Genomic DNA, 85,071 nt, shown 5'->3' on the forward strand with positions numbered 1-85,071 from the left:
CACCCATGTCCGGGTCGGCAGCGCCATCTTCGGCGCGAGGGGCTAGCCCCGCCCCGGCCCTCCGCCGTCATGCGCGGGCCTGACCCGCGCATCCCGGACCCGATGGCCCTGCCATGACGAAGCCGGTGACCGAGCCTCAGTCCCGCGGCCGGTCATTCCGTCCATAGGCGAACATCACCACCAGCCCGGCCAGCATGAAGCTCACCGCCGCCAGGGTGCCCAGCCCGACGAAGCCCAGAACCACCCCGAGCACCATCAGCCCTGCCACCAGCGGCACCGGCCGCGCCATAATGGAACTGAACGTTCCTGCCATGGCCTATTCCTCCCCATGTTCTTGCGGGAAAGACTGCCAGGATCAGTCCGAAGCTGTCCAGGCGGTCATCATCCGTCCATGACCTGGATCGCGCTCAACCCCGCCCCCAGCACCGCCCGCAAGGCCGGCTCGGGCAGGGCGATGCACCCCTCGGTCGGCGCCAGGTCGGGCCGGGCGAGATGCAGGAAGATCGCGCTCCCCCGCCCCCGCTCCACCGGCGCGTCGTTCCAGCCGAGGACGCCGATGATGTCGTAGAGCGCATCCTCCCGCCACAGCAGCTCATGCCGCGCCGGATGCGGCAGCCGCACCTGCTGATTGTAGTCGGCATGCGCCGGGTCGTCGCACCAGCCATCCGTCGGCGCGATCGGCTCGACCGCCACCCGGCAGCGCGGCGCCGCCACCCGGTCCGCCCGGTACAGCACCCGCCGCAGCGGCAGCAGCCCGACGGGCGTCGCTCCATCCCCCTCGCGCTTGTACCGCCTTATGCCGCCCTTGCCGAGCGCGCAGCGCCAGGCCCCCGCCTCCAGCCGCAACACCCCCTCGGGCCCGACAACCGCCGTGCTCATGCCAGCCAGTGCCCGAAGCGCCGCGCCTTGGTCTCCAGATAGCGGTCATTCACCCCGTTCGGGGCGAAGGCATGCGCCTCCCGCCCTTCCACCACGATGCCGCAGGCGCCGAGCGAGGCCAGCTTCTCCGGGTTGTTGGTCAGCAGCCGCACCCGCTCGATGCCGAGCTGCCGCAGCATGGTCGCCGCCACCATGAAATTCCGCTCATCCGCCCCGTAGCCGAGCGCCCGGTTGGCATCCAGCGTATCCAACCCGCCATCCTGCAGCCGGTAGGCGCGGAGCTTGTTGACCAGCCCGATCCCCCGCCCCTCCTGCGCCAGGTAGAGCAGCACCCCCGCCCCCGCCTCGCCCATCCGCCGGATGGCACCCCGCAGCTGCGGCCCGCAATCGCAGCGGAGCGACCCCAGCAGGTCCCCGGTGAAACATTCCGAATGCAGCCTGATGAGCGGCACCGCCTGCTCCTCCGGCCGGCCGACCAGGATGGCGAGATGCTCGATCCCACCATCCGCCGCGCGGAAGGCGATGATCCGCGCATCCGGCGCATCCTCGAGCGGCACCGCCGCCTCCGCCACCCGCCGCAGCGAGGTCGCGGCCTCCAGCGGATAGGCCAGCACATCCGCCGCCTCCACCGCCAGCAACTCACCCTTCATGGGCCCTGCCGGCGCCGCCACCACCGCCGGCAGCAGCCGCCCGAGCTTGGCCAGCGCCAGCGCCGCATCGGAGGCCGGCGGCGCCGGCACCCGCTCCGTCCGGCTCCCCTCCGGCAGCCGGTCGACGGTCGGGTCCGCCAGGCTCCGCAGCAGCGCCGGGTCCAGCAAAGCCGGCGGCGCGCGAAGCGCAATCGCCGCCTCCTCCACCCCCTGGACCGGCCGCAGCGCGGGCGTGGGCGCGATATCCGCCGCCCGGCTCGGCGCCAGCAGCAGCACCGCCGGCCCCTTGGCCAGCGCCGCCAGCTCGGCGAGCCCCGCCGCCCCCACCGTCTCCGCCGCGGCGATCACCAACGCCTGCTCGCCGGCGCGCAGCAGCACCGGCGTGCCCCGCCGCAGCTCCGAGGCGGCCCGATGCACCGCCCGCAGCGACAGCGCCTCCGCCGAGGAGTGGGGGGCATCGGCGCCTGGCGCGCCAGAAACAACAGGAAGGGGCATGTTCGTCAGTCTAGGTCCATGAAAGCCGCATCGCGCCCCAGGAATGTGGCGCCGAGACGGCATTCAACGATAGGAGGAGCGAAATATTGATTCCATAACAGCCCCGACCCACCTGACGGCGTGCAATGGCTTGACAACTGCGCCACAGCTTCGCCATCGACTAGGTTTAATCTACACTGACAAGAAATCCTTCCTTGGGAGATGGCATGGCTGGTCCCCGCCCGCTGCTGATCGTGGATGACGACGCCGCCCTCCGGGCCACGCTGGCGGAGCAGCTTTCGCTCGACGGCGAATTCGAGCCCGCCGAGGCCGCCACGGCCGGCGAGGCCGAGGAGATGCTCGCCTCCACCACCAACCGCTTCGACGCCGTCTTGCTGGACATCGGCCTCCCCGACGGGGATGGCCGCGAGCTTTGCACCCGCCTCCGCCGCCAGGGGCTGAAGATTCCGGTCATCATGCTGACCGGCGCCGATGCCGAGGCGGATGTGGTGCGCGGCCTCGATGCCGGCGCCAACGACTACATCGCCAAGCCCTTCCGCCTGAACGAGCTGCTGGCCCGCCTCCGCGCCCAGCTCCGCGTCTTCGACAACAGCGAGGACGCCGTCTTCCTGGTCGGCCCCTACACCTTCCGCCCCTCGGCGAAGCTGCTGATGGAGCAGGCCCGCAACCGCAAGATCCGCCTCACCGAGAAGGAGAGCGCGATCCTGAAATACCTCTACCGCGCCGGCGGCAAGCCGGTCGGGCGGCAGATCCTGCTGAACGAGGTCTGGGGCTACAACAGCGCGGTGACGACCCACACGCTGGAGACGCATATCTACCGCCTCCGCCAGAAGATCGAGCCGGACCCGACCAATGCTCGGCTCCTGCTGACCGAAGGTGGCGGCTACCGCCTGGACCCGGCGGCGGGCTCCGCCACCGCCGGCTAGGCGGGCCCCTACTCGAACCGCGCCGCCTCGTCGAAGGTCAGGCGCGGTGAGCGGGGGAAGAGCCCGCTCTCGTCGCCATAGCCGAGATTGACCAGGAAGTTCGACTTCCAACTCGTCCCGGCGAAGAAGGCCTCATCCACCTTGGCATTGTCGAAGCCGCTCATCGGCCCGGCATCGAGGCCGATCGCCCGCGCGGCGAGGATCAGGTAGGCGCCCTGCAGGCTGCCATTGCGGAACGCCGTCACCTCCGCCAGCGCGTCGTTGCCTGCGAACCAGGACCGCGCATCGGCATGGGGGAAGAGCTTCGGCAGCTCGTCGTAGAAGCGCGTGTCATGCGCCACGATGGCGATGACCGGCGCCGTCATCGTCTTCTCGAGATTGCCCTCGGACAGCGCCGGCCGCAGCTTCTCCTTGCCCTCCGCCGTGCGGATGAAGACGAAGCGCGCCGGCGACGAGTTGGCGCTGGTCGGCCCGTATTTCAGCAGGTCGTAGAGCTCGGCGAGCTTGGTGTCCGGCACCGGCCGGTCCTGCCACTTGTAATGGGTCCGCGCGGTCCGGAAGAGGGTATCGAGCGCGGCGGCATCGATGGTCTGGTCAGCCATGGCAAGCTCCTGAAGGCTTCGCTATGCCGACCGGTATCGCCCCGCCACGGCCCGGCGCCAATCCCGCCGGGCCCATCACCGCCATCACCGATGGTGATGAGGCTCAGGCCTCCACCTGCTCCACCGCCGTGACTTCCGGCACATAATGCCGGAGCATATTCTCCACGCCATGCTTCAGCGTGGCACGCGAGGAGGGGCAGCCCGAGCACGCGCCCTGGAGGTGCAGCCGCACCACGCCGTCGCGGTAGCCGCGGAAGACGATGTCGCCGCCATCCCCCGCCACCGCCGGCCGTACGCGGGTGTCGAGCAGCTCCTTGATCTGGTCGACGATCTCGGCGTCGGCCTCGTCGTATTCCTCGTCCTCCGCATCGCCGTCGCTGTCGAGCACCGGCAGCCCGGCCATGAAGTGGTCCATGATGGCGCCGAGCACCTGCGGCCGCAGCTGCGCCCAGTCGGCATCGCCGGTCTGGGTGACGGTGACGAAATCCCCGCCGAGGAAGACCCGCGCCACGCCCCCGAGGGCGAAGATGCGGCTGGCGAGCGGGCTGCGCGCCGCCACATCGGCGGAGGCGAAATCGGCGGTGCCCGCGCTGCCCATCACCTCCCGCCCAGGGAGGAATTTCAGGGTGGCGGGGTTCGGGGTGCCTTCGGTCTCGATGAACATCGGTCAGATCCTGCCAGTTCGGCGTATTTCCGGACTAACGTGGTCGGCTTTAGCCCCGGATGCAACCCGCCCCCTGCCTATTCCCGTTCGGCCTATTCGGCTGCGACGGCCGGGGTGCCGCCATGCTTCGCCCCGCGCACCGGCTTCTGCTTCGGCTCGTGCTTCAGCTCGGCCATGGTCTGCTCCACATGCCGGGAGAAGACGAAATCCGCCTTCCGCTGGTTCGAGAGGTCGATCTCGGGCGCCATCTCGCCCTCGGTCTTCGGCCCGCGCATCTGCCGCGCCATCGCCTTGACCGGGTGCTTGATCGAGTCGATCACCGCCGAGGCCTCGAAGCCGGAATGCACCATGCAGTCGGCGCACTTCTCGTAGTTGCCGACCCCGTACTTGTCCCAGTCGGTGGTCTCCATCAGTTCCTTGAAGCTCTTGGCGTAGCCCTCACCCAGCAGGTAGCAGGGCCGCTGCCAGCCGAAGATGTTCCGCGTCGGGTTGCCCCAGGGCGTGCAGTTGTAGGTCTGGTTGCCGGCCAGGAAGTCGAGGAAGAGCGAGCTGTTGCCCATCTTCCACCCCTTCCCCTTGCCGCGGGCGAAGATGCCGCGGAACAGCTCCTTCGTCTTCCGGCGGTTGAGGAAGTGCTGCTGGTCCGGCGCCCGCTCATAGGCATAGCCCGGCGAGACCATGATGGCGTCGACGCCCATGGCGGTGACGTCGTCGAAGAACTTCGCCATCCGCTCCGGCTCGGCGTTGTTGAACAGTGTCGCGTTGATGGCGACGCGGAAGCCCCGGCGCTTGGCATCCTTCAGCGCCGCGACCGCCCGGTCGTAGACGCCCTTCTGGCTGACCGCCCAGTCATGCTGGTCCTTGTCGCCGTCGAGGTGGATGTCCCAGGTGAAGTTCGGATGCGGCTTGTACTGCTCGATCCGCTTCTCGAGCAGCAGCGCGTTGGTGCAGAGGATGACGACCTTGCCGCGCTTGAGGATGCCCTCCACGATCTGCGGCATCTCCTTGTGCAGCAGCGGCTCACCCCCGGCGATGGCCACCACCGGCACGCCCGTCTCGTCGACGGCCTGGAGGCACTCCTCCACCGAGAGGCGCTTGTTCAGGATCGGATCCGGATAGTCGATCTTGCCGCAGCCCGAGCAGGCCAGGTTGCACTTGAACAGCGGCTCCAGCATCAGCACGAGCGGATAGCGCTTGCGCCCCAGCATGTGCTGCTTGAGCACATAGGCGCCGACCTTCATCTGCTGCCGCAGCGGGATACCCATAGCAAACCTGCTCCTCAGCTCGCCGCGCTCGCCTCGGGTTCAACGAGGGCCGACGGCAGCTTGAACGACACATCCTCGACGATGCCCGGCAAGGCGGAGACCTCGACGGGGCCAAGCCGCCCCAACGCCGCGATCACCTCCTCCACCAGGCTTTCCGGGGCGGAGGCCCCGGCCGTGATCCCTACCACCTCCGCGCCGCGCAGCCAGTCCGGCCGCAACGCCCCGGCATCCGGGATCAGGTAGCAGGGCACCCCCTGCTCCGACCCGATCTCCCGGAGGCGGTTAGAGTTGGAACTGTTGGCGGCTCCTACAACCAGCAACACGTCCACCCGCCGCGCCAGCTCGCGCACCGCCGTCTGCCGGTTCTGGGTGGCGTAGCAGATGTCCCGCGTATCAGGACCGATGAGGTCCGTGAAGCGGGCTTTCAGCGCCTCGATGATCCCGCGCGTATCGTCGACCGAGAGTGTGGTCTGGGTGACGAAGGCCACCGGCCGGTCAGGCGGGATCGGCAACGCCGCCACATCCGCCGCGCTCGCGACCAGATGAACCTCGCCCGGGATCTGCCCCAGCGTCCCCTCCACCTCGGGGTGCCCGGCATGCCCGATGAGGATGAGCGTCCGCCCCTGCGCGATGTAGCGCCGCCCCTCGATATGCACCTTGGAGACCAGCGGGCAGGTCGCATCCAGCACCGGCAGCCCCCGCGCCTCCACCTCGATCTCGACGGCACGGGAGACGCCATGCGCGCTGAAGATGGTCACTGCCCCGGCCGGCACCTCGGCCAACGCCTCGACGAAGCGGGCGCCCTTGGCCTCCAGCGTCTCGACCACGCGGCGATTATGGACGATCTCATGCCGCACATAGACGGGAGCGCCGTATTTCTCGAGTGCCCGCTCGACGATATCCACCGCCCGCACGACACCGGCACAGAACCCCCTCGGCTGCGCCAGAACAATCCGCATCAGCACCGCCCCCTAGCCTGAACGCCGTAGCCACACCCCCGGCGGCCAGTCGTTCCGCCTCACGGCATCTTGCGCCACGGATGTTTTGCTGCACTTTGCCGCCCCGTTGCAACCGGGGAGTAGTTCCGCGCCGCCACCCGGCGCGGCCTGCCCCCGACCGGAGGTTGCCTTGCCCCGCCGCCTTTCCCTTGCCCGTCGCGCCTTGCTGGCCGCCCTGGTCCTCGCCCTCTCGGGCGCCGTCGCCGGCCCCGCCTCGGCCCATGCCATCGTCGTCACCTCGGAGCCCACGGCCGGCGCCAGCCTCGCCGCCGCCCCGCCCCAGGTGACGATCCGCTTCAACAGCCGCCTCGACCATGCCCGCAGCCGCCTGCTGCTGATCGGCGCCGACAACGCGCAGACCACCCTCCCCATCGCCGAGGGGGGCGATCCGGTGGCGCTGACGGCTCCCCTCCCCGCCACCCTCGCCCCCGGCGAATGGCGCCTGCGCTGGCAGGTGCTGGCGATCGACGGCCACATCACCCGCGGCGACATCCCCTTCACCGTGAAAGCCCCGTAAGTGGAGCAATTCCTCGACCTTTACGGCTTCGCCAGCGTCATCCTCCATGCGATGGAGCTGGTGGCGCGGACCGTCCTGCTCGGCTCGGTGATCTTCTGGGTGCTGCTCGCCGCCCCGCTCGGCCGGCTGATGCCACCCGGCGACGCCACCCGGCTGCACGCCATCGCCCGGCGCACCGTGCTCACGGCCGGCATCGCCTCGCTCGTCTCCACCTTCCTGCTCGGCCTGCTGGGCTTCGGCGCCTTGCAGGCGACGCTCGATACCGGCCCCGGCGCCCTGCTCGGCGCCAATTTCGTGGTGCTGACCGGCCTCGACCTGCTGGCGATGCTGGTCCTGCTCGCCCTCGCCCTGCCGCGCGAGGCCCCTGGCCGCGACCGCCGCTTCGCCCTGCTCGGCGCCGCGGTACTGGTGCTGGTCGCCGTCACCTTCGGCAGCCACGCCATCGCCCGCACCGAAGGCCGGGCAATGCTCCTCGCCGCCACCGCGCTGCACCAGGCGGGCGCCGCCTTCTGGCTCGGCGGCCTGCCCTGCCTCATCGCCGCGCTGCGCCTGACGCCCCCCTCCGCCCGCATGGCCGGCCAGCGCTATTCCCTGCTCGCCGCCACCGGCGTCGGCTTGATCCTGCTCGGCAGCGCCGGCTTCTGGTTCGGCTTCATCGGCTCGGTCGAGGCGGTCTACGGCACCGCCTACGGCTCCATGGCCGCATCCAAGCTCATCATGCTGGCGATGCTGCTGGTGCTGGGGGCGATGAACTACCGCCTGCTCCACCGCATCCCGTCCTCGCCCGGCGGCACCCTCCGCCTCCGCCGCTTCATCGAGGCGGAGATGGCGATCGGCATCGCGGTGCTGGCCGTCGCCGCCTCCCTCACCTCCGTCCCCCCGGCCATGGACCTGCCCGACGACCGCGTCACCTGGGCCGAGATCACCGAGCGCTTCACCCCGCAATGGCCGCGCCTCACCAGCCCGGACCATGCCGACCTGGCGATCCCGGCGCTGCAGGCCCAGCTCGACGCCGAGGCGCAGCGGCGGGAAGCGGCCCAGCGCCCCCAGGCCTTCACCCCCGGCGAGGGCCTGCTGCCCCCACGCAACGCCACCGACATCGCCTGGAGCGAGTACAACCACCACTGGGCCGGCATCATGGTCCTCCTGGTCGGCCTCGCCGCCCTGCTCGACGCGACGGGCCGCGTCCCCGTCGCCCGGCACTGGCCCCTGGTCTTCCTCGGCCTCGCCGCCTTCCTGCTGATCCGCTCCGACCCGGAGGCCTGGCCCCTCGGCGATATCGGCCTGCTCGACAGCCTCCGCGACCCGGAGGTGGTGCAGCACAAGCTCGCCTCGCTCCTGGTCGTTGGCTTCGCCGTCTCGGAATGGTCGGTCCGCCTCGGCCTGCTGCGCGGCCGCGTCCGCTTCGTCTTCCCGGTAGCGATGCTCGCCGGCGGCGTGCTGCTGCTGGCTCACACCCACGCCATCTCCAACATCAAGGACGCGCAGCTCATCGAGCTGTCGCACCTGCCGCTCGCCCTGCTCGCGGTGGTCGCCGGCTGCGCCCGCTGGACCGAGCTGCGCGGCCCGCCGGAGCTGGCGAAGGTAGGCCGCTGGCTCTGGCCGGCCTGCCTCATCGGCATCGGCTTCCTCCTGCTGATCTACCGCGAGGCGTAACTGATGCTGCTCGCCCGCATCGGCGCGGCCCTCGCCCGGGCCGCGGCGCACCGGCCATGGCGCGTGGTGCTGCTCGCCCTGGCGCTCGCCCTGATGAGCGCGCTGGCGGTCGGCAGCCGCTTCACCATGAACACGGATACGGACGCGCTCTTCCCCGCCGACCTCCCCTGGCGGCTGACCGAGGAGCGCATCGCCACCGCCTTCCCTCAGCGCGAGCGCGTCATCGCCGTCGTCGTCGATGGCGAGACCGGCGATGCCGCCGACCGCGCCGCCGCCGCCCTGGCCGAGGCGCTGGAGCGCCGCCACGACCTCTTCCTCGCCATCCAGCGCCCTGACGCCCTGCCCTTCTTCCGCCGCAACGCCCTGCTCTTCCTCGACACCGACGAGGTCCGCCAGACCACCGAGCGCATCATCGCCGCCCAGCCCCTGCTCGGGACGCTCGCCGCCGACCCGAGCCTGCGCGGCCTCGCCACCGCCCTCGGCCTGATCCTGCAAGGCATCGAGCGCGGCGAGGCGAAGCTCTCCGACCTATCGGCGCCGCTCGCGGCCCTTACCCCCGCCGCCGAGGCCGCCGCCGCCGGCCGCACCGCGCCGCCCGACTGGGCCGCCCTCTTCACCGGCCGCGCGCCGGACCCGCAGGCGCTGCGCCGCTTCGTCCTGGTCCGCCCCCGCCTCGACTTCTCCGCCCTGAGCCCCGGCGCCACCGCCGCCGAGGCGATCCGCGAGGCCACGACCCGCCTCGACATCCCCGGCACCCGCTTCCGCATGACCGGCGAAATTCCCATGGCCGACGAGGAATTCGCCTCCGTCGCCGAGGGCGCCGTGCGCAACACGCTGCTCTCCCTCGCCTTGGTCGCCCTGCTGCTCTGGCTGGCGCTGCGCTCCTGGCGGCTGATCCTGCCCGTCCTGGCCACCCTCCTCCTGGGCCTGCTGGTGACGGCCGCCTTCGGGGCGCTGGCCATCGGCCCCTTCAATCCGCTCTCCATCGCCTTCGCCGTGCTCTTCATCGGCCTCGGCGTCGATTTCGGCATCCAGTACGCCGTCCGCTTCCGCGAGCAGCGCCACGAAGCCGGCGGGCTGGCCCCGGCCCTCGCCGCGGCCGGCAGCGCCGCCGGCCCCGGCATCCTGCTCGCGGCCTTCGCCATCGCCGGCGGCTTCCTCGCCTTCCTGCCGACCGGCTACCGCGGCGTCTCGGAGCTCGGCGCCATCGCCGGCGTCGGCATGCTCGTCGCCGCCTTCCTGTCGCTGACCCTGCTCCCCGCCCTGCTCCGCCTGCTCTCCCCCCCCGGCGAGCCGGGGGAGATCGGCTGGACCGCCCTCGCCCCGGTGGAGCGCGCCCTCTCCCATCGCCGCGTGGTCGTCCTGACCGCCGTCCTGGCGCTGGCCGCCGCCGCCACGCTTCCGCGCCTCGGCTTCGACTTCAACCCGCTGAACCTGCGCGACCCACAATCCGAGGCCGTCGCCACCTTCCGCGACCTGATGCACTCGGCCGAGACGACGCCCAACACGCTGAACGTCCTCGCCCCCTCGCTGGAGGCCGCCCAACCCCTCGCCGCCCGCCTCGAAGCCCTGCCCGAGATCGCCCGCTTGATGACGCTGGCCAGCTTCGTCCCCGAGGACCAGCCGGCGAAGCTCGCCCTGATCCAGGACGCCGCCGACCTGCTCTCCCTGACCCTCGCCCCGCCCACGATCCAGCCGCCCCCCGACGACGCCGCCACCGCCGCCGCCTTGCGCGACCTCGCCGCAGGCCTGTCGAAGGCTGCCCAGAGCGCCAGCCCCGAAGCCGCCGAGGCCCGCCGCCTCGCCGATGCGCTGTCGCGCCTCGCCTCCGGCCCGCCCGAAGGCCGCGCCCGCCTCGCCTCCGCCCTTCTCCCTGGCCTGACCGCGACCCTCGCCCAGCTGAACGACGTCCTCCAGGCCGCCCCGGTGACGCTGGAGAGCATCCCCGCCGAACTCCGCCGCGACTGGATCTCGGCCGACGGCCAGGCCCGCATCGAGGCCTGGCCGCGCGACCTCTCCGACGACAACGCCGCCCTCCGCCGCTTCTCCGAGGCGGTGGAGGCGGTGGCGCCCGGCGCGAGCGGCATGGCGATCTCCATCCGCGCCTCCTCCGCCACGATCCGCGACGCCTTCCTGCTCGCCGGCGCCATCGGCCTCGCCTGGACCTGCCTGCTGCTGCTGCTGGCGCTCCGCAGCCTCCGTCTTGCCGTGCTGGCCCTCGCCCCGCTGGTGCTTGCCGGCCTCGTCACGCTGGCGATCTGCGCCACAATCGGCCCGGCGCTGAACCTCGCTAACATCATCGCCCTGCCGCTGCTCTTCGGCATCGGCGTCGCCTTCGACATCTACTACGTCGTCGCCTGGCGGGCCGGCGAGCGGGCCCTGCTGCCGACCGCGGTGACGCGTGCCGTGCTCTTCAGCGCGCTGACGACGGGCAGCGCCTTCGGCACCCTGGCGTTCTCCTCCCACCCCGGCACCGCCAGCATGGGCATCCTCCTGGCGATATCGCTGGTCACCGTCCTGGCGGCCGTGCTGCTGGCCCTGCCCGCCCTTCTGCACAATTTCGCCAAGTAGCTGAGCGAAATCCGGCCGCTCAGGCCTTCCGCCGCCGCCGGAGCAGCATCGTCTTGACCTCGAGCAGGTTGACCGCCCTCAGCAGATGCGCCGCCGCGAAATAGGCGACGCAGCCCGAGGCGATCAGCAAGGCGAGCGCCGCGAACCGGAACCCCGGCCCCGCCGGAAACAGCAGCCACTCCATCCCCCAGAGCACCGCCCCCATCACCACCGAGGCCGCCACCAGCCTTGGCACCCGCTGCCTGAGCCGCCGATCGGGGAGGAAATGCCCCCGCCGCCACAGCAGCCCGCCCAGCATCACCGCATTGAACCAGGCGGAGAGCGCCGTCGCCAACGCCACCCCCACATGGCTGAGCCACTGCGTCAGCACCAGGTTGAGCGCCAGATTGAGCGCGACGGCCGCGAACCCCACCTTCACCGGCGTCGCCGTATCCCCCCGCGCGAAAAAGCCCGGCGCGAAGATCTTCACCAGCACATAAGCCGGCAGGCCGATCGCATAGGCCGCCAGCGCCGCCGCCGTCGCCTCCGCCTCGGCCAACCCGAAGACGCCCCGCTGGAACAGCACGATGACGATCGGCCCCGCCGCCACCGCCTGCCCGACCGCCGCCGGCAGGCAGAGCAGCAGCGACAGCTCCGCCGCCCGGTTCATCGTCCGATGCGCCGACAGGCTCTCCCCCGACCGCACCTGCCGCGACAGCAGCGGCAGCATCGCCGTCCCCACCGCCGCGCCGATGACGCCGAGCGGCAGCTGCCCCACCCGGTCGGCATAGTAGAGGTAGGACACCGCCCCCGCCGGCAGGAAGCTGGCGATGATGACATCGACCGCGAGGTTGAGCTGCGTCACCCCCGCCCCGATGATCCCCGGAATCATCCGCCTGAGCACCTGCCTGACCTCCGGCGCCAGGCTCGGCAGCCTGAGGAAATGCAGCGCCATCCCCGCCCGCGCGCAGGCCCAGAGCACCAGCCCCAGCTGCACCGCCCCCGAGACGGTGACACCCCAGGCCAGCGCATGGGCCGGCGTCGCCACATAGGGCGTCAGCACCAGCAGCGAGGCCATCGACAGCAGGTTGAAGAAGATCGGCGCGGCAGCGGCGGCGGCGAACCGGTCCAGCCCGTTCAGCACGCCCGAGACCAGCGCCGTAAGGCAGATCAGCAGCAGATAGGGGAAGGTGATCCGCGTCAGCTCGATCGCCAGCTGGAACTTCGCCGGGTCGTCCGAGAAGCCCGGCGCCAGCACCTGCATCAGCTGCGGCATGGTGATCATGCCGATGACAACGAGCAGCGAGAGCCACAGCGTCATCAACGCCGCCATCCGCTCCGCCAGCTGCTGAGCGACTCGCGGCCCCTGCACGGCGAGCGTCCCCGCGAAGGCCGGCACGAAGGCGGCGTTGAACGCCCCTTCGCCGAACAGCCGCCGGAACAGGTTCGGCAACTTCAGCGCGACGAAGAAGCAGTCCGCCACCGGCCCGGCCCCGAGCCGGGCCGCGATGAACATATCCCGCGCGAAGCCGAGGACGCGGCTGGCCATGGTCCAGCCGCCAACGGTGAGGACGCCTTTGAGCATGGCGCGCCCTCTAGCCTGGATTCATGCCGGGGGCGAGGCTTCTGCGGCAGCCATGATCCATCGCGCGAAGGCGTCGAAGGCCGGCTCCCCTGCGCGAAAAGGTTGATGCACCAGGAACCACCCTCCCCCTTTGGAGACGAAGCGGGGAAACGGCGCCACCAGCCGCCCCGCCGCCAGGTCGTCGTCGATATAGAGCCTGATCGGCTGGGTGCCCGACAAGCCGCTCGCCCTGCTCGCCCTCGGCATCACTCCCTTCCTGGTGAAGCTGATGCCCCCCGCCTCGCCCCCGACCCGCACAACCCGGCGCAGGGCCTCGCCTACGGCACGGTGGCGATGTCGCTGATGCTCCTCACCAGCGTCGCGGGCCCCCTCATCGACCGCTTCTTCCTGGGCGTCGGCCTCGACCGCCGCCAGATCGTGGCGACCAAGGCGGCCGGCCAAATCCTCGGCCACGCGCTGAAGCTCGCCTATTTCAGCGGCCTCGCCAGCCAAACCGCCGGCCTCGACTGGCCGGTCGCCCTCGCCGCCGTGCTCTGCTCCATCCTCGGCACGACGCTCGCCCGCCGCATCCTCGAAGCGATGACCGACAGCCAATACCGCCGCTGGACCGACCGGCTGATCGCCGCCGTCTCCGGCACCTACATCCTCTATGGCAGCTACCTTCTCGCCCCCCCGGAGTGACCCCCATGCAGGACGTCATCACCCCGCTGATCCGCGACCTCGTTGCCTCCGTCGCCACCACCCCCCGGCCCTACCGCGAGGTGCTGGAGGCCTGGCGCACCTCCTGCCCCCGGCTGACGGTCTGGGAGGACGCGGTGGATGGCGGCTTCGTCGCCCTGGAGCGCAGCGGCACCGGTGAGGTGCAGGTGGTGGCGACGGCGCGCGGGCGGGAATTGCTTGATTGCAAAGCGGAATGAGTGTATAGGAAAACTATCATCCAGCGTGCTGCGAGAGGGGCGCTGCTCCTCTCGGGCTCTCCCCGCCAAAGGCCGAAGGGCCTTTGGAAACCTTGGGCCTGGGGAGTTTGTGTTTGAAGCGCCGGGATGTCGGCATTCGCGGCCCAAACGGACCCTCGCAGCGGTGATCCGAACGAACGGGCTTGGCCGGAAGCGGCAGGTCCGCTTTCTGGTGGAGCATAGGAGACAGCGGCCGCGGCGGCGCAATCCCGGTTGGGCTGCGCGGGATGCGACACGGGCCGTCCGATGCTGGGGGCGAGACCTGCAGCCACGCCCTCACTCCGGGATCGACCGGTCGGTGACCGGGACTACAGGGCGGGCCAGTCTGCGGCTTTGCCTGCCGGCGAGAGCGGGAGGGCGGGCCCGAAGGCGAAGGCGCGGGGCCGCTCAGGCGGCGGCAGCCGTGCCTCGACATGCGCGACGAGGATCGCCCGCAGAGCTTCCTCGCCGGTCCCGCCCTGGCGGGGCACCACGAAAGCCTTCAGCCGGTCCCCCTCCTCGGGCCGCATGAGCCGCACCGTCGCCTCGACAACCTGAGGATGCTCGCGCAGCACGGCCGCAACGCGTTCGGGGTGCACATTAACGCCGCCGACCTGCACCGCGCCGTCATGCCGCCCAAGCACCCGGAAGCGGCACGCATCCTCCCAGTCCAGGCGGTCTGGTGGGGGGATGGAAGCCTCCCCGCGGACCAGGCCTGCCGTCCCGCGGCGCCAGCCCGGCAGCAGCGCGGACGGCGCCTCGGGCGCCTCGCGCCACCCGATGCCGGCCGTCTCGGAGGAGCCGTAGACCTGTACGAGCCGCGCGAAGCCCGCGGCCAGGACCGCCCTCGCGGTCGCCTCGGGGCAGGGTGCGGTGGAGGTCACGCCGACGACGTCGACGGGAACGCCCTCGGGCAGCCCCCGGGCGACGGCGCTCCACCAGACCGGGTGACCCACCACGAGGTCGCCCGGGCGAAGCAGCCTGCGCAGCGCTGCCGGGGAATGCCCGCGAAGATCCAGCACTGCGTCCTCGCCGAAATGGCGCGGCAGCAGCACCGTGAAGATCAGGCCGTAGATGTGGTGCGCCGGCACGGCGGCGAGCACGCGTCGGCGGCCGGCGAACAGGTCCCCCCAAAATTCCGCCTCCGCCTCGAGCCGGACGAGCGGATGGGGGCAAGGCTTCGGCAGGCCGGTGCTGCCGGAGGTACGGAAGGTGAGTGCTCGATCGTGCCGCGCCAGCCCCGCCCGGGCGACCTGCAGCCAGTCCCCGAAGCCGCGACGGGTCAGCAGGTAGTCCTCGATGCCGCTCTCATGCAGTTGCAGCAGCTCGGACAAGGCGCCGGCGACCGCGAGCAGATCGAGCGAGTCGAGCCCAAGGCCTCTTTCGCAGAGCGCAAGGTCCAGCGGCCAGGGCGGCGCCGGCAAGGCGGTCCTCGGGCGCAGGGCGCGGAACTCGTGCGCGATCAGGTCGGCGACGACGCGCTCCAGGGCGCCGGAACCGTGCCACCAGGGCGGCAGCGCAGTGGAGGGCGTCAGCGCACTGGGCGGATCATGCTCGTGCATGGGAATCTCGTGCGAGGAAGGCCGGCGAAGGGGCCGCAATTGTCGCCCGTCGCGGGCGCGACCCCATCGCCGGCCCGCATGTCACAGGCGCTTGACGAAGACCCAGTAGTTGTCGCCAGCCAGGGCCTTCTTCATGTGCACCTTCACTTTCGTCGCCTTCATGTTGTAGTCGAAGGTGTATTCAATCATCGTGTTGAGGTCGCCCGAGGCCACGCCCTTGTCGAAGACGCCGCGGAAACCCGGCGTATTGGTGCAGGGCGCGACCTCGGTGAAAAAGTTGCGGCCGATCACCGCCTTCGGGTCGCGGCCGGTGATCGCCCCCTCCGCCGCGTTGTAGCGGAGGATTCTGCCGGTCCGGTCGAGTTCGACGGCGCCGAAGGCGAGCTTGTCGATATCGGCCGTCGACATTTTGGAAAGCACGTTGTCGATGTCGGCTTTCCCGAAGCCGATGACACCCATCATTCCGTCCAAAGGTCCCACTCCGTTCCTGAGTCCGCCCCGTGCGTTGCAGCGGATGAGCGAAGCTCTACGACATAGGCCTTAACAAAGCTGGAACGTGACGCGGGCGGGCCGGACGCTTCCGTCAGCCGCTTTGGACGTGCCGAGCCGCGGCACCACCGCCGCGCACCCTCGGCGGAAGCGTTGGGCAGGCGCTTTGGATGCGCTGCAGACGGTGTGGAGGCCGCTTCCCACCCAACTCAGCCATCGGCCTGTTGAAAAGCCTTGTCCGCCTTCAAGGAGACGACAACGGCGAGTAAGTGGCCGAATTGGGCGCAAAGCCGCCTCCGAAAAGCCGTGCGCCATGCCTGGTTGCCGCCCGAAGCGAACCGTCCCCGCCAACGCGCCTAAATCCCTAAAATCCTAAATTTCCCCGAAATCCCCAACGATCCCAACCCCTTCCCCATCCCCGCCCTCAAACCTTTAGCCTCCGCCCCCACAACCCCCTCGCCAGTCGCGCCCCGTTGCGGCAATGACCATCGGGCATGACCACGCTCGCCCTCCGCCGCCGGATGCTGCTGATGCGCCGCTGGACCCATCTGGCGACGCGCCTCCGCGGCTGGGTCCGCGGCAGCGAGATCGCGGTGGTCGCCCTCGCTGTGCTGATCGGCATCGGCGTCGGCCTCCTCGCCTGGGGGATGGGCGCCGCCGCCCATGGCCTGCAACGCCTGCTCTACGGGCTCGACCCGCATCTCCGCCTCTCCGCCGCGACGCGCCTGACCACCTGGCAGCTCCTGCTGGTGCCTTGCCTCGGCGGCCTGGCGCTGGCCGGGCTGAACCGCGCCATCCGCCGCTGGCGCCCTGGCGCGCCCGTGGACCCGATCGAGGCCAATGCGCTCCGCGGCGGCCGCCTCTCGCTGACCGACGGCGTCGTCGTCGGCGCCCAGACGGTGCTCTCCAACGGCGTCGGCGCCTCGGTCGGGCTGGAGGCGGGCTATACGCAGGTGGGCGGCGGCCTCGCCTCCCGCCTCGGCCGCGCCTTCTCGCTCCGCCGCGGCGACCTGCGGATCCTGGTCGGCGCCGGCACCGCGGGCGCCATCGGCGCCGCCTTCAACGCCCCGCTCACCGGCGCCTTCTACGCCTTCGAACTCGTCATCGGCACCTACAGCATCGCCGCCCTCTTCCCGGTGGTGGCGAGCGCCGTCAGCGCCGTCCTCGTCGCCCGCGCCCTCGAGGCCGGCACCTATGTGGTGGAGACGGCGGCGCCGAGCGTCGTCGATCCGGTCTACTACCCGCTCGCCCTGCTGGTCGGCGCCCTCTCCGGCCTCGGCGGCATCGCGCTGATGCGTGGCGTCGGCCTCACCGAAAGCCTGCTCGCCCGCGGCATCCCTTCCTCCACGCTGCGGCTGATGGCAGGCGGCCTCGCGGTCGGTGGGCTGGCGCTGATCTCGCCCGTTGCCCTCTCGGCCGGCCATGGCGCGCTGCACATGGCCTTCATGACCGAGGCGCCGGCCTGGCCGATCCTCGTCCTGCTGGTGGTGAAGGCCATGGCCTCCATCCTCTCGCTCGGCAGCGGCTTCCGCGGCGGGCTGTTCTTCGCCTCGCTGCTGATCGGCGCGCTCGGCGGCAAGCTCGTCGCCGCCCTGCTGGCGATGCTCTCGCCGCCCGGGCCGGACCCGCTGATCCTCACCATCGTGGGCATGAGCGCCTTCGGCGCCGCCGTCATCGGCGCGCCGCTGGCGATGACCTTCCTCGCGCTCGAGACGACGGGCAGCCTCGCCGTCAGCGGCCCGGTGCTGGCCGCCGTCGCGGTCTCCGGCCTGATCGTGCGGCGGCTGTTCGGCTATTCCTTCGCCACCTGGCGCTTCCACCTGCGCGGCGAGGCGATCCGCAGTGCCCATGACATAGGCTGGGTGAACGACCTCACCGTCGGCAGCCTGATGCGCCGCGAGGTGCAGACCGCGCCGCTGACCATGGATCTGCCCGCCTTCCGCCAGCGCTTCCCCCTCGGCGCGGTGAGCCGGGTGGTGGTGCTGGGCGAGGGCGGCCGCTACGCCGGCATCGTCTCGGTGCCCGAGGCCCACGCCGCCCCGCCCGAGGCCAGCCTCGAAAGCCTGCTCCACCTGACCGACCGCGTCCTGCTGCCGAGCATGAACGCCCGCATCGCCATGTCCGCCTTCGAGGCGGCGGAGGCGGAGGCGATGGCAGTGGTGGACGGCCCCGGCCGCCGCGTCATCGGCCTGCTGACCGAGGCCCACCTCCTCCGCCGCTATGGCGACGAGGTTGAGAAGCGACGCCACGAGGAAAGCGGCATCGCCTCCGGCTGACTACTCCTGGGCGAGGCCCGCCGTGCTGTCCTTCTTGCCGAGGCCGGTCGCCCGGTCCTCCTCCTGCCCGGCGCCCTCGGGGCCGTTGTCGTCCGGCACCCCGCCCTTGACGCCGATATTCACCGGCCCGCCCGGCGCCTTCGCGTCGTTGCGGTTGTTGTTCTCACCGGGCGAGGGCTTGTACTGATTGGTCTTGTCCCGCTGCGGCGCATGCGGGCCATGGCTGCTGGTCAGGTTCTCCTGCGGCTCGATATTGCTGCGGCGATCGGGTTCCGGCGGCATGGCGTCTCTCTTCTCGTTGGGTTCGGAAGAGCCAACGCGCCAGCCGCCGATAGGATCACGCCGGGTCGGCCGCCGCCCGCGGCGTCACGGCCACCATGCCGCCGCCCTCGCCCCCCGGCGGCGTCAGCGCCGCCTCCACCGCCCGGCGCAGCGGGGCGAGCTTCCGCTCATTCTCCACCTTCAGGCCGAAGACATCCTTCACGTAGAAGACGTCCACCGCCCGCACGCCATAGGTGGTGATATGCGCGGAGGCGATCTGCAGCCCCTGGTCGCTGATCGCCGCCGTCACGTCATGCAGCAGGCCCGGCCGGTCGCGCCCGTTCACCTCGATGACGGTGTGGGTGTTGCTCGCATGGTTGTCGAAGACCACGCGCGGCGGCACCGTGACGGCGCGCAGCCGCGCCGGCTCCCGCCGGACCTTGCGGATCTCGTCGCGCAGCCGGAGCCGCCCCGACAGCGCCTGCTCGATCAGCACGGAGAGCCGCGCCAGCCGGTGCGGCGCATCGAAGGCGCCGCCCATCGCGTCCTGCACCCAGAAGGTGTCGAGCGCCATGCCGTTGGTCAGCGTGTGGATGCGCGCATCGACGATGCTGGCGCCCGCGACGGCGAGCGCGCCGGCGATGCGGCTGAACAGCCCCGGATGGTCGGCGGCATAGACCGTGACTTCCGTCACGGCGCGGGCCTCCATCACCCGCGTCCGCACGGTGAGCGGCGCCTGCACCGCCTCCGCCTCGCGGATCAGCGCGGCATGGCGGGCATGGGTCTCGGCATCGAAGGAGAGCCAGTAGCCGGGATAGCCGAGGGAGAGGAACTTCTCCCGGTCCGCCGCCGGCCAGGCTTCCAGCATGGCGCCCGCCGCATCCCGCGCGCGCGCCACGCGCACGTCGCGCTCCGGCACGGAGAGGCCGCCGGCCAGCACCTCCGCCACGCGCCAGTAGACCTCGCGCAGCAGCGTCGCCTTCCAGCCGTTCCACACCTTCGGCCCGACCGCGCGCATGTCGCAGACGGTCAGCACCAGCAGCAGTCGCAGCCGCTCCGGCGACTGCACCAGGTCGGCGATGTCGAGGATGGTCTTCGGGTCCTCGATATCGCGCTTGAAGGCGGTCTGGCTGACCAGCAGGTGATGCAGCACCAGCCAGGAGACCGTCTCCGTCTCCTCCGGCGTCAGGCCGAGCTTCGGGCAGACCTCCGTGGCGATGCGCGCGCCGAGTTCCGAGTGGTCGCCGCCGCGCCCCTTGGCGATGTCGTGCAGCAGGCAGGCCATGTAGAGCGCGCGCCGCGATTGCAGCTGCCCGATCAGCTCCGAGGCGACGGGCGCGATCTCGCCCAGCTCGCCCCGCTCGATCTGCTGCAGCACGCCGATCGCCTCGATCGTGTGCTCGTCGACGGTGAAGACATGGTAGGTGTCGAACTGCATCAGCCCGACGATGCGCGCCCAGTCCGGGATGAAGCGCGAGAGGAAGCCCGTCTCGTTCATCAGCCTGAGCCAGAGCGCGGCGTCGCGCCCGGTGAGGATGTCCAGGAAGAGGGTATTCGCCTCCGCCTGGCCGCGCAGCAGGGCGGCGTGGTGCGCATTGCGGATCAGGGCGCGGATGGCGAGGGGATGGATCTCCATCTTTCGGTCGCGTGCCGCCTTGACGATGCGCAGCATCAGCACCGGCTCGCGCGCGAAGTCGCGGTTCGGCGGTGCGGCCACCAGCTTGCCGTCGGCGAGTGCGAGGCCGGCCTCGGCCAGCGCCGCATCGCCCTGGCGGCGGATGGCGGGCGGGCCGAGCGACGCACGCTCGATCGCCGGCTCCAGCACGCGGGTCAGCCGCAGCACGTCGCGCACCGTGAGGAACAGGTGCTTCATGAAGCGCTCGACGCCGTCCTGCCGGCCGCGCGGCGTATAGCCCATGCGCGCGCCGACCACGGGCTGGAAGTCGAAGGTCAGACGCTCCTCCGCCCGCCCGGCGACGTAATGGAGGTGGAAGCGGACAGTCCAGAGGAAGTTCCAGGCCCGGCGGATGGCGCGCGCCTCATGCTCGGTGAGGAGGCCGCCGCCCGGACTGTCCTCGCCGACCAGCTCCGGCATGCGCTGGGTGCCGAAGGCGTAGCGCGCGAGCCAGTAGAGGGTCTGCAAATCCCGCAGGCCTCCGCGCCCCTCCTTCACATGCGGCTCGACCAGGAAGGGGCTGTCGCCGTAGCGGGCATGCCGCCCGGCCCGCTCCTGCCGCTTGGCGGCGAGGAAGGGGCCGATGCCGCGCTCGCGCCGCTGCGCATCGAAAACGGCGCTGAACCGCTCGAAGACCGGCCGCTCGCCGACCAGGAAGCGGGCATCGACCAGCGCGGTCAGCACCGTGGCATCGCGCCCGGCCTCCTCCATGCAGTCGCGGATGCTGCGCGTCGCGTGGCCGACCTTCAGCCCAAGATCCCAGAGCAGGTAGAGGATGAACTCCACCACCCGCTGCGCCCTCGGCCCCGCCTGCTGGTCGGTGAGGAAGAGCAGGTCGATGTCGGAGAAGGGCGCGAGCACGCCGCGCCCATAGCCGCCGGTGGCGACGAGGGCGAAGGGCGCCTCGGCCTTCTCCGCCGCGTTGCCCGGCGGGACCATGGCGAGGCCATAGGCGTGGATGGCGCTCATCAGCCCATCGGCCAGGGCTGCCAGCCAGCGGGCGGCGGGCAGGCCGTCCAGCTCATGGCTCTCGAAGGCCTCCTGCACCCGGCCCTGGATACGGCCGAGATGGCCGCGCAACAGATCGAGGGCTTGTTCGCGCCGCAAGGGGCCCGCCACCAGCTCGGCGATCAGGTCCGGAAGGACCCCGGGCGCATCGGCCGGGGCATGGGGCCGGGGGGTCTCGCCCCGGGCCGGGAAGGTCGCCGCTTTGGTCATTCCCTTCAGCCTAACGCGACTTACGCGCGGTTGACAGCGCCATCCATGAGGCTTCTGAGATGATAAACCATCTCCTGCGCCTCCCGCGGCGAGAGGCTGTCCAGGTCGAGGGCGGCGAGCGCCGCCAGCACCGGATGGTCCGGCGCCGGGCCGGCGGGGCGGGCGAAGAGCGGCATCTCCTCGGCCAGCGGGTCGAGGCCGCGCGCCCGCTCCTCCAGCGAGGCCAGCACCTGGCCGGCGCGGGCGAGCACGGCGCGCGGCACGCCGGCGAGCTTCGCCACATGCAGGCCCCAGCTCCGCTCCGCCGTGCCGGGCGCAACGCTGTGCAGGAAGACGACTTCGCCCCGCCATTCGCGCACGCGCATCGTTGCCAGTTGCAACTCCGGCAGCTTGCCGGCCAGCGCCGTCAGTTCGTGGAAATGGGTGGCGAAGATGGTGCGGCAGCGGGTGCGGTCGTGCAGCGCCTCCAGCACCGCCCAGGCGATGGCGAGCCCGTCCCAGGTCGCCGTGCCGCGCCCCACCTCGTCGAGCACGACGAGCGAGCGCGGCCCGGCGAGGTTCAGGATCGCCGCCGCCTCCGCCATCTCCACCATGAAGGTCGAGCGCCCGCCCGCCAGGTCGTCCGAAGCGCCGACGCGAGAGAAGAGCCGGTCCGTCAGCCCGATGCGCGCGCTTTCGGCCGGGATGAAGAGCCCGGCCTGGGCGAGCACGACGAAGAGCGCGTTCTGCCGGAGGAAGGTGGACTTGCCCGCCATGTTCGGCCCGGTCAGCAGGCAGATGCGCTGGCCGGCCGAGAGGTCGCAGTCATTCGGCACGAAGGCGCCGCTGCGGCTGCGGGCGAGTGCCGCGGCGACGACCGGGTGGCGCCCGGCGGCGATGGCGAAGTCCGGCCGCTCGGTGACCTCCGGCCGGCACCAGCCGCCATCGGCGGCGAGTTCGGCGCTGGCGGCCTGGATGTCGATCTCAGCCAGCGCCTCGGCCGCGCGGGCGATGCCGGCGGCGGATTTGAGGCACAGGCTGCGGAGGTGGCGGGTGATGAGCTTCTCGCGCCGCGACGCCTCGTCCGCCGCTTCCGAGAGACGGCGGTCGAGGCCCGCCAGCGCCGCGCAGGTGAAGCGCACGCCGTTCGCCATGGTCTGGCGGTGGATCGGGGCGAAGTCGCCGCTGGCCTTGGCCGGCGGGTCCCGCAGCAGCTTCTCGCCCGCGGCGGCAGGCAGCTCGGCGAGGTAGCCGAATTGCTGGTGGTGGCGAATCTTCAGCGCGGCGACGCCCCAGGCTTGGCACAGGTCGAGCTGAAGCGCGGCGATGGCGCCCCGGGCATCATCGCGCAGGCGGCGCAGCGCATCGAGCTGGCCGTCATAGCCGGGGGCGACGATGCCGGCATCGTCGAGCCGCGCCGGCAGGCTCTCGGCGAGCGCGCGAGCGAGCTCAGGCGCCGGATCGGGCTCCGGCCGCAGCGCGGCGGCGGCCATGGCGAGCAGGGGAGGGATGTCGGCCTGCGCCAGCGCCTCGGCAATGATAGCGGCGCGGGCGAGGCCGTCGCGGATCGCCGCCAGGTCGCGCGGGGCGAAGCGGTCGAGGGAGAGCCGTGCGAGGGCGCGGGCCATGTCCGGGGCGCCCTTCAGCGCCGCGCGGATGGCGCCCCGCAGCGCGGGCGCGGCGAGCAGCGCGGCGACGGCATCGTGCCGGGCGCGGATCGGCGTCGCCTCGGCCAGCGGGCAGGCGAGGCGGGCGGCGAGCAGCCGGCTGCCGGCCGCCGTCACGCAGCGGTCGACGGCGCCGAGCAGGCAGTCGCGTGCGCTGCCACGCTCCGAGCGGAGGATTTCGAGGCTGCGCCGCGTGGCGGCATCCATCTGCAGCACGCCCTGGCTGCCGCGCGGCACCGGGCGGGAGAGGTGCGCCAGCGCCTCGCTGTTGGCGCCCTTTTGCGTCGCCTTTAGGTAGCTGAGCGCCATGGCGGCGGCGGCGATCTCGGCCGGGTGGTACTCGCCGAACCCGTCCAGCGTGCCGACACCATAAGCCTCGGCGACGCGGCGGGCGGCGTCGCGCGGCACCGGCGTCTCCACCGCACCGGGGAGGGCGAGGGCGGCCGGGGCCAGCACCTCGGAGGGCTCGAGGCGGGCGAGCAACGCGTGGAGGTCGGCCGGCGCCAGCGTCTCCGTCTCGAAGGCGCCGGTCGAGAGGTCGAGCCAGGCGGCGCCGAGCTTCTCCTCGCCCGGGGCGAGGGCCAGCAGCCAGGCGGGGCGGGCGGCCTCCAGCAGCGTCTCCTCGGTCACCGTGCCGGGGGTGACGAGTCGCACCACCTCGCGCCGCACGGCGGGGGCCTTGCGGCGCTTCGCTTCCTCCGGCGTCTCCATCTGCTCGCAGATGGCGACGCGGAAGCCGCGGCGGATCAGCCGGGCCAGGTAGCTCTCATGGCTAAAGGCGGGGACGCCGCACATCGGGATCTTCTGGCCCTGGTGCTCGCCGCGATAGGTCAGCGCGATGTCGAGCGCCTCCGACGCCGCCTCGGCATCGGCGAAGAACAGCTCGAAGAAGTCGCCCATGCGGAAGAAAAGCAAGGCATCCGGGTAGTCCGCCTTGGCGGCGAACCATTGCGCCATGGCTGGCGAGGCGCCCTCGGCGGTGGGGCGGGGGGAGGGGTCCGGCAGGCTGTCCATCCCCCCCTATCTAGACCGGGGCCGGCATCTTCGCAGCCGCAAACCCGCGGACTTCACGAAGCCGCCGACGGCTGCGACACTGCCTCCTCACAAAGGGCGGGCGGATGCGCCGCCGCAACGGCTCCTGGGGAAGAGAACGGCCATGGATGATGGGCACAAGGGCAGCCTGCCTCCCATTTCACTCGCGGATGTGCGCACCGCGCGGGTGACCCCGGAGGAGGCGCTGGCGCTCCATGCCGAGGGGCGACCGGGCAAGCTGGAGATCCGCCTGACGAAGCCGCTGATCACCGCGCGCGACCTGAGCCTGGCCTACAGCCCAGGTGTGGCAGAGCCCTGCCTGCATATCCACCGCGACCCGGCGCTGGCCTATGACTATACCTCGAAGGGCAATTTCGTCGCCGTCGTCTCCAACGGCACGGCGGTGCTGGGCCTCGGCAATCTCGGCGCGCTCGCCTCGAAGCCGGTGATGGAGGGCAAGGTCGCCCTCTTCAAGCGCTTCGCCGATGTGGACGGCATCGACCTCTGCGTCGACACCGAGGATGTGGACCAGTTCGTCGATGCAGTGAAGCACCTCGGTCCCTCCTTCGGCGGGATCAACCTCGAGGACATCAAGGCGCCCGAGTGCTTCGTCATCGAGCAGCGGCTGCGCGAGGTGATGGACATCCCCGTCTTCCATGACGACCAGCACGGCACCGCCATCGTCGCCGCCGCCGGCCTGCTGAACGCTGTCCACCTGACGGGGCGGGAGCTGCGCGACATCACCATCGTCATCAACGGCGCCGGCGCAGCGGCGATCGCCTGCGCCGAGCTGATGAAGGCGATGGGCGTCACGCCGCGCAACGTCATCCTCTGCGACACCAAGGGCGTGGTCTACCGCGGCCGCACCGAGGGCATGAACCAGTGGAAATCGGCCCATGCGGTCGAGACCAGCAAGCGCACGCTGGCCCAGGCGATGGATGGGGCCGACTGCTTCTTCGGCCTCTCGGTGAAGGGCGCGGTGACGCCCGAGATGCTGCGCAGCATGACCGACAAGCCCATCGTCTTCGCCATGGCGAACCCGGACCCGGAGATCACGCCGGAGGAGGCGAAGGCGGTGCGGCCGGACTGCATCATCGCCACGGGCCGCAGCGACTACCCGAACCAGGTGAACAATGTCCTCGGCTTCCCCTTCATCTTCCGCGGGGCGTTGGATGTGCGGGCGAGCACCATCAATGACGCGATGAAGGTCGCGGCTGCCCGGGCGCTGGCCATGCTGGCGCGGGAGGACGTGCCGGAGGAGGTGAACACCGCCGGCGGCGGCCCCGGCAAGTCGCTGCGCTTCGGGCCGGACTACATTATCCCCAATGCCTTCGACCCGCGGCTGATCTCGCGCGTGCCGCTCGCCGTCGCCCGCGCGGCGATGGAGAGCGGCGTGGCGCGGAAGCCGATCACCGACCTTACGCGCTATGCCCGCACGCTGGCCGGGCGGCTGGATGCGACGGCGAATGCGATGGAGCTCATCACCGAGCGGGTGCGGGCCAATCCGCGCACCGTCGTCTTCGCCGAAGGCGAGGAGGAGAAGGTGGTGCGCGCCGCGCTCGCCTTCCATAATGCCGGCTATGGGACGCCGGTGCTGGTGGGGCGTGAGGACCGCATCGCCAATGTGCTGCGGACGCTCGGCGTGCAGCTGCCGCCGGGCATCACCATCCGCAATGCGCGCAACTCCGACAGCAACCGGCGCTATGCGGAGTTCCTCTATGCGCGGCGGCAGCGCGAGGGCTTCCTGTTCCGCGACTGCCAACGCCTCGTCAACCAGGACCGCAACGTCTTCGCGGCCTGCATGCTGGCGCTGGGGGACGCGGATGCGGTGGTGACGGGCGTGACGCGGAGCTATGCGGTGGCGCTGGAGGGCATCGCCTCCGCCATCGACCCGGCGCCGGGGGAGGTGACCTTCGGCCTGACGCTGATGCTGGCGCGCGTCTCGGGCACGGTCTTCGTCGCCGATACCGCGATCAACGAGCGGCCGGATGCGGCGACGCTGGCCGAGATCGCAGTGCAATCAGCCGCCGCCGCACGGCGGCTCGGGCATGAGCCGCGCGTCGCCTTCCTCTCCTTCTCGACCTTCGGCGACCCCAAGGGGCATATTCCGGGAAGCCTGCGCGAGGCGGTGCGGCTGCTCGACGAGCGGAAGGTGGATTTCGAGTACGACGGCGAGATGGCGGCCGATGTGGCGCTGGACCCGGTGCTGCGAGCGCATCTCTATCCCTTCTGCCGTCTGACGGGGCCGGCCAATGTGCTGGTGATGCCGGGGCTGCATGCCGCGCACATCCTCACCAAGGCGGTGCCGCGCCTGACCAGCGCCACGACCATCGGCCCACTGCTGATGGGCATGTCGCGCCCGGTCCAGATCGTGCCGATGGATGCGAGCGTGACCCAGCTGCTCGACATGGCCTGCCTCGCGGCCCATGCCGCCATCGGCCGGTGACGCTCTTCACCATCGGCTATGAGGATGCGACGCCGGCGCGGCTGATCGAGGCGCTGCATGGTGCCGGCGTCACCACCTTGGTCGACGTGCGGGCGCTGGCAAACAGCCGGAAGCCGGGCTTCGCCAAGACCGCGCTCTCGGCGGCGCTGGCCGAAGCCGGCATCGGCTATCAGCATGTGAAGGCGCTCGGCACCCCGGCCGAGGGGCGGGCGGCGGTGCGGGCCGAGCGGCCCGGGGAGATGCGGCGGATCTTCGGCGCGCATCTCGCCGGGCTCGAGCCGCAGGCGGCGCTGGCCGCGCTTACGGATCGCGCACGACACGAAACGGTTTGCCTGCTATGCCTGGAAGCCGATCCGGCGCGCTGTCACCGGACCCTGGTCGCGGAGGCGGTTGCCGCCACCTCCGGGGCCACGGTCACGCATCTTCACCCGGCCTGAGGAAGGACTCCCCATCGATGTCGCTCTGCCTCGTCCTGCATGACCTCGGCGCCGCCCCGGCCTCGGCCGAGAAGGTGTTCTTCGAGGCGATCTTCGAGATCGCGCCGGAGCACTGGCCGATCACGCCGCGCGCGGTGCTGGTAGCGACGGGCGTCTCCCCCGCCTATCTCCGCGACCACCTGCTGCGGGCGCTGAAGAAGGAGGATGCGCCGGATGTGGTGCTCACCATCACCCGCATCTCGGCCGACGCCGCCTGGCATAACCTCTCCGCGGAGGGAGAAGCCTGGCTGCGCGACATGCTGGAGGAGTAGCGGTTACGCCCGGCCTCGCATGTATCGCCGCTCCGGCCGGTAGGTGAGCCAATGACGAAGGCGGGTGAACAGGGTCTGGAACATGACCGATGATCCGGCGGGCTTGTGTTCAGCGAGGGGCGATGGGGAACACCATTTGCAATGAAATGGGTCCTTCGCTGAAGATATGGTCACAGGAATGTGTTTCGCATTCCTTTCTTGAGTCGTATTCGTGATCTTTTAAGACGGCTGCGAGACGAAGCTTAACCGAGCCAGGCCGCGATCCGCGCTGCAAGACGCTCGGCCACCTCCGCCTTCGCCATCTCCGGCCAGTTCTCCACGCCCTCGTCGGTGACGAGGTGGATTCGGTTGGCGTCGCCCCCCATGACCTCGCCGGAGACGTCATTCGCCAGGATCCAGTCGCAGCCCTTGCGGGCGCGCTTGGCGATGGCGTGCTCGACGACCTTCTCCGTCTCGGCAGCGAAGCCGATGACGAGGCGGGGGCGCTGCGCATGGCGGGAGACGGTTGCCAGGATGTCGGGGTTGAGCGCCATGGCGAGGGTCGGGGCGTCGGCACCGGGCTCCTTCTTCATCTTCTGCGAGGCCTCGTGGGCCACGCGCCAGTCGGCGACGGCGGCGGCCATGACGGCGGCATCGGCGGGCAGGGCAGCCTCGCAGGTGGCGAGCATCTCCCGGGCCGTCTCGACATGCACCGTGGTGACGCCCGGCGGGTCGGACAGCGTCACCGGCCCGGCGACCAGGGTGACGCGGGCACCGAGCGCGGCAAGGGCGGCGGCGATGGCATGGCCCTGCTTGCCGCTGCTGCGATTGGCGATGTAGCGCACCGGGTCGATCGGCTCATGCGTCGGGCCGGAGGTGACGAGGATGTGGCGGCTGGCGAGCGGCCCGGCCTCAGGCGCCAGAATCGCCTCGATGGCGGCGTGGATCTCGGCCGGTTCGGCGAGGCGGCCGGGGCCGCTCTCGGGCTCGGCCATGGCGCCCACGCCCGGGCCGACGAGGCGGACGCCGCGGGCGGTCAGCGCGGCCATGTTGGCGCGGGTCGCCGGGTGCTCCCACATCGCCGTGTTCATCGCCGGCGCCACCAGCACCGGGGCGCGGGTCGCCAGCAGGATGGTGCTCGCCAGGTCGTCGGCCAAGCCATTCGCCATCTTCGCCAGCATATTGGCCGAGGCGGGGGCGACGACGACCAGGTCGGGCAGGCGGGCGAGGCGGATATGGCCGATCTCCGCCTCCGCCGCCCAGAGGTCGTCATGCACGCGCTGCCCGGTGATGCCGGCCAGCGCCTCCTTCGTCACGAAACGGGCACCGCCCGCCGTCAGCACGCCGGTGACGGCGGCACCGGACTTGCGCAACAGGCGCGTCAGCTCAAGCACCTTATAGGCACTGATGCTGCCCGAGACGATCAGCAGGATGCGGCGGTCGGCGAGGCGCATCTCAGACAGGTCGCTCGCCCTTCACCGTGACGCGGTTGCCGTAGCGGCGATGCGGCCAGTAGTCCCACATCGCCCGGTGCTGGGCGCAGCGGTTGTCCCAGAAGGCGACAGAATTCGGCTGCCAGCGGAAGCGGCATTGGAAGAGCGGGTTCTCCATATGCTCGTAGAGATAGCGGAGGATGCCGTCGCTCTCGTCGCGCGGGATGCCAAGGATGCGGGCGGTGAAGCCGCGGTTCACGTAGAGCGCCTTCTTGCCCGTCACCGGATGGGTGCGGATGACCGGGTGTTCCGCCCGCGGGTAGCTCGCCTTGTCGGCCACGCCGTCCTTGGCGAACATGCCGCGATAGACCGGCTCCCCGTCGTGGAGCGCGGTGAGGCCCTCGAGATAGGCCTTCATCCGGTCCGACAGCGCGTCATAGGCGGCGTACATGCTGGCGAAGAGCGTGTCGCCGCCATTCGGCGGACATTCCTTGATGTAGAGGATGGAGCCCATCGGCGGCTCCTCGTCGCAGGAGACGTCGGAATGCCAGCCCTCGCCATTGGCGCGGACGGAATTGGCATCCGCCTTGATGACCATCAGCTCCGGGTGGCCCGGCTCGTGCGGTGCGGCGGGGTGGAGGTGGAGCGGGCCGAATTGCCGGCCGAAATCGAGGTGCTGCTCCTGCGTCATCCGCTGGTCGCGGAAGAAGATGACGAGGTGCTCGGCCAGCGCCCGCTTGATCTCCTCCATCTGTCGCGGGGCGATGGGGCCGCCGAGGTTGACGCCCTCGATCTCGGCGCCGATCACCGAGGTCAGCTTGTCGAGGCGGATCGTTTGATAGGGCTCGCCCGCATTGCTGAGATGGCGGATGCGGGGGCCGTCCAGGGCGTTGAGGGACATTCTTGTTTCCTTGGCGGGCCGTGTGGCCGGGGAGGCTAGCCCCGGGCGCGGGCGGCCGCCAAGTCCTACTCCGGCCGGCGGTCGTCCAGCAGGATCAACCGGTGCAGGCGGCGGCTGTACTTACCCTCGTCCCATTCGGTGGCGCGGTGGAGGCTGCAGCGGTTGTCGCTCATCAGCACGTCGCCCGGCTGCCAATGGTGCTCGTGGACGAATTCCGGCTGCGTCATATGGGCCAGCAGTTCGGCGAATAGGACGGCGCTCTCGGCTTCTGGCAGGCCGATGATCTCGCTGCCCCACTCGCCGCCCAGGTAGAGGCCGCGGCGGCCGGATTCCGGATGGGTGCGGACGAGGGGGTGGATCACGTCGGGGAAGCGGGCGGCCTCGGCCTGGCACTGCTCCTCCGAGGCATCGGGGAAGAGGGCGCGGTAGAGCCGGGCGCGGCTGTGGCGGACCTTGAGGCCGGTGATGCGGCTGCGGGTCGCCTCCGGCAGAGCTTCGAAGGCGGCGATGCCGTTGGCGTATTTGGTCTCGCCGGCGACGGGCGGAATGGCGATGGCATGAAGGAAGGTGAAGAGCGCGGCATGCTCCAAGTGGTAGTGGTCGGTATGCCAATTGAGGCCGACCTTCGGCGCGCCTACGGCCTTGCCGTTCTCCATCGCATTGCCGACGACGAAGATCTCGTGATGGTCGGCAAGGCAGAGGTCGCGGCGGCTGTGCAGGTCGAAATCACGCCCGAAGCGGGCGGCGAAGCCGAGGAAGCCGGCCGGCGTGAGGTGCCGCTGGCCGCGGACCAGCAGCAGGGTGCGCTCGACCACGGCGCCGCGGAGGATGGCGGTGATCTCCGGATCCTCGAGCGCGGCGAGGTCGATGCCGCCGATCTCGACGCCGATGGCGGGTTCCAGCTCACGCACGGTGAGGCCGCAGCGGGCGGCGGCGGCGCGCCAGAAGACGGGTCCGGTGGCCATCAGGCTGTCTCCTGCACGAGTGTCAGCCGCGCTCTGTCGGCAGCGGAGGCGAGGAAACGGTCGTAGAGCGGACGCGCGGCGCGCTGGAAGGGTTCCTTGTCCGGCTCGTGGATGGTGACGCCCTGGGCCTTCACCTGCTCGACCAGCTTCGCCTCGCCATCGACGACGAATTGCCGCTCGAAGACGGCGCTTTCCTCGCCGGCCTGGATCAGGGCGTTGCGGAGGTCGGGGGCGAGGGATTGGAACTTCCGTTCGGAGAGGACGACCGGCGCCGTCAGGCTCAGCCAGCCCACCGTCGTCCAATGCTTGCAGACTTCATAGAATTTCTGCGCGACGAAATTGGTGTAGGCGGCCTCGGCGCCATCGACGACGCCGACCTGGAGGGCGCTGTAGAGCTCGCCATAGGCCAGCGGCGTGGCATTGGCGCCGAAGGCGTTGAAGGCGGCGACATGGACGGGGTTCTGCTGGGTACGGATCTTCTTGCCACGCAGCTCGGCCATGGAGCCGACCGCATCCCGCGTCATCAGGTGCCGCACGCCGGAAGAATAGAGGCCGAGCATGCGGAAGCCGCGGCCCTGCGCCGCCTGGGCGAGCTGGGCGATGGCCGGCGTGCCGGCGACGCGCGCAAGATGCCCGTAATCCCGGATCAGGAAGGGCATGTCGAGAAGCTGGTAGTCCTTCACGAAATTGGCGAAGGCGGCATGCGAGGGCACAGCGAGGTCGATTGTGCCGAGCGCCACGCCCTCGACCATCGGCAGCTCGTTGCCGAGCTGGCCGTTGGGGTAGACTTGCAGGCCGAGCTTCCCGCCGGTGATCTCCCGCAGGCGCCGGTCCATGAAGCGCAGGCCCTCGTCCTGCACCTCACCGATGGCGTTGGTGTGCGCGGCGCGCAGCAGTGTGGTCTGTGCGAAGGCAGGCCGGGCGACCCAGGCGGCGGCGAGGCCGGCGGCGAGCGATCTGCGGTGGGTCATCGGTTTCCTCATGGCATCAGGGCGCGCGGCAGCCAGAGCACCACGGCGGGGACATAGGTGCAGAGCATCAGCACGGCGACGAGCGGGATCAGCGGGATCCAGATCACCCGGGCGACGGCGCCGACCGGCCGGCGCGCGACGGTGCAGGCGACGAAGGTGCAGATGCCGTAAGGGGGCGCTACCAGCCCGATCGAGAGGTTGATCGACATCACCAGGCCGAAATGCAGCGGGTCGATGCCGAGCTTGATGGCGACCGGCATCAGCACCGGCATGAGGATGAGGAGGGCCGAGATCTCCTCGAAGCACATGCCGACGAAGAGCATCAGCATGTTGACCATCAGCAGGAACAGCACCTGGCTGCCGCCGACCGCGTCGAACCAGCCGGCGATCATGCCCGGCACGTCCTGGATGGCGACCAGCCAGGCGAAGATGGAGGAGGTGCCGACGATGATCATCACCGCCGCCGAGATGCCGACGGTGCGCAGCATGAGGTCGGGCAGGGCGGCGAGCTTCAGCTCCTTGTAGATCAGGAGGTCGATGGCGAGGCCGGCGGCGACGGCCAGCACGCCCGCCTCAGTCGGCGTGACGACGCCCCCGACGATGCCGCCGACGATGATGACGGGCAGCACCAGCGCCGGGATGGCGCGGACGAAGGCGTCGCGCAGGCGGGGGACGCTGAAGGGCTGCGTGTCGGTGTAACGCCCCGGGTCGCGGCTGGCGTAGAGCCAATGCGTCACCATCAGGCCGAGCGAGGCGATGAGGCCGGGGATGATGCCGCCGAGGAACATGGCGCCGACAGAGAGGTCGCAGACCATCGCCAGCACGACCATGATGATGGAGGGCGGGATGATCGGCCCGAGCGCGCCGGCCGCCGCGACCACCGCGACGGAGTAGTCGATGTCGTAGCCGCGGCGGCGCATCTCAGGGAGAAGGATCGAGGAGACGGCCGCCGTATCCGCGCTGCCACTCCCGGAAATGCCGGAGAGGAAGGTGGAGGTGACCGTCGCCACCATGAAGAGGCTGCCGCGCACCCAGCCGACCAGCGCGGCGGCGAGGCCGACGATCGCCTTCGCCAAGCCACCATGTTCCATGATGAGGCCGGAGAGGATGAAGAAGGGGATCGCCATCAGCGGGAAGCTGTCGAGCCCGTTGTAGAGGCGCTGGGCGACGACGACCATCGGCACGTCGGTGGCGACGACGAGGGTCAGCGCCGCGGCGACGCCGAGGACGAAGACCATCGGCGCGCCGGCGGCCAGCAGCAGGGCGAAGGAGCCGAAGGTGAGGCCCATCAGTCGACCCTCACGCCGCCGCCGGTGGTGACCTTCTCGAGACCGAGGATGGCGGCGCCGAAGGAGAGCCCCGCCTCGAGCGCGAAATAGGCGGCGCCGATGGGGATCATCGCATAGGGGATGTCCATCGGGACCTGCAGGCCGGGGCTGGTCTGCCAGGCGCCGACCTGCATCAGCAGCAGCCCGCCCTGGCCCACGACCCAGAGGAACCAGAGGCAGAGGCCCGCCACCGGCACCAGCAGCAAGCGGGCGGCGGGCACCGGCAGGCGCTCGATCACCAGCTCGATCGCAACATGCAGGCGCTGGCGCATGGCATAGCCGGCGCCGAGGAGCACCATCCAGATCTGGGCGAAGGTCGCCGCCTCGTCAGCGCCGGGGATGGAGTGGTTGAAGAGGTAGCGGCCGACCACCTGGGCGAAGACGATGAGCAGCATCGCCGCGAGCAGCAGGATCAGCGTGTAGTCGACCAAGCGCCGTAGCAGGGCGAGCGCGGCGCGGACGAGGCGCAACGGCGCGGGGGCCAGGATCGGGCGGTCGAGGGTAGCGCCGGTCATGCCGGAGAGGCTCGCCGCGCCGGGACGGCACAGCAAGGGGCTGTTGCACTGGAATTAAGCGCCGTCGGACGTGTTCAGCCTGCGATCTGCGCGGGTGAGATCGAAAGTGCCTATTCTTTCGCCGCCGCCTGGCGGATCGCGGCGGCCAGCGCCTCCGGTTGGAAGGGTTTCTCGAGAAAGATCTCCCGCCGTTGCAGCCGGTGCCGCATATCCTCCAATTGCGTGCCGCTGATCAGGATGACGCCGACCTCGGGGTGCTTGGCCCGCGCCACCTCCGCTAGGTCGAAGCCGCTCAGCCCGCCGCCAAGGCGGATATCCGTCACCAGCACATCCGGCACCTGGCCCGCCCCGAGCAGGATGAGCGCATCCTCGGCATTGGCGAGTCCCTGCACGTCGATGCCCTCATCGGCCAGACGGTCGGACAGCACCATGCGCAGCAGCGCGTCATCCTCGATCAGCAGAACCCGCATTGCCTCCGTCCTGTAATATCGAAGCCGCATGACAACGGCTGAAGGGCCGCCGGGATCAGCCGGATAGCAACGAACCGGTGCATTGCGGCGATACAGGTCATCCATGGCGCTGTGGCGGCGTTTCGTCCTGTCACGATAAGGAGGGTGGATGACGGCGGGGAAGGCTTGGCTCGGGGCGTCGCTGGCCGCTCTGGCGGGGGCGGCGGTGGTGCTGGCGGTTTTTGGCCTCGGCCCGATGGACCCGCGCAACCAGGGTTGGCTGCTGGCGGGGCCGCTGGGGCCCGACCCGGTGCAGCTCTGGCTGGGGTGGAGCTACTTCCGCAGCGGCCCCTGGCTGCTGCCGCCGGGTGCCAACCCCGATTACGGGATGGAGCTCGGCACGGCGATCTACTTCGCCGACGCCATTCCGCTGCTCGCCCTGGTGCTGAAAGCGCTGCGGGGGGTGGTGGAGGTGCCGCAATATGTCGGGCCCTGGCTGCTGGCCTGCGGGGTGCTGCAAGGGGTCCTCGGCTGGCGGCTGGTGGGGCTCGCCACGCGCGATCCGCTGGCGCGGGTCTGCGGGGCGGGGCTGCTGGCCTTGCAGCCGATGCTGGTCAACCGGATGGCCGGGCATACGCCACTTGCCGGGCAATGGGTGCTGCTGGCGGCGCTGCTGCTGGCGCTCGGACGGGGGCAGGGGAGCTGGCATGCCTTGCGCTGGGCGGCGCTGCTGGCGGTGACGGCGCTGATCCATTCCTATTTGCTCGCCATGGCGATGCCGCTCTGGGCGGCGGACTGGCTGCGCCGGGCCTGGTTGGAACGGGGCAGGGTCCTCATCGCCGAGGCGGTGGCGGTGCCGCTGGCCGTAGGGGGTGCGCTGTGGACGGGCGGCTTCTTCCTGCTGCGAGGCGGCTACGACAGCGGACCGGGGAGCGAGGCTGGGGGCTACGGAACCTGGAATTTCGACCTGCTGGCCTATGCCGATGGCGGCCTGTGGTCCGGCCTGTTGCCTGACCTGCCCGACCCCGGCCATTGGGAGGCCGGGAGCAGCTATCTCGGCCTCGGCGGGCTGCTGCTGCTGGCGGCGGGGTTGATCGCGCTTCTACGCCGGCCCGTGGGGCTGCCGCGCCGGCTCTGGCCGCTGGCCGCGGCGCTGCTGGCGCTGCTCGCCTTCGCCATCACCCCGCATGTGACCGTGGGAGGCAGGGGAGGGGTGCTCTTCGCCCTGCCGGACCGGGCGATGGCGATCGCCGGGATGCTGCGCAATGCGGAGCGGATGGTCTGGCCGCTTTCCTATGCGCTGATGCTCGGCGCCATCGCCCTGGTGGCGCGGACCTGGGGCGGACGGCGCGCGGGCTGGCTGCTGCTCGGGCTGCTGGCGTTGCAATGGGTCGATTTGCGGCCGGGGCTGGAGCGGCGGCATTCCTTCGTCGCCGGGGCGCCGGCGGGGGTGCCGCAACGGCTCTTCGACCCGTTCTGGGCGGAGGCTGCCGGGGCCTATGCGCGGGTGCGGGCGGTGCCGGCCTCGAACATGGGCGAAGGGTGGGAGTCCATCGCCCGCTTCGCGGCGCAGGCGGGGATGCCGACGGATTCCGTCTACATGGCGCGGGTCGATGCGGGGCGGGCGGCGGCGCTGCGGGCCAAGGTGGCGGAGATCCTCCGCTCTGGCGCCTATGAGCCGGGGACGCTCTACATCCTGCGCGATGCGGAGAGCCTGGCGCTCGCCGAGGCCTCGCACGACCCGGCGCGGGATGCGATCCTCACCGCGGATGGCTACCGGGTGCTGGCGCCCGGCTGGCGGGCGAGGCCGCTCGCGCGCCGCTGATCTGCGGGGAGAAAAGCGATGGATGTGAAGGGGATTGCGGCAGTCGTCACCGGCGGCGGCTCCGGCCTCGGCGCGGCGACGGCCGAGGCGCTGGCGGCGGCCGGCGCCCGCGTCGTGGTGATGGACCTGAAGCGCGAGGCGGCGGAAGCCGTCGCCGACCGCATCGGCGGGGTAGCCGCGGCCGGCGACGTGGCCGACGAGGCGGCCGTCGAGGCGGCGGTGGAGGCGGCGGCGGGGCTCGGCCCGCTGCGCCTTGCCGTCAGCTGCGCCGGCATCGCCCCGGCGGCGCGCGTCGCTGGGCGGCAGGGGCCGCACCCGCTCGGCCTGTTCGAGCAGGTCGTAAGGGTGAACCTCACCGGCACCTTCAACCTGCTGCGCCTGGCCTCGGCGCGGATGGCCGCGCTCGAGCCGCTGGCGACCGGGGAGCGGGGACTCATCGTCAACACCGCCTCGATCGCCGCCTATGAGGGGCAGATCGGCCAGTGCGCCTATGCGGCGAGCAAGGCGGGCGTCGTCGGCCTCACCTTGCCGGCGGCGCGGGAGCTGGCGCGGTTCGGCATTCGGGTGATGACCATCGCGCCGGGGCTGATCGAGACGCCGATGCTGGCGGGCATGCCGGCGGAGGCGCGGGAGGCGCTGGGGCGGCTGCCGCTCTTCCCGAACCGGCTGGGCCAGCCGGCGGAGGTGGCGGCGCTGGTTCTCGCCATCGCCGCCAACCCGTTGCTGAACGGCGAGACGATCCGGCTGGACGGGGCGCTGCGGCTGACGCCCTCCTAGCCGTCAGGCCCTGGCGCTGTAGGCCGGGGCGGGCAAGTGCTGGATCGGCGGCAAGGCCGAGCCCGGCCGGCGCCAGGCCGGCGCCTCGGCATTGTCGCGCCATTGCGGGGTGCCGAAGCTGTTCTCGGCGCAGCCCGGCAAGGCGGCTACCAGTAGAAAAGCCAGGACCCAATAGCGCATGGCAGCATTCCTGTCAGAGCATTGGTCGTACCCTGACATACCAGATGGCCGGCTGTCGCGGCCGATTCGGCGCACGATGTTTTTTCCTTTGCGTAACGCACGGGATGCGGAACTAATTCCGGGGTGCTGCGTAGGGACGCCGCTTCATGGCCGAAGGAGGACCCGATGCGCCAAACCGTCCTGTTGATCCTAGCTGCCGTCAGCCTTTCCGGCTGCCTCAGCTTCAGCAGCAGCAACCCGAGCCCGCCGCCGGCCGGCACGGTGGTCGTCCCGGCCCGCTGAGGGTCTGGGCCGCCTGGCGGGCCCAGGCCATGGCTTGTTCGGCGAAGAGCACGCCCGTCGCATCGACGGGCAGGCCTGCCGCGGCCAGGGCCTGGGCCGTCCAGGTATTGCAGGTGTAGCCGGCCGAGTAGATGATCGAGGAAGCCTGGAAGACGCTGCCGGGATAGGGGCCGTTCGCCAGGGCCTCCCACCGGCCGTTGGGCAGCCGCCAATGCGGATCGAGGCTGCCCGCCAGGAATTCTTGCAGCCGGTTCATTTGTCCCGCGGTGAGGGGAAGACGGACGACATGCTCGGGCCCGAAGGCCGTCTCCGGCGGGGCGGACAAAGCGGTCAGCAGGATGGCCCCCGGCCCTGGCAGCAGGGCCCGCAGCAGCGCGAGCGGCGAGCGGTCACGGTCGAGCAGCCAGCTTCGGTCGCCGAAGCCGAGGACCATGGTCTGCATTCCTGGAAAGCCCGCAGCGAGCCCGGCCAGCCAGGGATGCAGCGGCGCCGCGTGAATCGGCAGGGCGATATCCGTATGCCAGCCGCGGTCGATGACGGTGACCTCGCCGATGCGCGGCGCGGGGTCGGGTGGCGGCAGCGCGGAGCACCCGGCCAGCGCCAGGCCCAGCAGCAGGCTTCGCCGGCCCATGCACCCTGACGGCGCCCAGCCCGAGCGCAGGACGAGGTGGCTGCCCGACTTCGCCTGGTGCCTGCCGTTGCTGCTCGCCATCATCCTGTCCGTCGTGGCGACCATGCCTTACTGGTCGGCCGATGACGCATCCCGCGGCGTCGGCTGGTACTGTGCGGCCATGGTGCTGGCAAGCCTTGGCCTGGTCGGCCTGTCGGCGATGCTGGCGCGGCGGATGAAGCAGCTCGGCGCGCAGCTGGCGGCCGGCTCGGCGGCGCTGGCGGCGAGCGAGGCGCAGCTGCGCCGGGCGCAGCGCATCGGCCGGGTCGGCGGGTTCGAGATCGACCTGCGCTCCGGCGTCAATCTTCGCTCCGGCGAGTACATGTCCGTCCAGGGCATGCCCGGTGAGGCGCGGATCGAGCGGCATGCCGACTGGGTGGCGCGGCTGCATCCGGAGGACCGGGAGCGGGCGGAGCGGAATTTCCTCGACGCCGTGTCCGATGGCAGCGGCATCACCGAATACGCGCAGGAATATCGCATCCACGCGCCGGACGGCGAGGTGCGGTGGATCGCCGCCCGCGCCGAGATCGAGCGCGACGCCGAGGGCCGCGCGCTGCGCATGATCGGCGCGCATGTCGACGTCACCGCGCTGAAGCTGGCCGAGGCGGCGGGCCGGGCGAGCGAGGAGCGGCTGCGCCTGGCGCAGGAGGCGGCAGGCCTCGGCAGCTGGGAGCGGGACATGGTGACGGGCGAGGCCGTCTGGTCCGCGGAGCAGTACCGGCTGACCGGCTTCGACCCCGCCGCAGGCCCGCCGAGCCGCGAGGTTTTCGAAGCGCGCATCCTGCCCGAGGACCGGCTGCACGCCATGGCCCCGGCCAGCGACGAAGATGGCGGCTTCCGCCGGCAATTCCGCATCCGCCATGCCGGAGATGGCGGCATCCGCAGCATCCTCGCCCTTGGCCGGGTGTTGCGCGATGCGGCGGGGCGGCCGGTGCGGATGATCGGCGTCAACCTCGACATCACCGACCGGGTGCGCGCCGAAGAACGACAGGCGCTGCTGACGCGGGAGCTGGACCACCGGGCGAAGAACGCCCTGGCCGTGGTGCAGGCCGCGCTGCGGCTGACCTCGCGCGACGACCCGGAGGCCTTCGCCCGCGCCGTGGAAGGGCGCGTCGCCGCGCTGACGCGGGCGCATACGCTGCTGGCCGAGGCGGGCTGGACGGGCGCCGACCTGCGCGTGCTGCTGCAGGGCGAGCTGGAGCCCTTCCTCGCCGGGCCGGAGCAGATGCGGCTGGAAGGGCCGGCGGTGACGCTGGCCGCGGTGGCAGCGCAGCCCATCGCCATGGCGGTGCATGAGCTGGCCACGAATGCGATGAAATACGGCGCACTCTCCACCGCCGCCGGCCGGGTGCGGCTATGCTGGGCGGAGCAGAACGGGCAGCTGGCGATCGACTGGACGGAGGAGGGTGGTCCAGCCCTGGCCGGCGAGCCGGCTCGGCGTGGCTTCGGCACGCGGGTGATCGAGGCGACGCTCGCCGGGCAACTCGGCGGCACGGTGGCGCGGGACTGGGCGGCAAGCGGGCTGCGCTGCCGCATCCGCCTGCCGGCCGCACGGGTCATCGCCCGGTCGCGCCCGGTGGAGGCGCCGCCGGAGCTAACCTTCGAGGGGTTGCGGGGGTAGCCGGCCGGACTACCGGGCGGCGCTCACCCGCCAGACCCGGTTGCCAACGTCGTCTGCCACCAGCAGTCCGCCGCCCTGATCGATGGTCACGCCGACCGGGCGGCCGAGCGCATGGCCATCGGCATCGAGGAAGCCGGTCAGCACATCGACCGGCGGACCGCTCGGCTTGCCATCGGCGAAGGGGACGAAGATCACCTTGTAGCCGCTCGGCGGCCGGCGGTTCCATGACCCGTGCTGGCCGATGAAGGCGCCGTCCTTGAAGGGTGCGGGCAGGCGGCTGCCCTCGGCAAAGGCAAGGCCGAGCGAGGCGGTGTGCGGGCCGAGCGCGTAATCCGGCGGGATGGCGCGGGCGACGAGGTCCGGCCGCTGTGGCTGGACGCGTTCATCCACATGCTGGCCATAGTAGCTGTAGGGCCAGCCGTAGAAGCCGCCTTCCTGCACCGAGGTCATGTAGTCCGGCACCAGGTCGCTGCCGATCTCGTCGCGCTCGTTGACCGCGGTCCAGAGCCGGTGCGTCCGCGGCTCCCAGGCCATGCCGACCGGGTTGCGCAGGCCGGAGGCGAAGACGCGGCGCTCGCCGGTGCGGATGTCGATCTCGAGGATGGCGGCGCGGTCCGTCTCTGCCTCCATGCCACGCTCGGCGACATTGCTGTTGGAGCCGATGCTGGCGTAAAGCTTCGTGCCATCGGCGCTGGCGACGATGTTCTTCGTCCAATGATGGTTGATTGGCCCGCCGGGAAGCGGGGCGAGCACTTCGCCCGGCGTGGCGATGCGCGTCTCGCCGGTGCGGTAGGGGAAGCGGACCACCGCATCGGCATTGGCGACGAAGAGGCTGTCGCCCACCAGCGCCATGCCGAAGGGCGAGTTCAGACCTTCAAGGAAGACCGAGCGCGTCTCGGCCACGCCGTCGCCATCGGCGTCGCGCAGCAGGGTGATGCGGTTGGCGCTCGGCACCCCGGCGCCGGCGCGCTTCATCACCAAGCCCATGACCCAGCCGCGGATGCCGCGGTTATCGTCCGGCTTCGGTGGGGCATTGGTCTCCGCCACCAGCACGTCGCCATTCGGCAGGATGTAGAGCCAGCGCGGATGGTCGAGCCCGGCGGCGAAGGCCTGGACGCGCAGGCCCTCGGCCGGGGCCGGGGCGGCGCCCTCCGGCCAGCCGCGGGCGGGGGCGATGTTGACCGTCGGGATCCAGCTCGAGCGCGGCGGCGGCAATTGCGGGTTGGGGCCGGTGCCGGCGCCGACCGGCAGGCTGGCCTGCTCGCCGCAGCCGGTGAGGACGAGGACGAGCAAGGCGAGGAAGGATGCGCGCATGGACGGCCGAACGTCGCCCTCGCCGCCGGGGTTCCCGCTGCGCCGGCATGACACGATGGCCGGCGACGATGCAGCGGACGCGCCCGATGGCGGCGCCGACAACATCGCCGCCGTGGCGGGTGGACTCAGGCGGTCTTCTGCGCGAGATGCGGGAACATCGCCAGCCGTGCCGCCTCGTCCATCTCCGCCTTGAAGGCGTGCCGGTCCTTCAGCGCCAGGGCGCGGGCGGCGGCGGGGCGAGCGTTGATGTCATCGAGGTGGCGCTTGACATTCGGCAGGGTGGCGAAGGCCTCTTCGCCGAGGACGAAGGGCACCAGGCGCGACCAGCCCCAGACGGCCATGTCGACGATGCCGTAGTCGTCGCCGAGCATGAAGCGGCGGTCGGCGAGGCGGGCGTCGAGGATGCCCCAATGGCGCCTGGCCTCGAAGACGTAGCGGCTGACCGCATAGTCCTTCGGCTCCGGTGCGAAGCGGGTGAAGTGGACGGCCTGGCCGGAATAGGGGCCGATGCCGGTGGCGACGAACATCAGCCAGGAGAGCATCGGGCCGCGCTCGCCGGCGGGCGGCAGGAACTGTCCGGTCTTCTCGGCGAGGTAGAGCAGGATGGCGTTGCTGTCGAACACCACCGTGCCCCTGTCCTCGATGGCGGGGACCTTGGCATTCGGGTTGATCTTGAGGAATTCGGGGCTGTGCTGCTCGCCCTTGCGGGTGTCGACGGGCACCGGCTCGTAGGGGAGGTCCATCTCCTCGAGGCAGAGGGCGACCTTGGTCGGGTTCGGGGCGAGGTTGTAGTGGAAGCGGATCACGGCCTTATCCTCCCTGTGGCAGCGGGAGGATAAGGCGCGTCCCCTTGCGCGGAGGCAAGGGGCGTGACCTCAGGCCTTGGCGGCCTTGCGCTTCGCCTTCTTCATGCCGGCGAGCGCGGCGTCCTTCAGCGAGGGGCTGGCCTTGAAGCGGACGGTCGCGCCCGCCTTCACCGCTACCTTCTCGCCGGTGCGAGGGTTGAGCGCGGTGCGCTTCGCCGTCTCGCGTACGATAAAGGCGCCGAAATCGGGGATGGTGAACCGGCCGGTCTCGACGATCTCCCCCTTGATGGCGGCGATGATGTCGCTCGCCAGGGCGTTGGCCGCGATGGTCGGCATCTCGGTCGACTTGACGATGACGTCGGTCAGGAACTTCTTCGACACGCACTGCACTCCTTTCGATTCGCCGGGGAATAGCGCGATCCGCGCGATTTGTCAGTCATAACCTTGCGCCACGGGCGCTTGCGGCAAAGCCCGGGCTCTGGAAGATTTCGCCCTGTATGGAGGGAATCGCCATGAAGCTCGCCTACTCGCCCGCCAGCCCCTATGTCCGCAAGGTCGTGGCCTGCGCCATCGCCCGAGGGCTGGACAGCAGCATCGAGCGCTGGAAGGTCCCGACCACGGACCCGGCCTTGCTGCCGGTGAACCCGCTCTCCAAGGTGCCGTCCTTCCTGACCGATGACGGGATGGCGCTCTACGACAGCCCGGTCATCTGCGAATACCTCGACAGCATCGGCGATGCGCCAAAGCTCTTCCCCGCCCCCGGCCCGGCGCGCTGGACGGCGCTGCGGCAGCAGGCGCTTGGCGACGGCATCATGGATGCGAGCCAGCCGCGCCGGCGCGAGGTGGCCCTGCCGCAGGACCAGGGCCGGCAGGAGTACATCGCGTTGCAACAGGGCAAGGTCGCCCGCGCCCTCGACGTACTGGAGGCGGAGGCGGAGTCGCTCGGCCAGCTCACGACGATCGGCGAGATCACCATCGGCTGCGCGCTCGGCTATCTTGACTTCCGCTTCCCGCACGAGCCCTGGCGTCCGGGCCACCCGAAGCTGGAGGCCTGGTATGCCAAGGTCGTGGCGCTGCCGCCGCTGGCGCAGACCATGCCGGTTGGCTGATTACTTCGCACGACGCCGCGAAGCAGTGTCGTGGGGGCTCCGGGTTATCGCCAACGACCAGGGCCCCGCACTGGCTTCCGCGGCGAGGCCGCGGAAGGGCCTACGTCCGAAAGGTGTCTCCATTCCATGGCCCATTGGCTGGTGAAGAGCGAGCCGGATGCCTTCTCCTGGGACCAGCAGGTGGCGAATGGCGTGGAGCCCTGGACCGGCGTGCGCAATGCGCTCGCGGCCAACAACCTCCGCGCCATGCGGCTCGGCGACCGGGCCTTCTTCTACCACTCCAATATGGGGAAGGAGATCGTCGGCATCGTCGAAGTGGTCAGGGAGGCTTATCCCGATCCCACCGATGAGACGGGCCGGTGGGTCTGTGTCGACATGAAGGCGCTGCGGCCGGTGCCGCACCCGGTGACGCTCGCCGCCATCAAGGGCACGTCGGAGCTGGCCGATCTTGCCCTGGTCCGGCAGTCGCGCCTTTCCGTGATGCCGGTCTCCGACCCGCATTGGGCCATCCTGTGTCGCATGGGTGGCGTGGAAAAGGGGTGAGGGGATGCGGCTCGAAGGGTCCTGCCAGTGCGGCGCGGTGCGGTTCCAGCTGGAGAGCCCGCACCCTTACCCTTACCAGCGCTGCTACTGCTCGATCTGCCGCAAGACTCAGGGCGGGGGCGGTTATGCCATCAACCTGGGCGGCGACAATGCCTCGCTACGGGTCCAGGGGAAGCAGCACATCACCGTCTACCATGCCCGGCTGAAGGACCCCGAGGATGCCCGCGCGCATCGCAGCCCGGCCGAGCGGCATTTCTGCGGGGTTTGTGGCAGCTCGCTCTGGCTCTATGACGCGCGCTGGCCGGAGCTGATCCATCCCTTCGCCTCGGCCATCGACACGCCGCTGCCCGAGCCGCCGGAGAGCACGCATATCATGCTAGAGTTCAAGGCCACCTGGGTGGCAGTGGAGGCGGGCCCGAAGGACCGCCGGCATGAGCGCTACCCGGAGGAGAGCATCGCCGACTGGCATGAGCGGCTGGGCCTCGCCCGGTGATCGGTACCGATGAGCGGGTGCTGTGCCCGGCTGATGAGATCGAGGAGGGGGCCGCGCGCGGCTTTCCCGCACCGGCCGGCCGCTTCACCGGCCTCTTCGCCGTCCGCAAGGGCGGCGAGATCCGGGTCTATGTGAACTCCTGCCCGCATATCGGCCTGCCGCTGGAGCCGCTGCCGAACCGCTTCCTCGACACCCGCAAGACCTACATCGTCTGCGCTGCGCATGGTGCCCGCTTCCGTATCGAGGACGGGGTCTGCATCAGTGGCCCCTGCATCGGCCAGACGCTGGAGATGGTGCCCTGCCGGGTGGAAGAGGGGATACTGGTGGTGCCGGCGGATGCCGGCGCCTGAGCGGAAGCTGCAGCGTTCGGACAAAACCCACTTCGCCCCGTCCGCGCCGATGCCCCATGTCGCAACATGCCGCACCAGGCGCAGGCCGGCCGATGATGCCTGAACGTATTGGCAACGAAACGCCCGCGTCAAGGCGCCGCTTGCCCGATTGACGGGGCTCAAGGCGGCATGGCCAAACTGCCCATATAAGGACCCGCCTGAGGGGAGACACCAGAATGTCCGACGACCAGTTGATCGCGGTGAAGCCGGCGGTCGCCGCCTCCGCCCATGTGACCGGCGAGCAGCTTACCGCCATGACGGAGGCGGCCGCAGCCGATCCGGGTGGCTTCTGGGCCAAGGAGGCGGGGCGCATCGCCTGGATCAAGCCGCCGACCCGCATCAAGAACACCAGCTTCAGTGGCGATGTCTCGATCCGCTGGTTCGAGGACGGGGTCCTGAATGCCTCCGTCTCCTGCCTCGACCGGCATCTGGCGAGCCGCGGCGACCAAGTGGCGATCATCTGGGAGGGCGACGACCCGAACAGCGACGCCAAGGTCACCTATAAGGAACTACATGCGAAGGTCTGCCGCCTCGGCAATGCGCTGCGCGAGCTGGGCGTGAAGAAGGGCGACCGGGTCTGCATCTACCTGCCGATGATCGTCGAGGCGGCGGTGGCGATGCTGGCCTGCGCGCGGGTCGGTGCCATCCATTCCATCGTCTTCGGCGGCTTCTCGCCAGACAGCCTGGCGTCGCGCATCCAGGACAGCGAGTGCACGGTGCTCATCACCGCGGATGAGGGGCGGCGCGGCGGGCGCACGGTGGCGCTGAAGACCAATGCGGATGAGGCGCTGAAGACCTGCCCGAGCATCCGGTCGGTGGTCGTCGTCAGGAACACCGGCGCCGCGGTGCCGATGCAGGAGGGGCGTGACCACGCCTACGAGGAGATCACCGCGAAGCAGCCGGCCGAATGCCCGCCGGAGCCGATGGAGGCGGAGGACCCGCTCTTCATCCTGTATACCAGCGGCAGCACCGGCAAGCCGAAGGGCGTGCTGCACACGACGGGCGGCTACCTCGTCTGGGCCAGCTACACGCATGAGTTGGTCTTCGACTACAAGCCGGGCGAGATCTACTGGTGCACGGCCGATGTCGGCTGGGTGACGGGGCACACCTATATCGTCTACGGCCCGCTGGCGAATGGCGCGACGACGCTGATGTTCGAGGGCGTTCCAAACTACCCATCCGTGTCCCGCTTCTGGGAGGTGGTGGACAAGCATCAGGTCAACATCTTCTACACGGCGCCGACCGCCATCCGCGCGCTCATGCGCGACGGCGAGGGGCCGGTGAAGAAGACCTCGCGGCAATCGCTCCGCATCCTGGGTTCCGTGGGCGAGCCGATCAACCCGGAGGCCTGGCTCTGGTACTACCGGGTGGTGGGGGATGAGCGCTGCCCGGTGGTCGATACCTGGTGGCAGACGGAGACGGGCGGCATCCTCATCTCGCCGCTTCCCGGTGCGGTGGCGCAGAAGCCGGGCTCCGCGACGCTGCCGCTGCCGGGCGTGCAGCCGGCGCTGGTGGATGGCGAGGGCAAGCTGCTGGAGGGGGCGACGGAGGGCAACCTCGTCATCCTCGACAGCTGGCCGGGGCAGGCGCGCACGGTCTATGGCGACCATGAGCGTTTCATCCAGACCTATTTCTCCACCTTCCCCGGCATGTACTTCACCGGCGACGGCGCAAGGCGGGATGCGGACGGCTATTGGTGGATTACCGGGCGGGTGGATGACGTCATCAACGTCTCCGGCCATCGCATGGGCACGGCCGAGATCGAGAGTGCGCTGGTCGCCCATCCGAAGGTCGCCGAGGCCGCCGTCGTCGGCATGCCGCACGACCTGAAGGGCCAGGGCATCTACTGCTACGTGACACTGAAGACGGGCGAGGAGCCCTCCGAGGCGCTGCGGAAGGAGCTGGTGGCCTGGGTACGGAAGGAGATCGGGCCGATCGCCTCGCCGGATGCCATCCAATGGGCGCCGGGGCTGCCGAAGACGCGCTCGGGCAAGATCATGCGGCGCATCCTCCGCAAGATCGCGGCGAACGAGACCGAGGCGCTTGGCGACACCTCCACGCTCGCCGATCCGGGGGTGGTGCAGGAGCTGGTGGCGAACCGCGTCGGCTAGGGACTGGAACAACGGGTGAATCGTGAGGCCAGAGCGCGAAAATTAGATGCCCTAGAATCAGGGCCCTGGCCCGAGTCGTGCGAACGAATCGCTGACGGGCGACTCGGGCTGGCCGGAAAGCCTTTCGCCACAAAGGCTTGTGGGTGATCCGCAGCGCTACCCACAAGCCTGTTCCCGCTCCGGTCAGGGACCGAATCGGGATCAGAAGTCGCTGACGCGGCCCTTCCGCTCCCAGTCGCCGTAGCGGGTGGGCTCGGGGCCGGAGGGGCCGCCGACCTCCTTCATCCGCAGCGGCTGCTCGGGCGGCGGGTCACCGGCGGGCGGCATGGTCGGATCGCCGGGGATGGGCATGTCGGGGCCGGTCGGGTCGGTCACCGGCGGGGGCGGGATCTCGGGGCCGGGCGGCGGCGTCGGGATCGGCGGCACCGGGGAGGGCGGGTCGCTCGGGGGCAGCGGCGTCGGGTCGGACATCGGCATCTCCTTCTTGTCGCGTGACAGGGTCCAGCCTCATCTGGTGTCCTGCCTTGCGCATGCCAACGCGCAACGGAGAGGAGGGACAGCATCTGATGGGCGGATATCTGCGCACCGCGATCCTGCTGGCGGGGCTGACGGCGCTGTTCCTCGGCATCGGCTACATGCTCGGTGGGCGGCAGGGCATGGTCATCGCCTTCCTCGTCGCCTGCGCCACCAATCTCTGGTCCTGGTGGAACAGCGACCGCGTGGTCCTCTCGATGCACAATGCGGAGCCCATCGCGCCGGAGAGCGCGCCGCGGCTCTACCGGATGGTGGAGGGGCTGGCGCAGCGGGCGGGGTTGCCGATGCCAGCGCTTTACGTCATCCACGAAGACCAGCCGAACGCCTTCGCTACCGGCCGCAACCCGGAGAATGCCGCGGTCGCGGTGAATACCGGCTTGCTCAACCTGATGTCGGAGCAGGAGGTGGCGGGCGTCGTCGCGCATGAGCTGGCGCATATCAGGCACCGCGACACGCTGCTGATGACGCTGACGGCGACGCTGGCCGGCGCCATCGGCATGCTGGCGCAGTTTGGCTTCCTCTTCGGCGGGCGGTCGGAGGACGGGCGGCGCAACCCCTTCGGCCCGATCGGCGCGCTGCTGCTGGTGATCGTCGGGCCGATCGCCGCCATGCTGGTGCAGATGGCGATCAGCCGCAGCCGGGAATACGAGGCCGACCGGCTCGGCGCCGAGATCTGCGGTGACCCGCGCTGGCTGGCGAGCGGGCTGCAGAAGCTCGAGCACTACAAGCAGGGGCTGGTGAACCACACCGCGGAGGCGCATCCGGCCAGCGCGCATATGTTCATCGTCAACCCGCTCTCGGGGCTGCGGATGGACAGCCTCTTCACCACCCATCCGCCGACGGAAGAGCGCATCCGCCGGCTGCTGGCGATGGCGCCTCCCGCGCCCACCTGGCGGCAGCCGGCCCCGGCCGCGAGCCCCTGGGGCAGCGCGGCCCGCCGCAACCCATGGAGCTGAGTCGCGCTTGGGCCCCGACCATCTTGACCGAGAGGAGCGCCTGATGATTCGTCCTGCCCTGCTCGCCGCGCTGCTGCTCGCCCCCGCCCTGCCCGCCGCGGCGCAGGATGCGGCGGCGGGGCAGCGCGTGTTCAACCAGTGCCGCGCCTGCCACACCATAGAGCAGGGCGGCCGCAATGGCGTCGGGCCGAACCTGCATGGCGTGGTCGGGCGGAAGGCCGGCAGCATCGAGGGCTTCCGCTACTCGGCCAGCATGCGGGAGAAGGCAGGGGGTGGCCTCACCTGGGACGAGGACACGCTCCGCGCCTATTTCGCCAACCCGAAGGCGGTGGTCCCGGCCGGGTCGATGTCCTATCCGGGACTGCGCAACGAGCAGCAGCTCAACGACCTGATCGCCTATCTGAAGGCGAACGGCTGAGGTCAGCCGATCGTCTTGGCCAGCAACTCCGCGCTGCGGCCATTGGCGATGGTGGCCGCCCGCGCGTCCCAGGAATGGCCGCCCATGCGGGCGAAGGCATGGTCGACGCCCGGATAGACATGCACCGCGACCTGGCTGTGGCCCGAGAGCCCGGCCAGGATCTTCGCCTGCGCTTCGGGCGGGACGAACTTGTCCTTCTCCGCGATGTGCAGGATCAGCGGCGACTTGATTCCGTCCGCCTCGCCGAGCAGCCCTTCGAGGCCGACACCGTAGTAGCTGATATTGGCGTCCGCATCGGAGCGCGCCGCCATCATGTAGGCTAGCCGGCCACCGAGGCAGAAGCCCATGGTGGCGACCTTGCCGTTGCTGCCGGGCAGGGTGCGGGCATGGGCGACGGTGGCCTTCAGGTCCTCCACCGCCTTGTCCTGGTCCATGCCGTTCATCAGGGCGAATGCGCGGTCCCACTGGGCCTGGCCGGCATCCGGGTCGAGCGAGACGCCCGGCTCCTGGCGCCAGAACAGGTCGGGGCTGATGGCGATGAAGCCCATCTCGGCGACCCAGTCGGAAAGCTGCCGCATGGCGTCGTTCACGCCGAAGATCTCCTGGATCATCACCACGGCGCCGGCCGGGGTGGCCTTCGGCATTGCCAGGTAAGCGCCGAAGCGTCCGCTGCCATCGGCTGCGGCGATTTCGATCTCGGGCATGGCCTGCTCCTTGTCTCAAACGGTTCCGGCGGCATCTAAGCCCAGATGCGCAGGCTTGCCATGCCCCTGGCGATGACATTGGTGGCGGGGGCCGGGCCGGCCACGCCGCCCACTGCCCTGGAAACCGCCGGCTGGCGCCATGCCGAATGGCATGGCGTGGCCCCGGCGCGCTTCCGCCCGCTGCCCGGAGGCGGTGTGGCGGTGGAGGGGAGGGGCGAGGGCAGCTTCGTCTGGCGCCGCGTGCAGGGCGGGGCGGAATGCCTCTCCTGGCGCTGGCGTGTCGATGCCGGGCCGCCGCCGACCGACCTCACCCGCGCCAGCGGCGACGACCGGGCTCTTGCCGTCGCCGTCGGATTCGCCGGCTGGCCGACACGCGTCACCTTCTGGCAGCGCAGTCAGCATGCCTTCGCCCAGGCGGCGGCGGGCAGCCATCCGTTGCCGCGCAGCGTGCTGCTCTATGTCTGGGGCGGGACGGGGCGGGAGCCGGCCGCCTTCCCCAGCCCACATATGGCAGGGCTCGGCATGGTGCGGGTGCTCCGCCCGGCTGCGACCCCGCCGGGCCGCTGGTTCGAGGAACGGGTGGACCTGGCGGCCGATTGGCGCGCCGCCTTCGGTGGCGAGCCGCCGCCCCTGCAGGAGATCGTGATCGGCACGGATGCGGACGACACCGGCAGCCGGGTCGAGGCGCAGGCAGAGGAGATACGCTTCCGCCCCTGCCGATGAGGCAGCGAAACACCGCGCCATGCGTTGCCCCGCCCGAGGAGACCCAGGCGGCATGCGCGACACCCCCAATTCCGGCCAGTTCAGCACCGACGTTCCGGCACGGCTGGACCGCCTGCCCTGGAGCGGCTTCCATTGGCGCGTCGTTATCGCCCTCGGCATCACCTGGATCCTCGACGGGCTAGAGGTGACGCTGGTCGGCAGCCTGGCCGGCGCCATCCATCAGAGCCCGAGCCTCGCGCTTACCGAGACGCAGATCGGGCTGACCGCCTCGGCCTATCTGGTGGGGGCGGTGGCCGGGGCGCTCGGCTTCGGCTGGCTGGCGGACAGGATCGGGCGGCGGCGCCTCTTTTTCATTACCCTCATCGTCTACATGCTGGCCAGCATCGCCACCGGCTTCGCCTGGGATTTCTGGACCTTCGCGCTCTGCCGGATGCTGACCGGGGCCGGGATCGGTGGCGAGTACGCCGCGGTCAATTCCGCCATTCAGGAACTCATCCCCGCCCGGTTGCGCGGTCGCGTCGACCTTTACGTCAACGGCACGTTCTGGGGCGGCGCCGCGATCGGTGCCATCACGTCCCTGGTGGTGCTCGACCCCGCCATCATCGACCCCGAGATCGGCTGGCGCGCCGCCTTCATCGTCGGCGGCGCCTTGTCGCTGGTGGTGCTGCTGCTCCGCCGCCACCTGCCGGAAAGCCCCCGCTGGCTGATGCTGCACGGCAAGCCGGAGGAAGGCGAGCGGATCGTCTCGGCCATCGAGCGCGATGTGGCGGCCGAGAAGGGCCCCCTGCCGCCCACCACCTATGGCCCGACGGTGCTCAACCGCCGCGGTGCCGCCAGCCTCGCCGAGATCTGGCACACCATGTTCCGGACCCATCGCGACCGGGCGATCCTCGGCCTGACGCTGATGTCCTGCCAGGCCTTCTGCTACAATGCGGTGTTCTTCACCTATGCCCTGGTGCTGACGAAGTTCTACGCGACCCCGGCCCATCACGTCGGCTGGTTCATGCTGCCCTTCGCTCTCGGCAACCTCGCTGGCCCGCTGGTGCTCGGGCGGTTCTTCGACACGATCGGTCGTCGCCAGATGATCACCGCGACCTATGGCCTCGCTGGGTTGCTCATGGCGGCGACGGGCTTCGCCTTCGCGCAAGGCTGGCTCTCGGCCTGGGAGCAGACGGCGGCCTGGACGCTGATCTTCTTCTTCGCATCCGCTGCGGCCTCCGCCGCATACCTCACTGTGGGCGAGAGCTTTCCGTTGGAAATGCGGGCCATGGCCATCGCGCTGTTCTACGCCATCGGCACGGCGGTGGGCGGCGTGGTGGGGCCGACGCTGTTCGGCTGGCTGATCTCCGGCGGGGAGCGGGGGGACATCATGTGGGGCTATTTGATCGCGGCGGCGCTGATGCTGGTGGCGGCGGCGACCGAGTGGCGGCTCGGCTTCGCCGCCGAAGGGCGGTCGCTCGAAGATGTGTCCACACCTTTATCCTCTGCCGAGCGTTAACCGTAACAATCCTGTTAGGAATCTTGGCGCAACTCGATGTTATTTGTTAACATTGAGTTCGCAACCAAGGATTGCGTCGGGCGGAGCAGGCGATATGGCTGCGGGTGGTCAGACCGGTATGGTTGATGACGAATGGGAAAGCGTCTGGCGGGACTATGACCGCCGGAGCCCGGTGCCGGTGCCGGTAGCGGCCGCAGCACCGTCCGCGGAGCCGAAGCCCAGGGCGAGGCTGGCCAGCCTGGGCGTCCTGCTGGCGCTTGGCCTCGGCTTCGCCTTCGCGCCGAAGCTGGCCGCGCTGCATGCGGGCACGGCCGGCGGGAGCGATGGGATCGACGGGCTCGCCATGTTGGCGTCCTTCTCGCCGGCGGAGGCGGAGCTGCCGCCGCTTTCCACCTCCGTCTCCCGCCTCGCCGCCCATTCCGCCGAGGCGGCGTGCTGGGTAATGCAGCTCGACCCGCGGCGTCCGGTCTGCCGGTAAAGGCCGCCCCCCGTTCCCTGCGGCACGGTGCGTGCTTAAATCGGGGCCTTCAGCAAGGCAGGCCCTGATGTCCGTGACGAAGCAGGAATTCCGCGATGCCATGGCCCGGCTGGGTGCCGCGGTAAATGTCATCACCACGGGTGGCCCGGCCGGGCGCGGCGGCTTCACCGCCAGCGCCGTGTGCAGCGTGACCGATGAGCCGCCGACCCTCCTCGTCTGCATGAACCGCAATGCCACGGCCGCGCCGGCGCTGAAGGCCAATGGCAATGTCTGCGTCAACGTCGTCGCCGCCGGGCAGAAGGAGGTGGCGATGGTCTTCGCCGGCGTCACCAAATGCACGATGGAGGAGCGCTTCGACGCCGGGACCTGGGCGAGCCTCGCCACCGGGGCGCCGGTGCTGCAGGGGGCGGTCGTCTCCTTCGACTGCAAGGTCGCCGAGATCGTCGAGAAGGGGACGCATTGCGTGGTCTTCGCCGAGGTCGCCGGCATCCGCGGCGGCAGCCACCATGAGCATGGGCTGATCTATTTCGGCAGGGACTACCACCCGGTGGGCAAGGCCGCGGACTGATCAGCGATGCCGCCGCGGCCCGAAGAGACGGAACTCCGCCGGCTCGACCTCAACCTGCTGCCGGTCTTCGTCGCACTGATGCGGGAGCGCAGCGTGACGCGGGCGGGGGAGGCGCTGTTCCTGTCGCAGCCCGCCACCTCGGCGGCGCTGGCGCGGCTGCGCACGGTCTTCCGCGACGAGCTGCTGGTGCGCAACGGCAAGCAGCTGGAGCCGACAGCGCGGGCCGAGGCGCTGCTCGATGCCCTCACGCCCTCCTTGCAGGCGATCGCGGCGGCGCTGGCCGGGGCGGTGCCCTTCGACCCGGCGACGGATGAACGGGTCTTCCGCATCGGCTGGACCGATGATGTGGGAATGGCGGCGAAGCCGCTGCTGGCCCGCATCTGGCAGCAGGCGCCGCAGTGCCGGCTGGTGATCCGCGCCGCCAACTACCGCACCATTCCCGGGATGCTGGAGAGTGGCGAGATCGGCTTGGCGCTCGGCTTCATGGCGGACGACCTGCCGGCGCTGGCGAAGCAGCGGGTGCTGCGGCGCGGCCGCTTCCAGGTGCTGCGCTGCGCGAACACGGCGCCGGTCGACCTGGAGGCCTATTGCGCACGGCCTCATGTGCTGGTGACGCCGCGGGGCGACCTTACCGGCTTTGCCGATGCGGCGCTGGAGCGGTTGGGGCGCAGCCGGCGGGTGGTGCTCGGCGTGCCGGAATACGGCCTGCTGCGCCAGGTGCTGCTCGGGACGGAGCTGCTCTGCACCGTCTCCGACGCGCTGGTGGAGGCGCTGATGGCGCCGGAGGCCGGCGGCGGGCTGGCGGTGGATCCGCTGCCCTTCGATTCGCCGGATTCGGTGATGCGCATGGCGTGGCGCACCGCCCTCGACCATGACCCGGCGGAGGAATGGCTGCGCGCCCAGGTGGTGGCGGTGCTCGCCCGGCGCTGAAACCTACTCCGCCGCCTGGGCCGGGGGCACAGGACGCTTGTTCCGCTTCGCCTCGTAGAGCGCCGCATCGGCCCTGGCGATGGCCTGCTCCATGGCCGTTGCATCCCGGGGCATCAGGGCGACACCCAGGCTGCAGCCGAGACGGAGGCGCCCGACCTCGGTCGGCACGCCTTCGCGCAGCATGAAATTGAGCCGCATGCCGACCTCGCGCGCCGCCGCCTCCACCTTGTCGGGCGGACCGACGAGGCAGAGCAGGAACTCGTCGCCGCCGAGCCGCACCGCCGCATCCTCGCCGCGCAGGTTCTGCAGGAACCAGGTGCCAATGCCGCGCAGCACGTCGTCGCCGGCCGCATGGCCATGGGTGTCGTTGATCGGTTTGAAGCCGTCGAGGTCGAGGGCGACGACGGCGCAGCCCTGGTCGAGCGGCGGCAGCGCCTGCTGCCAGGCGGCGAAGCCGGCGCGGTTGAGCAGGCCCGTCAGCGGGTCATGCCAGGCCTGGTCTCGAAGCTGCTCGAGTTGCCGGGCGACATCGCCGCCGCCGCCAAGCACGCGCTGGACGACGGAACCCATCCGCCCGGCATAGAGGCCAGCCAGCGCGCCGCCGACCGCCGCGATGCCGAGCGTGCCGCAGCCGAGCCAGAGGCCGAAGGACCAGAGCGGGGCGAGCACCGTGGCGCGGTCGCGCTGCGCCACCACCACCCAGCCGAGATTGGGCCGGTCCGGCGCGCCTTCCGCCCGGGCATAGCCGAGGATGGCGGGGGGCTGGCCGGGCAGGTTCGCCTCGCGCCAGCCGCCGTCGGGGCGCTCGGCGGGCCAGGGCTTGCCGCGCTCGGCCTCTGGGCCGAGCAGCACCAGCCCGTCGGCGCCGAGCACGCGCAGGACCGGGGCGGGCTGCCAGGGGGCGAGGGCTGCCATCTCGCGCCGCACCGCCTCGGCCCAGCGCCAGGTGAGGTGGCCGGCGACGACGCCGATCAGCTTGCCATCCGCCGCATGCACCGGCGCGGCGGCATCGACGAAATAGGCATCCGCGCCGCCGCCCTGGTCTTCCGGCAGGAGCTTCGCCAGCATCACCGCCGGGTGGACGTCGCCGAGGTGCAGGCCGGCGAGGGCGGGGCGGAACCAGGGGCGGGCGGAGACATCGACGCCTTCCAGCAGGCCGCCGGTCGCGGCGATGACGCGGCCATCGGCGCCGGTGAAGCCGATCCAGGAGAAGGTGGGAGAACGGGCCTTCAGGTCCTCGAGCAGGCGGCGGGCCGTGGCGGGCTCCGCCGGTTGGCGTTCGAAGGCCTCGAAACGGGCGAGCATGCCGACGTCGCGCGCCCAGTCGGCGAGGCCGGAATCGAGGCGCTGCGCCATCACCCCGGCAAAATCGGCAAGGCGCGAGCCGTCCTCCTCTATCAGCCGCTGGCGTTCCGACCGCAACAGCAAGGCGGAGCCGGCCAGGCCGAGCAGGGCGCACAGGGCGGCCACCGCCAGGCCGTGCCGCCAACCGGGACCGAACCAGCGAGGAAAGGACATTGCAACCGAACTCCACGCCTTACGGCAGCGTCAATATTCCGCTTATGGTCGCAGCTGAGGGTATCGTCCAGCTTCAGAACGAGGCGTTTGCTTCAGCATTGTCGTAATAGGGAAAGTAGCTTAACCGAAACCAAATCGGAAGAAAGATATGCGAAAGGCCCGGGCGGTTTCCCACCCGGGCCTTTCCATTGCTGCAGCCGTTGCCGGCCTAGGCAGGGCTCAGGAAGCCATCTCCGCAGTGGCGGTGACGATGATCCAGGCCGCAGGCAGGGCACGCGGCATATGGCAATGAGACACTGGACCACCTCCTTTCGGTTGTTGACGACGACAAGGAAGATGGGCCCCCGAAGGGACCCTTTTCAAGTCCTAAACCTGCGAATAGTCGCCGTTCTTCCAGACATAGAAGACGTAATCCGGCACGGTGACATCGCCCTTCCTGTCGAAGGCGATGTCGCCGAGGACGGTCTGCCAGGGGCCGCTCGCCTTCATCGCGTCGGCGACCTTCTTGGCGTCGACGCTGTTGACCTTGGTCACGGCGGCGGCCCAGATCTGCACGGTGGCATAGGTATAGAGGACGTAGCCCTCAGGATCGATGTTCTTCGCCTTGAAAGTCTGCACGACGGAGGCGGCGCTGGCGCGCTTGCGCGGGTCGCTGCTGAAGGTCATCAGCGTGCCCTCACCGGCGGCGCCGGTGATCTGCCAGAAATCCTTGGTGACGAGGGCGTCGCCGCCGATCATCGTCACGTTCATCCCTTGCTCCTTGGCTTGGCGCAGGATGAGGCCGGCCTCGGTGTAGTAGCCGCCGATATACATCACCTCGATGCCGGAGCTCTTGAGGCGGGAGACGAGGGCGTTGTAGTCGCGCTCGCCCGGGTTGTAAGCGGCGTAGATCGTCTCCTGCACGCCGCCGGCGTTCAGCGCCTTCTTGGTCTCGTCGGCGAGGCCCTTTCCGTAGGCCTGGTTGTCGTGGAGGATCGCCACCTTCTTGCCCGGAAAGGTGCGGGCGATATAGGTGCCGGCGATCTGGCCCTGCTGGTCGTCCCGGCCGCAGACGCGGAAGGTGTTCCAGGCGCCGTCATCGGTGAATTTCGGGTTGGTGCTGGCCGGGCTGATCTGCAGCACGCCCTCCTCCGCGTAGACCTTGCTGGCGGGGATGGAACTGCCGGAGCAGTAGTGGCCTGCGACCATCGCCACCTTGCGGCCGGCGAGCTGGTTGGCGACGGAGACGGCCTGGCGCGGGTCGCAGGCATCGTCGGCGATCTCAAGCGCGAGCTGGCGGCCGAGCACGCCGCCCTTGGCGTTGAGGTCGGCGACGACCTGTTGGGCGCCGGTCTTCATCTGCTCGCCGGCGGCGGCGTTGGAGCCGGTCATCGGCCCGGCGCAGGCGATGCGGATGGGCCCGCTGCCTTGGGCGAAGGCCGGGCGGATCAGGGCCGGGCCAGCCAGCGCGATGCCGGCGGTGCCGGCGATGAGTCCCCTGCGATTGAGCATGGTCGTGCTTTCCCTGCTGATGCCGCCGCCCTCGGGACGGCTTGGTTGCGATGTTAGGCGAAGGGGCCGCGCCCCTCCAATGTTCTAGCCATGACCCCCGCCGAGATAGGCGTCGCGGATCTCCGGCCGGGCCAGGAGCTCCTTTCCGCCACCCTCCATGGTGATGCGGCCATTGACCAGGACGTAGCCGCGATGGGCGAGGCGGAGCGCCTGGTTGGCGTTCTGCTCGACCAGCAGCACGGTGAGGCCCGTGCTCTCGTTGAGCTGGCGGATGGCGCCGAAGATCTGCCGGACGACGAGCGGGGCGAGGCCGAGCGAGGGCTCGTCGAGCAGCAGCAGGCGAGGCTTCGACATCAGCGCCCGGCCGATGGCGAGCATCTGCTGCTCGCCGCCCGAGAGGGTGCCGCCGCGCTGGCCGATGCGTTCCTTGAGACGGGGGAAGAGGGCGAAGACCTGCTCCAGCTGCGGCGTCGGGTCGCCCTTGACGAGCGCCTGGGCGCCCATCAGCAGGTTCTCATGCACCGACATGCGCGGGAAGATGCGGCGCCCCTCGGGCGACTGGGCGACGCCGCGGCGCATGGTGAGATGCGTGGCCTCGCCGGTGATGTCCTCGCCGCCGAGGAGGATGCGCCCCGCCCGCGGCTTGGGCGCGCCGCAGATGGTCATCAGCAGCGTCGACTTGCCCGCGCCATTGGCGCCAATCAGGGTGACGATCTCGCCCGGCATGACCTGGATCGAGACATCGGAGAGCGCCTGTACCGCGCCGTAGCTGGCGGAGACGCGGTCGACTTCGAGCAGAGGAGCGGTCATGCGGTGACCTCCTCCTCATCCTCGCCGAGATAGGCGGCGATGACTTTGGCATCGCCGCGTACCTCGGCCGGCCTGCCGTCGGCGATCAGCACGCCGTGGTCGAGGACCACGACGCGGTCGCTGATGCGCATGACGACGCCCATGTCGTGCTCGATTAGCAGGATGGAGGTGCCCTCCGCCCGGATGTCGAGCAGCAGACGTGCCAGCTCGTCCGATTCGCGCGGATTGAGGCCGGCGGCGGGCTCGTCGAGGCAGAGCAGGGCGGGTTCGGTGCACATGGCCCGCGCGATCTCGAGCCGCCGTTGCTGGCCGTAGGGCAGGGCGCCCGCCGGGTCGTCGGCGCGGTCCATCAGGTCGGTGGCGGTGAGCCAGCGCTTGGCCAGCTCCACCGCCTGGCGCTCGGCCTTGGCATAGCCCGAGAGGCCGAGCACCGCACCGATGCCCCAGCCGGTCGAGGCCATCAGTGTGTTGTGCTGGGCGATGAGCAGGTTCTCCAGCGCGGTCATGCCGGGGAAGAGGCGGATGTTCTGAAAGGTGCGGGCGACGCCGGCGCGGGCGATGCGATGGCCCGCCAGGCGTTGCAGCTCGGTCGGCGGTACGCCCGGCTTGTGCAGGCGGATGATACCCTCGCTCGGCCGGTAGAAGCCGGTGACGCAGTTGAAGAGCGTCGTCTTGCCGGCGCCGTTCGGGCCGATCAGCGCGGTGATCTCGCCCGCCCCGGCGGCGAAGGACACGGAGGAGACGGCGGTGAGGCCGCCGAAGCGCATTGTGAGCCCTTGCACCTCGAGGATGGGTCGGCTCATCCGTGGCCCTCCCCGACCAGCTTGCCGTCGATCGCTCGTCGCTTGCCGAGGGCGATGGAGGGCGTGCGTGTGCCGACGAGGCCGCGTGGCCGCAGGACCATGATGACGACCATGGCGCCGCCGAAGACGAGCATCCGCCACTCCTGCAGGTCGCGGAAGATCTCCGTCCCGCCGATCAGCACGAGCGCCGCGACGGCGACGCCGATCTGGCTGCCGAGGCCGCCGAGCACGACGATCGCCAGGATGATGGCGCTCTCGATGAAGGTGAAGCTCTCCGGGCTGATGAAGGCCTGGCGGGTGGCGAAGAAGGCCCCGGCGAAGCCGCCGAACATGGCGCCGAGTGCGAAGGCCGTCAGCTTGGTGATGGTCACGTTGATCCCCAAGGCACGGCAGGCGATCTCATCCTCGCGCAGCGCCTCCCAGGCGCGGCCGAGTGGCTGGCGGCGCAGCCGGATCGTCACCCAGTTGGTCAGCAGGGCGAGCGCCAGGATCAGGTAGTAGAGGAAGATGACGCGATGGACCGATGACGGCTCCAGCCCGAAGAAGCCGGCGAAGGTGCCCTCGCCGCCCGACATGCTGAAGGGCAGGCCGAAGAAGGAGGGACGCGGGATGCCGCTGATGCCGTTCGGCCCGCCGGTCAGGCTCACCCAGTTCAGCAGCACCACACGGATGATCTCGCCGAAGGCGAGCGTCACGATGGCGAGGTAGTCGCCGCGCAGGCGCAGCACCGGGAAGCCGAGCAGCACGCCCCAGAAGGCGGCGAGGATGCCAGCGAGCGGCAGGCAGACCCAGAAGGAGAGGCCGAAATACTGCGCCAGCAGCGCATAGGAATAAGCCCCGACCGCGTAGAAGGCGACATAGCCGAGGTCGAGCAGCCCGGCGAGCCCGACCACGATGTTGAGCCCCCAGCCGAGCATCACATAGGTCAGCACCAGGATGCCGAGGTCGAGCCAGTAGCGGTCGATGCCCGGGATGGCCGGCAGCACCAGGGCGAAGGCGAGGAAGGCGGGCGCCGCCAGCTTGCCGAGCCGTTGCAGCCGCAGCGTCCAAGGCCCGGCGGAGGTGCTGGGGCGGAGGCCCGTCCGCCCGGTCCAGAGCACCAGAGCCAGCCGGCCGAGGAAGACGAGGCCGATGAGGATCGCGGCATCCGTCCAGCGATAGCGCAGCGTCAGGGCGCCGGTGCTGCCGACATCGGTGCGCAGGGCGACAAGCGGGATGAAGAGCAGGGCGGCGACGACAGCCCCGATCAGCGCATCCTTCAGAGCCAGTTGCAGCCTCATACCTTCTCGACCTCCTGCCGGCCGAGCAGCCCGGTGGGCAGGAAGATCAGCGTCAGCACGAGGATGGAGAAGGCGGCGACATCCTTGTACTGCACGCTGAAATAGGCCGACCAGAAGGTCTCGATCAGCCCGATCAGCAGCCCGCCCAGGACGGCGCCGGGGAGGGAGCCGATGCCGCCGAGGACGGCCGCGGTGAAAGCCTTCACCCCGGCGAGGAAGCCGATGAAGAAGTCGATCACGCCGTAGCGCAGCAGGTACATCGTCCCCGCGACCGAGGCGAGCGCCGCACCGATGACGAAGGTGAGGCTGATGGTTTTGTCGGTGTCGATGCCGAGGAGGGAGGCCATCTTGCGGTCCTGCTCGCAGGCACGCATGGCGCGGCCGAGCGGCGTTCGCGTCACTAGGATGGTGAAGACGGCGAGCACGGCGAGCGTCACGCCGATGATCAGCATCTGCGTGTAGGCGAACTGGACGACGAAGCCGTCCTCGCGCATCACCTCGACGCCGCCGGGGATCAGCGTCTCCATCGGCTTCACCCGCGCGCCCTGGCTGACCTGGACGAAATTCTGCAGCACGATGGAGATGCCGATGGCCGAGATGAGCGGTGCCAGGCGAAAGCTGCCGCGCAGCGGCCGATAGGCGATGCGCTCGATCGCCCAGCCATAGGCGGCGGTGATGACGATCGAGAGGAGCAGCACCAGGATGATGCCTGCCGGTCCGCCCATCATCCCGCCCATGGAGAGCAGCAGCACCGCGATCAGCGACAGGAAGGCACCGATCATGAACACGTCGCCATGCGCGAAATTGATCATGCCGATGATGCCGTAGACCATGGTGTAGCCGACGGCGATCAGGCCGTAGATCATCCCCAGGCTGATTCCGTTGATCAGCTGCTGCAATGCATAGGCCAAGAAGCCCTCCAGCCCGTGTTTCCCTGTTGCCCCGAAGCTAGCCATGCCGGCGGCCGCGGCATAGGGGAAGTTGCCGTCCGGGGAGGGCGGGGCGATGATCCCTGCCTGAACCATGGGCGGAGGAAACAGGGCAATGGCTTCCGATTCGGCAATTCCACCCGATGACGGCCGCAGCGGCCGGCTACCGCCGATCCCGGAGGAGCGGCAGACCGAGGTGCAGCGGCGCGTCGCGGCCGGCATCTCGGGCGGGCCGCGCGGCGGGCTGCGCGGGCCTTTCCCAGCCCTGCTGCGGAGCCCGGAGCTGGCCGACCGCTTCCAGAAGGTCGGCGAGTATCTGCGCTTCAACAGCTCCATTCCTACGGCGCTGAACGAGCTGGCGATCCTCGTTACGGCCCGGGCATGGTCGGCGCAGTTCGAGTGGTATGCGCATCACCTGCTGGCGATGAAGGCGGGGCTGCCGCCCGCCATCGCCGAGGCGATCGCCGAGGGACGCCGGCCGGAGGGCATGGATGCCAGGCAGTCCGTCGTCTACGACTTCTGCACCGAGCTGCACACGACCCATCAGGTCTCGGATGCCACCTATGCTGCGGCGCGGGAGCATTTCGGCGAACAGGGCGTGGTCGATCTGCTTGGGGTCAGCGGCTACTACGTGGCCGTGGCGATGATCCTCAACGTCGCGCAGGTGCCGCTGCCGCCCGGCGTGCCGGAGCCGCTGAAGCCTTTGCCGAAGGGGTAAGCGGGGATAGGCTTCGGGTCGGGAGGGGAGCTGCCCCTCTCGATCGAACCAAGTACCAATCGGGAGAGACGCCTTGCAGCACCAAACCGACGGCCAGGGCGGGCCGGAACCCTTGCGCGATCCCGCCAGCCTGCGCCGCCTGCTCTCTCCCCGCAGCGTTGCCGTGGTCGGCGTCTCGGCCGACCCGATCGGCTTCGGCGCCCGCAGCATCGGCAACATGCGCGGCTTCGACGGCCCGGTCTGGGCGGTGAACCCGAAATATGCCGGGCAGGAGCTGCATGGCTTCCCCTGCGTCGGCAGCATCGCCGACCTGCCGGAAGCGCCGGATTGCGTGCTGCTGGCCCTGCCGCGCACCGGCATCATGCCGGCGGTGGAGGCCTGCATCGAGAAAGGGGCGGGCGGTATCATCGCCTTCGCATCGGGTTATGGCGAGACCGGCCTCGCCGACCGGATCGCGGAGGAGGAGGCGCTGCGCGACCGCTGCCGCGCGGCGAACATGCCCCTGGTCGGCGTCAACTGCCTCGGCATCGTCGACCATGTGCTGAAGGCGGGCGTCACCTTCATGCCGGAGTACGCGCGGCTGACGGCGCCGCCGGGCGGCGTCGCCATCACCAGCCAGTCCGGCGCGCTCGGCTATGCGCTGATGCAGGCGGCGGAGCGCGGCTTCTCCGTCTGCCACATGACGACGGCGGGGAATGCGACGGACCTCGATGTCTGCGACCTCGCGGCCTACCAGCTCTCCATGCCGGAATGCCGCGCGGTGGCGCTGGCGGTGGAGGGGCTGCGCGACGGGCGCCGGCTGGCGCTGCTCGGCGAGGCGGCGCGGCAGGCGGGCAAGCCGATCGTCGTGCTGAAGCTCGGCCGCGGCGAGGCTGGGGCGGCGGCGGCCGTCTCCCATACCGGCTCGCTCGCGGGCAGCGCGGCCGCCTGGTCGGCGGCCTTCCGCCGCGCCGGGATGGTGGAGGTGGAGGATTTCGACGCGCTGCTGGAGACGGCGGGGCTCTTCGCCAAGGCGCCGCCGCCAACGGCGCCCGGTGTGGCCATCATCACCCCCTCGGGCGGCGCCGGCATCATGGCGGCGGACCATGCCGAGGCGCTCGGCCTCGCCATGCCGCAGCCCTTGCCGGAGACGGAAGCCGTGCTGCGCCAGGCGATCCCGGATTTCGGCGCGCCGCGCAACCCCTGCGACCTTACTGCACAGGTCGCCTCCAACCCGGCCAGCTACGACGCCTGCATGGAGGCCATGCTGAGCGACCCGCAATATGGTTGCGCGGTAATGCCGGTGGTCTATTCCCACCACGCCTCGACGCAGGTGCGGATGGAGCAGCTTCGCCCCTATGCGCGGAAATTCGGTAAGCCGTTGCTGATTGCCTGGATTCCGGAGCAGCTCGAGGGGCCGGGCGCGGTCGTCGCGGATTCGGTGCCGGAGCTGATCCTGTTCCGCTCCATGCGACGGCTGATGAATGCCGTGCGGCTCTGGCTGGAGTATCATGGGCAGAAGCCGGCCGGGACGGTGGCGACGCCGCCGGGCCTCGATGCGGCGCTGGCGGGCCTGCCCAAAGGCGAGGCGGTGCTGATGGAGGCGGAGGCCAAGGCGCTCTTCGCCAAGGTCGGCGTGCCGGTGGTCGAGGAGCGCCGTGCCGCGACGGCCGCCGAAGCGGCGGAGGCAGCGGCCGGGCTCGGCTTTCCTGTGGTGCTGAAGCTCGACAGCCCGGATATTGCGCACAAGACCGAGGTGGGCGGGGTGAAGCTCAACCTCGCCGACCGGGCTGCGGTGGAAGCCGCCTTCGGCGCCATCATGGCCTCAGCGCGCCAGCATGCGCCGCAGGCCAGGCTGGACGGGGTGCTCATCCAGCGCATGTCCCGACCGGGGGTGGAGCTGATCCTCGGCGCCCGGCGGGACGGGCAGTTCGGTTCGCTTGTCCTGGTCGGGACCGGCGGGATACAGGCGGAGCTCTGGCGTGATGTGGCGCTCGACCTCGCCCCGGTCAGCCCCGAGCGGGCGGAGGCGATGTTGCGGAGCCTGAAGGGCTTCCCGCTGCTAGACGGCTTCCGCGGCGGGCCGAGGGCGGATATCGGCGCCGTCGCCCGGGCCGTTTCCGCCTTCTCGGTGCTGGTGGCGGAGGCGGGGCCGCGCATCCAGGAGGCGGAGGTCAACCCGCTGATCTGCGGCGAGTGGGGCTGTCTTGCCGTCGATGGATTGGTGCGGTGCAGCACGTGACATATCACACTGCGATGGCGTAACCTCGGTCCCGCGCCAATCGGGAGCTGCGCGGGATGAGGATCTATGAGGGCGGCCGGGGCCTAGCCGGGGCGGAGGTGACAGTCGATGGCGCCCCGCTCGACCCGCGCTTCGACCTCCGTCGCTTCTCCCCGATGGGCTACGAGTGGACCTATGAGGGCGACGGGCCGCGTCAGCTGGCACTTGCCTTGCTCATGGACCATCTCGGCGACCCGGAACGCGCCCTGGCGCTGACCGAAGCTTTCATGCGCGAGGTCGTGGCCAGGCTCGACAATGCCTGGCTCCTGACATCCGAGGATATCGATGCAGCCCTGTCGTGTTTGTAGATGCGGCGCCATGGCGCCGGCAAGGGAACACACGGCGGGCGACAATGCCGCCAACCGCGCGCTCGACCCGCTGGAACACCCTCCCTAAACCCGGCTTTCCGCAGGGCGGATATATCAATGACGCATTCGACGGTCAGTGACCCACCGCTGATATGTGGCTTGATATATCTCTTGCATTCAGTGTCGCCGTGCCGTCCTTCCCTGTCAACCGGGTGGTTGCCGATTCCGGTGCCGCCTGCACAAGCTGATCGTCGATAATGCCCGACCATACACCGCCTCGCCGCGTCCCCGCCTTCCGTCGCCGGCGCACCAGCGCCGATGCCGCGGCGACGATGACCGAACAAGCCTATCGCAGCATCGAGGAGGCGATCGTCACCCTCGCCCTGCAACCCGGCGAGGTGGTGAGCGAGGCGCAGCTTTCCGCCAAGTCCGGCTTCGGCCGCACCCCGGTGCGGGAGGCGCTGCAACGCCTGGCGCGGGAGCGGCTGGTGCGCATCATGCCCCGGCGCGGCATCGTTGTCGCGCCGGTCGACATCCGCGAGCAGCTTCGCCTGCTGGAGGTGCGGCGTGAGATCGAGCGGCTGACCGCCCGTGCCTCGGCCCGACGGGCCGATGCCGCGCAGCGCACCCGTCTGCGTGGCATCGCGGATGCCATGGAGGCAGCGGCGGCGACCAGAGACGAGACCGGCTTCCTTCGCCTCGACCGTGAGTTGAATTTACTGCTGTTGGATGCGGCGCATAACGAGTTCGCCGCTGCGGCCATGGCCTTGATGCATGGGCTGTCGCGCCGCTTCTGGTTCATCCATTGGCGGCGCAGCGCCGGCCTGCCGGAAGCGGCTGCGGCGCATGCAAGGCTTGCCCGGACCATCGCCGATGGTCTGGTGGAGGAAGCGGCGGCGGCCTCCGACGCGCTGATCGACTATATCGAGAGCTTCACCCGCGCCACGGTCGGCCCCGAGCCTTGACCTTCGGCTTCGCCCGGTGCTGATATATCAGCAACGGGTGGAGACAAGGCATGGCGGACAAGCTTTCGGCGGAGGCGCTCAAGCGCGAGCGCCTGTCGCGTCGGCAACAGGCTTTCCGGGCGGATTTCCGCGCGAAGATCGGTCGGCTCTATCACGGCTGGGCGCATGTGGCGTTGATCTACGCGATCGGCGGCGCGGCCATCTGGTATGCCGCGCGGCAGGTGATCGCTCCGGCCTGGTATGAATGGCTGGTGGTGCCGGTGGCCTTCCTCGGTGCCAATCTCTTCGAGTGGTGGATCCACAAATACGTCATGCATCGGCCCGTGAAGGGCTTCATGGGTATCTACAAGCGGCACACGCTGGCGCACCACCAGTTCTTCACCGAGACGGAATATACCATCGACGATGCGCGGGACTTCCGCATCGTTTTCTTCCCGCCTTATGCGCTGATCACCTTCCTCGCCCTTTCGCTGGTGCCTTGCCTCGCGCTGCGGGCGTTGGGCCTGCCGGACGCGGGGTGGCTGCTGCTGATCACCAACACGGCGCTCTACCTGAACTACGAGCTTTTCCACTTCTGCTGCCATGTGAGGGACGACCGGATCGTCCGGCACATCCCCTTCATCAACACCATCCGCCGCCACCATGCCGCGCACCACGACACGGCCATCATGATGGAGTGGAATTTCAACCTGACCTATCCAATCGCCGATTGGTTGTTCGGCACCAGCGACCTGAAGCGCGGGCTGCTGGGCCATCTGCTGAACGGCTATGACGCGCGGCACCGGCGGCCGGACCTGAAGCGGGTGCGGCATGGCACGGACGATCCACGGGCCGGCAAGCCGCGACTCATGGCGGCGGAATAGGGCGATGACCGCGCTCCGGCCGCTGGATGGCGGACAGATCAAGACCTCCCGCGCTTCGCTGATCGGCGGCATCGCGGTTGGGATCGGCGTGGCGGCGCTCTGGGTTGCGCTGGCGCGCGACCTCGGCGCGGGGGCCGTCGCCGCTGCGATACCGGCCGCATTGGCCGGGCTGCTGGCCGGGCTTTGGGTCTGGCGAGCCGATCTATAGCGACCAATCTGCAACAGGCGGAACAGTTCCCTCGCCGCAAGCGCAACCGATTTCGCCCTTCGTCGTTTTCAAGTTGGGGCGGAAAGGAGCGGCTGTGGACCAGGTGGCGCAAATGGACCCGATGGCATCGCGGGCCGGACCGGAGCAGCGATTGCTGGCCGCCTTGCCGCCTGGCTGGCGGGCTGTGGGGCGCTGCCGCCTCGGCCTGGGCGGACCGGCCGGGGTTGGGATGGGATGCATGGCGCTTGCCCATCCGACGGTCGGGCTGGCGCTGATCGACCTCGTCCCCAATGCCACGCCGAACGCCGAAGCCAGGCTGCGCCGGGCCCTGGAGACGGCGGGCTTCCCCGAGCGATGCCCGGGCACGCTGCCGGTCTGGCATGGGCGGGTGGACCCGATGATGCTGCGCACTTTGCCGAATGTGCTGGCGGAGGGCTTCGACGCGTTGCCGCCGCTTGGCCTCGGCGGGCCGGAGGGGTGGATCGGCGCGGTGCAGGCCGCCTTGGCCAGGGATCCGGCCTGGGATGTGCCAGGCCGTCCGCGAGTGCCGCCGCCCGCATCGGCCGTGCCGGATGAGGCGGAGGAGGACGAGGCTCCGGCGCCGCGCCGGCGATGGACGCGTTGGGCGGGACGCGGCGCGGTGCTGGCCTGCTGCCTTGCTGCCGGTGTCGCCTTGCTGCCGGCGGCACCTACCCCGACGCCGAGCAATCCGCCACCTGTGGCTGTTGCCCCGTCGCCCGAGCCCGCGCCGGTATTGGCCGCCTTGCCGCCGCCCGCACTTGCGCCTGTGCCCGAGCCACCGGTTGCACAAAGCTTGCCGCCGATCGAACGGGTGGAACTGCCGGTTCTCCGCTCCGTGGAGCCGCCGTCGGCGCCGGTCGCCGAGGCACCCGCACCGCCGCCGCCAGCCGCGGTGGAGGAGGAGCCTGCGCTTGCCACGCCACCCCCGGCGCCACCACCCCCGCCACCGCTGCGCCAGGCCGCTGCGCCGAAGCCGCGCATCGACCCGAATTGCAGCCGCGCCCTGTTCCGGTTCCAGCAGGGTGAGCGGCTGACCGCGGCGGAGGAAGCCTTCGTCAGGACGGGCTGCGCGACCCGCCGCTGACGGCGGCGCCTATCGCAGGCCCGCGTTAATCGCCTCGAGCGCCGCCGCACCCGGCACCAGCGCCGCATCGCCGAGCCGATTGAGCGGCCTGGCGACCGTGCCGAGATTGGCATGCAGGTCGCGCGGATCGGGGTCGATGAAGAGCAGGCCGGTGACGATCTCGCCCGCCGCCTTCCGCTCATGCAGGTGGTTCATCGCGGCGACGCGGTCGGTCGGGTCGTACTCCGCATGGAGCTTGCGGAGGCGGAGGATGGAGCCGTCATGCTGCTCCACCTCGCGCACCTCGCCTGGCGCATAGTCGGCGGTGATCGGCGCGCGGCCGGTGATGACGTCGAGCCGGTTCATTGCCTCGTTGTGCTCTCGGACGAAGTCGTAGCTCTTGGTCGAGCCCTCGTGGTTGTTGAAGGCGACGCAGGGGCTGATGCAGTCGATGAAGGCTGGCCCGTCATGCCGCATCGCGCCCTTGATCAGGGGCACGAGCTGGTCCTTGTCGCCCGAGAAGCTGCGGGCGACATAGGTGGCGCCGAGCTGGAGGGCGATGCCGATGAGGTCGATCGCCTCGTCGGTATTGACCGTGCCCTTCTTCGCCTTGGAGCCCTTGTCGGAAGTCGCCGAGAACTGGCCCTTGGTGAGGCCGTAGACGCCGTTGTTCTCGACGATATAGGTCATGTTCACGCCGCGGCGGATGCTGTGGGCGAACTGGCCGAAGCCGATTGAGGCGCTGTCGCCGTCGCCCGAGACGCCGAGATAGAGCAGCTCCCGGTTGGCGAGGTTGGCGCCCGTGAGCACGCTCGGCATCCGGCCATGGACGGAGTTGAAGCCGTGCGAGGCGCCGAGGAAGTAGTCCGGCGTCTTGGACGAGCAGCCGATGCCGGACATCTTGGCGACGCGATGCGGCTCGATGTCGAGCTCGAAGCAGGCCTGGATGATGGCGGCGCTGATGCTGTCATGCCCGCAGCCGGCGCAGAGGGTGCTGATCGCCCCCTCGTAGTCGCGCCGGGTGTACCCGAGCGCGTTGGTCGGCAGCTTCGGGTGGTGCAGCTTGGGTTTGGGGAGGAAGCTCATTCCGCGGCTGCTCCGGCGAAGGGAAGAATCTGGGCCAGCACCTTGTCGCCGATGGCGGCGCGGATGAAGCGCGCGGTGATCGGCGTCCCGTCATAGTGCAGCACGGGGATGAGCTGCTGGGGGGCGATGCTGCACTCGTTCATCAGCAGGGTCCGCAGCTGGGCATCGCGGTTCTGCTCGACGACGAAGACCTGGTCGTGGGCGGCGACGAATGCCTCCACATCCTGGTGGAAGGGGAAGGCGCGGATGCGCAGCGCATCGACATGGATGCCCTCCGCCTCCAGCGCCGCCAGCGCCTCCTTCATGGCTGCGGAGGAGCTGCCGTAGTAGATCACGCCGGTGCGCGTCGGCTCCTTCGCCTGGCGCAGCACGGGGTGCGGCACGAGGGACTTTGCCGTCTCGAATTTCTGCAGCAGGCGCTGCATGTTGTCGACATAGGCGGCGCCGACCTCGGTGTACTTGGCGAAGCGGTCGCGCGAGGTGCCCCGGGTGAAGAAGGCGCCCTTGCTCGGGTGCGTCCCCGGATAGGTGCGGTAGGGGATGCCGTCGCCGTCGGCGTCGAGGTAGCGGCCGAAGACGCGCCCGGCCTCCAGCTCCTCCGCCGTCATCACCTTGCCGCGGTCCATCCGCCGGCTGTCGTCCCAGGCAAAGGGCTCGCAGAGCCAGTCATTCATGCCGATGTCAAGGTCGAGCAGCACGAAGACCGGCTGCTGCAGCCGGTCGGCGAGGTCGAAGGCATCGGCGCCGAAGGCGAAGCACTCATGCGGGTCCTCGGGGAAGAGGACGATGTGCTTGGTGTCGCCATGGCTGGCATAGGCCGCGGCAAGCACGTCCGACTGTTGGGTGCGGGTCGGCATGCCCGTACTGGGACCGGCCCGCTGCACGTCGAAGATTACGGAGGGGATCTCGGCGAAATAGGAGAGGCCGACGAACTCCTGCATCAGCGAGATGCCCGGGCCCGAGGTTGCGGTGAAGGCCCGCGCCCCGTTCCAGGCGGCGCCGATGACGACGCCGATGGAGGCCAGCTCGTCCTCCGCCTGAACGATGGCGTAGCGCTTACGGCCATCCGGGTCGGTGCGGAATTTCTTCGCGTAGCGCTCGAACCCCTCGGCCAGCGAGGTTGAAGGGGTGATGGGATACCAGGCGCAGACCGTCGCCCCGCCATAGACGGCGCCGAGCCCGGCGGCGCTGTTGCCATCCACATAGATGCGGTCGCCGACCTTGTCGGCGCGTTCCAGCGTCAGGCCGATGGGGCAGGGGAGATTCGCCAGCGCCCAGTCGCGGCCCATCTCGAAGGCGTCGCGGTTCGGCTTGGCGAGCTTCTCCTTGCCCTTGTACTGCTCGGACAGCAGCGTTTCCACCACTGCCGGGTCGATTTGCAACAGCGCGGAGAGCGCGCCGACATACATGATGTTCTTCAGCAGCTGCCGCTGCCGCGCCTCGGTATAGGCGGCGTTGCACATCTCGGTCAGCGGCACGCCGATGACGTGGATGTCCTCGCGGAAGCGGCTCTGCGGCATCGGCCGCGTGCTGTCGTAGAAGAGGTACCCGCCCGGATCGATCTCGGCGACGTCGCGCTCCCAGGTCTGCGGGTTCATCGCCACCATGAGGTCGACGCCGCCGCGCCGCCCGAGATGGCCCTCGCCCGAGACACGTACCTCGAACCAGGTCGGCAAGCCCTGGATGTTGCTCGGGAAGATGTTGCGGGACGCGATGGGGATGCCCATGCGCAGGATCGCCTTGGCGAAAAGCTGGTTGGCGCTGGCAGAGCCCGAGCCGTTCACATTGGCGAATTTGACGACGAAGTCGTTAACCGCAGTCACCGGATCGCGCATGCATGCACCCTTTCAGCCTTGGGCTTCGCGCTCTCGAGGAGGAATTTCTGCATGTCCCAGGCGCCGGTCGGGCAGCGCTCGGCGCACATGCCGCAATGCAGGCAGACATCCTCGTCCTTGGCCATCACACGGCCGGTTTTCAGCCCATCCGCGACATAGATCGCCTGCTCCAGGTTATGCGCCGGCATCTTCAGCCGGTCGCGCAGCTCCATCTCCTCGCCATCCTCGGTAAAGGTGATGCAGTCCACTGGGCAGATGTCGACGCAGGCATCGCATTCGATGCAGAGCTTGGCACTGAAGACAGTCTGCACATCGCAGTTGAGGCAGCGCTGCGCCTCCTTGAAGGCCAGCTCTCGGTCATAGCCGAGCTCCACTTCGGTCTTGATGTCGCGCAGCGCCACCTCGTTCTCGGCATGGGGCACCTTGAAGCGCAGGTCGAGCGAGACCGCGCTGTCATAGCTCCATTCGTGGATGCCCATCTTCTGGCTGGACATCACCACATCCGGCGGCGGCCGCTGCGACACGTCCTCGCCGCGGCAGAAGAGGTCGATGGAGACGGCGGCCTGGTGGCCATGCGCCACGGCCCAGATGATGTTCTTCGGCCCGAAGGCCGCGTCGCCGCCGAAGAAGACCTGCGGGAGCGTCGATTGCAGCGTCGCCTCATCAAGCTTCGGCAGGCCCCACCGATCGAACTCGATGCCGAGATCGCCCTCAATCCAAGGGAAGGCATTCTCCTGGCCGATGGCGACCAGCACGTCATTCGCCTCGATCACCACATCCGGCTCGCCGGAGGGGACGAGCTGGCGGCGGCCCTTGGCGTCGCGCTCGGCCTTCACCGCTTCGAAGACCATGCCGGTGAGGCGGCCGTCCTCGTGCAGCACCTGCTTCGGCACCAGGAAGTTGCGGATGGGGATGCCCTCCTTCAGCGCATCCTCCTTCTCCCAGGGGCTCGCCTTCATCTCCTCGAAGCCGGAGCGGACGACGACCGTAACCTGCTCGCCGCCGAGGCGGCGGGCGGAGCGGCAGCAATCCATCGCCGTGTTGCCGCCGCCGAGGACGATCACGCGCCGGCCGACCTTCTCGATATGGCCGAAGGAGACGGAGGAAAGCCAGTCGATGCCGATATGGATGTTCGCCGCGGCCTCGCGCCGGCCCGGCACGTCGAGGTCGCGCCCGCGCGGCGCGCCGGCGCCGACGAAGACGGCATCGTAGCCCTCGCCGAGCAGCGCCCGGAGGCTGCCGACCCGTTGATTGTAGTGGGTGACGACGCCGCCGCGGCCGGTGATGTAGCCAACCTCCTCGTCGATCACGCTCTCCGGCAGGCGGAAGCGCGGGATCTGGCTGCGGATGAAGCCCCCACCCTTCGCCTGCTCGTCATAGACATGGACCTCGTAGCCGAGCGGGGCGAGGTCGCGTGCGACCGTCAGGCTCGCCGGCCCGGCGCCGATGCAGGCGATGCGCTTGCCGTTGCCGACGGAGGGAATGGCCGGCATCCGCGCCAGCACATCCTCCTTGTTGTCGGCGGCGACGCGCTTGAGGCGGCAGATCGCTACCGGCTCCTCTTCCACCCGACCGCGGCGGCAGGCCGGCTCGCAGGGGCGATCGCAGGTGCGGCCGAGCACGCCGGGGAAGACGTTGGAGTGCCAGTTGACCATATAGGCATCGGAATAGCGGCCTGCCGCTATCAGCCGGATGTATTCGGGCACCGGCGTATGTGCCGGGCAGGCCCACTGGCAATCGACGACCTTGTGGAAATAGTCGGGATTGCTGATGTCGGTCGGCGTCACGCGCGCGACTCCCTTGAACGCATCCTGAATTCCTCCTGCCGGCCTCTGTGGGCCTGTGGAGGAAGCTTGCCCCAAGCCCGGTAGGGCCGCAACGACCTGATCGCACCCGTGCCGAAGCCCTGCTTGCGGCCCTGTCGGCCGCCGCCGATGATGCGGTATGGGCCAGGGGAGGGGTGGCGAATGAAGCTCATCAGCTTCGCGATCGGCGGCGAGGCGCGCTATGGCGCTGTGGAGGGCGATGCGGTCGTCGACCTCACCGCCCGGCTGGGCCGCCGCTTCCCGACCCTGCTTTCCTTGATCGAGGCGGATGCCATGGCGGAAGCGCAAGCGGCGCTCGCCACAGCCGGCCCGCGCCATACGCTTGCCGGCATCACCTGGCTGAAGCCGATCCCCGCCGCCCGCCGCATTTTCTGCGTCGGCGCCAACTACCCGAAAGTCCATCCGACCGGTGGCATGGTCAGCGGCCCGGAATTCCCCGCCATCTTCCAGAAGCCGGCCGAAACGCTGGTGCCGCACAAGGCGGTGCTCCAGGCGCCTACCGCCTCCCGGCAGTTCGACTACGAAGGCGAGCTGGCCTTTATCGTTGGCCGCGGTGGGGCCAACATCGCGCCGGAGTGGGCGCTTGAGCATGTCTTCGGCTACAGCTGCCTGAATGACGGCTCGGTGCGGGACTTCCAGAAGCACAGCGTTTGGGCCGGGAAGAATTTCATCCGCTCCGGCGGCTTCGGCCCCTGGTTGGTGACGGCCGACGAGGTCGGCGACCCGGCTTCGCTCACCCTTGTGACGCGGCTCAATGGCGACGAGGTGCAGCGTACCGGCCTCGACCGCATGTTCTTCAGCGTGCCCGCCATCATTGCCTACCTCTCGGCGGTGACGCCGCTGCTGCCGGGCGACGTGGTCGCCACCGGCTCGCCCGAGGGCAGCGGCGCAACCCGCACCCCGCCGCGCTGGCTGGTGCCCGGCGACCGGATCGAGGTGGAGGTGGAGAAGGTAGGAGTGTTGGAAAACACCGTCTCAGACTGACCTGCCGGCGGGAAGGCCGTTCGAGGGCGCTGATGCCTGGCGTCATCCTCCTCGCCGATGTGCCCTTGGCCATGTGGCGGCATGCTTCGCCCTGGGGCCAGGGAAGCCGCTGCGCTCATTGGCCGGAGCGGTCGCTCTATTATCCAAAGAGTAGAAATATTCCGATAAATTTCCCCTGTTCGTTTATTGCGAACACAGGCTTGTCACAACACGGTATAGTTCCGACATCCAACAGTGCGCTTCCGCTAAAGCATCGGGCACCGGCCCAGGGGTTGCCCAAGGTCCGGCCCGATCCACCGATGCTTGAGGATGAGGAAGGATGCGTCTCCTGCTCCTGTTGCCGGCGCTTGTCCTTGCCGGCTGCGCCATGTCCGAGGCTGACCGCCAGGCCGAGGCCGAACTCGCTGCGGTGCGTCAGGTCTCCATGTCCGGCCCGAGCGTGACCTGGGAGGAATTGAAGATTCACCCCTCCCTGGTTGTTCATGCCTGCTCAGTCAGCACGCTGGTGAACACCAGCGGCCAAGTCGTCGGCTATTGCCGCGGTGGCCGGCAATGCCGGACCATGGACTGGCGCCCGGTCGCCCCCGGCTGCAGGGAGCCGCAGCAGCGCATGACCAGCACCCCGGCCCGCACCGCCGCGCTCGATACGACTCGATAACGGGGATTGCGGAGCGCCCCCGGCGCGATACATCCGGGGGCGTGCTCCATCTCATCAAGCTCTCGGTCGGCCCCAAGGATGTGGGGCAGCTTCGCGCCATTCAGGCCCGACGGGCGATGGCCGAGCCGCCCTTGCGCCACCAGACGCGGATGATGCCGAAGCGTGCCGCCGAAATCCTCGAGGGCGGCTCCATCTTCTGGGTGGTCGCCGGCTTCGTGCAGGTGCGGCAGCGCATCGTCGACATCACCGAAGAAACCTGGGACGACGGCTCCCGCTGCGCCGGCCTGGTGCTGGACCCGGAACTCATCCCGGTCGCCGCCCGGCCGGTGAAGCCCTTCCAGGGCTGGCGCTACCTCGCCCCCGATGTCGCGCCGCCCGATGTGCTGGCCGGCGCGGAGGGCGAGGGGGCCGAGGCGATGCCGGAGCGCCTCCGCGCCGAGCTTCGCGCCCTCGGCTTGCTGTAGGCCCATCCCCGCACGGCAGATGATGAAGCTGTAAGCCGCCGTCTGGCGACGGGTCAAGCTCGCGCCGGCGGCAACGGCAAGGCCGTCGCTTGGCCCTTGACCGGCATGGCGGGCGGCGGACACCTTTCGCCCGCCATGGCCCAGACCCCGACCGACCCGCCGCAGACCCCGGCCGACCGCGCCCGCGCCGAGCGCGAGGCGCGCCTCGCGGCCGCCCTCCGCGCCAATCTCCGCCGCCGCAAGGCCCAGGCCCGCGGCCGGGAGGACGAGGGGAAGCCCGTCCCGGCGCCCGAGGACAAGGCGGACTGAGCCCTTCGCCGATCCGGCGCCTTCGGGTAGAGGGAGGGTCTTCAATCAGCCTTCCCGGCGAGCAGGGCCGGGCTGGCGCGCCATCGCGGCGCCTCTGCGTGGGACCATTGGGCATGAGCATCAAGAACGACCGTTGGATCCGGCAGATGTCCGAGAACCACGGGATGATCGAGCCTTTCGAGCCGGGCCAGGTGCGCGAAGTCGAGGGCCGCCGGGTGATCTCCTACGGCCTGTCCTCCTATGGCTACGACATCCGCTGCTCGCGTCACTTCAAGATCTTCACCAATGTCTATTCGGCGATGGTCGACCCGAAGAACTTCGACCCGCGCAGCTTCGTCGATTTCGAGGGTGACGAATGCATCATCCCGCCGAACTCCTTCGCCCTCGCGGCGACGGTCGAGTATTTCCGCATCCCGCGGAATGTCCTGACGATCTGCCTGTCGAAATCGACTTATGCCCGCTGCGGCATCATCGTGAACGTCACCCCCTTCGAGCCGGAATGGGAGGGGCAGGTGACGCTGGAATTCTCCAACACGACGAATCTCCCAGCGAAGATCTATGCCAATGAGGGCGTCGCCCAGGTGCTGTTCCTCGAGTCCGACGAGGTCTGCGAGACCTCCTACCGCGACCGCCAGGGCAAGTATCAGGGCCAGCGGGGCGTGACCTTGCCCCGGACCTGACCGGCAGCGGTGGGGGAACTTGCGGACCCGCCACCGGGTTGCCCCCAGGCAGACGGGGTGGACCAGATGACCAAGGCCGTGATCTTCGACGTCGACGGCACGCTCGTCGACACCAACGACTTCCATGCCGCCTCCTGGGCCGAGGCCTTCCGCCGTTTCGGCCATGCGGTGCCGGAGGCCGAGATCCGCGGCCAGATCGGCAAGGGCAGCGACCAGCTCATGCCCTTTTTCCTCCCGCCGGAGGTGGTGGAGCGCGAGGGCGAGGCCATCGCCGAGGCCCGCAGCAAGCTCTTCATGCAGGACTATATTGGCCGGGCGCGGGCCTTCCCCGGCGTGCGGGCGTTGTTCGAGCGGCTGCGTGGGGAGGGCCAGCGAATCCTCCTCGCCAGCTCCGCCAAGGGCGAGGAGCTGGAGCGCTACAAGGAGATCGCCCAGATCGGCGAGCTGATCGACGGCGCCACCAGCGCCGACGATGCCGAGAGTTCCAAACCCTCCCCCGACATTTTCCAGGCCGCGCTTGCCAAGCTGAAGCCGCTGCCGGCCGAGGCGGCCATCGTGGTCGGCGACTCCCCCTATGACGCCGAAGCGGCCGGCAAGGCGGGGCTCCGCTGCGTCGGCCTGCTCTGCGGCGGCTTCCCCGAAGCGGTGCTGCGCGAGGCCGGCTGCATCGCGCTCTACCGCGACCCCGCCGACCTGCTGGCGGCCTATGCGCGCTCGCCGCTGGCGCCGGGGTGAAGGCCCGCATCCGCCCGGCCATCATCGTCTCACACCGGCATCGGTTTTGCGGCTATCCTTCCGGTACCAGGGGGAAGGATGGGGACCATGGGCATGCGGGCGGCGCTGCTTCTCCTGCTGCTGGCGCTCGGCGGCTGCGCGGGCGGGCGGCAGGCCGCGGTCTGGGACGGCAGGCGCGGCTATGACGGCAATGGCGACTACGGCTACGACCTCGCCGCCTCCCGGGCCGAGGCGCGGGGTTACCGATCCCTGGCGGCGCCGGCCTATGCCGTGCCGGGAACGCCGGACGACCCCTGGGGCCCCTATATTCGCGAGGCTTCGGGGCGCTTCGGCCTGCCCGAGCGCTGGATTCGCGAGGTGATGCGCCAGGAGAGCGGCGGGCGGCTGACCGGCGGGGACGGGCTGCCGATCACCTCCCCGGTCGGGGCGATGGGGCTGATGCAGGTGATGCCGCGGACCTACGACATCCTGCGATCGCGCTACGGGCTCGGCCCCGACCCCTATGAGCCGCGCGACAACATCCTCGCTGGCGCCGCCTATTTGCGGGAGATGCATGACCGCTTCGGCGCGCCGGCCTTCCTCGCCGCCTACAATGCCGGGCCGGACCGGGTGACGGATTTCCTTGCCGGCTCCCGCATCTTGCCGGACGAGACGATGCGCTACGTCGCCAACATCGCGCCGCGGCTCGGCATGCCGGCCTATGGCGGCGGCGCCATCGCCGAGGCCGACCGGGCCTATGCCGGCGGCGGGTTGCGGGGTGGCGACTATGGCGGCGGGTCGCAGCTCGCGCTCATGCCGTCCGATCCGGCGGACCGCGCCTTCGAGGGCGGCGGCCTCGTCACGCCCGATGCGCCGACCGGCCGCCTGACCGGACGCTGAGGCCGGGGCTCAGCCCCCGGTACGGTTCCAGCCGCGCCCGGCATCGCTCATCGGCTCGATGCCACTCTCGGTCACGGCGATGGTGTCCTCCAGCTTGATGAAGCCGCGGCGGGGATGCAGCAGCGTCGTCTCGACCGAGAGCACCATATCGGCCTCGAGCGGCCGCTCCGCGTCATGCGCCTGGTAGGGGATGGGGCCGGTCGCGGTCAGCCAGGGTGCCTCATGCTGCACTAGCCCCATGCCATGGGCGAGGAATTCGATGTGCTCCGCATGCGGCGAGGCCGCCGCCGCCCGCTCGCCCGCCGCCTGGACTTCACCGCCGGGCACCCCGGCCCGCACACGCTGGCGGGCGGCCTGCTGAATGGCCTCGACCTCGGCCAGCAGCTCGGCCAGCTCAGCATCCGGCTCGCCGACCACACCCATGCGGCAGAGATCGCCGATATAGCCACGGTAGCGCCCGCCGGAATCAAGCGAGATGATGTCGCCCGGTACGATTTTCTGATCGGAAGCGGCGCGGTTCAGCCCGGTGCCCGCCGTGATCAGGCAGTATTCGAAGGTGAGGCGACGGCGAACCTCCTCCTGGCGGAGTCGCTCCACCAGATCCGCCTTGGTGACACCTGGCTCACAGGCGGCGAAGGTTGCGAGCATCGAGGCCACCACGCGGTCCGAGGCCTCACGCAGCAGCGCCAGTTCGGCCGGGCTCTTCCGCGCGCGGAGCCGTTCCAATGGCTGTGCCACATCGACCAGCGCCGCATTGGGCAGCCCGTCGCGCAGCACGGCGGCGGCATCGGAGGGCAGGAAGGCCAGCTCCACGCCGATCCGCCGCAGCGGGATGCCGATCCGCTGGAGGTGCCGCACCGCATGACCCACCGCATCGGTCGAGGTGCCGGAGACCGTCTCGACAACCGGCGTCCAGAAGCGGCCGAGCTGCTTCTCGTGCTTCTCCAGTCGGTGGGCGATGTAGGCGGTGAGCTCGGGCTTGCCCGGCACATAGACCATCACCGGCAGGTAGCGGCTGAGGCCGATGGCGTCGCGGTGGTCGAAGAAAGGGAAGCTGTAGCCGCCGAGCATGTACTGCGAGGCCTGGCGGGAGGTGGTGACCACCGCATCGACATCCGCCTCGGCCAGCAGCCGGTCGAGCCGGGCTGTGTCGAAGGGCGGGCATTGCGTGGCGGCGGGGCTTCCCTCAGGCGCTGGCGCGGCGGTCGACATGGTTCGTCTCCTCGGTTCTTATCGCCCGGACGGCAGCCATCAAAGCATGGCCCGATGGCGTGGTCTGCGCCGTTCCGCCGCCCGCTCGCCAAGGTTTCAAGCCGGGTCAGGTGGTGGCGGGGATGCGCCCTCTGGCCGGCTCATGGGTCCCCGCCCGCAGCACCCAGGCCGCGGCCAGCGCGCCGGCACCGAGATTGCCGATCAGCAGCCCGGCCAAGGTCCCGGCCTCGCCTCCGATGCGGCCGCCCAGCCAAGCCATCGGCACGCCGAGCACGAAGGTCCGCACCAGGGAGATGGCCACCGCCGTCATCGGCCGCTCGAGCCCGTTGAAGATGGCGCAGGCGACGGCGATGGCCCCGATCGCCCCATATCCCCAGGGCAGGATGCGCAGGTAGAGCGTGGTCGAGCCCTCCACCGCGGGGTCACCGGTGAATGCGGCCGCTACCCAGGGCGCCGCCACGACCAGCGGCAGCGCCACCGCCAGCCCATAGGCCAGGCAGAAGCCCATGGAGGCCCGTATCCCCGCCTGCAGCCGGTCCAGCCGCCCCGCCCCGGCATTCTGCGCGGCGAAGGGATTGGCCACTGCGGAGAGGGCGAAAAGTGCCGTCATCGCCAGGCTCTCGACCCGCGAGCCGAGGCCGAACCCCGCCACCGCCGCGCTCCCCTGCACCGCCAGCATGGCGGTGAACAGACCGTTGGCGACGGGGATGATCGCATTCGTTCCCGCCGCCGGCAGCCCGACCCGCAGCACCCGCCGCGTGGAGGCCACGAAGCCGTGCATCAGGGGCCCGTCGAGCGTGAGCAGGCCGAGCCGGCGCAGCCGCCATAGCGAGGCCAGCAGCATTGCCGTCCAGGCCAGGTCGGCCGCCGCCGCCAGCCCCGCCAGGCCGAGACCCGGCACGACCCCCGGCACGCCGAAGGCCAGCGGCCAGTCGAGCAGGAAGCCGAGGATGCCAGCCCCGGCCAGTGCCGAGCCGCCGAAGCCCATGTCGCCCGCTGCCCTGACGATGCCAAGCGCGACCATCCCCGTCAGTAGCGGTGGCGCCCCGAGCAGCCAGGTCCGCAGATAGGCGAGCGCCAGTTGCCGCGTCTCGCCCTCGGCCCCAAGCCAGCGGAGCAGCTCCTCCGCGCCGAACCAACAGGGCAGGGCGAGGCTGAGCGCCACGGCCGCCGCCAGCAGCAGCGCATGCAGCGAGAGCCGCCCGGCCGCCTCCCCGGCGCCGAGCGCCCGCGCGACCACCGCCGTCGCCCCGGCGCCGAGGCCGATGCCGAAGCTCATCACCGTCATCACGATGGGGATAACGAAGCCGAGTGCTGCCAGCGCATGCGGGCCGAGCAGGCCGGTCAGCCAGGCCTCGGCCAGCTGGATGCCGAACATGATGACCAGCGCGATGGCGAGTGGGGCGGTGGCAAGGGCGAGGCCTCGCGCCACCGGCCCCTCGGACAAGGTTGCGCGGTTTCCCTGGCGGGTGGCCCCGGCCGGGGCGGTCTGCTGGCTCGGCATCGGCCCTCGATCGGTGTGCGGTGGGCAGCTTGGCACGGCCACGCCTTACCAAAACCGGGATGAGACCCATAACAGCCGGCAGCGCAAGTGAAGTTCCCCATATGCCAGCCGGTTCCGCCAGCCTCCTGCCCTTCTCGCTGTCCGAGCGCCTTGCCCGGCCGATCCGGCAGCGCATCGCCGCCGAGGTCGTCGCCGTATTCAACGACCGTGCCCGTGGCGAGCGGCCGGTGGTGCCCCAGCCCGACGGGCTGTTCGGCCCCCGCTCAGTTGCCTGGCGGGTGCATGGCGACGTGACCTCGATGATGGTAGGCGGCATCGCCGGCCTCTTGTTGCAGATGCTGCACCCCGGCGTGCTGGCAGGCGTCTGGGATCATTCGAATTTCCGCGCCGACATGCTCGGCCGCCTGCGCCGCACCGCCCGCTTCATCGCCCTGACCACTTATGGTGGGCGCGCCGAGGCCGAGGCCGTAATCGCCCGCGTCCGCGGCATACACGACCAGGTGCGGGGGGGCCTGCCCGATGGCCGGTCCTATGCCGCCAACGACCCGGACCTGCTGGCCTGGGTGCATGTGACCGAGGCGACCAGCTTCCTCGCCGGCTGGGTCCGCTATGCCGAGCCGCGCATGGCCGGCGCCGATCAGGACCGCTACTTCGCCGAGATGGCGCAAGTCGCCGAGGCGCTCGGCGCCGACCCCGTGCCGCGCAGCCGGGCCGAGGCGCAGCGCCTGCTCCGGGCGATGCGGCCGCAGCTCCGCTACGACGTCCGCACCGCGGAGGTCACCCGGATTCTATTCAACCAGAAGGCGCCGAGCCGGGCGGCGGAGCCCTTGCAAGCCATCACCATGCAGGCCGGCATCGACCTGCTGCCGGCCTGGGCGCAGCGAATGCATGGGATGGAAAGCCCGTTCGGCGCCCGCCCGCTGGTCCGCGCCGGCACGCTCGGCGTCGCACGGACCCTGCGCTGGGCCTTCGAGCGAAGGGGAGGCTGAGCAAGCACGGCGCCGACCGGCGATGCCCGATTGCATCGCCGGGAGAGTCCTTGTATCCCGCCCCGACCGTTTTCCAGACGGCCGGTCCCCATCCGGCGGACTGCCGTAAGAATCCGGCAGGCAAATCGGGGCACCAAGGCGGCCTCCCTTTGTCGACATCGTAAGGAATAGCCGCGATCATGGACCGCATCCGCATCCGCGGCGGCCAGCCGCTCCAGGGCAGCATCCCGATCAGCGGCGCCAAGAACGCCACCCTGCCGCTGATGGCCGCCGGCCTGCTCGCCAGCGGCCCGCTGGTGCTGCGCAATGCGCCCGACCTGGCGGACATCGCCACCATGCGGGCCCTGCTGATCCAGCACGGGCTGACGGTGGAGCATGACCGCGAGGCCCGGTCGTTGTCCATCGCCGGCGAGGCCACCAGCCTCGAAGCGCCGTATGACCTGGTGCGGAAGATGCGCGCTTCGGTCCTCGTCCTCGGCCCGATCGTCGCCCGCCATGGCAAGGCCCGCGTCTCGCTGCCCGGCGGCTGCTCCATCGGCACCCGGCCGGTGGACCTGCACCTCAAGGGGTTGGAGGCGATGGGCGCCACTATCACCCTCGATGCCGGCTATATCGAGGCGGAGGCGCCGCACGGTCTCAAGGGCGCGCGCATCATCTTCCCCGTCGTCTCGGTGGGCGCCACCGAGAACTTGCTGATGGCCGCCTGCCTTGCCGATGGCGAGACGGAACTGGTCAACGCCGCCCGCGAGCCGGAGATCGAGGATCTCGCCCGCTGCCTGGTCGCCATGGGCGCCGAGATCGAGGGCATCGGCACCGACCGACTGCATGTGGTGGGCCGCCGCAGCCTCGGCGGCGCCACGCATGACATCGTGCCGGACCGGATCGAGGCCGGCACCTATGCCTGCGCCGCCGCCATCACTGGCGGCTCCGTCCTGCTCCAGGGCGCGCGGGCCGAGCACCTCGGCTCGGTCGCCCGCACGCTGCGCGAGGCCGGCGTCGCGGTGGAGCCGGAGGGCGATGCGCTCCGCATCTCCCGCCTCAACGGGCTGCACGGGGTCGATGTGATGACGGAGCCCTTCCCCGGCTTCGCCACCGACATGCAGGCGCAGTTCATGGCGCTGATGGCCATCGCCGAGGGCGCCTCGATGATCACCGAGACGATCTTCGAGAACCGCTTCATGCATGTGCCGGAGCTGAACCGCATGGGCGCCCGCATCAACGCGCATGGCGCCTCGGCCATCGTCCGCGGCGTGCCGAAGCTCTCAGGCGCGCCGGTGATGGCGACCGACCTGCGTGCCTCCGTCTCCCTCATCCTCGCCGGGCTGGCGGCGGAGGGGGAGACCATCGTCAACCGCGTCTATCACCTCGACCGCGGCTATGAGCGGGTGGAACAGAAACTCGCCGCCGTCGGGGCCGATATAGAGCGGCTTCCGGGCTGAGCTGCATGGACCTTCCGATCCCCGACTCCAACCCCGCCACGGCCGCCGGCGCCGCACCCATCATCCTCGCCGTGCCGAAGGGCCGCATCCTTGCAGAACTCGGCCCGGTGCTGGCGCGTGCTGGCATCCAGCCCGCGGCGGATTACACGGATGAGGACAGCCGGCGCCTGCGCTTCGAGACCAGCGACCCGAGCCTCGACGTGGTCCGCGTCCGGCCCTTCGACGTCGCCACCTTCATCGCCCATGGCGCGGCCCAGATCGGCATCTGCGGCGCCGATGTGCTGATGGAGTTCGACTACCCGGAGATCTACGCCCCGCTCGACCTCGGCATCGGCAAGTGCCGTATCAGCGTGGCCGAGCCTGCCGTGACCGCCGGCCAGGACGACCCGAGCCGGTGGTCGCGCATTGCGGTCGCCAGCAAGTACCCCAACGTCGCCGGGCGCCATTACGCCGCCCGCGGCATCCAGGCCGAGGTCGTCCACCTGAACGGGGCGATGGAGCTGGCGCCCTCGCTCGGCCTCGCCCGCGTCATCGTCGACTTGGTGCAGACCGGCAGCACGCTGAAGGCGAACGGCCTGGTCGAGACGGAGGTGATCGCCCATGTCACCTCCCGCCTTATCGTCAACCGCACGGCGCTGAAGACCATGCCGGAGCGGATCGGCGCCTGGATCGCCCGCTTCCGCGCGGCACTCGCCTGATGCTGCGCCTCGACACCAGCGCGCCGGACTTCGAGGCCGGCTTCGCCGCCCTGCTCGACATGGCCCGCGAGACCACGGCGCAGGTGGATGACGCCGTCGCCGGCATCATCGCCGAGGTCCGGGCCGGGGACGATGCCGCCCTGCTGCGGCTGACCACCCGCTTCGATGGCTGGGCGCCGATCGATGCCGGGGCGCTGCGCGTCACCGCCGAGGAGATCGATGCTGCGACCGCCGGCATCCCGGCCGCGCTGCTCGCCGCCCTCGACCTCGCTGCTGAGCGGATCGAGCGTTTCCACGCCGCCCAGCGCCCGGCGGACCTCGAACTGCCGGACCCGGCCGGCCTCACGCTCGGCATGCGCTGGACGCCGCTGGATGCGGTCGGCCTCTATGTGCCGGGCGGCAAGGCGGCCTATCCCTCCTCCGTGCTGATGAATGCGCTGCCGGCGCGCGTCGCGGGCGTCGCGCGCATCGCCATGGTGGTGCCGACGCCAGGCGGACAGCTCAACCCGCTGGTGCTGGCCGCGGCGCGGCGCGCGGGCGTCACCGAGATCTACCGCATCGGCGGTGCGCAGGCGGTGGCGGCGCTGGCCCATGGCACAACCTCCATCGCCGCGGTTGACCGCATCGTCGGGCCGGGCAACGCCTATGTGGCGGCGGCCAAGCGGCAGGTCTTCGGCCGGGTCGGGATCGACTCCATCGCCGGGCCGTCCGAGGTGGTGGTGGTCGCCGATGCGTCGAACGACCCGCGCCTCGTCGCCATCGACCTGCTGGCCCAGGCCGAGCATGACGAGAGCGCCCAGGCCATCCTGATCACCGACGACGCGGGTTTCGCCGAGGCGGTCGCCGCCGCCGTTGCGACAGAGCTGGAGACGCTGCCCCGCGGCGCCATCGCCGGCGAGAGCTGGCGGCGCCACGGCGCCACCATCCTGGTGCGCGATTGGGCGGAGGCGCAGGCCATCACCGACCGCCTCGCGCCCGAACATCTTCAGGTGATGCTGCCCGACCCGCGCGGTTGGTTCGCCGGCATCCGCCATGCCGGCGCCGCCTTCCTCGGCCGCTGGTGTCCGGAGGCGCTGGGCGACTATGTCGCCGGCCCGAACCACGTCCTGCCGACCGGGCGGACGGCGCGCTTCGCTTCCGGCCTCTCGGTCTTCGACTTTCTGAAGCGCACGACATGGGTGGAGGCGAGCGAGGCCGGCCTCGCCGCCATCGGCCCGGCTGCCGTCGCACTGGCCGAGGCGGAAGGGCTGCAAGCCCATGGCCTCAGCGTTGCGCGCCGGCTAGCTTGACCCCACCTTCCCTGGCCATCATCTTGCCGAGGCGAAGTCAACCCCCCGAGTGCGTGCCCCAGGGCCCGACGCCGTCCGATCCGGACCAGGCGCGGACCCGGCACGCCGTTCAGCATGAAGGTTCCTGATGTCAAAAGAGGACATGATCGAGTTCAGCGGCACCGTACAGGAGCTGCTGCCCAATGCGATGTTCCGGGTGAAACTCGACAACGAGCACATGGTCCTGGCCCATACCAGCGGGAAGATGCGCAAGAACCGCATCCGCGTCCTCGCCGGGGATCGGGTGAATGTCGAGATGACGCCCTATGACCTGACCAAGGGCCGCATCACCTTCCGCTTCAAGTAATTCCTTTGAGCACAGGCAAACCGCCCCTGGTGCTGGCCTCCGCCAGCCCGCGGCGGCTCGAGCTGCTGGCCCGGATCGGCATCGCCCCGGACCGCGTGCTGGCCACGGATATCGACGAAACGCCGCTGAAGGCCGAGCTGCCGCGACTGCTCGCTGCCCGTCTCTCCGCCGCCAAGGCCGAGGTCGCAGGTGCCCGCGCGCCCGAGGCGCTGGTGCTGGCCGCCGATACCGTGGTCGGCGTCGGCCGCCGCATCCTGGGCAAGCCTGTCGATGCCGACGAGGCGCGCCGCTTCCTCGCCCTGCTCTCTGGCCGGCGGCATCATGTTTATACCAGCGTCGCCCTCCGCAGCCCGGATGGCAAGCTGCGCACCCGGCTGGTCGACACCATCCTCGCCTTCCAGCGGCTGACCGAGGCGCAAATCGAGGATTACGTCGCCGGCGAGGAATGGCGCGGCAAGGCCGGCGGCTATGCCATCCAGGGCCGGGCCGAGGTCTTCGTCCGCTTCCTGTCCGGATCGCATTCCAATGTCGTGGGCCTGCCGCTGTTCGAGACGGCGCAACTGCTGCGGGGCGTCGGCTGGCTGAGCCCGTGAGGATCCTGGTGTCCGTCTCCCCGGGTGAAGTCCGCACCGCGTTGCTGCGCGGCGACCGGTTGGACGAGGCCTGGATCGAGCGCCCTGCTCGCCCCGATGGCGTCGGCGACCTGCACCGTGCCCGCGTCACTGCCCTCGCCCCTGCCATGGCTGGCGCCTTCCTGATGCTGGCCGGGGGCGAGACCGGCTTCCTTCCCGAATCCGAGGCCAGCGCCGCCCGCCAGCCCATCGCCCGCTCGGTGCAGGAGGGGCTGGTCCTGCCTGTCCGCGTCACCCGCGCCCCGCAGGGCGGCAAGGGCGCCCGCGTCACCGCCCGCCTGACGCCCGCCGAACAGGCCCGTGTTTCCGCCGTCCCGCCAGGCAATGCGCCCCTGCTGCTGGCCCGCGGCCCGGACGCCCCGCTCCGCCTCGCCCGTGCCCATCCTGCTGCCGAACTGGTGAGCGATGGCGCCACCCTCGCCGCCCGTCTCCGTGCCGCCTACTCCCCCCGACCGGTCTTCGATGAGGCGCTGGAGGCCGAGTTCGACGCGCTCGCCGGCCCGGAGGTACTGCTCCCCGGCGGTGGCCGCATCCTCATCCACCCGACGCCGGCGCTGACGGCCCTCGATGTCGATGCCGGAAGCGCCGCCGGCGCGCGCGACCCGGAGGCGCAGCGCCGCGTCAACGAGGCGGCGGTGGCGGAGGCGGGGCGGCAGATTCGCCTTCGGCACCTCGCTGGCCCGATCCTGCTCGATCTGGCGGGAATGACGGTGAAGCGGCGCGCCGCCCTCTCCGAACCCCTGGCGCGGGCCCTGGCGCCCGATCGGTTGGCCCGGTTGCTTGGCCTCGGCCCGCTCGGCCTGTTCGAGATCCTGCGCCAGCGCATCCACCCGCCGCTGCACGAGGTGCTGGCCGGGCCGCTCACGCCTGGCCTCGCCGCCCTGCGCCAGGCAGTGCGCGAGGCTGCCGCGCGCCCTGGCCGCCGCCTCGCCCTCGCCGCTGCGCCATCCGTGCTGGCGGCGTTGGAGGCGCTCACCGGCGCTCTGGCCGAAGCGGGGGAGGCCATCGGTCAGCCCCTGCAACTTCGGCCGGACCCCGCACGTCCATGGTCGCACTGGACCATCGAGGAGGCCGCTCATGGCGGATAATCCGCCCGCTCCCCGCTGCCCCGTCTGCGGCAAGCCGGTGGAGCCGCCCGCGCCGCACCGGCCCTTCTGCTCGGCCCGCTGCCGGCAGGTCGATCTCGGCCGCTGGCTGGCCGGCGACTACGTCATCCCGGGCGACGACCTTGAGCGACAGGAAGATGACACGGAAGGCCGTTGAACGGGTGGACAGGCGTCCGGGCTTCCGCTACATCCCCGGCCCTCTGCCGCGCCCCCGATGCGGGGGCCGCTTGGGCCCAGGTAGCTCAGTTGGTAGAGCATGCGACTGAAAATCGCAGTGTCGGTGGTTCGATTCCGCCCCTGGGCACCATTTCTCCCAAGAAGATCAAGAGTTTAGAAGCAGGCATGCTGTGCTGCGTCGGCTGCACGTGCCTAGCGCAGTGCTAGCACAGTCCCCGGGCGCGCCCTTCTGCGTCAGCGCCGTAGGGCGGTGAGCGTCTGGTGCGGTAGCACACTCCTAGTGCACTGACCCAGACGGAGGATTCACAGCGGGCCGCTGCGGTGGAATTCTCCGGCTATGGCCCAGACCGTCAGTGTCATCGTTGGATCGGCCGACCGCACCCGCCTGAGTGCGATCATCGGCGACCGGAACCGCCCGCTCAAGCATACGCAGCGGGCCAC

The 85,071-nt window shown here is 70.3% G+C and carries 87 protein-coding genes and 1 tRNA gene (1 of these 88 cut by a window edge); 49 read left to right on the forward strand and 39 right to left on the reverse strand.

The window, feature by feature from the left end; genetic code table 11:
- Window positions 1–46: the end of a YggS family pyridoxal phosphate-dependent enzyme gene (locus EP26_RS05590; protein ID WP_043336723.1), read on the forward strand. The gene continues 620 nt to the left of window position 1, outside the view; 46 of the gene's 666 nt are visible here — the last part of the coding sequence; its start codon lies off the left edge, out of view; its stop codon occupies window positions 44–46.
- Window positions 47–136: 90 nt separating this feature from the next.
- Here EP26_RS05590 and EP26_RS34645 read toward each other — a convergent pair whose 3' ends face one another.
- The 3 genes from EP26_RS34645 to ribA all read right to left on the reverse strand — a co-directional run bounded on the left by EP26_RS34645 (window position 137) and on the right by ribA (window position 2,024).
- Window positions 137–313 (reverse strand): hypothetical protein, encoded by a 177-nt coding sequence (locus EP26_RS34645; protein ID WP_157033415.1) that lies wholly within the window; start codon window positions 311–313, stop codon window positions 137–139.
- A 68-nt stretch (window positions 314–381) separates the two neighbouring features.
- Window positions 382–879, reverse strand: coding sequence for a L,D-transpeptidase family protein (locus EP26_RS05595; RefSeq protein WP_043336725.1), 498 nt, complete (start codon window positions 877–879; stop codon window positions 382–384).
- The gene (gene ribA, locus EP26_RS31690) at window positions 876–2,024 is read right to left on the reverse strand and encodes a GTP cyclohydrolase II (RefSeq protein WP_052388837.1); all 1,149 of its coding nucleotides are present in this window, start codon (window positions 2,022–2,024) and stop codon (window positions 876–878) included. The genes EP26_RS05595 and ribA overlap by 4 nt, the downstream gene beginning before the upstream one ends.
- A gap of 206 nt (window positions 2,025–2,230) precedes the next feature.
- Between ribA and EP26_RS05605 the strand changes: the two genes are divergently transcribed.
- Window positions 2,231–2,950, forward strand: coding sequence for a response regulator transcription factor (locus tag EP26_RS05605; RefSeq protein WP_043336727.1), 720 nt, complete (start codon window positions 2,231–2,233; stop codon window positions 2,948–2,950).
- 8 nt (window positions 2,951–2,958) lie between these two features.
- On the opposite strand, the gene EP26_RS05610 is transcribed toward EP26_RS05605, so the two are convergent.
- From EP26_RS05610 to ispH, 4 genes are all read right to left on the reverse strand, one after another.
- A complete protein-coding gene (locus tag EP26_RS05610) occupies window positions 2,959–3,552 on the reverse strand; it encodes a malonic semialdehyde reductase (protein WP_043336730.1) in 594 nt (197 codons plus the stop codon).
- 103 nt (window positions 3,553–3,655) lie between these two features.
- Window positions 3,656–4,216: a NifU family protein gene (locus tag EP26_RS05615; RefSeq protein WP_043336732.1), complete on the reverse strand. Its 561-nt coding sequence runs from the start codon at window positions 4,214–4,216 to the stop codon at window positions 3,656–3,658.
- Window positions 4,217–4,308: 92 nt separating this feature from the next.
- Entirely contained in the window at window positions 4,309–5,481 is a 1,173-nt protein-coding gene (gene hpnH, locus EP26_RS05620) for an adenosyl-hopene transferase HpnH (protein WP_043336734.1), read from the reverse strand.
- A gap of 14 nt (window positions 5,482–5,495) precedes the next feature.
- Window positions 5,496–6,440 (reverse strand): 4-hydroxy-3-methylbut-2-enyl diphosphate reductase, encoded by a 945-nt coding sequence (ispH, locus tag EP26_RS05625; RefSeq protein ID WP_043336934.1) that lies wholly within the window; start codon window positions 6,438–6,440, stop codon window positions 5,496–5,498.
- A gap of 169 nt (window positions 6,441–6,609) precedes the next feature.
- Here ispH and EP26_RS05630 point away from each other — a divergent pair, with 169 nt between their 5' ends.
- Genes EP26_RS05630 through EP26_RS05640 form a run of 3 tightly spaced genes read left to right on the forward strand, consistent with a single transcriptional unit; the run spans window position 6,610 to window position 11,223 of the window.
- Window positions 6,610–6,996, forward strand: a complete 387-nt coding sequence (locus EP26_RS05630) for a copper resistance CopC family protein (protein ID WP_043336735.1) — start codon at window positions 6,610–6,612, stop codon at window positions 6,994–6,996.
- Entirely contained in the window at window positions 6,997–8,652 is a 1,656-nt protein-coding gene (locus EP26_RS05635) for a copper resistance D family protein (protein ID WP_043336738.1), read from the forward strand.
- Between the two features lie 3 nt (window positions 8,653–8,655).
- Window positions 8,656–11,223: an MMPL family transporter gene (locus tag EP26_RS05640; protein ID WP_043336741.1), complete on the forward strand. Its 2,568-nt coding sequence runs from the start codon at window positions 8,656–8,658 to the stop codon at window positions 11,221–11,223.
- 19 nt (window positions 11,224–11,242) lie between these two features.
- Here the strand turns inward: EP26_RS05640 and murJ are convergent, their stop codons facing one another.
- Together murJ and EP26_RS31695 are read right to left on the reverse strand one after the other, a co-directional pair.
- Window positions 11,243–12,787 (reverse strand): murein biosynthesis integral membrane protein MurJ, encoded by a 1,545-nt coding sequence (gene murJ, locus EP26_RS05645; RefSeq protein ID WP_043336743.1) that lies wholly within the window; start codon window positions 12,785–12,787, stop codon window positions 11,243–11,245.
- Between the two features lie 21 nt (window positions 12,788–12,808).
- Window positions 12,809–13,033, reverse strand: coding sequence for a type 2 periplasmic-binding domain-containing protein (locus EP26_RS31695; RefSeq protein ID WP_052388838.1), 225 nt, complete (start codon window positions 13,031–13,033; stop codon window positions 12,809–12,811).
- A 96-nt stretch (window positions 13,034–13,129) separates the two neighbouring features.
- Here EP26_RS31695 and EP26_RS05650 point away from each other — a divergent pair, with 96 nt between their 5' ends.
- Both EP26_RS05650 and EP26_RS05655 read left to right on the forward strand, forming a co-directional pair.
- Entirely contained in the window at window positions 13,130–13,468 is a 339-nt protein-coding gene (locus EP26_RS05650; RefSeq protein ID WP_157033416.1) for a hypothetical protein, read from the forward strand.
- Window positions 13,469–13,473: 5 nt separating this feature from the next.
- Window positions 13,474–13,704, forward strand: coding sequence for a hypothetical protein (locus tag EP26_RS05655; RefSeq protein WP_043336745.1), 231 nt, complete (start codon window positions 13,474–13,476; stop codon window positions 13,702–13,704).
- Between the two features lie 347 nt (window positions 13,705–14,051).
- On the opposite strand, the gene EP26_RS05660 is transcribed toward EP26_RS05655, so the two are convergent.
- Together EP26_RS05660 and pyp are read right to left on the reverse strand one after the other, a co-directional pair.
- Window positions 14,052–15,284, reverse strand: coding sequence for an AMP-binding enzyme (locus tag EP26_RS05660; protein WP_052388840.1), 1,233 nt, complete (start codon window positions 15,282–15,284; stop codon window positions 14,052–14,054).
- A gap of 81 nt (window positions 15,285–15,365) precedes the next feature.
- On the reverse strand, window positions 15,366–15,743 hold the full coding sequence (gene pyp, locus EP26_RS05665) for a photoactive yellow protein (RefSeq protein WP_043336938.1): 378 nt from the start codon (window positions 15,741–15,743) through the stop codon (window positions 15,366–15,368).
- Window positions 15,744–16,267: 524 nt separating this feature from the next.
- On the opposite strand from pyp, the gene EP26_RS05670 reads away from it, so the two are divergent.
- On the forward strand, window positions 16,268–18,049 hold the full coding sequence (locus EP26_RS05670) for a chloride channel protein (protein ID WP_169747362.1): 1,782 nt from the start codon (window positions 16,268–16,270) through the stop codon (window positions 18,047–18,049).
- Here EP26_RS05670 and EP26_RS05675 read toward each other — a convergent pair whose 3' ends face one another.
- The 3 genes from EP26_RS05675 to mutS are packed head-to-tail and all read right to left on the reverse strand — an operon-like array spanning window position 18,050 to window position 23,863.
- Entirely contained in the window at window positions 18,050–18,331 is a 282-nt protein-coding gene (locus EP26_RS05675; protein ID WP_043336748.1) for a hypothetical protein, read from the reverse strand. It lies immediately after the preceding gene.
- Between the two features lie 55 nt (window positions 18,332–18,386).
- Window positions 18,387–21,203, reverse strand: a complete 2,817-nt coding sequence (locus EP26_RS05680) for a [protein-PII] uridylyltransferase (protein WP_084112344.1) — start codon at window positions 21,201–21,203, stop codon at window positions 18,387–18,389.
- Window positions 21,204–21,223: 20 nt separating this feature from the next.
- Window positions 21,224–23,863 (reverse strand): DNA mismatch repair protein MutS, encoded by a 2,640-nt coding sequence (gene mutS, locus EP26_RS05685; RefSeq protein ID WP_043336751.1) that lies wholly within the window; start codon window positions 23,861–23,863, stop codon window positions 21,224–21,226.
- A gap of 142 nt (window positions 23,864–24,005) precedes the next feature.
- Between mutS and EP26_RS05690 the strand changes: the two genes are divergently transcribed.
- The 3 genes from EP26_RS05690 to EP26_RS05700 are packed head-to-tail and all read left to right on the forward strand — an operon-like array spanning window position 24,006 to window position 27,075.
- Window positions 24,006–26,327 carry an NADP-dependent malic enzyme gene (locus EP26_RS05690; RefSeq protein WP_052388841.1) on the forward strand — a complete coding sequence of 774 codons (2,322 nt, stop codon included), beginning with the start codon at window positions 24,006–24,008 and terminating at the stop codon, window positions 26,325–26,327.
- Window positions 26,324–26,764, forward strand: a complete 441-nt coding sequence (locus EP26_RS05695) for a DUF488 domain-containing protein (RefSeq protein WP_043336753.1) — start codon at window positions 26,324–26,326, stop codon at window positions 26,762–26,764. The genes EP26_RS05690 and EP26_RS05695 overlap by 4 nt, the downstream gene beginning before the upstream one ends.
- A gap of 17 nt (window positions 26,765–26,781) precedes the next feature.
- Complete coding sequence (locus EP26_RS05700; RefSeq protein WP_043336755.1) at window positions 26,782–27,075, forward strand: hypothetical protein; 294 nt, start codon at window positions 26,782–26,784, stop codon at window positions 27,073–27,075.
- Between the two features lie 242 nt (window positions 27,076–27,317).
- Here EP26_RS05700 and coaBC read toward each other — a convergent pair whose 3' ends face one another.
- The 7 genes from coaBC to EP26_RS05735 all read right to left on the reverse strand — a co-directional run bounded on the left by coaBC (window position 27,318) and on the right by EP26_RS05735 (window position 33,637).
- The gene (gene coaBC / locus EP26_RS05705; protein WP_043336759.1) at window positions 27,318–28,508 is read right to left on the reverse strand and encodes a bifunctional phosphopantothenoylcysteine decarboxylase/phosphopantothenate--cysteine ligase CoaBC; all 1,191 of its coding nucleotides are present in this window, start codon (window positions 28,506–28,508) and stop codon (window positions 27,318–27,320) included.
- 1 nt (window position 28,509) lies between these two features.
- Window positions 28,510–29,388, reverse strand: coding sequence for a TauD/TfdA dioxygenase family protein (locus EP26_RS05710; RefSeq protein ID WP_043336762.1), 879 nt, complete (start codon window positions 29,386–29,388; stop codon window positions 28,510–28,512).
- Between the two features lie 65 nt (window positions 29,389–29,453).
- Window positions 29,454–30,353: a TauD/TfdA dioxygenase family protein gene (locus EP26_RS05715; RefSeq protein WP_052388842.1), complete on the reverse strand. Its 900-nt coding sequence runs from the start codon at window positions 30,351–30,353 to the stop codon at window positions 29,454–29,456.
- Window positions 30,353–31,324: a TRAP transporter substrate-binding protein gene (locus tag EP26_RS05720; RefSeq protein WP_043336764.1), complete on the reverse strand. Its 972-nt coding sequence runs from the start codon at window positions 31,322–31,324 to the stop codon at window positions 30,353–30,355. The genes EP26_RS05715 and EP26_RS05720 overlap by 1 nt, the downstream gene beginning before the upstream one ends.
- 8 nt (window positions 31,325–31,332) lie before the next feature.
- Window positions 31,333–32,613 carry a TRAP transporter large permease gene (locus tag EP26_RS05725; RefSeq protein WP_043336766.1) on the reverse strand — a complete coding sequence of 427 codons (1,281 nt, stop codon included), beginning with the start codon at window positions 32,611–32,613 and terminating at the stop codon, window positions 31,333–31,335.
- A complete protein-coding gene (locus EP26_RS05730; protein WP_157033417.1) occupies window positions 32,613–33,203 on the reverse strand; it encodes a TRAP transporter small permease in 591 nt (196 codons plus the stop codon). Before EP26_RS05730 ends, EP26_RS05725 begins: the two co-directional genes overlap by 1 nt.
- A 74-nt stretch (window positions 33,204–33,277) precedes the next feature.
- Window positions 33,278–33,637 carry a response regulator gene (locus EP26_RS05735; protein WP_043336767.1) on the reverse strand — a complete coding sequence of 120 codons (360 nt, stop codon included), beginning with the start codon at window positions 33,635–33,637 and terminating at the stop codon, window positions 33,278–33,280.
- 148 nt (window positions 33,638–33,785) lie between these two features.
- Here EP26_RS05735 and EP26_RS05740 point away from each other — a divergent pair, with 148 nt between their 5' ends.
- Both EP26_RS05740 and EP26_RS05745 read left to right on the forward strand, forming a co-directional pair.
- The gene (locus tag EP26_RS05740; RefSeq protein ID WP_052388844.1) at window positions 33,786–35,441 is read left to right on the forward strand and encodes a DUF6311 domain-containing protein; all 1,656 of its coding nucleotides are present in this window, start codon (window positions 33,786–33,788) and stop codon (window positions 35,439–35,441) included.
- Window positions 35,442–35,459: 18 nt separating this feature from the next.
- On the forward strand, window positions 35,460–36,218 hold the full coding sequence (locus EP26_RS05745) for an SDR family NAD(P)-dependent oxidoreductase (protein ID WP_043336769.1): 759 nt from the start codon (window positions 35,460–35,462) through the stop codon (window positions 36,216–36,218).
- A 3-nt stretch (window positions 36,219–36,221) separates the two neighbouring features.
- Here the strand turns inward: EP26_RS05745 and EP26_RS34650 are convergent, their stop codons facing one another.
- On the reverse strand, window positions 36,222–36,398 hold the full coding sequence (locus tag EP26_RS34650) for a hypothetical protein (protein WP_157033418.1): 177 nt from the start codon (window positions 36,396–36,398) through the stop codon (window positions 36,222–36,224).
- Window positions 36,399–36,621: 223 nt separating this feature from the next.
- Entirely contained in the window at window positions 36,622–37,311 is a 690-nt protein-coding gene (locus tag EP26_RS05750; protein WP_052388845.1) for a DUF2459 domain-containing protein, read from the reverse strand.
- On the opposite strand from EP26_RS05750, the gene EP26_RS05755 reads away from it, so the two are divergent.
- A complete protein-coding gene (locus tag EP26_RS05755; RefSeq protein WP_052388846.1) occupies window positions 37,310–38,971 on the forward strand; it encodes a PAS domain-containing protein in 1,662 nt (553 codons plus the stop codon). The two genes, EP26_RS05750 and EP26_RS05755, sit on opposite strands and share 2 nt — an antisense overlap.
- A gap of 9 nt (window positions 38,972–38,980) precedes the next feature.
- On the opposite strand, the gene EP26_RS05760 is transcribed toward EP26_RS05755, so the two are convergent.
- The 3 genes from EP26_RS05760 to EP26_RS05770 all read right to left on the reverse strand — a co-directional run bounded on the left by EP26_RS05760 (window position 38,981) and on the right by EP26_RS05770 (window position 41,472).
- On the reverse strand, window positions 38,981–40,285 hold the full coding sequence (locus tag EP26_RS05760; protein WP_043336771.1) for a PQQ-dependent sugar dehydrogenase: 1,305 nt from the start codon (window positions 40,283–40,285) through the stop codon (window positions 38,981–38,983).
- A 125-nt stretch (window positions 40,286–40,410) separates the two neighbouring features.
- On the reverse strand, window positions 40,411–41,091 hold the full coding sequence (locus tag EP26_RS05765; protein WP_043336772.1) for a glutathione S-transferase family protein: 681 nt from the start codon (window positions 41,089–41,091) through the stop codon (window positions 40,411–40,413).
- A gap of 69 nt (window positions 41,092–41,160) precedes the next feature.
- The gene (locus EP26_RS05770; protein WP_043336775.1) at window positions 41,161–41,472 is read right to left on the reverse strand and encodes an HU family DNA-binding protein; all 312 of its coding nucleotides are present in this window, start codon (window positions 41,470–41,472) and stop codon (window positions 41,161–41,163) included.
- A gap of 131 nt (window positions 41,473–41,603) precedes the next feature.
- Here EP26_RS05770 and EP26_RS05775 point away from each other — a divergent pair, with 131 nt between their 5' ends.
- The 5 genes from EP26_RS05775 (at window position 41,604) to acs (ending at window position 45,736) form a co-directional block, all read left to right on the forward strand.
- The gene (locus EP26_RS05775) at window positions 41,604–42,200 is read left to right on the forward strand and encodes a glutathione S-transferase family protein (RefSeq protein WP_043336954.1); all 597 of its coding nucleotides are present in this window, start codon (window positions 41,604–41,606) and stop codon (window positions 42,198–42,200) included.
- Between the two features lie 126 nt (window positions 42,201–42,326).
- On the forward strand, window positions 42,327–42,743 hold the full coding sequence (locus tag EP26_RS05780) for an EVE domain-containing protein (protein WP_043336778.1): 417 nt from the start codon (window positions 42,327–42,329) through the stop codon (window positions 42,741–42,743).
- Window positions 42,744–42,747: 4 nt separating this feature from the next.
- Entirely contained in the window at window positions 42,748–43,236 is a 489-nt protein-coding gene (locus tag EP26_RS05785) for a GFA family protein (RefSeq protein ID WP_043336781.1), read from the forward strand.
- A complete protein-coding gene (locus EP26_RS05790; protein ID WP_245624301.1) occupies window positions 43,233–43,586 on the forward strand; it encodes a Rieske (2Fe-2S) protein in 354 nt (117 codons plus the stop codon). Before EP26_RS05785 ends, EP26_RS05790 begins: the two co-directional genes overlap by 4 nt.
- A gap of 215 nt (window positions 43,587–43,801) precedes the next feature.
- Entirely contained in the window at window positions 43,802–45,736 is a 1,935-nt protein-coding gene (acs, locus tag EP26_RS05795) for an acetate--CoA ligase (protein ID WP_043336784.1), read from the forward strand.
- A gap of 201 nt (window positions 45,737–45,937) precedes the next feature.
- Here the strand turns inward: acs and EP26_RS39010 are convergent, their stop codons facing one another.
- On the reverse strand, window positions 45,938–46,063 hold the full coding sequence (locus EP26_RS39010; RefSeq protein ID WP_456303867.1) for a DUF1674 domain-containing protein: 126 nt from the start codon (window positions 46,061–46,063) through the stop codon (window positions 45,938–45,940).
- A gap of 239 nt (window positions 46,064–46,302) precedes the next feature.
- Here EP26_RS39010 and htpX point away from each other — a divergent pair, with 239 nt between their 5' ends.
- Together htpX and EP26_RS05810 are read left to right on the forward strand one after the other, a co-directional pair.
- Window positions 46,303–47,226 carry a zinc metalloprotease HtpX gene (gene htpX / locus EP26_RS05805; protein ID WP_043336789.1) on the forward strand — a complete coding sequence of 308 codons (924 nt, stop codon included), beginning with the start codon at window positions 46,303–46,305 and terminating at the stop codon, window positions 47,224–47,226.
- 43 nt (window positions 47,227–47,269) lie between these two features.
- A complete protein-coding gene (locus EP26_RS05810) occupies window positions 47,270–47,644 on the forward strand; it encodes a c-type cytochrome (protein WP_043336792.1) in 375 nt (124 codons plus the stop codon).
- A 2-nt stretch (window positions 47,645–47,646) separates the two neighbouring features.
- Here the strand turns inward: EP26_RS05810 and EP26_RS05815 are convergent, their stop codons facing one another.
- Window positions 47,647–48,348, reverse strand: a complete 702-nt coding sequence (locus tag EP26_RS05815) for a dienelactone hydrolase family protein (protein WP_043336796.1) — start codon at window positions 48,346–48,348, stop codon at window positions 47,647–47,649.
- 60 nt (window positions 48,349–48,408) lie between these two features.
- Between EP26_RS05815 and EP26_RS31700 the strand changes: the two genes are divergently transcribed.
- From EP26_RS31700 to EP26_RS05840, 5 genes are all read left to right on the forward strand, one after another.
- Window positions 48,409–49,071 (forward strand): DUF3047 domain-containing protein, encoded by a 663-nt coding sequence (locus EP26_RS31700; RefSeq protein ID WP_052388847.1) that lies wholly within the window; start codon window positions 48,409–48,411, stop codon window positions 49,069–49,071.
- A 52-nt stretch (window positions 49,072–49,123) separates the two neighbouring features.
- Window positions 49,124–50,569 (forward strand): MFS transporter, encoded by a 1,446-nt coding sequence (locus EP26_RS05825; protein WP_043336798.1) that lies wholly within the window; start codon window positions 49,124–49,126, stop codon window positions 50,567–50,569.
- Window positions 50,570–50,687: 118 nt separating this feature from the next.
- Complete coding sequence (locus EP26_RS05830) at window positions 50,688–51,047, forward strand: hypothetical protein (protein WP_043336800.1); 360 nt, start codon at window positions 50,688–50,690, stop codon at window positions 51,045–51,047.
- A 67-nt stretch (window positions 51,048–51,114) separates the two neighbouring features.
- A complete protein-coding gene (locus EP26_RS05835) occupies window positions 51,115–51,615 on the forward strand; it encodes a flavin reductase (RefSeq protein ID WP_043336803.1) in 501 nt (166 codons plus the stop codon).
- 6 nt (window positions 51,616–51,621) lie between these two features.
- On the forward strand, window positions 51,622–52,545 hold the full coding sequence (locus EP26_RS05840) for a LysR family transcriptional regulator (RefSeq protein ID WP_043336805.1): 924 nt from the start codon (window positions 51,622–51,624) through the stop codon (window positions 52,543–52,545).
- Window positions 52,546–52,548: 3 nt separating this feature from the next.
- On the opposite strand, the gene EP26_RS05845 is transcribed toward EP26_RS05840, so the two are convergent.
- The 6 genes from EP26_RS05845 to EP26_RS05870 form a co-directional block, all read right to left on the reverse strand.
- Window positions 52,549–54,063 carry a GGDEF domain-containing protein gene (locus EP26_RS05845; protein ID WP_043336807.1) on the reverse strand — a complete coding sequence of 505 codons (1,515 nt, stop codon included), beginning with the start codon at window positions 54,061–54,063 and terminating at the stop codon, window positions 52,549–52,551.
- A gap of 366 nt (window positions 54,064–54,429) precedes the next feature.
- Window positions 54,430–55,554 carry a branched-chain amino acid ABC transporter substrate-binding protein gene (locus EP26_RS05850; protein WP_043336809.1) on the reverse strand — a complete coding sequence of 375 codons (1,125 nt, stop codon included), beginning with the start codon at window positions 55,552–55,554 and terminating at the stop codon, window positions 54,430–54,432.
- Between the two features lie 84 nt (window positions 55,555–55,638).
- On the reverse strand, window positions 55,639–56,364 hold the full coding sequence (locus tag EP26_RS05855) for an ABC transporter ATP-binding protein (protein ID WP_043336812.1): 726 nt from the start codon (window positions 56,362–56,364) through the stop codon (window positions 55,639–55,641).
- Window positions 56,361–57,167, reverse strand: a complete 807-nt coding sequence (locus EP26_RS05860) for an ABC transporter ATP-binding protein (protein WP_043336814.1) — start codon at window positions 57,165–57,167, stop codon at window positions 56,361–56,363. Before EP26_RS05860 ends, EP26_RS05855 begins: the two co-directional genes overlap by 4 nt.
- On the reverse strand, window positions 57,164–58,447 hold the full coding sequence (livM, locus tag EP26_RS05865; protein ID WP_043336815.1) for a high-affinity branched-chain amino acid ABC transporter permease LivM: 1,284 nt from the start codon (window positions 58,445–58,447) through the stop codon (window positions 57,164–57,166). The genes EP26_RS05860 and livM overlap by 4 nt, the downstream gene beginning before the upstream one ends.
- Window positions 58,444–59,358, reverse strand: a complete 915-nt coding sequence (locus EP26_RS05870) for an ABC transporter permease subunit (RefSeq protein ID WP_043336961.1) — start codon at window positions 59,356–59,358, stop codon at window positions 58,444–58,446. The genes livM and EP26_RS05870 overlap by 4 nt, the downstream gene beginning before the upstream one ends.
- Window positions 59,359–59,491: 133 nt before the next feature.
- Here EP26_RS05870 and EP26_RS05875 point away from each other — a divergent pair, with 133 nt between their 5' ends.
- The 7 genes from EP26_RS05875 (at window position 59,492) to EP26_RS31705 (ending at window position 65,803) form a co-directional block, all read left to right on the forward strand.
- Window positions 59,492–60,094: a carboxymuconolactone decarboxylase family protein gene (locus EP26_RS05875; RefSeq protein WP_052388848.1), complete on the forward strand. Its 603-nt coding sequence runs from the start codon at window positions 59,492–59,494 to the stop codon at window positions 60,092–60,094.
- Window positions 60,095–60,167: 73 nt separating this feature from the next.
- On the forward strand, window positions 60,168–62,315 hold the full coding sequence (locus tag EP26_RS05880) for an acetate--CoA ligase family protein (protein WP_052388849.1): 2,148 nt from the start codon (window positions 60,168–60,170) through the stop codon (window positions 62,313–62,315).
- A 56-nt stretch (window positions 62,316–62,371) separates the two neighbouring features.
- Window positions 62,372–62,662 (forward strand): DUF6166 domain-containing protein, encoded by a 291-nt coding sequence (locus tag EP26_RS05885; RefSeq protein WP_043336817.1) that lies wholly within the window; start codon window positions 62,372–62,374, stop codon window positions 62,660–62,662.
- A gap of 257 nt (window positions 62,663–62,919) precedes the next feature.
- A complete protein-coding gene (locus EP26_RS05890; RefSeq protein WP_211259383.1) occupies window positions 62,920–63,627 on the forward strand; it encodes a GntR family transcriptional regulator in 708 nt (235 codons plus the stop codon).
- 50 nt (window positions 63,628–63,677) lie between these two features.
- A complete protein-coding gene (locus EP26_RS05895; RefSeq protein WP_052388850.1) occupies window positions 63,678–64,490 on the forward strand; it encodes a sterol desaturase family protein in 813 nt (270 codons plus the stop codon).
- Between the two features lie 4 nt (window positions 64,491–64,494).
- Complete coding sequence (locus EP26_RS05900; RefSeq protein WP_043336819.1) at window positions 64,495–64,698, forward strand: hypothetical protein; 204 nt, start codon at window positions 64,495–64,497, stop codon at window positions 64,696–64,698.
- A 238-nt stretch (window positions 64,699–64,936) separates the two neighbouring features.
- Window positions 64,937–65,803, forward strand: coding sequence for a hypothetical protein (locus tag EP26_RS31705; protein WP_052388851.1), 867 nt, complete (start codon window positions 64,937–64,939; stop codon window positions 65,801–65,803).
- A 9-nt stretch (window positions 65,804–65,812) separates the two neighbouring features.
- On the opposite strand, the gene EP26_RS05910 is transcribed toward EP26_RS31705, so the two are convergent.
- From EP26_RS05910 to EP26_RS05920, 3 genes are read right to left on the reverse strand one after another with little or no spacing between them, the layout of a single operon-like run.
- Entirely contained in the window at window positions 65,813–66,868 is a 1,056-nt protein-coding gene (locus EP26_RS05910) for a 2-oxoacid:ferredoxin oxidoreductase subunit beta (RefSeq protein ID WP_043336823.1), read from the reverse strand.
- A complete protein-coding gene (locus tag EP26_RS05915; RefSeq protein WP_043336826.1) occupies window positions 66,865–68,703 on the reverse strand; it encodes a 2-oxoacid:acceptor oxidoreductase subunit alpha in 1,839 nt (612 codons plus the stop codon). Before EP26_RS05915 ends, EP26_RS05910 begins: the two co-directional genes overlap by 4 nt.
- Window positions 68,688–70,490: an FAD-dependent oxidoreductase gene (locus EP26_RS05920; RefSeq protein WP_043336829.1), complete on the reverse strand. Its 1,803-nt coding sequence runs from the start codon at window positions 70,488–70,490 to the stop codon at window positions 68,688–68,690. The genes EP26_RS05915 and EP26_RS05920 overlap by 16 nt, the downstream gene beginning before the upstream one ends.
- A 180-nt stretch (window positions 70,491–70,670) precedes the next feature.
- Between EP26_RS05920 and EP26_RS05925 the strand changes: the two genes are divergently transcribed.
- The 7 genes from EP26_RS05925 to EP26_RS38570 all read left to right on the forward strand — a co-directional run bounded on the left by EP26_RS05925 (window position 70,671) and on the right by EP26_RS38570 (window position 75,238).
- Window positions 70,671–71,513 (forward strand): fumarylacetoacetate hydrolase family protein, encoded by an 843-nt coding sequence (locus tag EP26_RS05925; protein WP_043336831.1) that lies wholly within the window; start codon window positions 70,671–70,673, stop codon window positions 71,511–71,513.
- Window positions 71,514–71,832: 319 nt separating this feature from the next.
- Window positions 71,833–72,171: a hypothetical protein gene (locus EP26_RS05930; protein WP_043336833.1), complete on the forward strand. Its 339-nt coding sequence runs from the start codon at window positions 71,833–71,835 to the stop codon at window positions 72,169–72,171.
- A gap of 41 nt (window positions 72,172–72,212) precedes the next feature.
- Window positions 72,213–72,635, forward strand: a complete 423-nt coding sequence (locus EP26_RS05935) for a DUF1489 family protein (RefSeq protein WP_043336836.1) — start codon at window positions 72,213–72,215, stop codon at window positions 72,633–72,635.
- 135 nt (window positions 72,636–72,770) lie between these two features.
- On the forward strand, window positions 72,771–72,944 hold the full coding sequence (locus tag EP26_RS36180; protein WP_169747363.1) for a hypothetical protein: 174 nt from the start codon (window positions 72,771–72,773) through the stop codon (window positions 72,942–72,944).
- A gap of 113 nt (window positions 72,945–73,057) precedes the next feature.
- Window positions 73,058–73,624 (forward strand): dCTP deaminase, encoded by a 567-nt coding sequence (gene dcd / locus EP26_RS05945; protein WP_043336839.1) that lies wholly within the window; start codon window positions 73,058–73,060, stop codon window positions 73,622–73,624.
- A gap of 66 nt (window positions 73,625–73,690) precedes the next feature.
- Window positions 73,691–74,359, forward strand: a complete 669-nt coding sequence (locus EP26_RS05950; protein ID WP_043336972.1) for an HAD family hydrolase — start codon at window positions 73,691–73,693, stop codon at window positions 74,357–74,359.
- 87 nt (window positions 74,360–74,446) lie between these two features.
- Entirely contained in the window at window positions 74,447–75,238 is a 792-nt protein-coding gene (locus EP26_RS38570; protein ID WP_052388852.1) for a lytic transglycosylase domain-containing protein, read from the forward strand.
- A 9-nt stretch (window positions 75,239–75,247) separates the two neighbouring features.
- On the opposite strand, the gene EP26_RS05960 is transcribed toward EP26_RS38570, so the two are convergent.
- Together EP26_RS05960 and EP26_RS05965 are read right to left on the reverse strand one after the other, a co-directional pair.
- The gene (locus EP26_RS05960) at window positions 75,248–76,450 is read right to left on the reverse strand and encodes a M24 family metallopeptidase (RefSeq protein ID WP_043336842.1); all 1,203 of its coding nucleotides are present in this window, start codon (window positions 76,448–76,450) and stop codon (window positions 75,248–75,250) included.
- A gap of 106 nt (window positions 76,451–76,556) precedes the next feature.
- A complete protein-coding gene (locus EP26_RS05965) occupies window positions 76,557–77,954 on the reverse strand; it encodes an MATE family efflux transporter (protein WP_084112351.1) in 1,398 nt (465 codons plus the stop codon).
- A 101-nt stretch (window positions 77,955–78,055) separates the two neighbouring features.
- Between EP26_RS05965 and EP26_RS05970 the strand changes: the two genes are divergently transcribed.
- The 9 genes from EP26_RS05970 to EP26_RS06010 all read left to right on the forward strand — a co-directional run bounded on the left by EP26_RS05970 (window position 78,056) and on the right by EP26_RS06010 (window position 84,760).
- The gene (locus EP26_RS05970; protein ID WP_043336846.1) at window positions 78,056–78,943 is read left to right on the forward strand and encodes an oxygenase MpaB family protein; all 888 of its coding nucleotides are present in this window, start codon (window positions 78,056–78,058) and stop codon (window positions 78,941–78,943) included.
- Between the two features lie 179 nt (window positions 78,944–79,122).
- Entirely contained in the window at window positions 79,123–80,382 is a 1,260-nt protein-coding gene (murA, locus tag EP26_RS05975; RefSeq protein ID WP_043336849.1) for a UDP-N-acetylglucosamine 1-carboxyvinyltransferase, read from the forward strand.
- 5 nt (window positions 80,383–80,387) lie between these two features.
- Window positions 80,388–81,080 carry an ATP phosphoribosyltransferase gene (hisG, locus tag EP26_RS05980; protein ID WP_043336850.1) on the forward strand — a complete coding sequence of 231 codons (693 nt, stop codon included), beginning with the start codon at window positions 80,388–80,390 and terminating at the stop codon, window positions 81,078–81,080.
- Window positions 81,080–82,369, forward strand: coding sequence for a histidinol dehydrogenase (gene hisD / locus EP26_RS05985; RefSeq protein ID WP_043336852.1), 1,290 nt, complete (start codon window positions 81,080–81,082; stop codon window positions 82,367–82,369). The genes hisG and hisD overlap by 1 nt, the downstream gene beginning before the upstream one ends.
- Window positions 82,370–82,496: 127 nt before the next feature.
- Window positions 82,497–82,715, forward strand: a complete 219-nt coding sequence (infA, locus tag EP26_RS05990; protein WP_043336856.1) for a translation initiation factor IF-1 — start codon at window positions 82,497–82,499, stop codon at window positions 82,713–82,715.
- Between the two features lie 26 nt (window positions 82,716–82,741).
- The gene (locus tag EP26_RS05995; protein WP_342669090.1) at window positions 82,742–83,308 is read left to right on the forward strand and encodes a Maf family protein; all 567 of its coding nucleotides are present in this window, start codon (window positions 82,742–82,744) and stop codon (window positions 83,306–83,308) included.
- Between the two features lie 8 nt (window positions 83,309–83,316).
- Window positions 83,317–84,435 (forward strand): ribonuclease E/G, encoded by a 1,119-nt coding sequence (locus EP26_RS06000; RefSeq protein WP_245624302.1) that lies wholly within the window; start codon window positions 83,317–83,319, stop codon window positions 84,433–84,435.
- On the forward strand, window positions 84,425–84,610 hold the full coding sequence (locus EP26_RS06005) for a DNA gyrase inhibitor YacG (RefSeq protein WP_043336863.1): 186 nt from the start codon (window positions 84,425–84,427) through the stop codon (window positions 84,608–84,610). The genes EP26_RS06000 and EP26_RS06005 overlap by 11 nt, the downstream gene beginning before the upstream one ends.
- A 74-nt stretch (window positions 84,611–84,684) precedes the next feature.
- Window positions 84,685–84,760: transfer RNA gene (locus EP26_RS06010), tRNA-Phe, on the forward strand.
- Window positions 84,761–85,071 lie beyond the last annotated feature (311 nt).

Source organism: Belnapia moabensis DSM 16746 (genome assembly GCF_000745835.1).
Taxonomy (GTDB): Bacteria; Pseudomonadota; Alphaproteobacteria; order Acetobacterales; family Acetobacteraceae; genus Belnapia; species Belnapia moabensis.

What these genes read in the sequence shown, in the direction of transcription:
- EP26_RS36180 (WP_169747363.1), top strand. Translation starts at nt 72,771, where the DNA reads ATGGCCCAGACCCCGACCGACCCGCCGCAGACCCCGGCCGACCGCGCC.
- EP26_RS05675 (WP_043336748.1), bottom strand. Translation starts at nt 18,331, where the DNA reads ATGCCGCCGGAACCCGATCGCCGCAGCAATATCGAGCCGCAGGAGAAC.
- ribA (WP_052388837.1), bottom strand. Translation starts at nt 2,024, where the DNA reads ATGCCCCTTCCTGTTGTTTCTGGCGCGCCAGGCGCCGATGCCCCCCAC.
- EP26_RS05890 (WP_211259383.1), top strand. Translation starts at nt 62,920, where the DNA reads ATGCCCGACCATACACCGCCTCGCCGCGTCCCCGCCTTCCGTCGCCGG.
- EP26_RS05720 (WP_043336764.1), bottom strand. Translation starts at nt 31,324, where the DNA reads ATGACCCACCGCAGATCGCTCGCCGCCGGCCTCGCCGCCGCCTGGGTC.
- EP26_RS05845 (WP_043336807.1), bottom strand. Translation starts at nt 54,063, where the DNA reads ATGTCCTTTCCTCGCTGGTTCGGTCCCGGTTGGCGGCACGGCCTGGCG.
- EP26_RS05785 (WP_043336781.1), top strand. Translation starts at nt 42,748, where the DNA reads ATGCGGCTCGAAGGGTCCTGCCAGTGCGGCGCGGTGCGGTTCCAGCTG.
- EP26_RS05750 (WP_052388845.1), bottom strand. Translation starts at nt 37,311, where the DNA reads ATGGGCCGGCGAAGCCTGCTGCTGGGCCTGGCGCTGGCCGGGTGCTCC.
- EP26_RS05950 (WP_043336972.1), top strand. Translation starts at nt 73,691, where the DNA reads ATGACCAAGGCCGTGATCTTCGACGTCGACGGCACGCTCGTCGACACC.
- infA (WP_043336856.1), top strand. Translation starts at nt 82,497, where the DNA reads ATGTCAAAAGAGGACATGATCGAGTTCAGCGGCACCGTACAGGAGCTG.
- murJ (WP_043336743.1), bottom strand. Translation starts at nt 12,787, where the DNA reads ATGCTCAAAGGCGTCCTCACCGTTGGCGGCTGGACCATGGCCAGCCGC.
- EP26_RS05610 (WP_043336730.1), bottom strand. Translation starts at nt 3,552, where the DNA reads ATGGCTGACCAGACCATCGATGCCGCCGCGCTCGATACCCTCTTCCGG.
- EP26_RS05835 (WP_043336803.1), top strand. Translation starts at nt 51,115, where the DNA reads ATGTCCGTGACGAAGCAGGAATTCCGCGATGCCATGGCCCGGCTGGGT.
- EP26_RS05910 (WP_043336823.1), bottom strand. Translation starts at nt 66,868, where the DNA reads ATGAGCTTCCTCCCCAAACCCAAGCTGCACCACCCGAAGCTGCCGACC.
- EP26_RS05855 (WP_043336812.1), bottom strand. Translation starts at nt 56,364, where the DNA reads ATGACCGCTCCTCTGCTCGAAGTCGACCGCGTCTCCGCCAGCTACGGC.
- EP26_RS05740 (WP_052388844.1), top strand. Translation starts at nt 33,786, where the DNA reads ATGACGGCGGGGAAGGCTTGGCTCGGGGCGTCGCTGGCCGCTCTGGCG.
- EP26_RS05650 (WP_157033416.1), top strand. Translation starts at nt 13,130, where the DNA reads ATGCTCCTCACCAGCGTCGCGGGCCCCCTCATCGACCGCTTCTTCCTG.
- EP26_RS06005 (WP_043336863.1), top strand. Translation starts at nt 84,425, where the DNA reads ATGGCGGATAATCCGCCCGCTCCCCGCTGCCCCGTCTGCGGCAAGCCG.
- EP26_RS39010 (WP_456303867.1), bottom strand. Translation starts at nt 46,063, where the DNA reads ATGCCGCCCGCCGGTGACCCGCCGCCCGAGCAGCCGCTGCGGATGAAG.
- EP26_RS05825 (WP_043336798.1), top strand. Translation starts at nt 49,124, where the DNA reads ATGCGCGACACCCCCAATTCCGGCCAGTTCAGCACCGACGTTCCGGCA.
- livM (WP_043336815.1), bottom strand. Translation starts at nt 58,447, where the DNA reads ATGAGGCTGCAACTGGCTCTGAAGGATGCGCTGATCGGGGCTGTCGTC.
- EP26_RS31695 (WP_052388838.1), bottom strand. Translation starts at nt 13,033, where the DNA reads ATGCCGAGGGCGAGCAGGGCGAGCGGCTTGTCGGGCACCCAGCCGATC.
- EP26_RS05925 (WP_043336831.1), top strand. Translation starts at nt 70,671, where the DNA reads ATGAAGCTCATCAGCTTCGCGATCGGCGGCGAGGCGCGCTATGGCGCT.
- EP26_RS05655 (WP_043336745.1), top strand. Translation starts at nt 13,474, where the DNA reads ATGCAGGACGTCATCACCCCGCTGATCCGCGACCTCGTTGCCTCCGTC.
- EP26_RS31700 (WP_052388847.1), top strand. Translation starts at nt 48,409, where the DNA reads ATGCCCCTGGCGATGACATTGGTGGCGGGGGCCGGGCCGGCCACGCCG.
- mutS (WP_043336751.1), bottom strand. Translation starts at nt 23,863, where the DNA reads ATGGACAGCCTGCCGGACCCCTCCCCCCGCCCCACCGCCGAGGGCGCC.
- EP26_RS05965 (WP_084112351.1), bottom strand. Translation starts at nt 77,954, where the DNA reads ATGCCGAGCCAGCAGACCGCCCCGGCCGGGGCCACCCGCCAGGGAAAC.
- coaBC (WP_043336759.1), bottom strand. Translation starts at nt 28,508, where the DNA reads ATGCGCCTCGCCGACCGCCGCATCCTGCTGATCGTCTCGGGCAGCATC.
- EP26_RS05640 (WP_043336741.1), top strand. Translation starts at nt 8,656, where the DNA reads ATGCTGCTCGCCCGCATCGGCGCGGCCCTCGCCCGGGCCGCGGCGCAC.
- EP26_RS05930 (WP_043336833.1), top strand. Translation starts at nt 71,833, where the DNA reads ATGCGTCTCCTGCTCCTGTTGCCGGCGCTTGTCCTTGCCGGCTGCGCC.
- EP26_RS05745 (WP_043336769.1), top strand. Translation starts at nt 35,460, where the DNA reads ATGGATGTGAAGGGGATTGCGGCAGTCGTCACCGGCGGCGGCTCCGGC.
- htpX (WP_043336789.1), top strand. Translation starts at nt 46,303, where the DNA reads ATGGGCGGATATCTGCGCACCGCGATCCTGCTGGCGGGGCTGACGGCG.
- EP26_RS05605 (WP_043336727.1), top strand. Translation starts at nt 2,231, where the DNA reads ATGGCTGGTCCCCGCCCGCTGCTGATCGTGGATGACGACGCCGCCCTC.
- EP26_RS34650 (WP_157033418.1), bottom strand. Translation starts at nt 36,398, where the DNA reads ATGCGCTATTGGGTCCTGGCTTTTCTACTGGTAGCCGCCTTGCCGGGC.
- EP26_RS31705 (WP_052388851.1), top strand. Translation starts at nt 64,937, where the DNA reads ATGGCGCTTGCCCATCCGACGGTCGGGCTGGCGCTGATCGACCTCGTC.
- hpnH (WP_043336734.1), bottom strand. Translation starts at nt 5,481, where the DNA reads ATGGGTATCCCGCTGCGGCAGCAGATGAAGGTCGGCGCCTATGTGCTC.
- murA (WP_043336849.1), top strand. Translation starts at nt 79,123, where the DNA reads ATGGACCGCATCCGCATCCGCGGCGGCCAGCCGCTCCAGGGCAGCATC.
- EP26_RS05595 (WP_043336725.1), bottom strand. Translation starts at nt 879, where the DNA reads ATGAGCACGGCGGTTGTCGGGCCCGAGGGGGTGTTGCGGCTGGAGGCG.
- EP26_RS05895 (WP_052388850.1), top strand. Translation starts at nt 63,678, where the DNA reads ATGGCGGACAAGCTTTCGGCGGAGGCGCTCAAGCGCGAGCGCCTGTCG.
- EP26_RS05670 (WP_169747362.1), top strand. Translation starts at nt 16,268, where the DNA reads ATGACCACGCTCGCCCTCCGCCGCCGGATGCTGCTGATGCGCCGCTGG.
- EP26_RS05660 (WP_052388840.1), bottom strand. Translation starts at nt 15,284, where the DNA reads ATGCACGAGCATGATCCGCCCAGTGCGCTGACGCCCTCCACTGCGCTG.
- EP26_RS05970 (WP_043336846.1), top strand. Translation starts at nt 78,056, where the DNA reads ATGCCAGCCGGTTCCGCCAGCCTCCTGCCCTTCTCGCTGTCCGAGCGC.
- EP26_RS05840 (WP_043336805.1), top strand. Translation starts at nt 51,622, where the DNA reads ATGCCGCCGCGGCCCGAAGAGACGGAACTCCGCCGGCTCGACCTCAAC.
- EP26_RS05755 (WP_052388846.1), top strand. Translation starts at nt 37,310, where the DNA reads ATGCACCCTGACGGCGCCCAGCCCGAGCGCAGGACGAGGTGGCTGCCC.
- EP26_RS34645 (WP_157033415.1), bottom strand. Translation starts at nt 313, where the DNA reads ATGGCAGGAACGTTCAGTTCCATTATGGCGCGGCCGGTGCCGCTGGTG.
- EP26_RS05715 (WP_052388842.1), bottom strand. Translation starts at nt 30,353, where the DNA reads ATGGCCACCGGACCCGTCTTCTGGCGCGCCGCCGCCGCCCGCTGCGGC.
- EP26_RS05725 (WP_043336766.1), bottom strand. Translation starts at nt 32,613, where the DNA reads ATGGGCCTCACCTTCGGCTCCTTCGCCCTGCTGCTGGCCGCCGGCGCG.
- EP26_RS05960 (WP_043336842.1), bottom strand. Translation starts at nt 76,450, where the DNA reads ATGTCGACCGCCGCGCCAGCGCCTGAGGGAAGCCCCGCCGCCACGCAA.
- EP26_RS05615 (WP_043336732.1), bottom strand. Translation starts at nt 4,216, where the DNA reads ATGTTCATCGAGACCGAAGGCACCCCGAACCCCGCCACCCTGAAATTC.
- EP26_RS05900 (WP_043336819.1), top strand. Translation starts at nt 64,495, where the DNA reads ATGACCGCGCTCCGGCCGCTGGATGGCGGACAGATCAAGACCTCCCGC.
- acs (WP_043336784.1), top strand. Translation starts at nt 43,802, where the DNA reads ATGTCCGACGACCAGTTGATCGCGGTGAAGCCGGCGGTCGCCGCCTCC.
- EP26_RS05810 (WP_043336792.1), top strand. Translation starts at nt 47,270, where the DNA reads ATGATTCGTCCTGCCCTGCTCGCCGCGCTGCTGCTCGCCCCCGCCCTG.
- EP26_RS38570 (WP_052388852.1), top strand. Translation starts at nt 74,447, where the DNA reads ATGGGCATGCGGGCGGCGCTGCTTCTCCTGCTGCTGGCGCTCGGCGGC.
- hisD (WP_043336852.1), top strand. Translation starts at nt 81,080, where the DNA reads ATGCTGCGCCTCGACACCAGCGCGCCGGACTTCGAGGCCGGCTTCGCC.
- EP26_RS05735 (WP_043336767.1), bottom strand. Translation starts at nt 33,637, where the DNA reads ATGCGGGTTCTGCTGATCGAGGATGACGCGCTGCTGCGCATGGTGCTG.
- EP26_RS05850 (WP_043336809.1), bottom strand. Translation starts at nt 55,554, where the DNA reads ATGCTCAATCGCAGGGGACTCATCGCCGGCACCGCCGGCATCGCGCTG.
- EP26_RS05760 (WP_043336771.1), bottom strand. Translation starts at nt 40,285, where the DNA reads ATGCGCGCATCCTTCCTCGCCTTGCTCGTCCTCGTCCTCACCGGCTGC.
- EP26_RS05680 (WP_084112344.1), bottom strand. Translation starts at nt 21,203, where the DNA reads ATGACCAAAGCGGCGACCTTCCCGGCCCGGGGCGAGACCCCCCGGCCC.
- EP26_RS05875 (WP_052388848.1), top strand. Translation starts at nt 59,492, where the DNA reads ATGGCTTCCGATTCGGCAATTCCACCCGATGACGGCCGCAGCGGCCGG.
- EP26_RS05690 (WP_052388841.1), top strand. Translation starts at nt 24,006, where the DNA reads ATGGATGATGGGCACAAGGGCAGCCTGCCTCCCATTTCACTCGCGGAT.
- EP26_RS05710 (WP_043336762.1), bottom strand. Translation starts at nt 29,388, where the DNA reads ATGTCCCTCAACGCCCTGGACGGCCCCCGCATCCGCCATCTCAGCAAT.
- EP26_RS05775 (WP_043336954.1), top strand. Translation starts at nt 41,604, where the DNA reads ATGAAGCTCGCCTACTCGCCCGCCAGCCCCTATGTCCGCAAGGTCGTG.
- EP26_RS05915 (WP_043336826.1), bottom strand. Translation starts at nt 68,703, where the DNA reads ATGCGCGATCCGGTGACTGCGGTTAACGACTTCGTCGTCAAATTCGCC.
- EP26_RS05815 (WP_043336796.1), bottom strand. Translation starts at nt 48,348, where the DNA reads ATGCCCGAGATCGAAATCGCCGCAGCCGATGGCAGCGGACGCTTCGGC.
- pyp (WP_043336938.1), bottom strand. Translation starts at nt 15,743, where the DNA reads ATGGGTGTCATCGGCTTCGGGAAAGCCGACATCGACAACGTGCTTTCC.
- dcd (WP_043336839.1), top strand. Translation starts at nt 73,058, where the DNA reads ATGAGCATCAAGAACGACCGTTGGATCCGGCAGATGTCCGAGAACCAC.
- EP26_RS05780 (WP_043336778.1), top strand. Translation starts at nt 42,327, where the DNA reads ATGGCCCATTGGCTGGTGAAGAGCGAGCCGGATGCCTTCTCCTGGGAC.
- EP26_RS05700 (WP_043336755.1), top strand. Translation starts at nt 26,782, where the DNA reads ATGTCGCTCTGCCTCGTCCTGCATGACCTCGGCGCCGCCCCGGCCTCG.
- EP26_RS05885 (WP_043336817.1), top strand. Translation starts at nt 62,372, where the DNA reads ATGAGGATCTATGAGGGCGGCCGGGGCCTAGCCGGGGCGGAGGTGACA.
- hisG (WP_043336850.1), top strand. Translation starts at nt 80,388, where the DNA reads ATGGACCTTCCGATCCCCGACTCCAACCCCGCCACGGCCGCCGGCGCC.
- EP26_RS05830 (WP_043336800.1), top strand. Translation starts at nt 50,688, where the DNA reads ATGGTTGATGACGAATGGGAAAGCGTCTGGCGGGACTATGACCGCCGG.
- ispH (WP_043336934.1), bottom strand. Translation starts at nt 6,440, where the DNA reads ATGCGGATTGTTCTGGCGCAGCCGAGGGGGTTCTGTGCCGGTGTCGTG.
- EP26_RS05860 (WP_043336814.1), bottom strand. Translation starts at nt 57,167, where the DNA reads ATGAGCCGACCCATCCTCGAGGTGCAAGGGCTCACAATGCGCTTCGGC.